Annotated in this window: 102 protein-coding genes, 1 tRNA gene and 2 pseudogenes (1 of these 105 cut by a window edge); 52 read left to right on the forward strand and 53 right to left on the reverse strand. The window is 72.9% G+C overall.

Annotation, left to right across the window (positions count from 1 at the left end):
* Positions 1-322: 322 nt before the first annotated feature.
* Positions 323-1,030 (reverse strand): DUF5324 family protein, encoded by a 708-nt coding sequence (locus IE180_RS04735; RefSeq protein WP_190155468.1) that lies wholly within the window; start codon positions 1,028-1,030, stop codon positions 323-325.
* 196 nt (positions 1,031-1,226) lie between these two features.
* On the opposite strand from IE180_RS04735, the gene IE180_RS04740 reads away from it, so the two are divergent.
* Both IE180_RS04740 and IE180_RS04745 read left to right on the forward strand, forming a co-directional pair.
* A complete protein-coding gene (locus IE180_RS04740; RefSeq protein ID WP_190155469.1) occupies positions 1,227-1,754 on the forward strand; it encodes a peptidylprolyl isomerase in 528 nt (175 codons plus the stop codon).
* A 22-nt stretch (positions 1,755-1,776) separates the two neighbouring features.
* Complete coding sequence (locus IE180_RS04745) at positions 1,777-2,640, forward strand: rhomboid family intramembrane serine protease (RefSeq protein ID WP_190155470.1); 864 nt, start codon at positions 1,777-1,779, stop codon at positions 2,638-2,640.
* A gap of 316 nt (positions 2,641-2,956) precedes the next feature.
* Here the strand turns inward: IE180_RS04745 and crgA are convergent, their stop codons facing one another.
* Positions 2,957-3,208: a cell division protein CrgA gene (gene crgA, locus IE180_RS04750; protein ID WP_190155471.1), complete on the reverse strand. Its 252-nt coding sequence runs from the start codon at positions 3,206-3,208 to the stop codon at positions 2,957-2,959.
* A gap of 140 nt (positions 3,209-3,348) precedes the next feature.
* Here crgA and IE180_RS04755 point away from each other — a divergent pair, with 140 nt between their 5' ends.
* The 6 genes from IE180_RS04755 (at position 3,349) to IE180_RS04780 (ending at position 7,675) form a co-directional block, all read left to right on the forward strand.
* Complete coding sequence (locus IE180_RS04755; protein WP_190155472.1) at positions 3,349-4,116, forward strand: DUF881 domain-containing protein; 768 nt, start codon at positions 3,349-3,351, stop codon at positions 4,114-4,116.
* A 34-nt stretch (positions 4,117-4,150) separates the two neighbouring features.
* Complete coding sequence (locus IE180_RS04760) at positions 4,151-4,828, forward strand: class E sortase (RefSeq protein ID WP_190155473.1); 678 nt, start codon at positions 4,151-4,153, stop codon at positions 4,826-4,828.
* A 64-nt stretch (positions 4,829-4,892) separates the two neighbouring features.
* Positions 4,893-5,054 carry a hypothetical protein gene (locus IE180_RS04765; protein ID WP_015034837.1) on the forward strand — a complete coding sequence of 54 codons (162 nt, stop codon included), beginning with the start codon at positions 4,893-4,895 and terminating at the stop codon, positions 5,052-5,054.
* A complete protein-coding gene (locus IE180_RS04770) occupies positions 5,051-5,689 on the forward strand; it encodes an aminodeoxychorismate/anthranilate synthase component II (protein ID WP_190155474.1) in 639 nt (212 codons plus the stop codon). The genes IE180_RS04765 and IE180_RS04770 overlap by 4 nt, the downstream gene beginning before the upstream one ends.
* Entirely contained in the window at positions 5,686-6,963 is a 1,278-nt protein-coding gene (locus tag IE180_RS04775) for a class E sortase (protein WP_229860292.1), read from the forward strand. The genes IE180_RS04770 and IE180_RS04775 overlap by 4 nt, the downstream gene beginning before the upstream one ends.
* Positions 6,964-7,000: 37 nt before the next feature.
* A complete protein-coding gene (locus IE180_RS04780) occupies positions 7,001-7,675 on the forward strand; it encodes a class E sortase (RefSeq protein ID WP_190155475.1) in 675 nt (224 codons plus the stop codon).
* A gap of 92 nt (positions 7,676-7,767) precedes the next feature.
* Here the strand turns inward: IE180_RS04780 and pknB are convergent, their stop codons facing one another.
* The 6 genes from pknB to IE180_RS04810 all read right to left on the reverse strand — a co-directional run bounded on the left by pknB (position 7,768) and on the right by IE180_RS04810 (position 15,894).
* Positions 7,768-9,780 (reverse strand): Stk1 family PASTA domain-containing Ser/Thr kinase, encoded by a 2,013-nt coding sequence (gene pknB, locus IE180_RS04785; RefSeq protein ID WP_190155476.1) that lies wholly within the window; start codon positions 9,778-9,780, stop codon positions 7,768-7,770.
* Positions 9,781-9,947: 167 nt separating this feature from the next.
* Entirely contained in the window at positions 9,948-11,408 is a 1,461-nt protein-coding gene (locus tag IE180_RS04790) for a peptidoglycan D,D-transpeptidase FtsI family protein (RefSeq protein ID WP_190155477.1), read from the reverse strand.
* Entirely contained in the window at positions 11,405-12,826 is a 1,422-nt protein-coding gene (locus IE180_RS04795; RefSeq protein WP_190155478.1) for an FtsW/RodA/SpoVE family cell cycle protein, read from the reverse strand. Before IE180_RS04795 ends, IE180_RS04790 begins: the two co-directional genes overlap by 4 nt.
* 26 nt (positions 12,827-12,852) lie before the next feature.
* Positions 12,853-14,343: a Stp1/IreP family PP2C-type Ser/Thr phosphatase gene (locus tag IE180_RS04800; protein ID WP_190155479.1), complete on the reverse strand. Its 1,491-nt coding sequence runs from the start codon at positions 14,341-14,343 to the stop codon at positions 12,853-12,855.
* 179 nt (positions 14,344-14,522) lie between these two features.
* Positions 14,523-15,041, reverse strand: a complete 519-nt coding sequence (locus IE180_RS04805; protein WP_041130130.1) for an FHA domain-containing protein FhaB/FipA — start codon at positions 15,039-15,041, stop codon at positions 14,523-14,525.
* 10 nt (positions 15,042-15,051) lie between these two features.
* The gene (locus IE180_RS04810; protein ID WP_190155480.1) at positions 15,052-15,894 is read right to left on the reverse strand and encodes an FHA domain-containing protein; all 843 of its coding nucleotides are present in this window, start codon (positions 15,892-15,894) and stop codon (positions 15,052-15,054) included.
* Between the two features lie 446 nt (positions 15,895-16,340).
* Here IE180_RS04810 and IE180_RS04815 point away from each other — a divergent pair.
* From IE180_RS04815 to IE180_RS04825, 3 genes are all read left to right on the forward strand, one after another.
* A tRNA-Leu gene (locus tag IE180_RS04815) sits at positions 16,341-16,427 on the forward strand.
* A 368-nt stretch (positions 16,428-16,795) separates the two neighbouring features.
* Positions 16,796-18,508: a sensor histidine kinase gene (locus IE180_RS04820; protein WP_190155798.1), complete on the forward strand. Its 1,713-nt coding sequence runs from the start codon at positions 16,796-16,798 to the stop codon at positions 18,506-18,508.
* A gap of 32 nt (positions 18,509-18,540) precedes the next feature.
* On the forward strand, positions 18,541-19,200 hold the full coding sequence (locus IE180_RS04825) for a response regulator (RefSeq protein WP_190155481.1): 660 nt from the start codon (positions 18,541-18,543) through the stop codon (positions 19,198-19,200).
* Positions 19,201-19,325: 125 nt separating this feature from the next.
* Here the strand turns inward: IE180_RS04825 and IE180_RS04830 are convergent, their stop codons facing one another.
* Complete coding sequence (locus tag IE180_RS04830) at positions 19,326-19,793, reverse strand: MarR family winged helix-turn-helix transcriptional regulator (protein WP_190155482.1); 468 nt, start codon at positions 19,791-19,793, stop codon at positions 19,326-19,328.
* A 150-nt stretch (positions 19,794-19,943) separates the two neighbouring features.
* On the opposite strand from IE180_RS04830, the gene IE180_RS04835 reads away from it, so the two are divergent.
* From IE180_RS04835 to IE180_RS04850, 4 genes are all read left to right on the forward strand, one after another.
* Complete coding sequence (locus IE180_RS04835) at positions 19,944-21,065, forward strand: ABC-2 transporter permease (RefSeq protein WP_190155483.1); 1,122 nt, start codon at positions 19,944-19,946, stop codon at positions 21,063-21,065.
* Between the two features lie 176 nt (positions 21,066-21,241).
* A complete protein-coding gene (locus IE180_RS04840; RefSeq protein WP_190155484.1) occupies positions 21,242-22,702 on the forward strand; it encodes a DUF2252 domain-containing protein in 1,461 nt (486 codons plus the stop codon).
* A gap of 119 nt (positions 22,703-22,821) precedes the next feature.
* A complete protein-coding gene (locus IE180_RS04845; RefSeq protein ID WP_373302667.1) occupies positions 22,822-23,730 on the forward strand; it encodes a hypothetical protein in 909 nt (302 codons plus the stop codon).
* A gap of 54 nt (positions 23,731-23,784) precedes the next feature.
* Positions 23,785-24,129, forward strand: a complete 345-nt coding sequence (locus tag IE180_RS04850) for a rhodanese-like domain-containing protein (RefSeq protein WP_190155485.1) — start codon at positions 23,785-23,787, stop codon at positions 24,127-24,129.
* 13 nt (positions 24,130-24,142) lie between these two features.
* Here the strand turns inward: IE180_RS04850 and IE180_RS04855 are convergent, their stop codons facing one another.
* From IE180_RS04855 to paaA, 6 genes are all read right to left on the reverse strand, one after another.
* Positions 24,143-25,276 carry an acyl-CoA dehydrogenase family protein gene (locus IE180_RS04855; RefSeq protein WP_190155486.1) on the reverse strand — a complete coding sequence of 378 codons (1,134 nt, stop codon included), beginning with the start codon at positions 25,274-25,276 and terminating at the stop codon, positions 24,143-24,145.
* Positions 25,277-25,407: 131 nt separating this feature from the next.
* Entirely contained in the window at positions 25,408-26,496 is a 1,089-nt protein-coding gene (locus tag IE180_RS04860) for a 2Fe-2S iron-sulfur cluster-binding protein (RefSeq protein ID WP_190155487.1), read from the reverse strand.
* A complete protein-coding gene (paaD, locus tag IE180_RS04865) occupies positions 26,497-26,994 on the reverse strand; it encodes a 1,2-phenylacetyl-CoA epoxidase subunit PaaD (protein ID WP_190155488.1) in 498 nt (165 codons plus the stop codon).
* Positions 26,988-27,716, reverse strand: a complete 729-nt coding sequence (gene paaC / locus IE180_RS04870) for a 1,2-phenylacetyl-CoA epoxidase subunit PaaC (RefSeq protein WP_190155489.1) — start codon at positions 27,714-27,716, stop codon at positions 26,988-26,990. The genes paaD and paaC overlap by 7 nt, the downstream gene beginning before the upstream one ends.
* Positions 27,713-28,000: a 1,2-phenylacetyl-CoA epoxidase subunit PaaB gene (paaB, locus tag IE180_RS04875; RefSeq protein WP_030692422.1), complete on the reverse strand. Its 288-nt coding sequence runs from the start codon at positions 27,998-28,000 to the stop codon at positions 27,713-27,715. Before paaB ends, paaC begins: the two co-directional genes overlap by 4 nt.
* A complete protein-coding gene (gene paaA / locus IE180_RS04880) occupies positions 27,997-29,013 on the reverse strand; it encodes a 1,2-phenylacetyl-CoA epoxidase subunit PaaA (protein WP_190155490.1) in 1,017 nt (338 codons plus the stop codon). The genes paaB and paaA overlap by 4 nt, the downstream gene beginning before the upstream one ends.
* A gap of 145 nt (positions 29,014-29,158) precedes the next feature.
* Here paaA and IE180_RS04885 point away from each other — a divergent pair, with 145 nt between their 5' ends.
* From IE180_RS04885 to IE180_RS04895, 3 genes are read left to right on the forward strand one after another with little or no spacing between them, the layout of a single operon-like run.
* Positions 29,159-29,917, forward strand: coding sequence for a DUF5819 family protein (locus tag IE180_RS04885; RefSeq protein WP_229860294.1), 759 nt, complete (start codon positions 29,159-29,161; stop codon positions 29,915-29,917).
* On the forward strand, positions 29,914-31,155 hold the full coding sequence (locus tag IE180_RS04890) for an HTTM domain-containing protein (RefSeq protein WP_190155492.1): 1,242 nt from the start codon (positions 29,914-29,916) through the stop codon (positions 31,153-31,155). The genes IE180_RS04885 and IE180_RS04890 overlap by 4 nt, the downstream gene beginning before the upstream one ends.
* A complete protein-coding gene (locus tag IE180_RS04895; protein ID WP_190155493.1) occupies positions 31,152-31,814 on the forward strand; it encodes a TrmH family RNA methyltransferase in 663 nt (220 codons plus the stop codon). Before IE180_RS04890 ends, IE180_RS04895 begins: the two co-directional genes overlap by 4 nt.
* 73 nt (positions 31,815-31,887) lie before the next feature.
* Here IE180_RS04895 and paaN read toward each other — a convergent pair whose 3' ends face one another.
* Positions 31,888-33,585, reverse strand: a complete 1,698-nt coding sequence (gene paaN / locus IE180_RS04900; RefSeq protein ID WP_190155494.1) for a phenylacetic acid degradation protein PaaN — start codon at positions 33,583-33,585, stop codon at positions 31,888-31,890.
* Between the two features lie 124 nt (positions 33,586-33,709).
* Between paaN and IE180_RS04905 the strand changes: the two genes are divergently transcribed.
* Together IE180_RS04905 and IE180_RS04910 are read left to right on the forward strand one after the other, a co-directional pair.
* Positions 33,710-35,317, forward strand: coding sequence for a 3-hydroxyacyl-CoA dehydrogenase (locus tag IE180_RS04905; RefSeq protein ID WP_190155495.1), 1,608 nt, complete (start codon positions 33,710-33,712; stop codon positions 35,315-35,317).
* Entirely contained in the window at positions 35,314-35,907 is a 594-nt protein-coding gene (locus tag IE180_RS04910; protein ID WP_190155496.1) for a TetR/AcrR family transcriptional regulator, read from the forward strand. Before IE180_RS04905 ends, IE180_RS04910 begins: the two co-directional genes overlap by 4 nt.
* Positions 35,908-36,221: 314 nt before the next feature.
* Here IE180_RS04910 and IE180_RS04915 read toward each other — a convergent pair whose 3' ends face one another.
* A complete protein-coding gene (locus tag IE180_RS04915; RefSeq protein WP_190155800.1) occupies positions 36,222-36,746 on the reverse strand; it encodes an Lrp/AsnC family transcriptional regulator in 525 nt (174 codons plus the stop codon).
* Between the two features lie 192 nt (positions 36,747-36,938).
* Between IE180_RS04915 and pdhA (IE180_RS04920) the strand changes: the two genes are divergently transcribed.
* The 7 genes from pdhA (IE180_RS04920) (at position 36,939) to IE180_RS04950 (ending at position 45,044) form a co-directional block, all read left to right on the forward strand.
* Positions 36,939-38,096, forward strand: coding sequence for a pyruvate dehydrogenase (acetyl-transferring) E1 component subunit alpha (gene pdhA / locus IE180_RS04920; RefSeq protein ID WP_190155497.1), 1,158 nt, complete (start codon positions 36,939-36,941; stop codon positions 38,094-38,096).
* A complete protein-coding gene (locus tag IE180_RS04925) occupies positions 38,096-39,139 on the forward strand; it encodes an alpha-ketoacid dehydrogenase subunit beta (RefSeq protein ID WP_190155498.1) in 1,044 nt (347 codons plus the stop codon). Before pdhA (IE180_RS04920) ends, IE180_RS04925 begins: the two co-directional genes overlap by 1 nt.
* Positions 39,139-40,569 carry a dihydrolipoamide acetyltransferase family protein gene (locus tag IE180_RS04930; RefSeq protein ID WP_190155499.1) on the forward strand — a complete coding sequence of 477 codons (1,431 nt, stop codon included), beginning with the start codon at positions 39,139-39,141 and terminating at the stop codon, positions 40,567-40,569. The genes IE180_RS04925 and IE180_RS04930 overlap by 1 nt, the downstream gene beginning before the upstream one ends.
* 189 nt (positions 40,570-40,758) lie before the next feature.
* Positions 40,759-41,613: an NTP transferase domain-containing protein gene (locus IE180_RS04935; protein ID WP_190155500.1), complete on the forward strand. Its 855-nt coding sequence runs from the start codon at positions 40,759-40,761 to the stop codon at positions 41,611-41,613.
* Positions 41,610-42,917: a molybdopterin molybdotransferase MoeA gene (locus IE180_RS04940; protein WP_190155501.1), complete on the forward strand. Its 1,308-nt coding sequence runs from the start codon at positions 41,610-41,612 to the stop codon at positions 42,915-42,917. Before IE180_RS04935 ends, IE180_RS04940 begins: the two co-directional genes overlap by 4 nt.
* Positions 42,918-42,937: 20 nt before the next feature.
* Positions 42,938-43,999 carry a potassium channel family protein gene (locus IE180_RS04945; protein ID WP_229860334.1) on the forward strand — a complete coding sequence of 354 codons (1,062 nt, stop codon included), beginning with the start codon at positions 42,938-42,940 and terminating at the stop codon, positions 43,997-43,999.
* Positions 44,000-44,057: 58 nt separating this feature from the next.
* Positions 44,058-45,044: an NAD(P)H-quinone oxidoreductase gene (locus tag IE180_RS04950; RefSeq protein ID WP_190155503.1), complete on the forward strand. Its 987-nt coding sequence runs from the start codon at positions 44,058-44,060 to the stop codon at positions 45,042-45,044.
* Positions 45,045-45,340: 296 nt separating this feature from the next.
* On the opposite strand, the gene IE180_RS04955 is transcribed toward IE180_RS04950, so the two are convergent.
* The 6 genes from IE180_RS04955 to IE180_RS04980 all read right to left on the reverse strand — a co-directional run bounded on the left by IE180_RS04955 (position 45,341) and on the right by IE180_RS04980 (position 53,044).
* A complete protein-coding gene (locus IE180_RS04955) occupies positions 45,341-45,886 on the reverse strand; it encodes a bacterial proteasome activator family protein (RefSeq protein ID WP_190155504.1) in 546 nt (181 codons plus the stop codon).
* A gap of 97 nt (positions 45,887-45,983) precedes the next feature.
* Positions 45,984-48,848: an FtsX-like permease family protein gene (locus IE180_RS04960; RefSeq protein WP_190155505.1), complete on the reverse strand. Its 2,865-nt coding sequence runs from the start codon at positions 48,846-48,848 to the stop codon at positions 45,984-45,986.
* Positions 48,845-49,579: an ABC transporter ATP-binding protein gene (locus IE180_RS04965; protein ID WP_190155506.1), complete on the reverse strand. Its 735-nt coding sequence runs from the start codon at positions 49,577-49,579 to the stop codon at positions 48,845-48,847. The genes IE180_RS04960 and IE180_RS04965 overlap by 4 nt, the downstream gene beginning before the upstream one ends.
* Positions 49,580-49,681: 102 nt before the next feature.
* Complete coding sequence (locus tag IE180_RS04970) at positions 49,682-50,374, reverse strand: PadR family transcriptional regulator (RefSeq protein WP_190155507.1); 693 nt, start codon at positions 50,372-50,374, stop codon at positions 49,682-49,684.
* A gap of 95 nt (positions 50,375-50,469) precedes the next feature.
* Positions 50,470-51,291 carry a hypothetical protein gene (locus tag IE180_RS04975; RefSeq protein ID WP_190155830.1) on the reverse strand — a complete coding sequence of 274 codons (822 nt, stop codon included), beginning with the start codon at positions 51,289-51,291 and terminating at the stop codon, positions 50,470-50,472.
* Positions 51,292-51,400: 109 nt separating this feature from the next.
* A complete protein-coding gene (locus IE180_RS04980; RefSeq protein WP_190155508.1) occupies positions 51,401-53,044 on the reverse strand; it encodes a protein kinase domain-containing protein in 1,644 nt (547 codons plus the stop codon).
* 275 nt (positions 53,045-53,319) lie between these two features.
* On the opposite strand from IE180_RS04980, the gene IE180_RS04985 reads away from it, so the two are divergent.
* On the forward strand, positions 53,320-54,915 hold the full coding sequence (locus IE180_RS04985) for a protein kinase domain-containing protein (protein WP_190155509.1): 1,596 nt from the start codon (positions 53,320-53,322) through the stop codon (positions 54,913-54,915).
* A gap of 123 nt (positions 54,916-55,038) precedes the next feature.
* Here IE180_RS04985 and IE180_RS04990 read toward each other — a convergent pair whose 3' ends face one another.
* From IE180_RS04990 to IE180_RS05000, 3 genes and pseudogenes are all read right to left on the reverse strand, one after another.
* The gene (locus IE180_RS04990) at positions 55,039-56,055 is read right to left on the reverse strand and encodes a phosphotransferase (RefSeq protein WP_190155510.1); all 1,017 of its coding nucleotides are present in this window, start codon (positions 56,053-56,055) and stop codon (positions 55,039-55,041) included.
* Between the two features lie 363 nt (positions 56,056-56,418).
* Positions 56,419-56,802, reverse strand: a pseudogene (locus tag IE180_RS04995) (pyridoxamine 5'-phosphate oxidase family protein); the annotation flags it as partial.
* 246 nt (positions 56,803-57,048) lie between these two features.
* A complete protein-coding gene (locus tag IE180_RS05000) occupies positions 57,049-57,708 on the reverse strand; it encodes a response regulator (RefSeq protein ID WP_190155511.1) in 660 nt (219 codons plus the stop codon).
* Between the two features lie 338 nt (positions 57,709-58,046).
* On the opposite strand from IE180_RS05000, the gene pdhA (IE180_RS05005) reads away from it, so the two are divergent.
* The 6 genes from pdhA (IE180_RS05005) (at position 58,047) to IE180_RS05030 (ending at position 64,425) form a co-directional block, all read left to right on the forward strand.
* Complete coding sequence (gene pdhA, locus IE180_RS05005; protein ID WP_190155512.1) at positions 58,047-59,231, forward strand: pyruvate dehydrogenase (acetyl-transferring) E1 component subunit alpha; 1,185 nt, start codon at positions 58,047-58,049, stop codon at positions 59,229-59,231.
* A 2-nt stretch (positions 59,232-59,233) separates the two neighbouring features.
* On the forward strand, positions 59,234-60,214 hold the full coding sequence (locus IE180_RS05010; RefSeq protein ID WP_190155513.1) for an alpha-ketoacid dehydrogenase subunit beta: 981 nt from the start codon (positions 59,234-59,236) through the stop codon (positions 60,212-60,214).
* A 13-nt stretch (positions 60,215-60,227) separates the two neighbouring features.
* Positions 60,228-61,637 carry a dihydrolipoamide acetyltransferase family protein gene (locus IE180_RS05015; RefSeq protein ID WP_190155514.1) on the forward strand — a complete coding sequence of 470 codons (1,410 nt, stop codon included), beginning with the start codon at positions 60,228-60,230 and terminating at the stop codon, positions 61,635-61,637.
* Between the two features lie 295 nt (positions 61,638-61,932).
* Positions 61,933-62,295, forward strand: a complete 363-nt coding sequence (locus IE180_RS05020; protein WP_229860295.1) for a hypothetical protein — start codon at positions 61,933-61,935, stop codon at positions 62,293-62,295.
* Between the two features lie 163 nt (positions 62,296-62,458).
* Positions 62,459-63,133: a GntR family transcriptional regulator gene (locus IE180_RS05025; RefSeq protein ID WP_190155515.1), complete on the forward strand. Its 675-nt coding sequence runs from the start codon at positions 62,459-62,461 to the stop codon at positions 63,131-63,133.
* Complete coding sequence (locus IE180_RS05030) at positions 63,130-64,425, forward strand: MFS transporter (RefSeq protein WP_190155516.1); 1,296 nt, start codon at positions 63,130-63,132, stop codon at positions 64,423-64,425. Before IE180_RS05025 ends, IE180_RS05030 begins: the two co-directional genes overlap by 4 nt.
* 4 nt (positions 64,426-64,429) lie before the next feature.
* Here IE180_RS05030 and IE180_RS05035 read toward each other — a convergent pair whose 3' ends face one another.
* Positions 64,430-65,257, reverse strand: a complete 828-nt coding sequence (locus tag IE180_RS05035) for a maleylpyruvate isomerase family mycothiol-dependent enzyme (RefSeq protein ID WP_190155517.1) — start codon at positions 65,255-65,257, stop codon at positions 64,430-64,432.
* A 155-nt stretch (positions 65,258-65,412) separates the two neighbouring features.
* On the opposite strand from IE180_RS05035, the gene IE180_RS05040 reads away from it, so the two are divergent.
* Positions 65,413-66,216: a carbon-nitrogen family hydrolase gene (locus tag IE180_RS05040; protein WP_190155518.1), complete on the forward strand. Its 804-nt coding sequence runs from the start codon at positions 65,413-65,415 to the stop codon at positions 66,214-66,216.
* A gap of 359 nt (positions 66,217-66,575) precedes the next feature.
* Positions 66,576-67,772, forward strand: a complete 1,197-nt coding sequence (locus IE180_RS05045; RefSeq protein WP_190155519.1) for a trans-sulfuration enzyme family protein — start codon at positions 66,576-66,578, stop codon at positions 67,770-67,772.
* Positions 67,773-67,793: 21 nt separating this feature from the next.
* Here the strand turns inward: IE180_RS05045 and IE180_RS05050 are convergent, their stop codons facing one another.
* From IE180_RS05050 to IE180_RS05060, 3 genes are read right to left on the reverse strand one after another with little or no spacing between them, the layout of a single operon-like run.
* Positions 67,794-68,285, reverse strand: coding sequence for an LURP-one-related/scramblase family protein (locus tag IE180_RS05050; protein WP_190155520.1), 492 nt, complete (start codon positions 68,283-68,285; stop codon positions 67,794-67,796).
* Between the two features lie 31 nt (positions 68,286-68,316).
* Positions 68,317-69,066, reverse strand: coding sequence for a bestrophin-like domain (locus IE180_RS05055; protein ID WP_190155521.1), 750 nt, complete (start codon positions 69,064-69,066; stop codon positions 68,317-68,319).
* A 1-nt stretch (position 69,067) separates the two neighbouring features.
* On the reverse strand, positions 69,068-70,477 hold the full coding sequence (locus tag IE180_RS05060; RefSeq protein WP_190155522.1) for a hypothetical protein: 1,410 nt from the start codon (positions 70,475-70,477) through the stop codon (positions 69,068-69,070).
* Positions 70,478-70,619: 142 nt separating this feature from the next.
* Here IE180_RS05060 and IE180_RS05065 point away from each other — a divergent pair, with 142 nt between their 5' ends.
* Positions 70,620-72,413 carry an NHL domain-containing thioredoxin family protein gene (locus IE180_RS05065; RefSeq protein WP_190155523.1) on the forward strand — a complete coding sequence of 598 codons (1,794 nt, stop codon included), beginning with the start codon at positions 70,620-70,622 and terminating at the stop codon, positions 72,411-72,413.
* Positions 72,414-72,449: 36 nt separating this feature from the next.
* Here IE180_RS05065 and IE180_RS05070 read toward each other — a convergent pair whose 3' ends face one another.
* The 3 genes from IE180_RS05070 to IE180_RS05080 all read right to left on the reverse strand — a co-directional run bounded on the left by IE180_RS05070 (position 72,450) and on the right by IE180_RS05080 (position 76,144).
* Positions 72,450-72,794 carry a hypothetical protein gene (locus IE180_RS05070; protein WP_190155524.1) on the reverse strand — a complete coding sequence of 115 codons (345 nt, stop codon included), beginning with the start codon at positions 72,792-72,794 and terminating at the stop codon, positions 72,450-72,452.
* A gap of 60 nt (positions 72,795-72,854) precedes the next feature.
* On the reverse strand, positions 72,855-74,162 hold the full coding sequence (locus IE180_RS05075) for a M18 family aminopeptidase (protein ID WP_093875202.1): 1,308 nt from the start codon (positions 74,160-74,162) through the stop codon (positions 72,855-72,857).
* A 152-nt stretch (positions 74,163-74,314) separates the two neighbouring features.
* Entirely contained in the window at positions 74,315-76,144 is a 1,830-nt protein-coding gene (locus IE180_RS05080) for an acyl-CoA dehydrogenase (RefSeq protein ID WP_190155525.1), read from the reverse strand.
* Between the two features lie 205 nt (positions 76,145-76,349).
* Here IE180_RS05080 and IE180_RS05085 point away from each other — a divergent pair, with 205 nt between their 5' ends.
* The 3 genes from IE180_RS05085 (at position 76,350) to IE180_RS05095 (ending at position 79,308) form a co-directional block, all read left to right on the forward strand.
* Positions 76,350-76,850, forward strand: coding sequence for an SseB family protein (locus tag IE180_RS05085; RefSeq protein WP_190155526.1), 501 nt, complete (start codon positions 76,350-76,352; stop codon positions 76,848-76,850).
* Positions 76,851-77,276: 426 nt separating this feature from the next.
* Entirely contained in the window at positions 77,277-78,071 is a 795-nt protein-coding gene (locus IE180_RS05090) for a pirin family protein (protein WP_190155527.1), read from the forward strand.
* 130 nt (positions 78,072-78,201) lie between these two features.
* On the forward strand, positions 78,202-79,308 hold the full coding sequence (locus IE180_RS05095) for an AI-2E family transporter (protein WP_190155528.1): 1,107 nt from the start codon (positions 78,202-78,204) through the stop codon (positions 79,306-79,308).
* A 264-nt stretch (positions 79,309-79,572) separates the two neighbouring features.
* Here the strand turns inward: IE180_RS05095 and IE180_RS05100 are convergent, their stop codons facing one another.
* Positions 79,573-81,696: a SpoIIE family protein phosphatase gene (locus tag IE180_RS05100; protein WP_190155529.1), complete on the reverse strand. Its 2,124-nt coding sequence runs from the start codon at positions 81,694-81,696 to the stop codon at positions 79,573-79,575.
* A 180-nt stretch (positions 81,697-81,876) separates the two neighbouring features.
* On the opposite strand from IE180_RS05100, the gene aspS reads away from it, so the two are divergent.
* Positions 81,877-83,697 (forward strand): aspartate--tRNA ligase, encoded by a 1,821-nt coding sequence (gene aspS / locus IE180_RS05105; RefSeq protein ID WP_190155530.1) that lies wholly within the window; start codon positions 81,877-81,879, stop codon positions 83,695-83,697.
* A 450-nt stretch (positions 83,698-84,147) separates the two neighbouring features.
* On the opposite strand, the pseudogene IE180_RS37655 reads toward aspS, so the two are convergent.
* Positions 84,148-84,357: pseudogene (locus IE180_RS37655) on the reverse strand (helix-turn-helix domain-containing protein); the annotation flags it as partial.
* Positions 84,358-84,654: 297 nt separating this feature from the next.
* Here IE180_RS37655 and IE180_RS05115 point away from each other — a divergent pair.
* Entirely contained in the window at positions 84,655-85,008 is a 354-nt protein-coding gene (locus IE180_RS05115; RefSeq protein ID WP_229860296.1) for a DoxX family protein, read from the forward strand.
* A gap of 90 nt (positions 85,009-85,098) precedes the next feature.
* Here the strand turns inward: IE180_RS05115 and metG are convergent, their stop codons facing one another.
* A complete protein-coding gene (metG, locus tag IE180_RS05120) occupies positions 85,099-86,706 on the reverse strand; it encodes a methionine--tRNA ligase (protein ID WP_190155531.1) in 1,608 nt (535 codons plus the stop codon).
* Between the two features lie 80 nt (positions 86,707-86,786).
* Between metG and IE180_RS05125 the strand changes: the two genes are divergently transcribed.
* Positions 86,787-87,482 carry a response regulator transcription factor gene (locus IE180_RS05125; RefSeq protein WP_190155532.1) on the forward strand — a complete coding sequence of 232 codons (696 nt, stop codon included), beginning with the start codon at positions 86,787-86,789 and terminating at the stop codon, positions 87,480-87,482.
* Positions 87,479-88,579 (forward strand): sensor histidine kinase, encoded by a 1,101-nt coding sequence (locus tag IE180_RS05130; RefSeq protein ID WP_190155533.1) that lies wholly within the window; start codon positions 87,479-87,481, stop codon positions 88,577-88,579. The genes IE180_RS05125 and IE180_RS05130 overlap by 4 nt, the downstream gene beginning before the upstream one ends.
* On the opposite strand, the gene IE180_RS37085 is transcribed toward IE180_RS05130, so the two are convergent.
* A complete protein-coding gene (locus tag IE180_RS37085; RefSeq protein ID WP_268255428.1) occupies positions 88,576-90,645 on the reverse strand; it encodes a VWA domain-containing protein in 2,070 nt (689 codons plus the stop codon). The two genes, IE180_RS05130 and IE180_RS37085, sit on opposite strands and share 4 nt — an antisense overlap.
* A gap of 258 nt (positions 90,646-90,903) precedes the next feature.
* Between IE180_RS37085 and IE180_RS05140 the strand changes: the two genes are divergently transcribed.
* Positions 90,904-92,955 (forward strand): PhoX family protein, encoded by a 2,052-nt coding sequence (locus IE180_RS05140; RefSeq protein ID WP_190155534.1) that lies wholly within the window; start codon positions 90,904-90,906, stop codon positions 92,953-92,955.
* A gap of 25 nt (positions 92,956-92,980) precedes the next feature.
* Here IE180_RS05140 and IE180_RS05145 read toward each other — a convergent pair whose 3' ends face one another.
* From IE180_RS05145 to IE180_RS05175, 7 genes are all read right to left on the reverse strand, one after another.
* Positions 92,981-93,970 (reverse strand): hypothetical protein, encoded by a 990-nt coding sequence (locus IE180_RS05145; protein WP_190155535.1) that lies wholly within the window; start codon positions 93,968-93,970, stop codon positions 92,981-92,983.
* Between the two features lie 141 nt (positions 93,971-94,111).
* Positions 94,112-95,587 (reverse strand): APC family permease, encoded by a 1,476-nt coding sequence (locus tag IE180_RS05150; RefSeq protein ID WP_190155536.1) that lies wholly within the window; start codon positions 95,585-95,587, stop codon positions 94,112-94,114.
* Positions 95,588-95,802: 215 nt separating this feature from the next.
* Positions 95,803-97,752: an FUSC family protein gene (locus IE180_RS05155; RefSeq protein ID WP_190155537.1), complete on the reverse strand. Its 1,950-nt coding sequence runs from the start codon at positions 97,750-97,752 to the stop codon at positions 95,803-95,805.
* Positions 97,753-97,847: 95 nt separating this feature from the next.
* Complete coding sequence (locus tag IE180_RS05160) at positions 97,848-98,084, reverse strand: DUF2630 family protein (protein WP_123453390.1); 237 nt, start codon at positions 98,082-98,084, stop codon at positions 97,848-97,850.
* A 64-nt stretch (positions 98,085-98,148) separates the two neighbouring features.
* Entirely contained in the window at positions 98,149-98,577 is a 429-nt protein-coding gene (locus IE180_RS05165; protein WP_190155538.1) for a hypothetical protein, read from the reverse strand.
* A gap of 11 nt (positions 98,578-98,588) precedes the next feature.
* The gene (locus IE180_RS05170) at positions 98,589-99,026 is read right to left on the reverse strand and encodes a DUF7144 family membrane protein (protein WP_190155539.1); all 438 of its coding nucleotides are present in this window, start codon (positions 99,024-99,026) and stop codon (positions 98,589-98,591) included.
* Between the two features lie 37 nt (positions 99,027-99,063).
* The gene (locus IE180_RS05175; RefSeq protein WP_190155540.1) at positions 99,064-99,837 is read right to left on the reverse strand and encodes an alpha/beta fold hydrolase; all 774 of its coding nucleotides are present in this window, start codon (positions 99,835-99,837) and stop codon (positions 99,064-99,066) included.
* Between the two features lie 71 nt (positions 99,838-99,908).
* Between IE180_RS05175 and IE180_RS05180 the strand changes: the two genes are divergently transcribed.
* Together IE180_RS05180 and IE180_RS05185 are read left to right on the forward strand one after the other, a co-directional pair.
* Positions 99,909-101,240 carry an aminotransferase-like domain-containing protein gene (locus IE180_RS05180; protein WP_190155541.1) on the forward strand — a complete coding sequence of 444 codons (1,332 nt, stop codon included), beginning with the start codon at positions 99,909-99,911 and terminating at the stop codon, positions 101,238-101,240.
* Positions 101,241-101,341: 101 nt separating this feature from the next.
* Entirely contained in the window at positions 101,342-101,746 is a 405-nt protein-coding gene (locus tag IE180_RS05185) for a hypothetical protein (RefSeq protein WP_190155542.1), read from the forward strand.
* A 218-nt stretch (positions 101,747-101,964) separates the two neighbouring features.
* Here IE180_RS05185 and IE180_RS05190 read toward each other — a convergent pair whose 3' ends face one another.
* The gene (locus IE180_RS05190; RefSeq protein WP_190155543.1) at positions 101,965-102,588 is read right to left on the reverse strand and encodes an FMN reductase; all 624 of its coding nucleotides are present in this window, start codon (positions 102,586-102,588) and stop codon (positions 101,965-101,967) included.
* 4 nt (positions 102,589-102,592) lie between these two features.
* Entirely contained in the window at positions 102,593-103,678 is a 1,086-nt protein-coding gene (locus tag IE180_RS05195; protein WP_190155803.1) for an LLM class flavin-dependent oxidoreductase, read from the reverse strand.
* Positions 103,679-103,800: 122 nt separating this feature from the next.
* Here IE180_RS05195 and IE180_RS05200 point away from each other — a divergent pair, with 122 nt between their 5' ends.
* From IE180_RS05200 to cobM, 3 genes are read left to right on the forward strand one after another with little or no spacing between them, the layout of a single operon-like run.
* Positions 103,801-103,941, forward strand: a complete 141-nt coding sequence (locus tag IE180_RS05200; protein WP_190155544.1) for a DUF6126 family protein — start codon at positions 103,801-103,803, stop codon at positions 103,939-103,941.
* A 52-nt stretch (positions 103,942-103,993) separates the two neighbouring features.
* The gene (gene cbiE, locus IE180_RS05205) at positions 103,994-105,238 is read left to right on the forward strand and encodes a precorrin-6y C5,15-methyltransferase (decarboxylating) subunit CbiE (protein ID WP_190155545.1); all 1,245 of its coding nucleotides are present in this window, start codon (positions 103,994-103,996) and stop codon (positions 105,236-105,238) included.
* The gene (gene cobM / locus IE180_RS05210; RefSeq protein WP_190155546.1) at positions 105,235-105,984 is read left to right on the forward strand and encodes a precorrin-4 C(11)-methyltransferase; all 750 of its coding nucleotides are present in this window, start codon (positions 105,235-105,237) and stop codon (positions 105,982-105,984) included. Before cbiE ends, cobM begins: the two co-directional genes overlap by 4 nt.
* Positions 105,985-106,070: 86 nt before the next feature.
* Here cobM and IE180_RS37460 read toward each other — a convergent pair whose 3' ends face one another.
* Positions 106,071-106,145, reverse strand: a complete 75-nt coding sequence (locus tag IE180_RS37460; RefSeq protein WP_099895366.1) for a 50S ribosomal protein bL37 — start codon at positions 106,143-106,145, stop codon at positions 106,071-106,073.
* Between the two features lie 91 nt (positions 106,146-106,236).
* Between IE180_RS37460 and IE180_RS05215 the strand changes: the two genes are divergently transcribed.
* Positions 106,237-106,911, forward strand: a complete 675-nt coding sequence (locus tag IE180_RS05215; protein WP_229860297.1) for a hypothetical protein — start codon at positions 106,237-106,239, stop codon at positions 106,909-106,911.
* On the opposite strand, the gene IE180_RS05220 is transcribed toward IE180_RS05215, so the two are convergent.
* Both IE180_RS05220 and IE180_RS05225 read right to left on the reverse strand, forming a co-directional pair.
* Positions 106,899-107,456 (reverse strand): GNAT family N-acetyltransferase, encoded by a 558-nt coding sequence (locus tag IE180_RS05220; RefSeq protein WP_190155548.1) that lies wholly within the window; start codon positions 107,454-107,456, stop codon positions 106,899-106,901. The two genes, IE180_RS05215 and IE180_RS05220, sit on opposite strands and share 13 nt — an antisense overlap.
* 41 nt (positions 107,457-107,497) lie before the next feature.
* A complete protein-coding gene (locus IE180_RS05225) occupies positions 107,498-108,616 on the reverse strand; it encodes a cobalt-precorrin-5B (C(1))-methyltransferase (protein WP_190155549.1) in 1,119 nt (372 codons plus the stop codon).
* 12 nt (positions 108,617-108,628) lie between these two features.
* On the opposite strand from IE180_RS05225, the gene IE180_RS05230 reads away from it, so the two are divergent.
* A complete protein-coding gene (locus IE180_RS05230; protein WP_190155550.1) occupies positions 108,629-109,357 on the forward strand; it encodes a cobalt-precorrin-6A reductase in 729 nt (242 codons plus the stop codon).
* Here IE180_RS05230 and IE180_RS05235 read toward each other — a convergent pair.
* From IE180_RS05235 to IE180_RS05250, 4 genes are all read right to left on the reverse strand, one after another.
* Positions 109,347-110,765 (reverse strand): fibronectin type III domain-containing protein, encoded by a 1,419-nt coding sequence (locus IE180_RS05235; protein ID WP_190155804.1) that lies wholly within the window; start codon positions 110,763-110,765, stop codon positions 109,347-109,349. The genes IE180_RS05230 and IE180_RS05235 overlap by 11 nt on opposite strands.
* Positions 110,766-110,884: 119 nt before the next feature.
* Positions 110,885-112,381 carry a precorrin-3B C(17)-methyltransferase gene (cobJ, locus tag IE180_RS05240; protein WP_190155551.1) on the reverse strand — a complete coding sequence of 499 codons (1,497 nt, stop codon included), beginning with the start codon at positions 112,379-112,381 and terminating at the stop codon, positions 110,885-110,887.
* On the reverse strand, positions 112,378-113,022 hold the full coding sequence (locus tag IE180_RS05245; RefSeq protein WP_190155805.1) for a precorrin-8X methylmutase: 645 nt from the start codon (positions 113,020-113,022) through the stop codon (positions 112,378-112,380). Before IE180_RS05245 ends, cobJ begins: the two co-directional genes overlap by 4 nt.
* A 14-nt stretch (positions 113,023-113,036) precedes the next feature.
* Positions 113,037-113,125, reverse strand: the final stretch of a protein-coding gene (locus IE180_RS05250) for a ferredoxin-like domain-containing protein (protein ID WP_190155806.1). It continues 1,228 nt past the right edge of the window; 89 of the gene's 1,317 nt are visible here — the last part of the coding sequence; its start codon lies off the right edge, out of view; the stop codon is at positions 113,037-113,039.

Genomic DNA, 113,125 nt, shown 5'->3' on the forward strand with positions numbered 1-113,125 from the left:
ACGCCCACGGCGGAACCGGCGAGCCCACGGCAGGACCGACGCTCCCACGGCGGGTCCGGCGAGCCCGCGGCAGGACCGGCAGTCCCACGGCGGGTCCGACAAGCCCGCGGCAGGACCGACAAGCCCGGCGGGTCCGACGAACCCCCATCGGCACCCCGCAGGACCCCGCACGACCCGAGCAGGCCCCGAGTACGGCACCCGCAGGACCCGGCACGGACCAGAGCGACCCCGGCAGGGCCCGGCACGACCCCGGCAGGGCCCGGCACGAACTCGGCAGGACCCGGCACGACCCCGGCAGGACCCCCGCAGGAGTGGCGGTCGGTCAGGGGCGCTCGTCGCGTTCGGCGGCCTCCGCGGCGGCCGCGGCATCCGCGTCCGTCTCCGCCTTCTCGTCGAGGATGGCCCCACTGCCGTCGACGGACGACAGCGAGGAGTCCTCGTCCGCCTCGCCCATCTCGGTCGGAGCGGGCGGCTCGACCAGCCAGTCGGGATTGGCCTGCTTGTCCCACCACTTCCAGGCGGTGAACACGCCGCCGACCAGTACGCCGAGGACGACGATTCCCTTGGCGACGCGTCCGGCCCTGGCCCGACGCTCGTGCTTCTTCACGATCTTCTGGATTTCCCTCGGCGTCACCTGACCGCGCAGCGCGGCCCAGGCGGCGACGGAACGCGACCCGGCCTCCTCGAGGGCGGGACCGGTCGCGGCGACCGCGCTCTCGACGCGCGGAACGGTGTAGTCGGCCGCCTGACGGGCGGCCCGGCGGGTCTTGACCGCCGCACGGTGTGCGGCCGCGTCGACCCGTGGCGGTACACGCGGTGCGACGTACGAGTCGTACTGCGCACGAGCCTGCGTCCGGGCCTGTTGAGCGGCCTTCGAGAGCTTCGGCGCGAGCATCGCCCGCGTCTCGTGCGCGTAGTGCGCGGCCTGGTCCTTGGCCGTGCCGGCGTACGGCGCCACCACTTCCGCGGCGTGCAGGACGCTCTCCTTCGCCGATCCTGTCGCGGCGCGCACGCTGTCCATGCGGGTCACGGGGTTCCTCCTCCTCGGTGGCGATGTCGGTTTTTCGCCTTTCCATCCTTTTCGGAATCATGCCTCCCGGACCGGGCTCCGGCATGTGGGGCTGGCATCCGGGGCATGCGAGGATCGGACACGCCAGAGACAGACGTGGCATGACGCGGGACGACGCGCGTGGCACGACGCGAGACGACGTGGACGGAAGGCGACCGTGGCCGAGCAGTTGTACGCGATCCTCAAGACGAGCCTGGGCGACATCGAGGTGCGGCTGATGCCGTTCCACGCCCCGAAGACGGTCCGGAACTTCGTCGAGCTCGCCTCCGGCGGGCGCGAGTGGACGCACCCCGCCACCGGCAAGGTCTCCTCGGACCCGCTCTACGACGGAACGGTCTTCCACCGGGTCATCAAGGGATTCATGATCCAGGGCGGCGACCCGCTGGGGAACGGCACGGGCGGGCCCGGCTACGAGTTCGCCGACGAGTTCCACCCGGAGCTCTTCTTCGACCGCCCCTATCTGCTGGCCATGGCCAACGCCGGCCCGGGCACCAACGGCTCGCAGTTCTTCGTCACCGTCGGCCCCGCCACCTGGCTGAACCGCAAGCACACCATCTTCGGCGAGGTCGTGGACAAGGAGAGCCGGAAGGTCGTGGACGCCATCGCGGCCGTCCCGGCCGACCCGCACACCGACCGTCCGCTCCAGGACGTGGTCATCGAGTCCGTGGTGATCGAGAAGCGCTGAGGCGGAAGGGACGGGACCTCCCATGGACACGCAGCCCGGTCCGCTGCGCTGCTACCGCCACCCGGAGGCCGAGACCGGCATCCGCTGCGCCCGCTGCGAGAGGCCCATCTGCACGCAGTGCATGGTCTCCGCCTCCGTCGGCTTCCAGTGCCCCGAGTGCGTGCGGGGCGGCTCGGGGACGGGCCACGCCGCCGACGCCAACCAGCCCCGGACGCTCGCCGGCGGCCGGGTGGCGGCGGACGGGCGTTTCGTCACCAAGATCCTCATCGCGATCAACCTGGCGCTGTTCATCGCCGTCCAGGTGGTGGGCGACCGGCTCGTCGACGACCTGGCGCTCATCGGCGGCGCGTACCTGCCGAGCGGGGAGCTGGTCGGGGTCTCGGACGGCGAGTGGTACCGCCTGCTGACCTCCGCCTTCCTCCACCAGGAGATCCCGCACTTCCTCTTCAACATGATGGGCCTGTGGGTGATCGGCGGGATCGTCGAGCCCGAGCTCGGACGGATCCGGTACGCGGCCCTCTGTCTGCTCGCCGGCCTCTCCGGCTCCGCGCTGGCCTACCTGCTCTCCCCGCAGAACCAGTTCTCGCTGGGCGCCTCCGGCGTCGTCTACGGCCTGATCGGCGCCTGGGTCGTGCTGGCCCGGCGCCGACGACAGGACATGCGGCCGGTGGTCCTCTTCGTGGCGCTGTCGTTGCTCTTCACGTTCACCCGTCCGGGGATCTCGTGGCAGGCGCACGTCGGCGGTCTGGTGGCCGGCGCCCTGGTGGCGTACGCGATGCTGCACGCGCCGCGGGCCCGCCGGGACCTCGTGCAGTACGGGGCCTGTGCGCTAGTGCTCCTGGTCGACCTGGGGATCGTGCTCGCCCGTTCGGCAGCGCTCACCTGAGCATCCACACCTGTGGAAGAGCTCTTCTGTGAGCTTTCCCCAGAGTTATCCACAGCGTGTGGCGGGTCCTGTCCGCAGCGTGGGGAAACACAGCGCCCCTCGCCTCTGACCTGGGGTTTCACCAGGGAGACGAGGGGCGCTGTGGATAACCTCACGGGTGATTCCGGTCATACCGGCGTCAACCTCGCGCCGAGTTATCCACAGATCTTCGTAAGTTATCCAGTGCTGTGCACAACTCTGTGGATAAGCTCGGGGGAGAACTTGACGAGCGGCCCGCGCGACCGCTAGATCGCCCGGGCCATCCCTGCTTCCGCCGCTACTTCCACTGCGTGGAGACGCCGAAGCCGGCCGCGATGAAGCCGAAGCCCACCACGATGTTCCAGTTCCGGATCGACTCGACCGGCATCGAACCGTCGGTGACGTAGAAGACCACGATCCACACCAGCCCGATGGCGAACAGCGCCAGCATCACGGGCGCCACCCAGCTGCGATTGGTCAGCTTGATGGCGGTGGCCTTGGCGGGGGGAGGCGTGAAGTCGGCCTTCTTGCGGATCCGTGACTTCGGCACGAGGGACTCTCCTGTCGATGCGCTGCGTGACCGCGCAGGGAACTGTGGCTGGCGCCGGGATGTGACGAAGGAGGACGACTGCGTCCCCCAGGCGTCCGTTAGCGTAGTGGTTCCGCGGCACCGAAGGGGATCAGGGTACGTTGAGCAATTCCGCCGACACTCCCGAAGGGCCGGGCCGCACCACGAGGTGGCGCCCCGTCCGAGTGCTCACCCTTGCCGTCTTCGCCCTCGCCGGACTGATCTTCGTCACGAGCTTCAACACCGCCAAGGGCACCAACCTCCGGACCGACGCCTCGCTCCTGAGGCTCTCCGACCTCATCGAGGAACGCAGCCACAAGAACGCCGGCCTCGACGAGTCCACCTCCGCCCTCCGCGCCCGGGTCGACTCCCTCGCCGCCCGCGACGACGGCTCCACGCGCGCGGAGGACGAGAAGCTCGACGCGCTCGAGGCGAAGGCCGGGACCACCGAGGTCTCCGGCTCCGGCCTCACCGTCACCCTCGACGACGCCCCGCCCAACGCCCAGGCCGCCCCCGGCTACCCCGAACCGCAGGCCAACGACCTCGTCATCCACCAGCAGGACCTCCAGGCCGTCGTCAACGCCCTGTGGAACGGCGGCGCCGAAGGCATCCGGGTCATGGACCAGCGGCTCATCTCCACCAGCGCCGTGCGCTGCGTCGGCAACACCCTGATCCTCCAGGGCCGCGTCTACTCCCCGCCGTACAAGATCACCGCCGTCGGTGACCGGGGGAAGCTGACCAAGGCCCTCGCCGACTCCCCCGCGCTCCAGAACTACCAGCTGTACGTCAAGGCGTACGGACTCGGCTGGAAAGTCGACGAGCACAGGGCGGTGACTCTTCCCGGCTACTCCGGCACAGTGGACCTCCACTACGCGAAGCCGGTGAGCTGACGCGTCGAGGGGTCGACCGGGGGGAGCCGGGGCCGTGACGGTACGACTGGTCGTACGGAGCCTCAGCGAGCTGTGCATCACCGCCGGCGCCCTGGTCGTCCTCTTCGTCGCCTACCTCCTGTACTGGACCGGCGTCCAGGCCGCCGACGCCGGCGCCGCCCAGATCGACACCCTCCAGCGGGAGTGGGCCGGCACACCCGTCGCCGCCGCACCCGCCCCCGCGCGCGTACCGGCGCCGTACGTCACCGGCAAGGGCTTCGCCGTCATGTACGTCCCCCGGCTCGGCCGCGACTGGGAATGGCCCGTCCTCGAAGGCACCGGACCCGACGTCCTGAAGCGGGGCCTCGGCCACTACGCCCGCACCGCCCCGCTCGGAGCCACCGGGAACTTCGCCGTCGCCGGCCACCGCAGGACCCACGGCGACCCCTTCAAGGACTTCCCGCGGCTGCGCCCGGGCGACGCGATCGTCCTCACCGACGGCACGACCTGGTTCACCTACCGGATCGACCGCGGCCCGTACCGGACCGTCCCCGGCGACACCGCCGTCGTCGACCCCGTCCCCAGGAAGTCCGGCTTCGACGGACCCGGCCGCTACCTCACCCTCACCACCTGCGACCCCGAGTGGGGCAGCAGCCACCGGCTGATCGTCTGGGCGCACCTCGACGCCACCCGCCCGGTCACCGACGGTCGTCCACAGGCTTTGGGCAGCTGACCCCCCGCGGCCCGCTCGCCCCGTACTCTGGTCCCCGTAACGAACGGAAGGGGCGGTCGACGTCATGTACGGCTGGATCTGGCGGCATCTGCCGGGCAACGCGTGGGTACGGGCGCTGATCTCGATCGTGCTGGTCCTCGCGGTCGTCTACGTCCTCTTCCAGTACGTGTTCCCCTGGGCGGAGCCTCTGCTTCCGTTCAACGATGTGACGGTGGACGGCCAGTGAGCGCGCGAATTCTCGTCGTCGACAACTACGACAGCTTCGTCTTCAACCTCGTTCAGTACCTCTACCAGCTCGGCGCCGAGTGCGAAGTCCTCCGCAACGACGAGGTCGAGCTGAGCCACGCCCAGGACGGCTTCGACGGCGTCCTGCTCTCTCCCGGGCCCGGCGCGCCCGAGCAGGCCGGGGTCTGCATCGACATGGTCCGGCACTGCGCCGACACCGGCGTGCCCGTCTTCGGCGTCTGCCTCGGCATGCAGTCGATGGCCGTGGCCTACGGCGGCGTCGTCGACCGCGCGCCCGAGCTGCTGCACGGCAAGACCTCCCTCGTCACGCACGGGGGCCGGGGCGTCTTCACCGGCCTGCCCTCGCCGTTCACCGCGACCCGCTACCACTCGCTGGCCGCCGAGCCCGCCGACCTGCCGGCCGAGCTGGAGGTCACGGCGCGGACCGAGGACGGCATCATCATGGGCCTGCGCCACCGCGAACTGCCCGTCGAAGGAGTGCAGTTCCACCCCGAGTCGGTCCTCACCGAGCACGGACACCTGATGCTGGCCAACTGGCTGGAGCAGTGCGGCGACAAGGGGGCGGTCGGCAGGTCGGCGGGGCTCGCTCCGGTGGTGGGCAAGGCCGTCGCGTGACGACGGGCTCACCGTGGTTCCGGCCGTCGAACGGGCCGGGACCGGAGCCGACAGCCGGGGACCCGTACGCGCCCGCCACCGAACCGTACGGGCCGAACACCGAACCGTACGCACCCGCTGCCGAGTCGTACGCGCCGAACACCGAGCCGTACGCGCCCGCCCCCGACCCGTACGCCGCCGGTGAACCGTACGCGCCCGCCGCCGAACCGTACGCACCGGCCGCCGACCCGTACGCGCCCGCCCCCGAGTCGTACGCGCCGAACAGCGAGCCGTACGCACCGGCCGCCGAACCGTACGCGTACGAAGAGCCGGTGTCCCGCGGGCCCGTCGCCCCAGAGGGCCCCTACGAGCCCCCGTACGGCCCGTACGAGGCGGAAGGGCCCCCGGCGGCCCGGCCGGACGAGACGATGCCCCTGCGGGCCGTGGAGGACCCCGCCGAGCCGTCCCCGGGGCCCGGGCGGGCCGAGCGACGGCGTGCCGCCAAGGGCGGCCGGGGCAGGAACCGGGGCGCCGCCCCCGCGACCGCCGCTCCGTCCGCCGCCGAAGGACGTCCCCTCTCCCGCGTGGAGGCCCGGCGGGCCGCCCGCGCCGCCAAGGAGAGCGTCGGCGTCGTCGCCAGCCGGGTCGTCGGAGAACTCTTCATCACCTTCGGCGTCGTCATGCTCCTCTTCGTCACCTACCAGCTGTGGTGGACGAACGTCCGGGCCGGTCAGGAGACCGACAGGGCCAAGGCCCAGATCGAGGACACCTGGGCCAAGGGCGGCGGGGACGAGAAGCCCGGGGCCTTCGAGCCCGGCAAGGGCTTCGCCATCATGTACATCCCCAAGCTGGACGTCGTCGTCCCCATCGCCGAGGGCACCAGCAAGACCGACGTCCTCGACAAGGGCATGGTCGGCCACTACGGCGAGGGCAAGCTCAAGACGGCCATGCCGGCCGACAAGCAGGGCAACTTCGCGGTGGCCGGCCACCGCAACACCCACGGCGAACCGTTCCGGTACATCAACCGGTTGAAGCCCGGCGACCCGATCGTCGTCGAGACGCGGAGCGCGTACTACACGTACGAGATGACCGGCATCCTGCCGCAGACCTCGCCCTCCAACGTCTCGGTGATCGCACCCGTACCGAAGCAGTCCGGCTTCAAGGGCCCCGGCCGGTACATCACGCTGACCACCTGCACACCGGAGTTCACCAGCACCTACCGCATGATCGTGTGGGGCAGGCTGGTCGACGAACGCCCGCGCAGCAAGGGGAAGCCGGAAGCGCTCGTAGGCTGAGACCCCACACCTCCGGACGGGACGACGGGACGACCTAGTGGCACGCGCGCGCAATCGGATCGCCGGGCTCATCAGCCTCTTCGGCGAACTCCTCATCACGGCGGGCCTGGTGCTCGGCCTCTTCGTCGTCTACTCGCTGTGGTGGACCAACGTCCTCGCCGACCGCGCCGCCGACAAGGACGGCGCCCAGGTCCGCGACCGGTGGGCCGACGGGCCCGGCGCACTGGACACCAAGGACGGCATCGGCTTCCTCCACGTACCCGCCATGAAGAACGGCGAGGTCCTGGTGAAGCAGGGCACCGGCACCGACGTCCTCAACCACGGCGTCGCCGGCTACTACACCGAGCCGGTCAAGTCCGGGCTCCCGCAGGACAAGCAGGGCAACTTCACGCTCGCCGCCCACCGGGACGGCCACGGAGCCAAGTTCCACAACATCCACAAGCTGAGGACCGGGGACGCGATCGTCTTCGAGACCAAGGACACCTGGTACGTCTACAAGGTCTACAAGACCCTGCCCGAGACCACGAAGTACAACGTCGACGTCCTCCAGCCCGTCCCGAAGGAATCGGGGAGGACGAAGCCCGGCCGCTACATCACGCTGACCACCTGCACCCCCATGTACACCTCGGACTACCGCTACATCGTCTGGGGCGAACTGGAGCGCACGGAGAAGGTCGACCGCGACCGGACCCCTCCGGCGGAACTCCGCTGAACCCCGGAAGGCGCCCCGGAAGACGGGAGGGCCCCGGCATCCCCACGGGATGCCGGGGCCCTCGCCTCGTGCGCGCTCGGTGCGGGCGGGTCTCAGCCGAAGAAGCCGCCGATGCCGCCACCGGGGCCGCCGTTGTTGTTGTCCCCGCCGCCACCGCCCAGGGTGTTGACGGTGACCGGCTGGCTCTTGTCGACCATCGTGCCCTCCGGCGGGTTCGTGTTGACGACCATGGCGTCCTCCTTGTCGGAGCCCGCCTGGACGACCGTGAGGCCCATGCCCTGGAGCAGGTCCCGGACCTCCTTGAACTTCTTGCCGGTCAGGCCCTGGGGGATCTGGACCTGGGTCTGCTGCGGGCCCTTGGAGACCTTCAGCGTGATCTGGACGTCCTTCGGCTGGTTCGACGGACCCTGCGGCGTCTGGTCGACGACCGTGCCCGCGGGCTCGTTCGAGTCGACCTCCTCCTTGGTCACGTTCTTGAAGCCGATCGTGTCCAGCTGCTGGACGGCCTGGTCGTAGTTGCGGCCCTTGACGCTGGGAAGCTCCGACAGCTGCTTCTTCGCGACGGTGATCGTGATCTCGGAGTTCTTCTCCGCCTTGGTGCCGCCCTCGGGGTTCTGCCGCAGGACCGTGCCGGGGTCCTGTTCGGACTCCTCCTGCTCGACCTTGACCTTGAAGCCCTTGTCCTTGAGGCTCTGCTCGGCCCGGTCCTGGGACTGCTCCATGACGTCCGGGACCTCGACGAGCGGGGCGCCCTCGGAGACGTACACCTGGATCGTGCCGTCGACGTCCATCTTCGCGGCGCCGTCCGCGGCCGGACTCTGGCGGCAGATGGAGTCCTTGGGCTGGTCGCAGCGTTCGGTGCCGGCCTGCTGGACCTTCACCTGCGCGTTGCGCGCGTGGTCCTGCGCGTCCTGCATCGTCTGGCCGACCAGCTGCGGGACGGTGACCTTCTGCGGCCCGTCCTTCTTGTCGAAGATCGCGACGCCGATGAAGATCGCGCCGACGAGCACCAGGACGCCCGCGAGGACCAGGATGATCGTCGAGGTGTTCGACTTCTTCTGGCCACCGCCGCGACGGCGGTCCGGGCGGTCGTCATAGCCGTAGCCGCCGTCGTCCGGGTTGACCGGCGGCAGCATCGACGTCTGGCCGGCCGGGTCGGCCTGGCGCAGCGCGGTGGTCGGCTGGTCCTCCGGCGGGTACCCGCCGTAGCCCCCGCCGTACCCGGGCGCGCCCCCCATGCCCATCGCGGCGGCGGCCGCGACCGGCTGGCCGTCGAGGCAGGCCTCGATGTCCGCGCGCATCTCGTCGGCGGACTGGTAGCGGTAGTCGGGGTCCTTGACCAGTGCCTTCAGGACGATGGCGTCCATCTCGGGCGTGATCTCGGGGTCGAAGTTGCTCGGCGGCTGCGGCTCCTCGCGGACGTGCTGGTACGCGACCGCGACCGGGGAGTCGCCGATGAACGGGGGACGGACGGTGAGGAGCTCGTAGAGGAGGCAGCCCGTGGAGTACAGGTCGGAGCGGGCGTCGACCTGCTCGCCCTTGGCCTGCTCCGGGGAGAGGTACTGGGCCGTGCCGATCACCGCGGCGGTCTGCGTCATGGTCATGCCCGCGTCGCCCATGGCGCGCGCGATGCCGAAGTCCATGACCTTGACCTGGCCGGTGCGCGTCAGCATGACGTTCGCCGGCTTGATGTCACGGTGCACGATGCCGGCGCGGTGCGAGTACTCCAGCGCCTGGAGGATGCCGACCGTCATCTCGAGGGTGCGCTCGGGCAGCAGCTTGCGCCCGGAGTGCAGCAGCTCACGCAGGGTCGACCCGTCGACGTACTCCATCACGATGTACGGGATGGAGACCTGGTCGACGTAGTCCTCGCCGGTGTCGTAGACCGCGACGATCGCCGGGTGGTTCAGCGAGGCGGCGGACTGTGCCTCACGGCGGAACCGGGCCTGGAAGGACGGGTCGCGGGCCAGGTCGGCCCGCAGCGTCTTCACGGCGACGGTGCGGCCGAGCCGGGTGTCCTGGGCGAGGTACACCTCGGCCATGCCACCACGGCCGAGCACCGGGCCCAGCTCGTACCGGCCGCCGAGGCGACGCGGCTCTTCCATAGCTAATCCAGCCCTCTCCGTCTGTCCCGACCGCACCCATGGGTGGTCCGGCGGTGTGTGCTGTTCGCGCATACGCTACCGGCCCCGTGGAGGCGTTCCGCCCGGGGCCGGTAGCTGATACCTGACCGGTACCTGGCTGGTACCCGGCTCGTACGGGGGCCCGGGGATCAGCCCCGGGCCTTGATGACCGCCTTCATCACGGCCTTGGCGATCGGGGCGGCGAGGCCGCCACCGGTGATGTCCTCACGGTCGGTGCCGGCCGAGTCCTCGACGACGACGGCGACCGCGACCGGGGAGCCCTCGGAGGTCTTCGCGTACGAGATGAACCAGGCGTAGGGACGCTTGGCGTTCTTCTCGCCGTGCTGGGCCGTACCCGTCTTGCCGCCGACCTTCACGCCGTCCATGTTCAGGTCGGCGTTGCCGCCGGTGCCGTTGGAGACGACGTTCTCCATCATCTGCTGGAGCTTCTGGGCGGTCTCCGGCGAGACCGGGCGGCTCATCTCCTCCGGCTCGGTCTGCTTGATGATGTCGAGGTTCGGGGCCCGCAGCTGGTCGATCATGTACGGCTTCATCAGCTTGCCGTCGTTGGCGATCGCCGCCGTGACCATCGCCATCTGCAGCGGGGTCGTCGCGGTGTTGAACTGGCCGATCGACGAGAGCGCGTTGCCACCGCGGTCGGAGTGCTTGTCGAAGACCGAGGCGGAGGAGCGGACCGGGGTGAACTGCTCGGCGTTGAAGCCGAACTTCTCCGCCATCTCGACCATCTTGTCGCGGCCGACGTCGTCGCCGAGCTTCGCGAAGACCGAGTTGCAGGAGATCTCCAGCGCGTGGTTGAGGCTGGTGTTGGCACAACCCCTGGCGTGGTTGACCATCTCCCGGTTGGAGAGCGGGATCTTCCAGCCCTCGGGGGTGTCGGTCGGCGCGTTGATGTCGGTGACCTTGCCGTTCTCCAGCGCGGCGGCGGCGGTGACGACCTTGAAGACGGAACCGGGCGGGTAGATCTCGCGCAGCGCCCGGTTCTGCATCGGCTTGCTCTTGGCCTCGTTCAGCGCGACCCAGGCCTTCTCGTCGTCGCTGCCGGCGATGGTGGACGGGTCGTACGACGGGGTGGACGCGAGCGCGAGGATCTTGCCGGTCTTCGGCTCGATCGCGACGACGGCGCCGGTCTTGTCGCCGAGGCCCTCGAAGGCGGCCTTCTGCGCGGCACCGCTGAGGGTGGTGACGACGTCACCGCCCTTCTTCTTCTCGCCGGTGAACATGGCGAGGGTGCGGTCGAAGAAGAGCCGGTCGTCGTTGCCGGTGAGGATGCCGTCCTCGATCTTCTCGATCTGGTTGGCGTCGTACACCTGCGAGGCGTAGCCGGTGACGGGGGCCCACATGGGGCCGTTCACATAGGTGCGCTTGTACTTGTAGTAGTTGCCGCCGGAGTCGACGGAACTGGTGATCGGCTTGCCGTCGACGATGATGTTGCCGCGCGGGTTCGCGTATCGCTCGATGCGGACGCGGGTGTTCTTGGGGTGTGCGTTCAGCTCGTCGGCACGGACGAACTGGACCCAGTTGTCCCGCAGGAGCAGGGCGAGGACCAGCAGGCCGCAGAAGATCGCGACCCGCCGCAGAGGCTTGTTCACGGACGGACCACCTGGGTCATCTCGGCGTCGGGGTTCGGGGCGGGGGCGGGCGCGGGACGGCGCGCGGTGTCGCTGATCCGGATCAGGATGCCGATCAGGGCCCAGTTGGCGATCACGGAGGATCCGCCGTACGCGAGGAACGGCATCGTCATACCGGTGAGCGGGATGAGGCCCATCACACCGCCGGCCACGACGAAGATCTGGAGCGCGAAGGCACCGGAGAGGCCCATCGCGAGCAGCTTGCCGAAGGGGTCGCGGGCGGCGAGGGCGGTGCGGACGCCGCGCTCGATGATCAGCCCGTAGAAGAGCAGGAAGACCATCACACCGGTGAGGCCGAGCTCCTCGCCGACCGTGGCGAAGATGAAGTCGGAGTTCGCGGCGAAGCCGATGAGGTCCGAGCTGCCCTGTCCCAGGCCGGCGCCGAGGATGCCTCCGGAGCCGAAGGACATCAGCACCTGGGTCATCTGGTCGCAGGCGGCGACCTTCTCCGCGCAGGCGAACGGGTCGGACCAGGCGTCCACACGGGCCTGGACGTGGCCCGCGAAGGAAGCCACGCTGACGGCGCCCGCGACGGCCATGAGCAGACCCATCACGATCCAGCTGGTCCGCTCCGTCGCCACGTACAGCATGATCACGAACATGCCGAAGAACAGCAGCGACGTACCGAGGTCGTTCTCGAAGACGAGGATGAGGAGGCTGACCGCCCAGATCGTGATGATCGGGCCGAGGTCGCGGCCACGCGGCAGGTAGAGCCCCATGAAGCGGCGGCTGGCCAGGGCCAGGGCGTCCCGCTTCACCATCAGGTAGCCGGAGAAGAAGATCGCCAGGACCAGCTTGGCGAACTCACCGGGCTGGATGGAGAAGCCACCGATGTGGATCCAGATCTTGGCGCCGAAGACGTCCGCCCCGAGACCCGGCACGAGCGGCAGCAGCAGGAGGACGAGCGCCGCCACCATCGAGATGTACGTGTAGCGCTGCAGGACACGGTGGTCCTTGAGCAGCAGCAGCACGCCCACGAACATGGCGATGCCGACCGCCGAGTACAGCATCTGCTTGGGAGCGTCGGGACTGAAGCTGCCGAAGTCCCGGATGGACTTCGCGATCAGCCGCGGCGACTGGTCCAGCCGCCAGATCAGCACCAGGCCCAGCCCGTTCAGCAGGGTCGCCAGCGGCAGCAGCAGCGGGTCCGCGTACGGGGCCCACTTGCGCACCACCAGGTGCGCGACGCCCGCGAGCAGCGCCAGGCCGAGTCCGTACCCGGCCATTCCGGCCGGGACCTTGCCGTCGATGGCCAGGCCCACGTTGAGGTACGCGAACACCGGGATGACGACGGCGAACGCCAGCAGCGCCAGCTCGGTGTTGCGGCGGCTCGGCGCCTCGATCGCGCCGATGGTGGTCGTGTTGGTGACAACGCTCATGGTGGTGAAAGGCCCCCTACGGGTGCTTACTGCTTGCCGCAGTTCGAGGCCAGCTTCTGCTCCTCCGCGGTGAGGGTGGGACCCGGGGACGGAGCGGCTGTGGTGGGCTTGGGATCAGGGGTGGCGGTGCCGGGCTTCTGGGTGGCCGGCGGCTTGCTCGCCTGGTCGGCGGCCTTCTCGGCGGCGGCGTGCCGCTGCTCGGCCTTCTTGCAGGCCGAGGCCTGCAGGGCCAGTTCCGAGATCTTCGTCTCGGCCTTGGGGAGGCTGCCGCCCGCGATCGTGTCCTCGACCTGCTTCCGCTGGTAGGCGGGGAGGTACTTGAGTTCGATCTCGGGGTGGTCCTTCTCGACCTTCGAGAGCGACACCCACGCCAGGTCCTGGCTGATGCCCTGGTACAGCGCCACGTGCTGGTCCTTGGAACCCACGAAGTACTGCGTCTGCGTCCAGCGCCAGCCGCCGTACAGCCCGCCGCCGAGGAGCGCGAGGACGAGGACGAGGAAGAAGGAGCGCTTGAGCCACTTGCGGCCGGTGCGCGGCTTGACGAAGTCGTCGTCCGTGTACGAGTCGAAGGAGCCCTGCGGGGGCATGCCGCCGTAGCCGTGGTCGTCGCCGCTGCCGGGCGGGCCGAAGCCCCCGGCGGGCGGCTGGTGGTGCGGCGCGGAGCGGCCGAGGCCCGAGGCGCGGCCGGCCGGGGTGTGCATCGCCCCGCCGTCGTTCAGCTGCGCCTGGTTCTCGGCGACGGCGCCCACGACGACCGGGATGTCGCTGAGGTGACCGGCGAGGGTGTCGCCGCCGTCGACGTCGAGGACGTCGGCGACGATCACCGTGATGTTGTCGGGACCGCCGCCGCGCAGCGCGAGCTGGATCAGCTCCTGCACGGTCTCCTGCGGACCCTGGTAGCTGGCGAGGGTGTCCTCGAGGGTCTGGTGCGAGACCACGCCGGACAGGCCGTCGGAGCAGATCAGGTAGCGGTCGCCGGCCCGGACCTCACGGATGGAGAGGTCGGGTTCGACGTGGTCGCCGCTGCCGAGCGCGCGCATGAGGAGCGAGCGCTGCGGGTGGGTGGTGGCCTCTTCCTCGGTGATCCGGCCCTCGTCGACGAGGCGCTGGACCCAGGTGTGGTCCTGGGTGATCTGGGTGAGGAGGCCGTCGCGGAGCAGGTAGGCGCGGGAGTCCCCGACGTGCACGAGGCCGAGCCGCTGGCCGGTCCACAGGAGGGCGGTGAGCGTGGTGCCCATGCCCTCCAGCTGCGGGTCCTCCTCGACCATCATCCGCAGCTGGTCGTTGGCGCGCTGCACCGCCGTACCGAGCGAGGTGAGGATGTCGGAGCCGGGGACGTCGTCGTCGAGCGTGACGAGCGTGGAGATCACCTCGGAGGAGGCGACCTCGCCGGCGGCCTGTCCGCCCATGCCGTCGGCGATGGCGAGCAGACGGGGCCCGGCGTAACCCGAGTCCTCGTTGCCCTCGCGGATCATGCCCTTGTGCGAGCCCGCGGCGAATCGCAGGGACAGAGTCATGCGCACCTGCCCTGTCGCCGCTGCATCGGGGTACGGCCGGTCTCGACCCACACTGCCCACCCTCCGGTCGCTCCGGTCATGCCGGTCGATTCGGTCGCTCCGGTCGGGAGCGCGGCACCTCCCGCGGCGGGGGCCGTACCGGCTCGCTCGCTCCGCTCGCGCTCATTCATGTCGTGGCACTACTTCCGAAGCTCGATGACGGTCTTGCCGATGCGGATCGGCGCGCCCAGCGGAATCGGCGTGGCGGTGGTGAGGCGGGCCCGGTCGAGGTAGGTGCCGTTGGTGGACCCGAGGTCCTCGACGATCCACTGGCCGTCCCGGTCCGGGTAGATCCGGGCGTGGCGGCTGGAGGCGTAGTCGTCGTCGAGGACGATCGTCGAGTCGTGCGCCCGGCCCAGCGTGATCGTCTGCCCCTGGAGGGCGACGGTCGTGCCCGTGAGGGTGCCCTCGGAGACGACCAGCTTGGTCGGTGCGCCGCGGCGCTGGCGGCCACCCGCGTTCTGCTGGCCGCGCTGCTGCGGAGGCGCGGCCGCCTGGCGCGCGTTCTGCTGGGGCCGCGCCTCCTGGCGCCGCGAACCGCGCTGGGTGACCCGTGTGCCGAACAGGTCGCTGCGAATGACCTGGACGGCCACGATGACGAACAGCCACAGAACGGCCAGGAAACCCAACCGCATGACCGTCAGGGTCAGCTCTGACATTGCCCCCGCTTCACCCTTCGGCTTGCCGGTAAACGATGGTGGTGCTGCCCACGACGATCCGCGAGCCGTCGCGGAGCGTAGCGCGGGTGGTGTGCTGCCCGTCCACCACGATGCCGTTGGTGGATCCCAGATCCTGGATCGTCGAGGGCGTTCCGGTCCGGATCTCGCAGTGCCGGCGGGAGACGCCGGGATCGTCGATCCTCACGTCCGCGTCGGTGCTGCGGCCGAGGACCAGGGTCGGGCGGGAGATCTGGTGGCGGGTGCCGTTGATCTCGATCCAGCGGCGCACCGAAGCGCCCGCTCCGCCGTGGGTGGCGGGGCCGGGCATGGCTCCGGGGCCGCCCGCCGGGCGTCCGGCGGGCGCCGTCGGCCGGTGGCCGGGCGCGCCGGGAGGCGGGGAGGCGGGCATGGGCGGGGCGCCGGCCGGGGGGTACCCGTAACCGCCGTGGCCCTGCTGCTGCGGCTGCGGCTGTGACGTACTCGACGCCAGCGTGCGGCTGCGGACGCGGTACAGGCCGGTGTCGAGGTCCTCGGCCTTCTCCAGGTGGACCTTGATCGGGCCCATGAAGGTGTACCGCTGCTGCTTCGCGTAGTCCCTGACCAGGCCGGCGAGCTCGTCGCCGAGCTGGCCCGAGTAGGGGCTGAGACGCTCGTAGTCCGGCGTGCTCAGCTCCACGATGAAGTCGTTGGGGACGACCGTCCGCTCGCGGTTCCAGATCGTCGCGTTGTTGTCGCACTCGCGCTGGAGCGCGCCGGCGATCTCGACGGGCTGGACCTCGGACTTGAAGACCTTGGCGAAGGTGCCGTTGACCAGACCTTCGAGACGCTGCTCGAAACGCTTCAGGACTCCCATGGGGCACCTCCTCCGTCGTTGTCGCCCTGGTACTGCTTACTGATCGTATCCACGCGTCGGGAAATCGGCTGGTTCCCCTTCTCTGCCCTGTGGACGAGTGTCACCTCTCACAGGCTTTCCCCACGGATCGTAGAGGTGGCCTGTGGACAGTGTCCCGCACCCGGCTGTGGGAGCGGAGGCTCGGGCCGGGGTTCCGGACCGGTCCGTCCCCTTCCTCCCCCCTTCTTCCTCTCTTCCATCGCCCTTCTTCCTGCCTCCCCCTCCCGGACGCGCCCACTTCTCCCGGCTCGTGCTCCACGCGGTCACGCCGTTGCTCCCTCCCTCTCCTTGTTCTCCGGGAGCGGGGACGAAACAACGGATGTGAATCCACGGTCTGCGACGTGCTAATCTTCAGATGTCGCCAGGCGCTCCCACCGGAAGGTGAGAGGGCAGGGAGACCACCCAATGCGCGGGTGGCGGAATAGGCAGACGCGCTGGATTCAGGTTCCAGTGCCCGCAAGGGCGTGGGGGTTCAACTCCCCCCTCGCGCACCAGACGGAAGCCCCGTAGGTCATCGACCTACGGGGCTTCCGCGTATCTCGGGGCGGATGTGAGCCTTCCCACGTCGGGCACGTGCCGGGGTCGCTCGCCGGGGCTCGTCGGGACCCCTCGAAGATCCTTCGAGGGCGCGACTTTCGTCGTCCGGAGGCGAGACGAAAGAGAGACGTACGGGGGGACGGGCGCTGCCTAGGGTTCGGACGTGGACGTCATGTCGAACTCGGGGAGCCGGACCGGGCTGCCGAACTCGGGGAGCCGGACCGGGCTGCCGAACTCGGGGAGCCGGACCGGGCCGCCGGAGCCGGGGGGCCGGACCGCGCGGGAGGCCGCGGCCAGGGCCGCCGCCTGGTGGAACTGGCTCGTGATGCCCGGGCACTGGTCACGGCGCAGGATCACCGGCGAGGTGGCCCTCGCCGTGGTCCTCGCGCTGCTGGCGGCGGGCTCCGAGGAACTCCTGGGCGGCGAGGGACGGCGGCTGGCCGCCGTCGCCGCGGGCGCGGCCGTGCTGTCGCTGCTGCGGCGCAGACTCCCCGCCGGGGTGCTCGTCCTGACCGCGGGACTCGCGCCCTTCCTGCCCGGCCTCGGGCCCCTGCTCATCGTGCTCGGCTGGTCGTCCGGCCGGTACGTCGCCAGCCCCGGGCGGGCGCTGGCCGCGTTCGTCGCCGCCTTCGTCCTGAACGTCGGCGGGACGCTCCTGGAGACCTGGGACCGGCACCGGCTCCTCACCATCGCCTTCATGGCCACCCTCTACTACCTGGGCACCACGCTGGCCCCCGGCCTCGCCCACCGCTACTGGACCCAGCGGCGGACCCTGCTGCACGCGCTCCAGGAGCGCAACGCGCAGCTGCTGCGCGAGCGGAAAATGGTGGCCTGGCAGGCCAGGCTGCGCGAGCGGCAGCGGATCGCCCAGGACATGCACGACAGCCTCGGCCACCAGCTGGCGCTGATCGCCGTGCACACGGGCGCCCTCGAAGTGGACCGGGAGCTGGGCGAGCGGCAGCGCGAGGTGGTCGGCGTCCTGCGGAACGCCTCGGTGACCGCCATGCACGAACTGCGGGAGGTCGTCGGGATACTCCGCGACGGCGTCGCGGCGGAGGACGGCACCCCGTCGGCGCCCGCACCGGCCGGGGACGAGACGGGGCGGGCCGCGCGCGGCACCGCGGGCATCGAGGGGCTCGTGGCGGCGGCCCGCGCGGCCGGCACCTCGGTCGGGCTGCGGCGGCTGGGAGAGGAGAGACCGCTGGCGCCGGCCGCCGACCACGCCGCGTACAGGATCGTGCAGGAGGCCCTCACCAACGCCTACAAGCACGCGCCGGGGGCGCCGATCGGCGTCGAGCTGCGGTACGAGCCGGACACCTTCGTCGTGGAGATCGTCAACGGCGAGCCGGTGGACGGGCCGGCGAAGGACGTGGTGAGCGGCGGGCAGGGACTGGCCGGTCTCGCCGAACGGGCCCGTCTGGTGGGCGGCATGTGCCATGCGGGGCCGGCCGACGACGGCGGGTTCCGGGTCGCCGGAATGCTGCCGTACGGCGCGGCGCCGGTCGCCGAGGCAGCGCCTTTGGTCGATGCGGCCGACGACTTCCGACAGCAGACCACGAAGCCGCTGGTGGGCGATGGTCGTCCGGTCGCGGTCGGACCGGCCGACTGGACGTACACGGAGCGGGAGCTGGCGATGGCGGTGCGTGGGGGCAGGGGCAGGAGCACGGGCGGGGCGGTCGCACTGGGCTGCGGGATCGCGTTCGCGGCGCTCGTCCTGCTGGTGGTGGCGGGGGGCTTCGGCCTCTACTTCCTCATGGGCTCCGTGAAGGACGGCATGATCGACCCCGCCCAGTACGAGGCGGTGAAGGTCGGGATGACCGAGAAGGAGGTCCGTGACCAGCTGCCCCCGGGCGACACCATGGCCACGGCGGGACTGGACGGCCCGGGACCCGCGCGGCCCGCGGGCGCCGACTGCCTGGTGCTGATGTCCTCGGACATGGGCGACATCGATGACGAGGAGCCCGTTTTCCGGTTCTGCTTCAAGGGCGGCAAGCTGATCGAGAAGAAGTCGTACTCGGTCGAGCAGCGCCAGAGCTGAGCGGCCCGTACCGGAGGCGTGGGGGAGAAGCAGTGGCAGGGCAGCCCATCAGGGTCGTGATCGCCGACGACGAGCCTCTGATCAGGGCCGGGATCCGGATGATCCTCATCTCGGACCCGGAGATCGAGGTCGTCGGGGAGGCCGGCGACGGGCGGGAGGCGGTCGAGGCGGCACGGGCGCACGCCGCCGACGTGGTGCTGCTCGACATCCAGATGCCGGTGCTCGACGGCCTCTCCGCACTGCCGGAGCTGCGCCGGGCCGCGCCCGCGGCCCGGGTGATCGTCCTGACGACCTTCGGGGAGCGGGAGAACGTGCTGCGGGCCCTGGAGCACGGGGGCGCCGGGTTCCTGCTCAAGGACACGGCGCCCGCCGAGCTGATCCGGGCGGTGCGGGCGGCCGCGGCGGGAGACGCGTATCTGTCGCCCGCGGCGACCCGGCACGTGGTGGAGCGACTGGCGCTGGGCCGGGAGGTGGCGCGCGCCGAGCAGGCGCGGGCACGGGTGGCGGCGCTCAGCGAGAAGGAGCGGGACGTCCTGGCCCTGCTCGGCGAAGGGCTCTCCAACGCGGACGCCGGTAAGCGGCTGCACATGAGCGAGGCCACCGTGAAGACGTACGTGAGCCGGATCCTGGCCAAGCTGGACTGCGAGAACCGCGTGCAGGCGGCGCTGCTCGCGCGGGACGCGGGGCTGTAACTCGCAGGAGGGCCCGGCCCGGGCGGTCGCGCGGGGGCCGGGGGCGGCCCGGATCGGCGCGGGGGCGGGGTCGGCCCGGATCGGCGCGGGGGCCGGGGTCGGTTCGCGGGGCGCCGGGGAGAGGGTCAGTTCGCGGGGGCGCCGGGGAGGGGGCTCGCGGCAGCGGCGTTGTAGCGCAGCAGATACGCGGCGAAGCGGGCGAGGTCCTCGGCCGGCCAGTCCTCCAGGCGTTCCCGGAAGGCGGCCATGCGACTCGCCTGGGCCGCCGCGAGAACCCTGGTGCCGGCCTCGGTGGGGTGCAGCACCTGCACCCGGTGGTCGTCGGGGGCGGGGCGGCGCTCCACGAACCCGAGCTTCTCCAGGCCGGCGACCTGACGGCTCACCGTCGACTTGTCCAGGAGGTAGTGGGCCGCGAGGTCGGTGGCGCGGCAGCCGCGCTGCTCCTCGATGTGGGCGAGCAGCGTGTACGAGACGAGCGGGAGTTCGGGGTGGACCCGGGCCGCCGCGGCACGGGCGCGGCGGGCGAAGGCGGTCAGCTCGCGCTGGATGACGTCCACCGACGCCTCACGGAGTGGCTCTGCGGCACCGGTCATCGTGCGCTCCCTGCTGTCGGTGCGTCGCCGCCGGCGCGTCGCCGTCGGTCCGGGTGGACGGGTGGTCCGGGAGGGCGCGTTCGGGACGGGTCGCCTCTCGTGAACTTTCGGTTGTATAGTACAACGGTTCTTTAGTTGTAAAAGCCAACCATGGAGGTCTCGGTGTCCGCAGGACCGAACACCAGCGGCGCGTTGCGGCATGTCCTCGGACATCTGCTCACCCCCCTGTTGATGTGCGTCGGCATGGGCCTCGCCTATCTCGGCGCCTTCCACGCGCCCGCACCCCACGACCTGCGCGTCGACATCGTCGGCTCCGGCCCCACCACCCAGGTCCTCGCGCAGACGCTCCAGGACAAGGGCGCCGGCGCCCTCGACGTCCGGACCGTCATCGACCGGGACACCGCCGTCTCCGCACTGCGCGAACAGCGCAGCTTCGGCGCCTACATCCCCGGCACCCGGCCCGAACTGCTCGTCGCCTCGGGCTCCTCCGACACCAGCGCCATGGCCGTCGAGAAGGTGTTCACCAAGGTCGCCGCCGGACAGGACGCGCCCCTCAAGGTCACCGACGTCGCCCCCACCGCCTCCGGCGATCCCACGGGCCAGGGCGTCTTCTTCCTGCTCGTCGCCCTCAGCATCGGCGCGTACGCCTCCGTCGCCGTCATCGGCGGAGCCGGAGCCGTCCTGCCCATGCGGATCAGGGCGCTCCTCGCCGCCGGCATGTCGCTCGTCGTCAGCCTGATCGGCGCCCTCTTCGCCGGGCCCGTCTTCCACCTGGTCGACCAGGGCCTCGGCGGGGTGTGGGCGATGTCCTGGCTGTACGCGGCGGGCATCCTCGCCGTCGGCGTCGGCCTGCACACCTTCCTGCGGCGCTGGACCACGCTCGGCGTGATGGTCCTCTTCGTCATGCTCAACTTCACGAGCTCCGGCGGCATCTACCGGCCCGAACTCCAGCCCGGCTTCTTCGGCTCGCTGCACGCCTTCTGGAACGGCGCGGGCTTCGTCGAGGGCGTGCGCGGCCACGTCTACTTCGACGGCCACGGGGTCGGCGGGAACGTCCTCGTCCTCGCCCTCTGGCTCCTCGCCGGCGCCACGCTCGTCGTCCTCGCCGGACTCACGGAGTCCCGACGGAGGAAGGCGGGCACCGGGCGGACGCAGGCACCGGGGACGCCGGGGACCGCGGCGGCCGCGGGGACCGGGACGGTCAAGGACGGCACCGAGGCCCGGGCCGGGGACGAGGCCGAGGAGGAGATGGAAGAGGCCGTCGCGATCTGAGGGCCGACCCCGCGGACCGGGCCGGAGGACCGCTCCGGAGGCCCGGCCCAGGGGCTTGCCCACGGGGTTGTCCACAGGCTCGTGGGACCGTTGTCCACAGGGGGAGACGGGTGATCGGGAACGGCGGTACGGTCAGGGCCGGATGATGTCGGACATCGCATCGGGGGAGGCGTCCCATGGACGGGATCCAGGCCGTCGTGCCAGGACAGCGCGGTACGGACGAGGGGCGGGGCGGAGCGCGCGTCCCGCACGTGCCGGGCTTCGCGCGCCGCGCCGTTCCCACCACCGGGGTCTCCCCCAAGGACCGGGGCAAGCAGCTGCGCGAGCGGGTTCCCCGCTCCTCGCACGACCGGCCGGCCCTCGCCGCCGTCCGCCCCGACGCCGTGCGCGCCGTCGAGGAGTCGAACCGGGGCCGCGTGCCCGGACTCGCGCCGATACGGGTCGGCAGGATGGCGGCGAGCCCCTTCGCCTTCCTGCGCGGCTCCGCCGGGCTCATGGCCCAGGACCTCGTCGGAACGCCCGTCACCGGGATCACCGCCCAGATATGCGGCGACGCGCACGCCGCCAACTTCGGCCTCTACGGTGACGCGCGCGGCCGGCTCGTCATCGACCTCAACGACTTCGACGAGACCGTCGTCGGCCCCTGGGAATGGGACCTCAAGCGGCTCGCCACGTCCCTCGTCCTGGCCGGACGGGAGGTGGGGGCGGACGAGGACGTGTGCCGGGCCGCCGCGTTCGACACCGTCGGCGCGTACCGGCGCACCATGCGCCTGCTCGCCCGGCTGCCCGCACTCGACGCCTGGAACGCGATCGCCGACGAGGAACTCGTCTCCCACACCGACGCCCGTGACCTCCTCGGCACCCTGGAGCGGGTCTCCGCCAAGGCCCGCAACAACACGAGCGCCCGGTTCGCCGCTCGGTCGACCGAGGCCGTGACGGACGTCGAGGGCGGCGGTCGCAGGTTCGTGGACGCTCCCCCGGTGCTGCGCAGGGTCCCGGACGCCGAGGCGGCCGAGGTCGCCGAGTCCCTGGGCGCGTACCTGAAGACCGTGTCCGAGGACAGACTGCCGCTCCTCGCCCGGTACGCCGTCCACGACGTGGCCTTCCGGGTGGTCGGCACCGGAAGCGTCGGCACCCGCTCCTACGTGGTGCTGCTGCTCGACCACCGGGGCGAGCCACTGGTGCTCCAGGTGAAGGAGGCCCGGCCGTCCGCGCTGCTGCCGCATCTGCGGGCCGCCGGATTCACCGTGCCGGACGTCGGTCACGAGGGGCGGCGCGTGGTGCTCGGACAGAAGCGGATGCAGGTCGTCAGCGACATCCTGTTGGGTTGGACCACGGTCGAGGGGCGTCCGTTCCAGGTGCGGCAGTTCCGCAACCGCAAGGGCAGCGTCGACCCCGCGGCCCTCACCGCGGACCAGCTCGACGACTACGGGCGGATGACCGGGGCCCTGCTCGCCCGCGCGCACGCCCACAGCGCCGACCCGCGCCTGATATCCGGCTACTGCGGCAAGAACGAGGAGCTCGACGAGGCCGTCGCGTCCTTCGCCGTCACGTACGCGGACCGCACCACCGCGGACCACGCCGACCTGCTCTCGGCCGTCCGCACGGGCCGAGTGGCGGCGGAACCGGGGGTCTGACGTCCGACGGAGGCGGGGGAACGAAAAAAGGGGGAGGGGGAGGGAGGGGGAGGGAGGGGGAGGCCCCCTGTGAGGACCGTAGGCTGGGTGGGACGAGGCGGAACGAGGACTTGGCGGGCGTGGACGTGAGCGTGGACCAGGGTGTGAACGAGGGACCCGGGGACGAGCGGCCCGAGGCCGAGCAGCTCGGGGGCGAGCGGTCCGGGGCCGAACAGCTCCAGGGTCGGTCGTCCGAGGGCCCGCAGGCGGGGGAGGAGCGGCCCGAGGCTCGGCTGGAGCAGGCTGTGCGGGTGGCCGAGCAGGCGTTGATCGAGTTCGAGATCGCCGTCGAGACCTTCCGGGTCGAGGTGGAGAACTTCTCGCGGCTGCACCACCAGAAGCTCGGACCGATGTACGCGCGGCTCGACGAGCTCGACGCGCGGATCGCCGAGGCGCGGGCGGCGCGTACCGGGGACCCCGAGGATCTGCGGCGGGCGCAGGAGGCGCGGGCCGCGGTGCTGCCGATGCCCGGCGTGGAGGAGCTGTTCAACGACTGGATCGACACCGACGGCCTCTCCCCCGAGGCCGCCGCGATGCTCACCGACCGGCCGGTGCAGCCGCCGAAGCGGGTCCGCCCCGGCGAGGAGGCCCGCAGGCTCTACCGCGAGCTGGCCCGCAAGGCCCATCCCGACCTGGCGCGCGAGGAGGACGAGCGGAAGCGGCGCGAGGAGTTCATCACGCGCGTGAACGCCGCCTACGCCCGGGGCGACGAGGCGCTGCTGCGTGAGCTCTCCGCGGAGTGGGAGGCCGGGCCGGTGCCGGCCGAGGAGCGGCTCAGCGAGAGCGAGGAGCTGTACGCGCGTCTGGAGTGGCTGGCGGAGCGCAAGGACATGCTGTCGGCGGTGGCGCGCGAGCTGGAGGAGAGCGCGATCGGCGCGATGCTGCGGATGGCGCCGGACGACCCGGACCGGCTCCTGGAGGAGATCGCCGAGCAGCTGCTCGCGCAGGTCTCCGAGCGGGAGAACGAGCTGGCCGGGCTGGTGCAGTAGTTTTTCTGTGCGCCCGAGTCCTTCGGGCGGTTCTGACGAGAGAAGGCCTTTCCCATGAATTTCTCCCCGCTGCCCTCCGTGGACGCGGCTTCCGTGCCGGCCGATGCCCTGGTGCTGGACGTCAGGGAGAACGACGAGTGGGCGGCCGGCCACGTCGAGGGCGCGCTGCACGTGCCGATGAGTGACTTCGTGGCCCGCTTCGGTGAGGTGACGGAGGCCGTGGCCGAGCGGGGGCGCGCCTATGTGATGTGCCGGGTCGGGGGTCGTTCGGCGCAGGTCACGCAGTACCTGGTGCAGCAGGGCTTCGACGCGGTGAACGTGGACGGCGGGATGCTCGCCTGGGACGGTGCCGGGCGTCCGATGGTGGCGGAGAGCGGAAGCCCGGCCTTCGTCCTCTGAGTCCTCCGGCGCGTCAGTCGAGGGGGTGGGCGGCCAGCAGGTCGCCGAGGGCCTCCTCGTGGGCGGCCGCGGGGCCGAGGGACAGTTCGAGGTGCTTGGCCCAGGCGTGGTAGCGGTGGAGCGGGTAGTCGGTGTCGGCACCGAAGCCGCCGTGCAGGTGTTGGGCGGTCTGCACCACGCGGCGTACTCCTTCGGAGGCCCAGATCTTCGCGACGGCGATGTCCCCGGCCGCGGGTAGCGGCCCGTGGGTGTCGCTGGAGAGGCGCCAGGCGGCCTGCCAGAGGGTGGCCTCCATGGCGCGCAGGTCGATGTAGCGGTCGGCGGCCTGGACGGCGACGGCCTGGAAGGTGGCCACGGGGTGGCCGAACTGTTCGCGTTTTCCGGTGTACTGGCTCGTCATGGCGAGGACGGCCTCTCCCAGGCCGAGGGCGAGTGCGCAGGTGCCGGTGGTGAGGATGTCGCGCAGTAGTTCCCAGGCGCCGTCGGTGTCGATGAGGTCCGTGTCGTCGAGGTGCACGGCGTCGAGGCGGAGTTCGGCGAGGAGTTCGCCGTGGGTGGAGTACTGGTCGGTGAGGCCGAGTCCGTCGTGGGCGCGGGGCAGCAGGGCGAGGACGGTGCCGCCCTCGGTGGTGCGCGCGGGTGCGGCGATGATGTCGGCGCGGTGGGCCCAGGGGACGGCGGTCTGGAGGCCGTCGAGGGTCCAGCCGGTTTCGTCGCGGTGCGCGGTGACGGCGTGGGCGGCGGGTTCGTGGCCGGTGCGTCCCTGGGTGGCGGCGGTGAGGACGAGTTCGCCGCGGGTGACGCGGGGGAGCAGTGCGGTGGCCGTGCGGGGATGGGCGTACCGCTCGACGGTGAGGGCGACGGCGCTGGTCTCCAGGAGCGGGACGCGGGCGAGGACGCGGGCGGACTCGCGCAGGACGAGGCAGAGGGCGACGGGGTCGAGGCCGGCGCCGCCGTGCTCGGGGGCCAGGGTGATGCCGAGGAGGTCGGCGGCGGCGAGGCGGGCCCAGAGCGGCCGGTCGAGGTCCTCGGCCACGGCACGGGGGGTGAGGGCGGGGCTGGGTACCGCGTCGGGTGTGACGTCCGAGAAGACGGCCTTGGCCGCTTCGACGGCTGCCTGCTGTTCTTCGGTGAAGGTGAAGTCCACAGTTCTGCCTTCCCGTTGCCGGCCCCTATTTGTCTGACGGGTCGTCAAGATAGGGCAGGTTCCGGGGGAAGGGAATGGCGGCGCCGTCCGTACTCCGGCGGCGCCGCCGTTCCGTCAGTGCTCGTGGTTCGTCAGCGGTCGAAGTCCAACTCCACGTCAGGGGTGGCCGGGTGGGACTGGCAGGCCAGGACGTATCCGGCTTCCGTCTCCTCCGGCTCCAGGGCGAAGTTGCGGTCCATCCGCACCTCTCCGCCGACGACGAAGGCGCGGCAGGTGCCGCACACCCCGCCCTTGCAGGCGTACGGGGCGTCCGCGCGGGCGCGGAGGACGGTGTCGAGGAGCGTCTCGCCGCGCTCCACCGGCCAGGTGCCGGACCGTCCGTGCAGGGTGGCCGTCAGGGTGGCGTGCGCCGGGGCGTCCGCCGCGGGGGCGGGGGCGGGAGCGGAGCCGTCGTCGACGTGGAAGATCTCCTGGTGGATCCGGCCGCGGTCGACGCCCAGGCCGCGCAGTGCCTGCTCGGCGCCCTGGACGAGTCCGAAGGGGCCGCACAGGAACCAGCCGTCGATCGTGTCGACCGGCAGCATCGCGGGCAGCAGTTCGGCGAGCCGCTCGCGGTCGAGGCGGCCGGAGGGCAGGCCTGCCTGCTGCTCCTCCCGGGAGAGCACGGTGACGAGCTGGAAGCGGTCGGGATAGCGGTCCTTGAGGTCGGCGACCTCGTCGAGGAACATCGTGGACGCGGCGGTGCGGTCGCTGCGGATCAGACAGAACCGGGCTTCCGGCTCGCGGGCGAGCAGGGTGGCCGCCATCGAGAGGACCGGGGTGATGCCGCTGCCGCCGACGACGGCGGCGAAGTGGCCGGGGCGCGGGGTGAGCGTGAAGCGGCCCATCGGCTCCATGACCTCGACGAGGTCGCCGACGACCAGTTCCTTGAGCGCGTACGTCGAGAACGAGCCGCCGTCGACGAGCCGGATGCCGACGCGCAGGACGGGGGGTTCGCCGGCCGGGGAGGCGGGGGCGCAGATGGAGTACGTGCGCCGGACCTCCTCGCCCCGCTCGCCGGTGCGGCGCAGGGCGAGGTGCTGTCCGGGGAGGTGCCGGTACGCCTCGTGGAGCTCGGGCGGAACCGCGAAGGTGACGGCCACGGAGTCGTCCGTGAGGCGGTCGACCTCGCTCACCCGGAGCGGATGGAACCCGGCCCGTCCGGTGGCTGAGGACACCATCTACAACTCCTTGAAGTGGTCGAACGGTTCGCGGCAGGCGGTGCAGCGGCGCAGTGCCTTGCACGCGGTGGAGGAGAAGCGGCTCAGGAGCTCGGTGTCGGTGGATCCGCAGTGCGGGCAGCGGATCGCCAGGGTGAGGGGCACGGGGCCGCCCGCGGGTCCCTGGGGGCGGGGCGGGGCGATGCCGAACTCGGTGAGTTTGCGCCGTCCTTCCTCGCTGATGTCGTCGGTGGACCAGGCCGGGGCGAGGACGGTGACGACGGTGACGTCCGGCACGCCGTGCTCGTGGAGGGCCCGCTCGATGTCGGAGGCCATGGCCTCGATGGCGGGGCAGCCCGTGTAGGTGGGGGTGAGGGAGACCTCGACCCGGCCGGGGCCGAGGACCTGTACGCCCCGCATGACGCCGAGTTCCTCCAGGGTGAGGACGGGCAGCTCCGGATCGGGGACGGAGCCGGCGATGCGGCTCAGTTCCTCTTCCAGGGCCGTCATGGTCACCATGTCGCCCCCGGGTGGCTGCGGTGCAGGTGCTGCATCTCGGCGAGCATCCGTCCGAAGGACTCGGTGTGGAGGCCCTGCCGGCCGGCGCCCGCGCTCCAGGCGCCGGTGCGCGGTCCGGAGGGCACGGTGAGCGTGGCCCGGCCGAGGACGTCGGTGACCGAGTCCAGCCAGGCGGTCTCCAGGGCGGGGAGGTCCAGGTCGAGGCCCTCGACGGGCTGGAACAGTTCGCCGGTGTACCGCCAGAGGGCGTCGCAGGCGCGCTGCATCCGCTGGTGGCTCTCGGTGGTGCCGTCGCCGAGGCGCAGGGTCCAGTGCTCGGCGTGGTCCTGGTGGTAGGCGACTTCCTTGACGGCCTTGGCCGCGAGGCCGGCGAAGGGGCCGTCGCCGGTGGCCAGCCGTCCGTACAGGAGGTGCTGGTAGGTGGAGAAGTAGAGCTGCCGGGCGATGGTGTGGGCGAAGTCGCCGTTCGGCTGCTCGACGAGCTGGCTGTTCCGGAAGGAGCGCTCCTCGCGGAGGTAGGCGAGTTCGTCCTCGTCGCCGACGAGGGAGAGCAGGACCCGGGCCTGGCCGAGGAGGTCGAGGGCGATGTTGGCCAGGGCGACCTCCTCCTCCAGGACGGGGGCGGAGCCGGCCCACTCCCCCAGGCGGTGGGAGAGGACGAGGGCGTCGTCGCCGAGGGCGAGCGCCGCGGCGGCGGTGAGGGTGTCGGTGGTGCCGGTCACAGGTGCTTCACCCCTTCCGGGATCTCGTAGAAGGTCGGGTGGCGGTAGGGCTTGTCCGCGGCCGGCTCGAAGAAGGGGTCCTTCTCGTCGGGCGAGGAGGCGGTGATGGCCGTGGAGGGGACGACCCAGATCGACACGCCTTCGGACCGGCGGGTGTAGAGGTCGCGGGCGTTGCGCAGGGCCATCTCCGCGTCGGGTGCGTGGAGACTGCCCGCGTGGGTGTGGGACAGTCCGCGGCGGGAGCGCACGAACACCTCCCACAGCGGCCAACCGTCGGTCGTCATGCCTGTGCCTCCCCGTGCTTTCCGGTGTGCTTGTCCGCGTAGGCCGCCGCCGCTTCCCTGACCCAGGCGCCGTCCTCGTGGGCCTGGCGTCGCCTGCTCAGCCGCTGGTCGTTGCAGGGGCCGTTGCCCTTGAGGACGTCCCAGAACTCGGTCCAGTCGATCGGGCCGAAGTCGTAGTGTCCGCGCTCCTCGTTCCACCGGAGGTCGGGGTCGGGGAGGGTGAGGCCGAGGGCCTCCGCCTGCGGCACGGCGATGTCGACGAAGCGCTGGCGCAGTTCGTCGTTGGAGTGGCGCTTGATCTTCCAGGCCATCGCCTGGGCGGTGTGGGTCGACTCGTCGTCCGGAGGTCCGAACATCATCAGCGAGGGCCACCACCAGCGGTTCACGGCGTCCTGGGCCATCGCGTGCTGGGCCTCGGTGCCGCGGGAGAGGGCGAGCAGTGCCTCGTACCCCTGGCGCTGGTGGAAGGACTCCTCCTTGCAGACCCGGACCATCGCGCGGGCGTACGGGCCGTAGGAGCAGCGGCAGAGGGGGACCTGGTTGGTGATCGCGGCGCCGTCCACGAGCCAGCCGATCGCTCCGACGTCGGCCCAGGTCAGCGTGGGGTAGTTGAAGATCGAGGAGTACTTCTGGCGGCCGGAGTGGAGCTTGTCGAGGAGCTCGTCGCGGCTGGTGCCGAGGGTCTCCGCCGCGCTGTACAGGTACAGGCCGTGGCCGGCCTCGTCCTGCACCTTGGCCATGAGGATCGCCTTGCGCCGCAGCGAGGGCGCGCGGGTGATCCAGTTCGCCTCGGGCTGCATGCCGATGATCTCGGAGTGGGCGTGCTGCGCGATCTGCCGGACGAGGGAGGCGCGGTAGGCCTCGGGCATCCAGTCGCGCGGCTCGATCCGCTCGTCGGCGGCGACGGCGGCGTCGAACACGGCCTCGTAGGCGGCCTGCTCGGCCGCCGCGGCCGTGTCCGACGCGCCGGACGCGCCCGTGGTCCCTGCCGTCCCTGCCGTCACTGCGGTCATCAGACCCCCTACCGACCGATCGTTCGGTTGAATGACTTCAATGGTGGGACGACGGCCCGTATGGTGTCAACCCTGTGGATGACCGAGGCGGGTCGATCGGGATCGGGGCGGGATGGACGCGTACGTCGAAAAGGACGCGGTCGAGATGAGTGACGACGGGCGCAGACCCCCCGAGGACCCGCCGGTCGCCCCCGTGGGGAGCGAGGGCACCGGGACCGCTCCCGGTGCCGGGATCATGGCCCTCTCGCTGCCCTACCAGGTCGTCGCCGCCGTGGCGCTCGCCGCCGTCGGCGTGTTCGCCTGCGTCCACCTGGCGATGGTGTTCCTGCACGTGGCGCCGTCCAACACGCTGACCAAGCGGCACGGCGAGGCCGTCAGCGACTGGATCTACCCCGAGTTCGAGCAGAACTGGAAGCTCTTCGCGCCCAACCCGCTCCAGGCGAACATCTCCGTCGAGGTCCGGGCCGAGCTCGCCGGCGCCGACGGGGGCCGCCGCACCACCGGCTGGATCGACCTCACCGCCCAGGACATCGCGGCGATCCGCCACAACCCGATGCCCAGCCACGCACAGCAGAACCAGCTTCGCAGGGCCGTGGACTTCTACCTCAACACGCACACCGACGACAACCGTCCCAACGGATCGCGCGGCGCCTTCGCGGAGCAGTACATCCGCCGGATCGCGATGTTCAGGCTCGAAACCCTCCGGGGACCCGAGGGGCGGACCCTCGGTCCCGACGTGCGGCGCATCCAGCTCCGCACCGTCTCCCGGACCGTCCCCGCCGCCCGGTGGAGCACCGAGAAGACACGGACCACCCCCTCCTACCGCGACCTCCCGTGGTGGACGGTCACCCGGGCCGACCGGCCCGCCGACGCCGTCACGAGCCGCACGGAGGCGGGCCGATGAGCACTTCCACCGCCACGTCCGCGCGTGCCCGCGAACCCTTCGACCGCCGGCTCGCCCGCGGGGTGCAGACCGTCACGGGCCGTCCCCTCGCCCCGTACCAGAGCGCGATCGTCCGGATCGGCTTCTCGCTGACCTGGCTGCTCTTCCTGCTGCGCGAGCTGCCCCACCGACACCAGCTGTACGGCCCCGACGGCCCCTGGTCCTGGGAGCTGGCGCAGCGGCTGATCGCCGACAACCGGGCCTTCACGGTGCTCCTGTGGTCGGACGGCCGGATCTGGTTCGAAGTCGTCTACGGGCTGGCGGTGGTCTCGGCCGCGCTGCTCCTCGTCGGATGGCGGACCCGGGCCGTGTCCGTGGTCTTCATGGTCGGGGTGCTCTCGCTGCTGAACCGTTCCGTCTTCGTGGGCGACGGCGGCGACAACGTCCTGCACATCGTCTCGATCTACCTCGTCTTCACCCGCTGCGGCCGGGTGTGGTCCCTGGACGCCCGGCGGGCGGCCCGTGAGGACCGCGCGGCCCGGGCCGGGGAGCCCGCGCGCCGCGATGTCGTCGGACCGCTGCTGTGGGTGGTGCTCGGCGGCTTCCTCCTCGCCGCCACCTGGTTCAGCGACGTCTCCGGCGAGTGGTGGGTGCCGGTGCTGCTGTGGGTGCTGTGGCTCGGCAACGGGCTGTGGTGGCTGGTCTGCCGGATCGCCCCGGGGGAGCCGCGCACCCTGCTCGACGTCCTCGCGAACCTCGCGCACAACGCCGTCCTCGTCGTGATCATGGCCGAGGTCTGTCTGATCTACGCCACGGCCGGCTGGTACAAGATCCAGGGATCGCGCTGGCAGGAGGGGACCGCGCTGTTCTACCCGCTCCACCTGGACTACTTCTCGCCCTGGCCGGCCCTCTCCGAGCTGCTCGGCGCCAGCGGCGTCATGGTGATGCTGCTGTCCTACGGCACGGTCATCGTCCAGGTCGCCTTCCCCTTCACCCTCTTCAACCGCAGGGTCAAGAACGTCCTCCTGGTCGCGATGATGCTGGAGCACGCCGGGATCGCGGTGCTCCTCGGACTGCCGGTCTTCTCGCTCGCGATGATCTCCGCCGACGCCGTGTTCCTGCCGACGGCGTTCCTGGTGTGGCTGGGCGCCCGCGTGGCCGCGGGCAGGGACCGGCTGCTGGGGCGGGCTCCCGCCGGAACGCTGCCCGAGCAGCGCCGTACGGCCGAGGAGCACGGCCCCCGTACCCTCGTCGGGTGAGCACCACGGAAGAACAGCCCGAGCCGATCCAGTACGACGAGGGGTTCGGCACCGAGATCGGCGTCGGGCCGCACCCGGAGCCGTGGCCGCGGGACGAGCGGTACGACCCCGAACTGCTCGCCGGCGGCGACCGGCGCAACGTCGTGGACCGCTACCGGTACTGGACGCGCGAGGCGGTCGTCGCCGACCTGGACACCCGGCGCCACGACTTCCACGTGGCGGTGGAGAACTGGGGCCACGACTTCAACATCGGTTCGGTCGTGCGGACCGCGAACGCCTTCCTGGCGAAGGAGGTCCACATCGTGGGCCGCCGCCGCTGGAACCGGCGGGGCGCCATGGTCACCGACCGCTACCAGCACGTCCGGCACCACCCGGACACCGCGTCGCTGACCTCGTGGGCGGCGGCCGAGGGCATTCCCGTCATCGGGATCGACAACCTGCCGGGCTCCGTCCCGCTGGAACGGACCGTGCTCCCCCGCCGCTGCGTGCTGCTCTTTGGGCAGGAGGGCCCGGGGCTCACCGAGGAGGCCCGCGCCCATGTGGAGATGGTCTGCTCGATCGCCCAGTTCGGCTCGACCCGGTCGATCAACGCGGGCGCGGCCGCCGCGATCGCCATGCACGCGTGGGTGCAGCGGCACGCGGAGATCGAGGCGCCGTAGAGCCCGGGGGCGGCAAGGCCTCGGATCCCGCGAGCTCTCGTGGAGGCCCCGGAGGACCTCCACGAGGCCGTGATCAGGCCTGGCGGCGGACCTCCACCACCCGGAAGCGGTTGGAGACGAAGGCGCCGTCGCACAGGGCGGCGTTCGCCGCCGGGTTGCCGCCGGAGCCGTGGAAGTCGGAGAACGCGGCCGTCTGGTTCACGTACACCCCGCCCGTGAGGTTCAGCGAGAGCTGGGCCGACTCCTCCAGGCAGACCTCCTCCACCGCGCGCTCGGTGTCCGCCGAGGTCGTGTAGGCGCCGACCGTCATCGCGCCCTTCTCGCGGACCGTGCGGCGCAGCAGCTCCAGGGCGTCGGCGGTGGAGTCCACCGAGACGGCGAAGGAGACCGGGCCGAAGCACTCCGAGAAGTACGCGGCCTGGGCGTCCGGCTTGGAGCCGTCCAGCTTCACGATGACCGGCGTCCGGACCACGGCGTCCGGGTACTCCGGGTTGACCACCTCGCGGGAGGCGAGCGCGACCTCGCCGAGCCCGGCGGCGGCCTCCAGGCGCGCCTTCACGTCCGGGTTGACCAGGGCGCCGAGCAGACCGTTCGCCCGGGCGTCGTCGCCGAGCAGGCCGCCGACCGCCGCCGCGAGGTCGGCGACGACCTCGTCGTACGACTTCGGGCCCTGGTCGGTGGTGATGCCGTCGCGGGGGATCAGCAGGTTCTGCGGGGTGGTGCACATCTGGCCGCTGTACAGGGAGAGCGAGAAGGCCAGGTTGGCCAGCATCCCCTTGTAGTCGTCGGTGGAGTCGACCACGACCGTGTTGACGCCGGCCTTCTCGGTGTAGACCTGGGCCTGCCGGGCGTTGGCCTCCAGCCAGTCGCCGAAGGCGGTGGAGCCGGTGTAGTCGATGATCCGGATCTCGGGGCGGACGGCCAGGGTCTTGGCGATGCCCTCGCCGGGACGCTCGACGGCGAGCGTGACCAGGTTCGGGTCGAAGCCGGCCTCCGCGAGCACCTCACGGGCGACCCTCACCGTCAGCGCGAGCGGCAGGACGGCGCGCGGGTGCGGCTTGACCACGACCGGGTTGCCGGTGGCGAGGGAGGCGAACAGGCCCGGGTAGCCGTTCCACGTGGGGAAGGTGTTGCAGCCGATGACCAGGGCGATGCCGCGGCCGACCGGGGTGAACTCCTTGCTCAGCTCCAGGGGGTCGCGCTTGCCCTGCGGCTTGGACCAGCCGGCCCGCCCGGCGGGCGTGCGGGTCTGCTCCTCGTACGCGTACGCCACGGCCTCCAGGCCGCGGTCCTGGGCGTGCGGGCCGCCGGCCTGGAACGCCATCATGAACGCCTGGCCGCTGGTGTGCATGACGGCGTGGGCGAACTCGTGGGTCCGGGCGGAGATGCGGGCGAGGATCTCCAGGCAGACCAGGGCGCGGGTCTCGGCGCCGGCGTCCCGCCAGGCGCCCATGCCCGCGCGCATGGCGGGGAGCAGCACGTCGAGGTCGGCGTGCGGGTACTCGATGCCGAGCGACGGGCCGTACGGCGAGGTCTCGCCACCGGTCCAGCCGTCCGTACCGGGCTGGTCGAGGTCGAAGCGGGTGTTCAGCGTGGACTGGTGGGCGGCGAGGCCCGCCGCCGCGTCGAGCGAGCCGTCCGTGCCGTACGCCTTCGGGTGCTCGGGGTACGGCGACCAGTAGGCGCGGGTGCGGATGGTGGCGAGCGCCTGGTCGAGTGTGGACCGGTGCTTCTCGGCCAGACGGTCGGTGGTCAGCTGAGCGGTGGCCATCGATGGACCAACTCCTCGTCGAGCTGGGCAGGGAGACGCTTACGGAGTTAGAGTAACCGAACGATCGGTCGGGACAAGGGGGTCCGTCGATCCTGTGGAAAACCCATCGGGGAGGATCACTCCCATGAGCGCCAACGTGACCGTCAGGGGGAGCGACGACGTGACCGCCAGTGAGACCGCCGTGGAGCAGGACGACACCGCCGCCGTGGAACAGGACCGGACCGCCGCCGTCGGACGGGACCGCGTCGTCGCCGTCGTCGGCACCGGCACCATGGGCCAGGGCATCGCCCAGGTCGCGCTGGTCGCCGGCCACCCCGTGCGCCTCTACGACAGTGCCCCCGGCCGGGCCGCCGAGGCCGTCGCCGCCCTCACCGCCCGCCTGGACCGGCTCGTGGAGAAGGGGCGCCTGGACGCGGGCGCCCGGGAGGCCGCCGTCGGCCGGCTGCACCCGGCCGAGGACCCCGCCGAGCTCGCGGACGCCGCCCTCGTGATCGAGGCGATCGTCGAGGACCTCTCCGTCAAGCAGCGGCTCTTCGCCGACCTGGAGAAGATCGTCGGCGACGACACCGTCCTCGCCACGAACACCTCCTCCCTCTCCGTCACCGCCATCGCGGGAGGGCTGCGGCTGCCCGGCCGTTTCGTCGGCCTCCACTTCTTCAACCCGGCACCGCTGCTCCCCCTCGTCGAGGTCGTCAGCGGCTTCGCCACCGACGCGGACGTCGCCACGCGCGCGTACGAGACGGTGAAGGGCTGGGGCAAGACGCCCGTGCGCTGCGCGGACACCCCCGGCTTCATCGTGAACCGGGTCGCCCGCCCCTTCTACGCCGAGGCGCTCCGGGTCTTCGAGGAGGGCGCGGCCGACCCCGCCACCATCGACGCCGCCCTGCGCGAGTGCGGAGGATTCCGCATGGGTCCCTTCGAGCTGACCGACCTCATCGGGCAGGACGTGAACGAGGCCGTCACCCGGTCGGTGTGGGAGTCCTTCCACCAGGACCCGAAGTTCACCCCCTCGCTGGCGCAGCGCCGGCTCGTCGAGTCGGGGCGGCTCGGCCGCAAGTCGGGGCACGGCTGGTTCTCGTACGCGGAGGGCGCGGAGCGGCCCGGGCCGCACACCGCGCCGCCGGCCGGGGCGCCCGGGCGGATCGCCGTACGCGGGGACCTGGGGCCCGCCGAGCCGCTGATCGAGCTCTTCGAGGAGGCCGGGATCGAGGTCCGGCGCAAGGGCGGCAACGGATACGTCCTGCTGCCCGGCGGCGCCCGGCTCTGCCTCGCCGACGGCGAGACCGCCTTCGAGTACTGCACCGACGAGATCATCTATTTCGACCTCGCGCTGGACTACGCGCGCGCGAGCCGGATCGTCCTGTCGACCGGCGAGCACACCTCGGACGAGTCCCTCGCCGAGGCCGTGGGCCTCTTCCAGGCGCTCGGCAAGCAGGTGTCCGTCATCGGCGACGTGCCCGGCATGATCGTCGCCCGTACGGTCGCGATGCTCGCCGACCTCGCGGCCGACGCGGTCGACCGGGGCGTCGCCACCGCCGAGGACGTCGACACGGCCATGCGCCTCGGGGTCAACTACCCCGTCGGCCCGCTGGAGTGGGCCGGGAAGGTGGGGCACGCGCGCGTGCGCGACCTGCTCATGGAGCTGCACGAGCGCTACCCGACGGGCCGGTACGCCCCCAGCCTGGCCACCGCCCGCCGGGGATACGCCGAGGAAGGGCAGGGCTCCCGATGACCACGGCGAAGCGCGACACGTACACCCCCGAGACGCTGCTGTCGGTCGCGGTGCGGGTCTTCAACGAGCGCGGCTACGACGGCACGTCGATGGAGCACCTGTCCAAGGCGGCCGGGATCTCGAAGTCCTCGATCTACCACCACGTGGCGGGCAAGGAGGAGCTGCTGCGGCGCGCGGTCAGCCGGGCGCTCGACGGGCTCTTCGCGATCCTCGACGAGCCGGGCGCCGGGCGCGGCCGGGCCGTCGAGCGGGTCGAGTACGTCACGCGCCGCACCGTCGAGGTGCTGATCGCGGAGCTGCCGTACGTGACGCTGCTGCTGCGCGTGCGGGGCAACACCGGCACCGAGCGGTGGGCGATGGAACGGCGCCGCGAGTTCGACCACCGGGTGGCCGAGCTGCTGAAGGCCGCCGTCGCCGAGGGGGACCTGCGGGCCGACGTGGACATCCGGCTCGCGACCCGGCTTCTCTTCGGCATGATCAACTCGCTGGTGGAGTGGTACCGGCCGCATCCGGACGCGACGGCGGAGCGGGACCAGCTCGCCGAGACCGTCGCCCACCTGGCCTTCGACGGGCTGCGGACGGCCCGCTGAGGCGTCGTACGGGCTTCCGCCGGCCGCCGTACGGGCGCCGTACGGCGGCCGGCTGTCCGCCGTACGGCGCTGCCCGCCCGCCGTATACGGCGCTGTCCGCCGTGCAGGCCGCTGGGCTGCCCGGAGGGCCTCTCGGAGGTTCCTCCGTGGCTGCCACCCCCTGGGGGCTCCGCCGGCCCCCTCCTGCGGCCCGTCCGGCCCGGCCGTCGCTGCCGCCGCTCGTACTGCCGACCGCCGATCCCCCGTACGGCCCACCGCGGGTCCGGCGAGCGGGCCGACGGCCCGGCGGGCGGCTCTGGGGCCCCGCGGAGGGGTCAGCGGCCCGGTGCGCGGTGGTCCGGGTCGAGGTCCGTCTCCTCGAAGACCAGTAGGGTCCGGGTCGAGAGCACCTCCGGGATCGACTGGAGCTTGGTGAGCACCAGCTCGCGCAGGGTCCGGTTGTCGGGGGTGTGGACGAGCAGCAGGACGTCGAAATCACCGCTGACCAGGGCGATGTGCGCGGCTCCCGGCAGTGCCTGGAGCTGTTCGCGCACGGTCCGCCAGGAGTTCTGGACGATCTTGAGCGTGATGTAGGCGGAGGCTCCGTGCCCCGCCCGCTCGTGGTTGACGCGGGCGCTGAAGCCGCGGATCACCCCGTCGTCGATGAGCCGGTTGATCCGCGCGTACGCGTTGGCCCGGGAGACGTGCACCCGCTCGGCCACGGAGCGGATCGAGGCGCGGCCGTCCGTCTGCAGGATGCGGAGGATGTCGCGGTCGATGGGGTCCAGCGGGCGCGCCGGAGGCCCTGTGGACCCCGCCGCCGGTACCGGGGCGACGACCTGCTCCCAGTCGTCGGCCATTTGTTCATCCGCCATGTGCCCCCGCCTCTCTCCGGTGGACGACCTGCCCTCATCCCAGGCTGTGGAGAACCGTTTGTCCACAGGCTGGAGGTGCCTGTAGCCAAAATGCCTCCACGACCGAACAATCGGTAGGTGAGGCGCGCCACACTCGCGCCACCCGCCTTCGGGTCTTGTGCCCGCTCCGATGAGGAGGTGGACTCGTTGCAACAGCGCAGTTCGACAGTCCAAGAGCCGCCCGGTGCCGTCCCCGCTGACCGGCACACCCCGCCGACGTGGCAGCCGCGTACCGACCCCGCCCCGCTGCTGCCGGAGGCCGAGCCGCTGCGTGTGCTCGGCACGGACGCCGTGGCCGACGCCGACCCCGCGCTGCTGCTCCGGCTCTACGCGGAGCTGATCCGCGGCCGCCGGTACAACACCCAGGCCACCGCCCTCACCAAACAGGGCCGACTCGCCGTGTACCCGTCCACCACCGGCCAGGAGGCGTGCGAGATCGCCGCCGCCCTCGCCCTGGAGGAGCGGGACTGGCTCTTCCCCTCGTACCGCGACACGCTGGCGGCCGTCGCCCGGGGCCTCGACCCCGTCCAGGCCCTCACCCTGCTGCGCGGCGACTGGCACACCGGGTACGACCCGCACGAGCACCGCATCGCGCCGCTCTGCACGCCCCTCGCCACCCAGCTCCCGCACGCGGTGGGCCTCGCCCACGCCGCCCGGCTCAAGGGCGACGACGTCGTGGCCCTGGCCATGGTCGGCGACGGCGGCACCAGCGAGGGCGACTTCCACGAGGCGCTGAACTTCGCCGCCGTCTGGCAGGCCCCCGTGGTCTTCCTCGTGCAGAACAACGGCTTCGCGATCTCCGTGCCGCTCGCCAAGCAGACCGCCGCCCCCTCCCTCGCCCACAAGGCCGTCGGGTACGGCATGCCGGGCCGGCTGGTCGACGGGAACGACGCGGTCGCCGTCCACCAGGTGCTCACCGAGGCCGTGGCCCGCGCGCGGCGCGGCGGCGGCCCCACCCTCGTCGAGGCGGTCACCTACCGGATCGACGCCCACACCAACGCCGACGACGCGACCCGCTACCGCACGTCCGACGAGGTCGAGGCCTGGCGGGCGCACGACCCGATCCTCATCCTCGAAAGGGAACTGACGGAGCGTGGCCTGCTCGACGAGGACGGCAGGCGCGCGGCGGCCGAGGCCGCCGAGACGATGGCTGCGGAGCTGCGCGAACGGATGAACGCCGACCCGGTGCTCGACCCGATGGAGCTCTTCTCCCACGTCTACGCGGAGCAGACGACACAGCTGCGCGAACAGGCGGCGCAGCTGCGCGCCGAGCTCGAAGCCGAGGGTGAGGCGTGATGACGACCGCGACGACAGGCCCCGCCGCCAAGGCCGGCGGGAACGCCGCGAAGCCGAAGCCCGCCACGATGGCGCAGGCGCTCCAGCGCGCCATGCGCGACGCGATGGCCGAGGACCCGACCGTCCACGTGATGGGCGAGGACGTCGGCACCCTCGGTGGTGTCTTCCGGGTCACCGACGGGCTCGCCAAGGAGTTCGGCGAGGACCGGTGCACGGACACCCCGCTGGCCGAGGCGGGCATCCTCGGCGCGGCCGTCGGCATGGCCATGTACGGCCTGCGGCCGGTCGTGGAGATGCAGTTCGACGCGTTCGCGTACCCGGCGTTCGAGCAGCTGCTCTCCCACGTGGCGAAGATGCGGAACCGCACCCGCGGCGCGGTGTCGATGCCGATCGTCATCCGCGTCCCGTACGGCGGCGGGATCGGCGGCGTCGAGCACCACAGCGACTCCTCCGAGGCCTACTACACGGCCACGCCGGGACTGCACGTCGTCACCCCGGCCACCGTCGAGGACGCCTACGGGCTGCTGCGCGCGGCCATCGCCTCCGACGACCCGGTGGTCTTCCTGGAGCCCAAGCGGCTCTACTGGTCCAAGTCCGACTGGTCGCCCGAGGCGCCCGCGCCCGTCGAGCCGATCGGCAAGGCCGTCGTGCGGCGCCGGGGCACCGGGGCCACCCTGATCACCTACGGTCCCTCGCTGCCGGTCTGTCTGGAAGCGGCGGAAGCCGCCCAGGCCGAGGGCTGGGACCTGGAGGTCGTCGACCTGCGCTCGCTCGTGCCGTTCGACGACGAGACCGTCTGCGCCTCGGTGCGGCGCACCGGCCGCGCGGTCGTCGTCCACGAGTCGACCGGCTTCGGCGGCCCCGGCGCGGAGATCGCCGCGCGCGTGGCCGAGCGGTGCTTCCACCACCTGGAGGCGCCGGTGCTGCGGGTCGCGGGCTTCGACATCCCGTACCCGCCGCCGATGCTGGAGCGGCACCATCTGCCGGGCGTGGACCGGGTCCTGGACGCGGTGGCGCGACTGCAGTGGGAGGCGGGCAGCTGATGGCACAGGTGCTGGAGTTCAAGCTGCCCGACCTCGGCGAGGGGCTCACCGAGGCCGAGATCGTGCGCTGGCTGGTCGCCGTCGGCGACGTCGTCGCCATCGACCAGCCGGTCGTCGAGGTCGAGACGGCCAAGGCCATGGTCGAGGTGCCCTGTCCGTACGGCGGTGTCGTCACCGCCCGGTACGGCGAGGAGGGCACCGAACTGCCCGTCGGCGCACCGCTCCTGACGGTCGCCGTCGGCGGCACGGGCGCGCCGGAGGAGCTCGCGGAGGCCGCTCCGGGAGCGACCCCCGCCGCGGGCCGGGCCGACGCCGAGTCGGCCGTCTCCTCGGAGTACTCGGGCAACGTGCTCGTCGGCTACGGCACGGCCGGGCCCGCCGCCCGCCGCCGCCGGGTGCGGCACACGAACCCGGCGGCCGCCCAGGCGCCGGCGGCCGCTCCGGCGCCCGCCGCGGAGCAGGCTCCGGCCGCCGCCCGGATTCCCGTGGCCACGCCGGCGGCCCCGGCCGCTCCGGTCACCGCTCCGGCGTCCGGCGGGCACGCGGGCCCGGTGCCCGTCATCTCGCCGCTCGTGCGGAAGCTGGCCCGGGATCGGGGCCTGGACCTGCGGGAGGTGCGCGGATCCGGGCCCGAGGGACTGATCCTGCGGGCCGACGTGGAGCTGGCCCTCGCAGCCCTGGAACAGCCGGTCGCCGCACCGGCACCCGCCCCGAGCACCGCAGCGGCCCCCGTCGCGACGGTCGGCGAGCGGGTTCCGCTGCGCGGGGTCCGTGGCGCGGTGGCGGACAAACTGTCCCGCAGCCGTACGGAGATCCCCGACGCGACCTGCTGGGTCGACGCCGACGCGACCGAGCTGATGGCGGCGCGGGCGGCGATGAACGCGGCCGGCGGGCCGAAGATCTCGCTGCTCGCGCTCCTCGCGCGCATCTGCGTCCATGCCCTGGCCCGTTTCCCCGAGCTCAACTCCACGGTGGACACGGCCGCCCGGGAGATCGTCCGGCTGCCGTCCGTGCACCTCGGCTTCGCCGCGCAGACCCCGCGCGGGCTCGTCGTCCCCGTGGTCAAGGACGCGGGGAGCAGGACGGCCGAGTCGTTGACGGAGGAGTTCGCCCGGCTGACGGAGGCGGCACGGCAGGGCGCGATCACCCCGGCCGATCTGACCGGCGGCACGTTCACCCTGAACAACTACGGGGTGTTCGGGGTCGACGGTTCCACGCCGATCATCAACCACCCCGAGGCCGCCATGCTCGGTGTCGGCCGGATCATTCCCAGGCCCTGGGTCCACCAGGGCGAACTGGCGGTCCGTCAGGTGGTGCAGCTCTCGCTCACCTTCGACCACCGTGTCTGCGACGGCGGCACGGCGGGCGGCTTCCTGCGCTACGTGGCGGACTGCGTCGAGCAGCCCGCCGTCCTGCTCCGCACGGTCTGACGAGGGGCGGCCGTACCGGACCCCCACCCGGTACGGCCGGCCGGTGCGGACCGGCCGGTGCGGTACGGCCGGCCGGTCCGCACCGGGTGCCGGGCACGACCCGTCGACCGTGCGGTCGTTCGCGCGGGCCCGTCTCAGCAAGGGAGACGGGCCCGTCGGCAGTGGGGTCGGGCGGCCCATACTGCTGGGGTGACCACCGCATACGACGCCGTCGTGCTCGCCGGAGGTGCCGCCCGGCGCCTCGGCGGCTCCGACAAGCCAGGGGTACGGGTCGGGGGCCGGACCCTCCTCGACCGGGTGCTCGCGGCCTGCCCCGACGCCGGCCGGACCGTGGTCGTCGCGGCCCCCCGCCCGACCGCCCGCCCCGTCCACTGGGCCAGGGAGGACCCGCCCGGCGGCGGCCCGCTGGCCGCACTCGACGCAGGCGTCCGGGAGACCGGCGCCGACGTCCTCCTCGTCCTCTCCGCCGACCTGCCCTTCCTGGACCGGACCGCCGTCCGCCGCCTCCTCGACGCCCTCGACGCGGCACCCGGGGCCGAGGCCGCGCTCCTCACCGACGCCGAGGGGCGGGACCAGCCGCTCGTCGCCGCGTACCGCCGCGCCCCGCTCCTGCGTGAACTGGCCCTCGTCACCGGCCGACGGGGCACCCTCGAAGGAGGCCCCCTGCGCCTCCTCACCGGGGGACTGGACCTCACCCGGGTCGCCGCGGGCCCTCTCGCCTCCTTCGACTGCGACACCTGGGAGGACATCGCCACGGCCCGGACCCGCATCAGGGAGCATGGGACCGTGCTGGATGAATGGATCACCGCAGTCAAGGACGAGCTGGGGATCGAACTGGACGTCGACACCGGCGTGCTGCTCGACCTCGCCCGCGACGCCGCCCACGGCGTGGCCCGCCCCGCCGCGCCCCTGACCACCTTCCTGGTCGGCTACGCGGCCGCCCGCGCGGGCGCCGAGGGCGGGCCGGAGGCCGTCGCCGAGGCGGCCCGCAAGGCCGCGGCGCTCGCGCAACGCTGGGCCGCCGAGCAGGACGAGGCCGGATGACGCCGAAGGAGCCCCTCCCCGTGGCCCCCGGGCCCGCCACCGGCGCGAAGGCCGGGACGCCGCACCGGGCCACCGCCTGGCCCGAGGCCAGGGCCGCCGCAGCCCGCGCGGGGAGCGCCGCGCGGGCCGAGCGGGAGCTGCGGCGCCTCCCGCTCGGGCAGGCCCTCGGCCAGGTCCTGGCCGAGCCGCTCCTCGCCCTCACCGACCTGCCCTCCTTCGACACCTCCGCCATGGACGGCTGGGCCGTCGCGGGCACGGGCCCCTGGACCGTACGGGCGGAGACCCCCGTCCTCGCGGGTCACGCGCCCGTCGCCGCCCTGACCGACGGCGAGACCGTACGGATCGCCACCGGGGCCCCCGTTCCGCCCGGGACCACCGCGGTCATCCGTACCGAGCACTCCCGTACGGAACGGACCGGAGCCCTTCCCGGGCCGGGCCTCCTGCTGCACGCGCTGCGCGACGTGGTCTCCGGGCAGGACATCAGGCCCCGGGGCCAGGAGTGCCGGTCCGGCGACGAGCTGCTGCCCGCGGGCACCGCCGTGACCCCCGCCGTACTGGGCCTCGCGGCGGCCGCCGGTTACGACGAGCTCCCCGTTCCCCCGTGTCCCCGGGTGGAGGTCCTCGTCCTCGGCGACGAACTCCTCACGGCCGGTCTCCCCCACGAGGGGCTCATCCGTGACGCCCTCGGCCCGATGCTCGGCCCCTGGCTCGCGGCGCTCGGCGCCGAGGTGCTCGCCACCCGGCGGATCGGCGACGACGCCGAGGAGCTGTACGCGGCCGTCACGGGCTCCGCCGCCGACCTGGTCGTCACCACCGGGGGCACCGCCGCCGGACCCGTCGACCATCTTCACCGGGTCCTCGACAAGGCGGGCGCCACGCTCCTGGTCGACGGGGTGAAGGTCCGCCCCGGCCATCCGATGCTCCTCGCGGCCCTGGGCGGCGGTCGCCACCTCGTCGGCCTGCCCGGCAATCCGCTCGCCGCCGTCTCCGGGCTCCTCACGCTCGCCGAGCCGCTCCTCGCCGCCCTGGGAGGCTCCTCTCCCACCGGGGGCCGTGCCCCCGTCCTGGAGGAGGTGCACGGGCACCCCCACGACACCCGGCTCGTCCCGGTCGTCCGCCGGGCCGAGCGTCTCGTTCCGCTGCGCTACAACGGGCCCGCCATGCTCCGGGGCATCGCCGTCGCGGACGGCATGGCCGTCGTCCCGCCCGGTGGCGCCCGGTCCGGCCAGGAGCTGGACGTCCTCGACCTTCCCTGGCCGCCGACGTCGGGCTCCGTACCGGCCCAAGGAGCGTGTTTCACGTGAAACTTCCCAGCCGTGACGTGATGGCCCGCCAAGCGGACGAACGGGTCTCGGGCCCGCGGATCCAGCTGCCCCGCAGGGTCGTCGAGAGGCCGCTGCGCCAGGTCGGCAAGCGGCTGCTCATGGCGCTCGGCGTGCTGATCGTGACGGTTCTCATCGTCTATGCCGACCGCGACGGCTACCACGACAACGCCGACGAGACGCTCGACTTCCTCGACAGCGTCTACTACGCGACCGTGACGCTCTCCACCACCGGATACGGCGACATCGTCCCGTACAGCGACTCGGCGCGGCTCGCCAACATCCTGCTGGTCACGCCCCTGCGCGTGCTCTTCCTGATCATCCTGGTCGGCACCACTCTCGAGGTCCTCACCGAACGGACCCGGGAGGAGTTCCGGTTGAACCGCTGGAGGTCCACCTTGCGCGACCACACCGTCATCGTCGGTTTCGGCACGAAGGGGCGGTCCGCGATCCAGACGCTCTGCGCGACCGGACTCCGCAAGGACCAGATCGTCATCGTCGACCCCTCCACGAAGGTGATCGAGACGGCGAACGCGGACGGGTTCGTCGGCGTCATCGGCGACGCGACCCGCAGTGACGTGCTGCTCCGCGCCGAGGTGCAGCGGGCCCGGCAGGTCGTCATCGCCACCCAGCGCGACGACACGGCGGTCCTGGTCACCCTCACGGCACGCCAGCTCAACCGCGGAGCGAAGATCGTCGCGGCGGTCCGCGAGGAGGAGAACGCACCGCTGCTCCGCCAGTCCGGCGCGGACGCGGTCATCACCAGCGCCAGCGCCGCCGGTCGCCTGCTCGGACTGTCCGTGCTGAGCCCCAGCGCCGGCACGGTGATAGAGGACCTCATCCAGCAGGGCTCGGGCCTCGACCTCGTGGAACGGCCGGTGACCAAGAGCGAGGTCGGCAAGAGCGTGCGGGAGACCGGCGACCTGGTGGTGAGCGTGCTCCGCGGCCATCGGCTCCTCGGTTACGACGACCCCGCGGCCAGCCCGCTCCAGCTCACCGACCGGGTGATCACCATCGTGCGCGCCGCGTCGGTCACCCCGCTCTCCACACCGCCCGAGGACTGACCCGCCGGAGCGTCGGCTCACCGGAGGAGCGGCCCGTCGGGCGAGTAGCCTCGCCGCCATGTATGCGATCACGATTCCGGAACCCGGCGGTCCCGAGGCGCTCGTCTGGGCCGAGGTGCCCGATCCCGTACCCGGCGAGGGCGAGGTGCTCGTCGAGGTGGCGGCCAGCGCGGTCAACCGCGCCGATCTGCTCCAGCGCCAGGGCTTCTACGACCCGCCGCCGGGCAGCTCCCCGTACCCCGGCCTGGAGTGCGCGGGCCGGGTCGCCGCGCTCGGCCCCGGGGTGTCCGGCTGGGCCGTCGGCGACGAGGTGTGCGCGCTGCTCGCCGGCGGCGGTTACGCGGAGAAGGTCGTGGTCCCGGCCGGCCAGCTGCTGCCCGTCCCGGAGGGCGTCGACCTGACCACGGCCGCGGCGCTCCCCGAGGTGGCGTGCACGGTCTGGTCCAACGTCTTCATGCTCGCGCACCTGCGGCCCGGCGAGACGCTGCTCGTACACGGCGGCGCGAGCGGGATCGGCACGATGGCGATCCAGCTGGCGAAGGCGGTCGGCGCGCGGGTCGCGGTCACCGCCGGAGGCCCCGAGAAGCTCGCGCGCTGCGCCGAGCTGGGCGCGGACGTCCTCATCGACTACCGCGAGCAGGACTTCGTCGAGGAGCTGGCGAAGGCGACGGACGGCGCGGGCGCGGACGTCATCCTGGACATCGTGGGCGCCAAGTACCTGGAGCGGAACGTGAAGGCGCTGGCCGTGAACGGCCGGCTGGTCGTCATCGGCCTCCAGGGCGGGGTGAAGGGCGAGCTGAACCTCGGGGCGCTGCTCGCGAAGCGCGCGGCCGTCCTGGCGACGACGCTGCGGTCCCGTCCGGCGCAGGAGAAGGCGGCGATCGTCGCGGCCGTACGGGAGCACGTCTGGCCGCTGATCGGCGCGGGCACGGTCCGCCCGGTCGTCGACCGGACGCTGCCGATGCCGGAGGCCGCCGAGGGGCACCGGGCGCTGGAGGACGGCCGGCACGTCGGCAAGGTACTGCTGCTCACGCCGCACGCCTGACCCGCCTGACCCGAGCCTGATCCGCTCGACTCCCGCCTGACCCGAGCCTGGTCCGCTCGACTCCCGCCTGACCCGAGCCTGGTCCGCTCGACTCCCGCCTGACCCGAGCCTGATCCGCTCGATCCCCGGTCGACCCGAGCCTGATCCGCTCGACCCCCGCTTGCCCCGAGCCTGATCCGCTCGACCCGCGGCCGACCCGCGCGCTGCGCCCGGGTCGCGCGCGGCTCGCGGCCCGCGCACGGGGAAGGGGTCCGGCACACGAGACGTGCCGGACCCCTTCCTCTTACGGACGTGACCTACAGGTACGGCCCCGAGCGCACCGCGTGCCCGGGGCCGTGGTCGTCGTCATCGTCGTGGGACCCACCCGGAGGCAGCGCGCGACGCATCTGCTCCAACTGCGCGCGGGCCGCCATCTGCTGGGCGAACAGCGCCGTCTGGATGCCGTGGAACAGGCCCTCCAGCCAGCCCACCAGCTGGGCCTGCGCGATGCGCAGCTCCGCCTCGGAGGGGATCGCCTCGTCCGTGAACGGCAGGGAGAGCCGCTCCAGTTCCTCGACCAGTTCGGGCGCGAGCCCGTCCTCCAGCTCCTTCACGGAGCTGGCGTGGATGTCCTTGAGCCTGACCCGGCTCGCCTCGTCCAGAGGGGCCGCCCGTACTTCCTCCAGGAGCTGCTTGATCATGCTGCCGATCCGCATGACCTTCGCAGGCTGCTCGACCATTTCCGTCACCGGGACCTCGCGGGGTTCGTCGTCGCCCTGAGCGCCGCCGAGCGCCATCCCGTCCTGTCCCACGATGAGGACCTGGGGGCTCTCCTGCGACCTGTCATTCCTCGGCATCTCCATGCCGCCATTCTCTCGTACGCATGCCTCACCACACGGTGTGCCCCCGTACGGGGGTGATCCACCCTCGTACGGGGGCACGGGACGGGAACGAAGCCCGTCAGGTCGCCGCGCGCCGGGCCAGCGCGCCGCGCGAACGGGTCACCAGGGCGGCGAGGAGCGCGGCGCCGAGCGGGACGGCGACGATCAGGCCGGCCATCGTCTCCCAGGGGATGACGATCGGCAGGTCGGGCGGGGCCAGGTCACGGCTCCAGCCCTCGGCGACGCTCTGCTCGTAGGAGCGGATCTGTTCGCGCTCCTCGGTGAGCCGGAGCCCGATGGCGGGCAGCAGCCCGGCGACCGAGCCGAGGATCACGCCCATCGCGGCGACGACTCCGCACTGGAATCCGCTGAGCGTGCGGCGGACCCGGGGCGGGGCGCCCACGGCGGCGAGCGTCTTCAGGTCGGCCTCGGCGTCGGCCTGGGCGAGACCGGTGGCGATGCCGGCGGCGCCGATCGTGACCAGGCCCGCGAAGACGGCCAGCGAGAGCAGGACGATGCCGTACTTGTTGACGAACCCTTCTTCCAGGTGGACTTCGACGTCGCTGCCGAGCTTGGCGAGGTCGCTGTCGAGCTTCTGGCGCTGCTCGGAGTCCGGGAGGCGATCGGTGCTGACGTACACGCCCAGCGGCGCCGTGGAGAGCCCGGCGGCCTTCGCGGTGGCCGGGGTCATGAGGGCCTGGAGGCCGTAGGTCTTCTTGTCGCCGGGCACCAGGTACGCGGGCAGGGAGCTGACCTTGCCGGGAACGGGACGGCCCTCCTGGGCGGCCCTGTCGACGGCGGAGAGATCGGTGATCTGCTTGATCCCGACGGTCCCGTCCTTGCCGACCAGGGCGCGGTTGAAGCTGACGATCCTGCCGTCGGCGAGGGCCTTCACGGTCGCGGGGTCGTCGATGCCGAGGACCTGGAGCAGCTTGGCGTCACCGATGAGCAGGCCGCCCTCGGAGATGTACATGCCGCTGCCGGCGGAGTCCTTGCAGCGCCAGTCCTCCGTGAGCAACTTCCGTCGCTGTGCGGGCGTGTACTTCTCCGCGGCGTCGCCGCCGCCCGGGAGGAACGCGTACAGCGGGCACTCGTTCGCCGGGGGGACGACGACCTCGTAGCGGCCGCAGCCCTCGCCCTCTCCCCAGGGCGGGCAGCCGGGCTTGCCGACCGAGACGCGCCCGACGTCGGCGCTGACGTCGACGGGGAAGTTCCGCTGGATGGCCTCGCGGACGGCGGGGACGTCCCGGCCGCCTTCTTCCTGGACGAAGGCGGAGGCGACGCCGTAGGGCAGCGTGGCCTCGTACGCGGCCCTGTTCTGGGCCTCGCGACCGGCCATGTACGTGGTGACGGCGACCGCGCCGGCGACGGCGGCGAGGACGGCGGCGACGGCGGGTGCCGTACGCCCCCGGTTGCGGACGGCGTCCCGCAGCGCGAGGCGCGGGGAGAGCGGAAGCCAGCGTCCGGTCCGCCCGAACAGACCCACCAGAGCGGGGGTCATGGCGACGACGCCGAGCTCGGCGAGGGCGGAACCGGCCGCCACGAGGGCGACCTGCTCGGAGACCATCGAGCCGAAGAGGGCGATCGCGCCGCCGACGAGGAGGGCCGCCAGGCCGATCAGGGGAAGGACGCGGCTGCTGCGGCGGATGCCGCGCCGGCCGGTGAGCGAGGCGAGGACGGTCTGCCGGGAGGCGGTGACGGCCGGGACGATCGCGGCGAGCAGGCCGGTCAGGACCGCGAGCAGCGCGATGCCGAGCAGTTCGAGCGGCCGGACGTCGAACGCCCCGAAGCGCTGGCCCATGGTGTCCTCGAGGACCGGCTGCAGCACCAGCGTCAGGACCACGGCGAGGGCGATGCCGGTGACGGCGGCCGCGACGCCGATGACCAGACCGCCGCTCAGCACGATCGCCCGGATGTGGCTGCGGGCACCGCCGTTGGCGCCGACCAGGCCGAGCTGGCGGCGCGAGCGGCGGGCGCCGACCGCGAAGGCGGGCCCGGCGAGGAGGCAGATCTCCAGCATCGCCAGGCCGACGACGGTGGCGAGGGAGGCGAGTTCGGCGGTCTTGGCCCCCGGGCTGGACCCGTAGTCGCCCCAGCCGTCCTTCTGGTTGAGCGGGACCTCGGACGCGGCGGGCGGGTCGAGCACCACGGCGCGCGAGACGACGGCGACACCCTTGGTGTTGATCTCCTTGACGGCGTTCCACGTGAAACCACCGGACTTGCGCACCAGGTACGAGACGGAGGCGTCGGGCGCGGGCAGACCGGCCTTCTCGACCGCCTTCGCGTACGGGGCGAGGAAGGCGCCGGGCAGCGCGTTCACCTGGTCCGTGGTGAGCGAGTCGGGAAGTTCGTAGGCGCCGACGATCCGATACGGGCGATCGAAATTGCGGGCGGAAAGGGTCGAGCCGATCGACAGCCCGCTCGTCTCCAGGAAGTGCGAGGTGGCCATGACCTCGTCGCTCTTCTCCGGGAAGCGCCCCTCCAGGAGCGTCATGATGCCGCGGGCGATCGGATCGGACGCCTTGAGCTCACGCACGTCGGCCCCGAGCAGACCGTGGGTCGTCGTCAGCTTCGCCGAACCGAGGGCGTCCGTGAGGACGGTGGCCCCCGCCGGGATGGTCCTGGTGACATCGGTGGAGCCGCTCGGCCAGGGCTCGTTCTCGTAGTCCTCGGCCGGCGTGTGCGTCTCGCCGGTGGGGTCCTGGAAGATCGGGACGCCGCCGACCTGGGCGTCCCTGAAGCGCGCGTCGGCCGCGCCGATCGTCCGCTCCAGCCGCTCACCGGGCGACAGTTCGGAGCTGCGGTAGGTCAGGTCGAGGGCGCTGACGCCCAGGATGGGCAGCGCGATCATCGCGAGGACGAGGGCGCTGCGGCCCTTGGAGCGCCAGGCGTCGCGACGGGCTATGCGGATCGCGGCCCGCCAGGAGTGGAACCAGGTCTTCACGCGTCGGCCACCTGACCGGAGAGGAGCGAATCGGCCTCGCTGCGCACGGTCTGGTCGACGATGGCGCCGTCCCGCAGGAACACGACCCGGTCGGCCCAGGCGGCGAACCGCGGCTCGTGGGTGACGAGGACGCCGGCGGCGCCCGCGTCGCAGCGGGAGCGGAGCAGGGCGAGCACGGACTCGCCGGTCTCGGAGTCCAGGGCGCCGGTCGGCTCGTCGGCGAGGACGAGGCGGCGGTCGCCGACGAGGGCGCGGGCGATGGCGACGCGCTGCTGCTGGCCGCCGGACATCTCGTCGGGGAAGCGGTCGGCGAGGTGGCCGAGCCCCATCTCCTCCAGGGCGGCGACGGCCTCGACGCGCGCCTTGCGGGCGGAGGTCCCGTCCAGTTCGCGGGGGAGGGCGACGTTCTCGGCGGCGGTCAGGGCCGGGATGAGGTTGTAGTCCTGGAAGACGTAACCGATGCTGCGGCGGCGCAGGGCCGCGAGTTCCTTGACGCTCGCGGTGGTGATGTCGGTGTCCTCGACGATCACCCGGCCCGAGCTGGGGGTGTCCAGGCCGCCGGCGATGGTGAGCAGCGTGGACTTGCCGGAGCCCGACGGGCCCATGACGGCGACGAGTTCGCCGGGGTACACGGCGAGGTCGATGCCGCGCAGGGCGTGCACCTCGGTGGCGCCCGCGCCGTGGACGCGGGCCAGGTTCTGCAGTTGCAGCACGGGCTGCTGTGTCGACATGGAGGGATCCCCCCGTTGGCCGTACGCGGCGGTCGGGCCGGGTACGGGAGCGTGCGATGGAAGGTGGTGGTGCGTCGGCGGTACGGGCGGGGCGGGGCGCGGTCAGCGCGCCCCGGGCGTACCGGTGGTCGAAGGGTGCTGAGAGGCCGGAGTTCCCGGCCCGGCCGGGGTGCCGGAGACCACGGGGGCGGTCGGCGTGCTCGGGGCCGCCGGGCTCGCGGGGGCGGTCGCCGGGTTCTCCACGGCCGTCGTCGCCGACAGGCGGATCAGCCGGGACTCGCAGTGGTCCAGCCAGCGGGCCTCCGCCTCGGTCTGGAAGATCAGCTGCTCCAGGACGAGGAGCCAGGCCACGTCGTCCCGCTCCCGGGACCCGCCGCCCTCGACGGCGAGCAGGGCCCGCGCCTTGAGCCGGGTGTAGTCCTGCATCGCCTTCACGGTGTGCCGGCGCTGGGACTGGATGACGTCGCGGATGTCGACGCCGGGCGCGCCCACGGCCATGGCGAGCTTGATGGCCAGCTCGTCGCGGGCGGGGCTGGTGCGGTCCACCGGCTTCTCGAACCAGGTCCTGAGCTCGGCGCGGCCGCTGTCGGTGATCGCGTAGAGCGTGTGTCCGGCCGCGTCCTCGCCGCCCTGGGCGACCATGCCGTCGCGTTCGAGCCGGTTGAGGGTCGTGTAGACCTGGCCGACGTTGAGCGGCCAGGTGGAGCCGGTGCGGGACTCGAACTCCGTGCGGAGCTGGGAGCCGTAGCGAGGGCCGCGTTCGAGGAGGGCGAGGAGCCCGTGGCGGATCGACATACTCAGTATGTATACCGGGTATGCCGCGGCGGACAACCGTCCTGAGAGGGAAGCGGGAGGTCCGACTCAAGGGGGACCCGGCGGTCCCGGCAGGGTCAGCGGCGGCGCATCCGGAGCCCGAGGAAACCGATCCCGAAGCCCATCAGGGCCAGCCCCACGCCCAGGGTGAGCACGGGAATCCGCTGGTCGCCGAGGGCGGGCGCGGTCTCGTCGGCCAGTCCGGGAGCCGCGGCGGGCAGGCTGGCGGGCGCCGCCTCGGGCGCCAGCGGGTCCCCCTCGCGTACCGGTCCGTACGACTCGTCGGCGGCGTCGTGCTCGCGCGGGGTTGTAGCGGTTTCGGTACGAGAGGGGCGGGGCGACGGCCCCTCGACGCTCGCCGCGGCGGAGGGCTCGGCGGACTCCGGGCGTCCGGGGCGGGGCTTCCCCTCGCCCTCGGGCCGCCCCGCGAGGGAGGCGGAACGGCTGGGGGCGGGGGCGTCGGAGGGCTCGGCGCTCGGCGCGGACGGGGAGGGACTCGCTCCCGTTCCGGTGGGCGCGGGCGCCGGGGAGACGGGCGCGCGGGTGCCTCCGTCGCCGCCGGGAGGGCCCGACGGGGGGACGGGCGGAGCGGCGGACGGGGAGGGGGCGCCCGGCGGGACGGCCGAGGAGGGCGTGGCGGAGGGCGGGCTCGCCGCCGACACCGGAACCGCACTGCCCGCGGGGGCGCCGGGGGGCCGGGCCGCGCCGACCGGCGAGACGCCGGGGGGCCGCGCCGCGCTCCCCGTGGAGGCGCCGGGAGGCCGGCCCGCGCCGATCGGGGAGGTGCCGGGGGCCTGCGCCGCGTACGCGAAGGACGTGGCGTACAAGGCGCAGGTGAACGCGCAGGTGAGCGCGGGGCGCAGGGCCCGTGCGCGTGCTCTGCGGAGTGCTGGAGTCACCGGGTGACCCCCTCCCGTACCGAGGCGCGGAGACGTTCGACTCAGCGTCACATGCCCGATTCGTTCCGGCATCCGGGACGGGGCCAGGGGGCGTACGGCGGCTCCGGGACTACTGCGGCGGGTTGCCCGTCGAGATCTTCAGGGTGAACTCGGCGTCCTTGTCGGTGATGTCCTCGCCGGCCGGCGGGTACTGCTCCAGGACCGTGCCCTCGCCGTACGTGGCCTCGTCCACCGGGGTCTGGGTCATGATCTTCCAGCCCGCCGCCCGGACACAGTCCTTCACCGACTGGATGTTCTTGTAGGTGAAGTTGGGGACCTCGAACTTGGACGGGTCGTCGCTCGACTCCGAAGGCTGCGTGCACTTCTTCATGTCGATGGTCTTGGTCAGGTCGGGCCCCTTGTGGCCGGGCGCCGCCGTCTGGCTCTGCTGCGTCTCCGTGCCGCCGGTGCCGCCGGCCTGCGGGTCCTCGTCCTTGTTCAGGTTGAGCGCCACGAGCAGACCGCCGATCGCGAGCAGCGCGACGGTGATCGCGCCGACGAGGACCGGGGTGTTCCGGCGGGAGCCGGAGCCCGAGCCGCCGGTCGCGACGGGAGCGGACATGGGCGCCGGCGTCGGGGCGTACGGCGAGGGGGCCGGGGTGGGGGCGTACGGGGCGGGCGTCGGAGCCTGCTGCGGGTAGCCGTACGCCGGGGCGGGCGCGGAGGTCGCGGGGCCGTACGGGCCGGGCTGCGGGGTCGGCGGCAGGTAGGGCTGCTGCACGCCGGGGTGCGGGGTCGGCGGCGGGGTCTGGCCGACGGGCGGGAAGACCGCCGAGCCGACGCCCGCGCCGCTGCTGACCGGACCGCCCTGGACGATCATCGGCGCACCGGTCTGGCCGGCCGCCAGGACCCGCAGGCACTCGTCGCGCATCGCGGCCGCGCTCGGGAACCGCTCGTTCGGGTTCTTCCGGAGCGCGCGGGCGACGAGCGCGTCCATCGCCGGCGTCACCGAGCGGTTGACGGAGGACGGGGCGACCGGCTCCTCCTGCACGTGCGCGTAGGCGATGGCGAGCGGCGAGTCGGCGTCGAAGGGGAGCCGGCCCGTCAGCAGCTGGAAGAGCATGATGCCGACCGAATAAAGGTCGGAGCGGGCGTCCACCGCGCGGCCGAGGGCCTGCTCGGGGGAGAGGTACTGGGGGGTGCCGACGACCATGCCGGTCTGCGTCATCGAGGTGACCCCGGACTGCATGGCCCGCGCGATGCCGAAGTCCATGACCTTGACCACACCGCGCTTGGTGGTCATCACGTTGCCCGGCTTGATGTCGCGGTGGACCAGGCCCATCTCGTGGCTGACCTCGAGCGCGGCCAGCACGTCGGCCGTGACCTTCAGCGCCTTGTCGGCCGGCATCGCGCCGTACTGCTGGACGTCCGCGGCGAGGACCGAGCCGAGCGGCTGCCCCTCCACGTACTCCATGACGATGTACGGCATGACGGCGCCGTCGAGGGTGTCCTCGCCGGTGTCGAAGACCGAGACGATGTTCGTGTGCGACAGCTTCGCGACGGCCTGCGCCTCGCGCCGGAACCGCTCGCGGAAGGACTGCTCCCGGCCGAGTTCCGTGTGCAGCGTCTTGATGGCGACCTGCCGGTCCAGGGCGCTGTCGTAGGCCAGGTAGACCGACGCCATGCCGCCCTCGCCGAGAAGGTCACGCAGCTGGTACCGGCCGCCCGCGACCGAACCGCCCGCATAGCGGCCCTGTGCGCCGTCCTGGCTCATCTGTGCTTCCCCCTACGCGCGCGTGGCGGCGTCGATCCGGAATTTCCTGGCCAAGTCTGCCCCAGGGCAGTGACACGTCAAGCCGGGCATCGGTTCGGTGCCCGTTCCGTGACACTCCGCACAGGAAGCGTTTCCGCACGGCCGGAGGAAACCCGTCGAATTTGCACAGGCGTACGTCGAGGAGGTTGGATGACCGGTCCATCTCGGACCGTGGTGTCGTACGGAGCCTGTAGCGTGACGACTGGACACGGCACGACAGACGACGGCGAGGACTGATGGCACCCGAATCCGGAGCAGGTGGCGGTGTGCCGGACGCGTCGGCGGAATCGTGGGGCGAGGGCGGCGTCGTCGGCGACGGCCGCTACCGCCTGACGCACCGTCTGGGGCGGGGCGGCATGGCGGAGGTCTTCGCCGCCGAGGACGTGCGGCTCGGCCGCACCGTGGCGGTCAAGCTGCTGCGCGCCGACCTCGCCGAGGACCCGGTCTCCAAGGCCCGCTTCACCCGCGAGGCACAGTCCGTCGCCGGACTCAACCACCACGCGATCGTCGCCGTGTACGACTCCGGCGAGGACCTCGTCGGCGGCCGTCCCGTGCCGTACATCGTGATGGAGCTGGTCGAGGGCCGCACCATCCGCGACCTGCTGCTCAGTGCCGAGGCCCCCGGCCCCGAGCAGGCGCTCATCATCGTCTCCGGAGTCCTGGAGGCGCTGGCCTACTCGCACCAGCACGGCATCGTGCACCGTGACATCAAGCCGGCGAACGTGATCATCACGCACAGCGGCGCGGTGAAGGTCATGGACTTCGGCATCGCGCGCGCCCTGCACGGCGCGCAGTCGACGATGACCCAGACCGGCATGGTCATGGGCACCCCGCAGTACCTCTCCCCCGAGCAGGCCCTCGGCAAGGCGGTCGACCACCGCTCCGACCTGTACGCCACGGGCTGCCTGCTCTACGAACTCCTCGCGCTGCGGCCCCCCTTCACCGGCGAGACGCCGCTGTCCGTCGTGTACCAGCACGTCCAGGACGCGCCGGTCCCGCCGTCCGAGGTGACGGGGTCCGTGCCGCCGGAGCTCGACGGCCTGGTGATGCGCTCGCTCGCGAAGGATCCGGACGACCGGTTCCAGAGCGCCGAGGAGATGCGCGGGCTCATCCAGTACGCCCTCCAGATGCTCCAGCAGCAGGGCGGTTACACCGGCGCGTGGAACACCGGACCGGTCGAGACGTACGAGGGCGGGCACGCCCCGGCCGGCGGCATGGCCGCGACGGCCGCGATGGGCCACCCCGTGCACGGCGAGACCGCGCAGGGCCCGATCCTTCCGCCGATCAACCCGAACGACGGCGGTTACGACGGCGGTGCCGGCGGCTACGGCCAGGACGGGTACGGCGCGCAGAGCGGCGGCAGCGGCGGCCGGGGCAAGGTCTGGCTGTTCGCCGTCCTCGCGCTGATCGCGGTCGTCGCGGGCGTCGCGTACGCGCTCGACAAGGCGGGCGGCCCGGGCGACGACGTGAAGGCGCCGACGAACACCGTCAGCACCTCGCCGTCGACCGCCTCCGAGGAGCCCACCCCCTCGGAGGAGCCCACCCAGGACCCCACCCAGGATTCGGGCTCGTCGACCGGCGAGACGCAGCAGCCGTGGAACCCGCCGACGACGTACGAGCCGACCGAGCCCACGGGCGAGCCGTCGACCGATACGCCGACGCAGCCGACGACCACGCCGCCGACCAAGCCGACGGGCACGCCGACGGAGCCGACGGGCGAGCCGACGACCGAGCCCCCGACGGAGCCGACGGGCGAGCCGACCGACGACTCCTCCGGCGGCAACGGCAACCCGGACACCCCGCCGACGGGCGCGGGCAACGAGACCGGCTGACGCGCGGCCGCCACGGCGCCCGCGCGGCCACCGCCGCGCTTTCCCCGGGCCTTCGCGAGGGGCCGCCCCGTGCCTCCTCCGCCCCCTCGTGCCTCGCCGCGCCTCCGCGCGCCTTCGTCCTGCTCAGCCGGCGAAGGCGTCGCGGACCGCCGCGTACTCACGCGTCCACCAGACCGCCAGGGCCGACACCGCGGGGAACTGCGGGTCGGCCCGCCGGTCGTGCAGCTGGTAGCGCCAGCGCAGGGTCCAGAAGTCGTTGAGCCGCTCCCACCACACCCGGTGGGCCGCCGCGGCCAGCTCGGCGCCGTCCGCGCCCGTCGCCCGCCGGTACGCGCGCGCGTACGCCCGCACCTTCTCCAGGGCCAGCTCCCCCTCCGGACGTACGAAGAAGATCGCGGCGGCCCTGACCGCCTCCTCGGCCCTGGGGCGGACCCCGAGCCGGTCCCAGTCGACGATCGCGGCGGGCTCCGCGCCCCGGTACAGCAGGTTCAGCGGGTGGAAGTCCCCGTGCACCCAGCCGGCGGCGGAGGCGGGCGGCGGCCGGTGGTGGGCGTGCTGCGCGAGCAGCCTGCGCCGCTCCCTGAGCCGGTGCTCGGCGAGCGCGTCGAAGCTGTCGCGGGGGCGGTGCGCGCGGGCGAGGCGGAGCAGCTCCTCGATGGCCCGGAAGGTGTCCTCGGGGCGGGCGCTCTCGTGCTCGCCGCCCGGCGGCGGGGACTCCATGACCTGCTCCAGGCAGGTGTGGACGCGGCCGAGGAGGGTGCCGAGGCGGCGGGAGCAGCCGGTGGAGAGCTGGGCGCCGTCGCGGTGGCGGCCGTCGACCCAAGGGTGCAGGGCGTAGCAGTGTCCGCCGACGAGGGCGACCGTGCGGCCCCGGCCGTCGGGGAGCGGCGGCGCCACCGGCAGGCCGAGGGCGTGTAAGCGCTGGGTGGCGCGGTGCTGACGGGTGATGGTGGCCCGGTCCGAGGTGGGGGCGTCCAGGTGCTGCTTGAGGAAGTACGCCCCGCGGGTGGTGGAGAGCCGGTAGCCGCGGTTGAGCAGGCCCTCGGTCACGGGGACGCAGGAGAGGGGTTCGCCCACGTCCGTGTAGCGGCGCAGGAGGGGGCGCAGGGGCGGAGCGTGGGGTGCAGATGAGCGCGGCACTCCGCAGATGTTAGATCACGCTGCGTGGTGGAGGCGTCGCTCCACGGAAGGGTGCCCGGGACGGGCCTCGCGACGGTGCTCGGAACCGGCCGGGGGGCGAGCCCCGGGGCAGGTGTCGGGGGCGGCTTCGGGCTCGGCCTCGGGGCAGGTGCCGGGGACGGCCGCGGGCTCGGCCTCGGGGGCGTCCTGGGGGCCGGCCCCGACGCCCGTCCCGGAACCGGCCTCGGAAGGCCTCGCGCCGGACGCCCCCGCGGCGGCCCCCGGGGAGGGCCCTGAGGGGCTCTCGAAGGCGCTTCCGGCCGAGCCCTCCGCCGGACCCTCTGCAGGCGCCCCGCCCTGTGTTCCAGCCTCCGCGCGCCCGCCGTAGTCGAGCTCGTGGACCGTCACGAACTGTGGCTCGATCCGCAGGAACACCGGGGTGAAGGGCTCGCCGTCCACCCGTACGGGCTCGGGGCCGAAGGCCGCCCGTTCCTCCGGCGTCGGCTCGACGACCTCGGCCGTGCCCGTGAACTGGACGGACCAGAGGTGGTCGGCGCCGGAGTCGCAGTTGTCCGCGCCGTACGCGACCACGCTGCCGTTGCAGGCGCGGTGGTAACCGAGGCCCCGGTGCATCCGGAGCAGGACGCGGCCGTCGGCCACGACGTGGCGGGCGGGGGCGACGAACGGCATCGCCCGCATGCTCGTCGCCACCCGGCCGTACGACACGCGGCTCAGCAGCTCGATGGCGCGGATCTTGTCGGAGGACATGGTCTCCACTCTCCGCCACCGGCGCCGTGCCGGAAAAGGGGCCCCTGCCCCGGTTCGAGGGGGTCGTAGGTCCCGAGGACGGATCCCGCCGACCCGCACCGCCGCCACGGGCCCCGGCCCCGGCCCGTCACGGGCCCTCGGTCCCGCCCTGCCACGGCCCCCTGCCACGGCCCCCGGCCCCGTCCCCACGCGCCCGGCCCGCCCTGCTGCGGGCCCCCGTCCCCGCGCGCCCGGGGCCCGCGGGCGTCAGTGGCGTTCGGCCTGGAGGCGGGCCACGTACGCCGCCGCCTGCGAGCGCCGCTCCATGCCCAGCTTCGACAGCAGGCTGGAGACGTAGTTCTTGATGGTCTTCTCCGCCAGGTGGAGCCGCTCGCCGATGACCCGGTTGGTCAGGCCCTCGCCGATCAGGTCGAGGATCTTCCGCTCCTGGTCCGTCAGGTTGGCGAGCTTGTCGTCGCCCTTCGGGTTGTTGCCGTCGCGCAGCCGTTCCAGGACCCGGGCGGTGGCCACCGGGTCGAGCAGCGACCTGCCGGCCGCGACGTCCCGCACCGCGTTCAGCAGTTCGTTGCCCCTGATCGCCTTGAGGACGTAGCCCGAGGCCCCGGCCATGATCGCGTCGAAGAGCGCCTCGTCGTCCGCGTACGAGGTCAGCATCAGGCACTTGACCGACTCGTCCTGCGAGCGGACCTCCCGGCACACCTCCACCCCGCTGCCGTCGGGCAGCCGGACGTCGAGCACCGCCACGTCCGGGCGGGTCGCGGGGATCCTGACCAGCGCGTCCGCCGCCGTCCCGGCCTCGCCGACCACCTCGATGTCGTCCTCCACGGAGAGCAACTCGTGGACCCCGCGCCGGACGACTTCGTGGTCGTCCAGCAGAAATACCCGGATTTTTCCTTCTTCGCGCACCCGGTCAGTCTCACATATTGGGTCTTCCGGCGCCCGGGGTGCGCGGGATAACGTGCCGGGTGTTCCGACGACGGCGTCGGGCCGTTGTCCATGCTCTGACCAGGGATGAGTCGCCCTTTTCTCGATTTACTTGGAAATCCAAGCAAAATCGCAGGTCAAGTGGGGTTTCGCGGGAATGCCGCGTAATGGGTAACGTGCCTATGACGGCGCTCGCCGGGGCACCTTTCACGCCCGACTCCGGCCGCGTCGCACCCACCCCGTGCGAAGGTACGGACAAGGCGGAGCCGCACTGGCCTCACCGGCGAACCCGGGGGCCGGACCGACGGAGGAGCACGCACGTGACCGTGGAGAGCACTGCCGCGCGCAAGACGACGCGACGCAGCAGCGGCACCAAGCGCACCGCAAGCGCGAGCACGAGCACCACCAAGAAGGCGACGGCCGCCACGGCCTCGGAGCCCGAGCTCGTTCAGCTGCTGACGCCCGAGGGGGAGCGCGTCCAGCACCCCGACTACGACATCGATCTGAGCGCCGAGGAACTGCGCGGCCTGTACCGCGACATGGTCCTCACCCGGCGTTTCGACGCCGAGGCGACCGCCCTGCAGCGTCAGGGCGAGCTGGGCCTGTGGGCCTCGCTGCTCGGCCAGGAGGCCGCCCAGATCGGTTCGGGCCGGGCCCTGCGCGATGACGACTACGTCTTCCCGACCTACCGCGAGCACGGCGTCGCCTGGTGCCGCGGGGTCGACCCGACGAATCTGCTGGGAATGTTCCGCGGTGTGAACAACGGCGGCTGGGACCCCAACAGCAACAATTTCCACCTGTACACGATCGTCCTCGGCTCGCAGACCCTGCACGCCACCGGCTATGCCATGGGCATCGCCAAGGACGGCGCGGACTCCGCCGTGCTCGCCTACTTCGGTGACGGGGCCTCCAGCCAGGGCGACGTCAACGAGTCGTTCGTCTTCTCCGCGGTCTACAACGCTCCGGTCGTGTTCTTCTGCCAGAACAACCAGTGGGCCATTTCCGAGCCCATCGAGAAGCAGACCCGCGTCCCGCTCTACCAGCGCGCCGCCGGTTTCGGCTTCCCCGGCGTCCGCGTCGACGGCAACGACGTCCTCGCGTGCCTGGCCGTGACCCGGTCCGCCCTGGAGCGCGCCCGCCGCGGCGAGGGCCCGACGCTCATCGAGGCCTTCACCTACCGCATGGCCGCCCACACCACCTCCGACGACCCGACGCGCTACCGCCGCGACACGGAGCGCGAGGCGTGGGAGGCCAAGGACCCGATCCTCCGGCTGAAGACGTACCTGGAGAACGAGGGCCACGCCGACGCGGCCTTCTTCGAGGAGCTGGAGGCGGAGAGCGAGGCCCTCGGCAAGCACGTCCGCGAGGTCGTCCGCGCCATGCCCGTCCCGGACCACATGGCGATGTTCGACCACACCTACGCGGACGGGCACGCGCTCGTCGACGAGGAGCGCGCGCAGTTCGCCGCCTACCAGGAGTCCTTCGAGGGCGGAGAGACCGAGTAATCATGGCTGTTCAGAAGCTTCCCCTGGCGAAGGCGCTCAACGAGTCGCTGCGCAAGGCCCTGGAGACCGACCCGAAGGTCGTCATCATGGGCCTGGACGTCGGCAAGCTCGGCGGTGTCTTCCGGATCACCGACGGCCTGCAGAAGGACTTCGGCGAGGACCGGGTCGTCGACACCCCGCTCGCCGAGTCCGGCATCGTCGGCACCGCGATCGGCCTCGCGCTGCGCGGCTACCGGCCGGTCGTGGAGATCCAGTTCGACGGCTTCGTCTTCCCCGCGTACGACCAGATCGTCACGCAGCTGGCGAAGATGCGGGCCCGTTCGCTCGGCACCGTGAAGATGCCGGTCGTCATCCGCATCCCGTACGGCGGTGGCATCGGCGCCGTCGAGCACCACTCCGAGTCCCCCGAGTCGCTCTTCGCGCACGTCGCGGGCCTCAAGGTCGTCACCCCGGCGAACTCCTCCGACGCCTACTGGATGCTCCAGCAGGCGATCCAGAGCGACGACCCGGTCATCTTCTTCGAGCCCAAGCGCCGCTACTGGGACAAGGGCGAGGTCGACACCGAGGCCATTCCCGGCGAGCTGCACAAGGCCCGGGTCGCCCGTGAGGGCACGGACCTCACCCTCCTCGCCTACGGCCCGATGGTGAAGACCTGCCTGGAGGCGGCCGCGGCCGCCGCCGAGGAGGGCAAGTCGGTCGAGGTCGTGGACCTGCGTTCGATCTCCCCCCTCGACTTCGACACCATCCAGGCCTCGGTCGAGAAGACCCGCCGCCTGGTCGTCGTCCACGAGGCGCCGGTGTTCTTCGGCTCCGGGGCGGAGATCGCCGCCCGGATCACCGAGCGCTGCTTCTACCACCTGGAAGCCCCCGTCCTGCGGGTCGGCGGCTACCACGCGCCGTACCCGCCGGCGCGCCTGGAGGAGGAGTACCTGCCGGGCCTGGACCGCGTGCTCGACGCCGTCGACCGCTCGCTGGCGTACTGAGGAGAGCACGACCATGACGATCCGCGAATTCAAGATGCCCGACGTGGGCGAGGGCCTGACCGAGGCCGAGATCCTCAAGTGGTACGTCCAGCCCGGTGACACCGTCACCGACGGCCAGGTCGTGATCGAGGTCGAGACCGCCAAGGCCGCCGTCGAGCTGCCGATCCCCTTCGACGGGACGGTCCACGAGCTCCTCTTCCCCGAGGGCACCACGGTCGACGTCGGCCAGGTCATCATCTCGGTGAACGTGGGCGGCGGCGCCGAGCCCGAGGCCCCGGCGGCGCCGGCCGTGGCGGCCGCCCCCGCCCAGGAGACGGTGGCCGAGCCGGAGGCCGCCGAGCCGGAGGGCCGCCAGCCGGTCCTCGTCGGCTACGGCGTGGCCGCCAGCTCCACCAAGCGGCGCGCCCGCAGGACGCCGGGCGGCGCCCCGGCCCGGGCGGTCGAGGCCGCCGTGCCCGCCCCGGTGGTCCCCGAGCAGCTGAACGGTCACGGTTCCGTGGCCGGCCGCCCGCTGGCCAAGCCGCCGGTGCGCAAGCTCGCCAAGGACCTCGGCGTCGACCTGGCGACGGTCACCCCGACCGGCCCGGACGGGATCATCACCCGGGAGGACGTCCACGCGGCGGCCGCCCCGGCGCCCGCCCCGGTCGTCGAGGCCCCCGCACCCGTGACGGCACCGGCCCCGGCGGTGGCGCCCGCCGCGGCGCCGGCCGCGGCGTCCTCCGCCCGGGAGACCCGTGTGCCCATCAAGGGCGTGCGGAAGGCCACGGCGGCGGCGATGGTCGGTTCGGCCTTCACCGCCCCGCACGTCACCGAGTTCGTGACCTTCGACATCACGCGCACGATGAAGCTGGTCGAGGAGCTCAAGTCCGACAAGGACATGGCGGGCCTGCGGGTCAACCCGCTCCTCCTCATCGCCAAGGCCGTCCTGGTCGCGGTCAAGCGCAACCCGGAGATCAACGCGGCCTGGGACGAGGCGGCGCAGGAGATCGTCCTCAAGCACTACGTGAACCTGGGCATCGCCGCGGCCACCCCGCGCGGTCTGATCGTGCCGAACATCAAGGACGCGCACGCCCAGACCCTGCCCGAGCTCTCGCGGTCCCTGAGCGAGCTCGTCGCCACCGCCCGCGAGGGGAAGACGACCCCGGCGGCGATGCAGGGCGGCACCTTCACCATCACCAACGTCGGCGTCTTCGGCGTCGACACCGGTACGCCGATCCTGAACCCCGGGGAGTCCGCGATCCTCGCGGTCGGTGCGATCAAGCTCCAGCCGTGGGTCCACAAGGGCAAGGTGAAGCCGCGTCAGGTCACCACGCTGGCCCTCTCCTTCGACCACCGTCTGGTCGACGGCGAGCTCGGCTCCAAGTTCCTGGCGGACGTCGCCGCGATCCTGGAGAACCCGAAGAGGCTCATCACCTGGGCGTGACGCCCGAGTTGCGTCGTTCCACGTGAAACACCCGGGCCGGGGGTGACACCACCCCCGGCCCGGGTGTCGTCCTCGTCCCGGACCCCTGTCACGGCCCTCTGTCCAGGACGGAGGTCCAGGACATCGAGGGGGACCATGTCGGAGTCGCCGGGTCCGCTGGAGCTGGTCGGGGACCGGTGGGTGATCGGGATCCCGAGCGCCAGGGGGGCACGTGCCTGGTCCTGACGCCGGAAGGCCTGGAACATCACGCGAACGGCGAGGCCGAGCCGCTGGAGGTCGTGCCTGGTCCAGGGTCATGGAGCTGGGCATCCGTGCGGCCCCCGGGGCCTGGACGGCCACGCGCGGCGGAGGCGTGCTCCTGGGGGCCACCCAGACGAACGCCCTCGACACGGGCCGCGACACCGGCTCCGTGCACGCCCTCGTACGGCATCCGTACGACGACCGGGGCGCGCGCTACAGCCATCATCGGCGCACCCGCACGGGGGTGCACGTGTACCTGCTGTGCCATCTCGTCGAGGCCGTCTCCCGGGCGAAACCGCTGCCCCTCCTGGGCGACCCGCGACGGCTCGGCGCGGTCGTCGAGCAGGTGGCGCCCCTGCCGTACCGGCGGTCGTCGGTACGGGCGATACGCGAGATCGTCGAGGCCGCCCGCGTCTGAGCCGGAACCTCCTTCACGACCCGCGCCGGCCCGACGGCCTCCCGGTGCGCTTCACCTCCGTGCTCGTCGGCGGCGGGGACTCCTACGACTTCCGGCTCCGGTGAGGATTCCAGGATGCGGACGTGACTGCCTGTTGCACCTCTGTTGTATCTATGCTGTGCGCATGCCCTCAGCGCCCGCCGGTCCCGCCCCCCTGCCCACCAAGCAGCCCCCCGCGGCCGACCGCGTCTACATGCACGTCAAGCAGGCCGTACTCGACCGGCGCTACGAGGGAGGGACCCTCCTCACCGAGGGCGAACTCGCCCAGGCCGTCGGGGTGTCCAGGACCCCCGTCCGCGAGGCGCTGCTCAAGCTGGAGATGGAAGGGCTGCTGAAGCTCTACCCGAAGAAGGGAGCCCTCGTCCTCGCCGTCTCCGCGCAGGAGATCGCCGACGTCGTCGAGACCCGGCTGCTCGTCGAGGAGTTCGCCGTCCGCCGGGCCGTGCCCGCGCCCGCCATTCTGATCGCCCGCCTCGAAGAGCTCCTGGAGGAGCAGAAGCGGCGTGCCGGGGCCGGTGACCTCGCCGAGGTCGCCGTCACCGACCGCTGCTTCCACGCCGAGATCGTCAAGCACGCCGGCAACCAGATCCTCGTCCGCCTCTACGACCAGCTCCGCGACCGCCAGCTGCGCATGGGCGTCGCCGTGATGCAGTCCCAGCCCGACCGCGTCGCCAAGAACATCGCCGAGCACGCCGAGATCCTCGACCGCATCAAGGCCGGCGACGTCGAGGGCGCCGCGCACTGCGTCCGCCAGCACCTCAGCTGGGTCAAGGTCCTGGTCCGGGGGGAGGCCCGATGAGCTCGGTCAGCCTGCCCGGCGATCCGCCCGGCGGCCGCCGCGCCGCACTCGTCTGGGGCGTCGGCGTCGCCGTCTACTTCGTCGCCGTCATCTTCCGCACGTCCCTGGGCGTCGCCGGCCTCGACGCCGCCGACCGCTTCGACGTCAACGCCTCGGCGCTCTCCACCTTCTCCATCCTCCAGCTGCTCGTCTACGCCGGCATGCAGATACCCGTCGGCCTCATGGTCGACCGGCTCGGCACCAAGAAGGTCCTGGCCCTCGGCGTCGTGCTCTTCACCATCGGCCAGCTGGGCTTCGCGCTCTCCCCCTCGTACGGCACGGCCCTCGCCTCCCGCGCCCTCCTCGGCTGCGGCGACGCCATGACCTTCATCAGCGTCCTGCGGCTCGGCAGCCGCTGGTTCCCCGCCCGCCGGGGCCCGCTCATCGGCCAGGTCGCCGCCCTCTTCGGCATGGCCGGCAACCTCGTCTCCACCGTCTTCATCGCCCGCGCCCTGCACGGCCTCGGCTGGACCACCACCTTCGTCGGCAGCTCCCTCGCCGGCGTCCTCGTCCTCGTCCTGCTGCTGCTCTTCCTCAAGGACCACCCCGAGGGGTACGAGCCCCAGCCCGCCGCGCACGCGGGCGCCGCCTTCGTCCGCCGCCAGATCGCCGAGTCCTGGCGGGAGCCCGGCACCCGGCTCGGCATGTGGGTGCACTTCACCACGCAGTTCCCCGCCATGGTGTTCCTGCTGCTCTGGGGCCTGCCGTTCCTCGTCGAGGCGCAGGGCCTCTCCCGCTCCACCGCCGGGACGCTGCTCACCCTGGTCGTGCTGTCCAACATGGTCGTCGGCCTCGCGTACGGGCAGATCATCGCCCGCCACCACGCGGCCCGCGCCCCGCTCGCCCTCGGCACCGTCGCGGCCACCGCCCTGCTGTGGGGCGCGACCCTCGCGTACCCCGGTGAGCACGCCCCGATGTGGCTGCTCGTCACCCTCTGCCTGGTCCTCGGTGCCTGCGGACCGGCCTCCATGATCGGCTTCGACTTCGCGCGCCCGGCCAACCCGCCGGAGCGACAGGGCACCGCCTCGGGCATCGTCAACATGGGCGGTTTCGTCGCCTCGATGACGACGCTGCTCGCCGTCGGCGTGCTGCTCGACGCGACCGGCGACGACTACCGGACGGCCTTCTCCTCGGTCTTCGTCCTGGAGGCGCTCGGCGTCGTGCAGATCCTCCGCCTCAAGGCCCGCACCCACCGCAGGGAACGGGAACGGCTCGTCGCCAGCCGCGTCGAGGCCGTGCACGTACCCGTCTGAGGGATCAGCGGGGCGTCACCGCGAAGTTGTTCAGGATCGCCGCCGCGAGGTCCGCGTCGCCCTCGGTCTTGACCCGGTCGGCCACCTCGGCCGGCCGGACCCGGCCGCAGGCGAGGCGGACGAACGTCTCCCAGTCCGTCGCCAGCGTCACCGCCGGCCCCAGCGACGGCGCGCCGTCGATCGAACCGCGGCCCTCCGCGTCCACCCGTATCGTCCGCAGGAACTCCACGGGACCGGTCACGTCGAGCACCACCGCCGAGGACGGGGGCGCCCCGGCGTCCTTGGCGACCACGTCCGGCAGCGCCTCCAGGAGCACGTCCCGGGCCACGAGCGCCCCGGCCGAGTCGAGGTTCCCCGGCACGCCCAGCGCCGTCCGCAGGTCCTGCTCGTGCACCCACACGTCGAAGGCGCGCGTGCGGTAGCCCTGTTCGAGGGTCTGCTCGGTGCCGAGGGGAGCGCGGATCAGGTGCTCGGGGGAGCGGTTCTCGTTGCGGAGCTGCCGGGCCCGCCGGATCAGGATGTACTCCAGCTCCGAGGTCATCTCCGGTGCGGTGTGGTGCCGCCGCACATCGACCTGGACCTCCATGTAGCGGGCGAAGTCACTGCGCACGTGGTACAGGTCGCGGGGCAGGGAGTGGATCGGCCGCGGATCGCCGAGCATCTCCGTCTCCATGCCGATCACATGGGAGACGATGTCCCGCACCGACCAGCCGATGCACGGGGTCGGCCGGTTCCACTCGCCCTCCACGAGCGGCTGCACCAGCTCGGCTATCGCCTCGATGGAATGGGTCCAGGCGTCGGCGTAGTTCTGGAGGCTGGGATGGACGGTCACGGGACCCCTCGGCGGTTCTTCGGTGCGCGGGCTGAAAACACGACTGGGTGGGAGGCTCGGACGCTAAGTTACGCTGCCCGAAGGCACCCCGGCAGTGCTTTCGTGTGACGATCGTAGGCCGGTGTTGACGGCTCGAATGCCAGGACGGTGGTAGTGTGCGCGCCTCGCTGATCCAGATCGCGGTAGACCCGGACGAACCGGTCGATGCCCGTCGCGCCCGTGCGGCGCGTCTCGTACGGGAGGAATCCGGCCACGCGGACCTCGTGGTCCTGCCGGAACTGTGGACCGTCGGCGCCTTCGCGTCCGACCTCTTCGCCGCCGAGTCGGAGCCGTTGAACGGCCCCACCCACCGGGCGATGGCGGAGGCCGCCCGCGACGCCGGGGTTTGGTTGCACGCCGGCTCCTTCGTGGAGGCGGAGGGCGGCGCCCTCTACAACACCTCGCTCGTCCTCTCCCCCGACGGCGAACTCGTCGCCTCCTACCGGAAGATCCACCGCTTCGGCTTCGACAAGGGCGAGGCCGTGCTGATGGCCGCCGGGGAGGACCTGGTCACCGTCGACCTGCCGCACCTCACCGTCGGCGTCGGCACCTGCTACGACCTGCGCTTCCCCGAGCTCTTCCGCGGCCTCGTCGACGCGGGCGCCCAGGCCTTCGTCGTCCCGGCCGGCTGGCCCGCCCGCCGCCGCGCCCACTGGTCCCTCCTGGCCCGGGCCAGGGCCGTCGAGAACCAGGCGTACGTCCTCGCCTGCGGCACCGCCGGCACCCACGCGGGCGTGGAGCAGGCCGGGCACTCGATCGTCGTCGACCCGTGGGGCGAGACCCTCGCGGAGGCCGGCCCGGACGAGGAGGTGCTGCGGGTCGTCCTCGACCCGGAGAAGGTCCGGACGACCCGGGAGGAGTTCCCGGCGCTCAAGGACCGGGTGCTCGGAGTCGCGACGCCGCGCCACCACCGGGCCTGAACCTCCGAAGGCGCCTCGTGGACGACCGGGCGAAGGCGGCCGTCGCCGCCTTCGCCGAGCTCTTCGGACCGCCGCCGGAGGGACCCGCGACACCCGTCGCCCGGGACGCGGTCGAGGAACGGCCGGGGCCGGCGACGAGGACGCCGACGAGACCGCCCATGTCCCCGTGTCCCCGTGTCCCCGTGTCCCCGTGAAAGCGTTTTCCCACTGGGCGGCCGCATCGCATGTCTCCGCGGTGACCGCGTGGGAGTGTAAGGGGGAAGACGGGCCCGGTGCACAGGACCGCGCGGCGTACCGTCCGGTCCACTCCGCCGGGATTGGACCTGTGAGGACAACCGGCCTTTCCCCACACTGAGTCCATGACCCACGCCGAACCCGCCTCCCCCCGCCCCGAGACCCTCACCGTCCACCCGCCGCACGTCGAGGTCACGGGCAGCAGGCCCCTCGGCGTGCCCCTGCACCAGGGCCACGTCTTCGCCTTCGACTCGGCCGACGCCCTCGCCGAGGGGTTCACCTCGCCGGACGCCTTCCTCTACTCCCGTCTCGGCAACCCCACCGTCCGCACCCTGGAGGACGCCGTCGCCCGCCTGGAGGGCGGGGCCGCCGCCCGGTCCTTCGCCTCCGGCATGGGCGCCATCAACGCCGTCCTCCTCGGCCTGCTCTCCAGCGGCGACCACGTCATCGCCCAGACCTGCCTGTACGGCGGCACGTACGCGGTCCTCACCGACCTCGCCGCCCGCTGGGGCGTCCACGTCACGTACGTCTCCGGGAACGACCCGGAGGAGGTGCGGGCGGCCCTGCGCCCCGAGACCCGGCTCCTCTACCTGGAGACCATCGCCAATCCCACCACCCGCGTCGCCGACCTGCCCGCGCTCGCCGCCGTCGCCGCCGGGGCCGGGGTCCCCGTCGCCGTCGACAACACCTTCGCCTCCCCGCTGCTCTGCCGCCCCCTCGACCACGGCGCCGACGTCGTCGTCCACTCCGCCACCAAGTACCTGGCCGGGCACGCCGACGTCCTCGGCGGCATCGCCGTCTTCAAGGACTCCGAGACGTACGGCAGGGTCCGCCACCACTCCGTCGAACAGGGCGCGTCCACCGACCCGTTCGCCGCCTGGCTCACCCTGCGCGGCATGCAGACCCTCTCCCTGCGCATGGAGCGCCAGTGCGCGAGCGCCGCCGAACTCGCCGCCCGGCTCGAAACGCACCCGGCGGTCGAGACCGTCCGCCACCCGGCCCTCGCGAGCCACCCGGACCGGGCGATCGCCGCACGCCTGCTGCCCGCCGGCGGCGGCGGGGTGGTCTCGATCGACCTCGCGGGCGGCCGGGAGGCGGGCCGCGCCTTTGTCGAGGCGGTACGGCTGGCCTCCCTCAGCGTCTCCCTCGGCGACGTGAAGACGCTGGTCATGCACCCGGCGTCCACCTCCCACCACCAGCTCGACGCGGCGGCGCTCGCCGCGGCCGGCATCGGCGCCGGCACGGTCCGGCTCTCCGTCGGCATCGAGCACGTCGAGGACCTGTGGGCGGACCTGGAGCAGGCGCTGACGAAGGCGGGCTGAGCGAAGGCCTCCGGAGGGAGGTCAGTCCTCCCGTTCCCGTTCCGCCATCCGGATGACGCACACGGCGACCGCGATCTGCAGCGCGGCGTCCGCGTCCTCGCGGACCACGTTCACCGCGTACGTGTCGCGGACGTGGAACCACTGCCGGGAGATGTGGGCCAGGAGTTCTCCCTCGTACTCGACGGTGAACTCCCGGTCCAGGATCCTGCCGCTGACGTCCAGTTCGGTCCCGTCCACGAGCGTCACCCGGTAGTGGTTGCGGAGGAGGGAGAGCCGTTTGCGGCGGACGGTCGCGAGCGTCTGGTCGTCCCGCTCGATCGTCATCGCGTCCCGCAGGCTGAACATCTTCTGCCGCAGCGTGACGAGGACCTGCCCGTCGGGGCCCTTCAGCTCCAGGGTGTCGCGCAGCCGCAGGGCCTTGCCGTCGACGAGGAAGGCGTGGCGGCCCTGCTCGTCCTCGATCCAGTAGTCGTCGCCGATCGCGAAGATCTTGTCCCGTACGAGATATTTCACGCGCCTATGTCTGCCCGGTCCGGGGAGCTTCTCACCCGAAGTACCGGGTGAACGCGTCCGGTGACGCGCCCAGCACCCCTCCGAACGGCGTGTCGAGCTGGTGGATCAGCAGCACGGTGAAGGCGATGAACCCGGAGAGCCCCATCACCATCACCACGTGCGTCGCGCTCCTCCTGATCCCGAAGAGGAACATGAACGCGAGCGTCAGGGTGCCGCCGATCAGCAGGCCCGTCCACAGCACGGGGGAGAGCCGTTCCTGCGCCGCGGCCTCCCGGCCCCGCCGCGCGTCGTCGATGTAGCCGAGCTGGGCCAGGACCTCCTGGGCCGCGATCTGCTCCGGCACCTTGGCCGAGTCCCCCACCTCGCCCGCCTTCCGGAGCCTTTCGAGCAGCTGCCAGCCGGACGGGCCGAGCGGCGCGCGCTCCGCCATCGCGGGCCACTCGACGCCGACGACGTGATCGGCGTACGCACGGGCGGCGTCCCGCAGCGGCTGTCGCCGGGCCGCGGGGAGCGCGTCCGCGAGGAGGTACGTCTGGTGCAGCGCGCTCGCCTCGGCCTGGACGTTGTCGGAGGCGGCGGAGCGGGTGTCCCAGACGGACACCAGGCAGAGGCCGAGCACGACGGCGTAGAGGACCGACACCATCATGGCGATGTACTCGGCGACGTCCTCGCGCGGTTCCTCGTCCTCGCCGACCGGGAAGAGCCGGGTCTTGGCGAAGACGGCGACGGCGGCGACGAGCGCGACGCCGAGGACGACGACGAGCGTCTCGAACAGGGCCACGTCACTTCACCCGGCTGCCGAGCAGGGCGGCCGCGACGGCCGCCGGGATCAGGAGCAGCAGCAGCATCGGCACGACCCCGAACCCGTGCGCCTCCCGCGTCCGGCGCCGCAACCGCCCCAGAAACCCCTCGTCGTCGGGCACGGCCTCGGCCCGCTGCCGCTGTCGTCGCTGTTGCTCCTGCAGTTGTTGCTGCTGCTGCCGGTCGCCGGTCCCGGGCGCCGTCTCCGGCACGCCCCGCGGCGGGGCCGCGGGGACGGTTCCGGCGGTACGGGCCGACGCCGGCGGCACGGAGGACGGGGCGGCTCGCGGTACGGACGGGGGGAGGACGGGCGCAGCGGCTTGGGGAGCGGCCGGTGGAGCGTTCGGGGGCACGCCTTGGGACACGCCTCCGGGAACGGCCCCCGGAACCCCCGGAACCCCCGGAGCACCTGGCGCACCCCCGGCCCCGACCCCGGTCCCGGTCCCCGCCCCGGCCGTCCCGGCACCGGCGGCCCCGGCTCCCGCTCCAGCCCCTCCTGAAGCCCCAGCCCCTCCAGCAGCTCCAGCCCCTCCAGCACCCCCAGCAACCCCAGCGCCCCCACCCACTCCGGCCGCCCCACCCCTCGCACTCCCCCCGCTCCCCCCGCCGCCCCCCGCTCCCCCCGGCGGCGGAGGGATGGTGAAAGCGGCGGAGGAGCGTGCGGTGAGCGTCGGCGCGGGGACGGGAGCGCCCCCGGCGTCGAGGGTCGGGACCCGGTCGCTGCCGGTGGCGAGTCCGGTGCTGCGGTGGGTGCCCGGCGGGCGCAGGACGGTGGCCGTGCAGCGGACCGAGGCGCCCGGGGGGAGCAGGGGCACGGTCCCGGCGCGCCCGCCGCAGTCGACGGCGCCGGAGCCGAGCGGCAGGGCGGTGTCCTCGACGCGTACGGCGTGGAGGACCTGGTTGCCCCGGTTGGCGACGGTGTACGTGACGGCGGCCCGCCCGCCCCCGACCGAGACGCGCTCGGTGAGGGTGAGGCCCCCGGCGACGCCGACGTACCCGGAGCGGGCGGTCGCGCTGCTCAGCACGTCGAGGGAGGGGACCTCACCCCGGGCCCGCGCGGTGGCGAGGCGCACCCCGGGCAGGGCGCGGAAACGGGCGACGCACTCCAGCTCCCCGAGCGCGGCGAGCTGCTGCCGGGGGCACCGCACGGCCCCGCCGGGCACGCCGGGGTCGACGACCCGTACGCCGTGCACCCGCGCCTCGCCCAGGTTCTCCAGCAGGTACCGCTTCACGACCTGGGCCCCGACCCGTACCGCCGGCGGCCGCTCCGCGCTGTCGGGGCGGCCGTCCACGGTGACGGTCATCCGCAGGGCTCCGTCCCCGGACCCGCCGGCCCACGCGGCGGCCCCGGACAGCACGAGCAGCACCGTCGCCAGCAGCCCACCGCTCACCCGACGGCCGTAATGGTCCGATGATCTGCCCACGCGCGTCATGTGCCCCATGCCACCGCCCGCCTCCGGCCCACCCGGCCCCGGGACACGCCCCGGCCCCCCACCCGGCCCCGGTTTTCCACCCGTACGGCACCCTTGAACCATGAACGAATCCGCGCCCACCCCCGCGCCCCGACGTGCCCGTGTCCGCGCCCCCGAACTGATCGGAAAAGGCGGCTGGCTCAACACGGGCGGAGAGGAACTGACCCTCGCCGATCTGCGAGGGAAGATCGTTCTGCTCGACTTCTGGACCTTCTGCTGCGTGAACTGCCTGCACGTCCTCGACGAGCTGCGGGACCTGGAGGAGAAGCACCGCGACACGCTCGTGATCGTCGGGGTGCATTCGCCGAAGTTCGTGCACGAGGCCGAGCACCGGGCCGTCGTCGACGCCGTCGAGCGGTACGAGGTGCACCACCCGGTGCTCGACGACCCGGAGCTCGCGACCTGGAAGCAGTACGCCGTGCGGGCGTGGCCGACGCTCGTCGTGATCGACCCCGAGGGGTACGTCGTCGCCCAGCACGCCGGCGAGGGGCACGCCAACGCCATCCGGACGCTCGTCGAGGAGCTGGAGGCCGAGCACGAGGCCAAGGGGACGCTGCGGCGCGGCGACGGGCCGTACGTGGCGCCCGAACCCGTCGCGACCGACCTGCGCTTCCCGGGGAAGGCCGTGACCCTGGAGAACGGGCACTTCCTGGTCTCCGACACCACCCGGCACCAGCTCGTCGAGCTGGCCGAGGACGGCGAGACCGTGGTGCGGCGGATCGGCGAGGGCGTCTTCCGGGAGCCGCAGGGGCTCGCCCCGCTGCCGGACGGCAGGATCGTCGTCGCGGACACCGTGAACCACGCCCTGCGCACGTACGACCCGGAGAGCGGGGCGATCGAGCTCGTCGCCGGCACCGGGAAGCAGTGGTGGCAGGGGTCCCCGACCTCCGGCCCGGCCCTCGAGGTCGACCTGTCCTCGCCGTGGGACGTCGCCTGGTGGCGGGGCAGGGTGTGGATCGCCATGGCCGGTGTGCACCAGCTGTGGACGTACGACCCGGAGGGCGGGACCGTCGAGGTCGCGGCCGGGACCACCAACGAGGGGCTCGTGGACGGCCCCGCCGCCGAGGCCTGGTTCGCGCAGCCCTCCGGGCTCGCGGCCACCGAGGACCGGCTGTGGGTCGCCGACTCCGAGACCAGCGCCCTGCGCTGGGTCGACACCGAGGGATCCGTGCACACGGCCGTCGGCACCGGGCTCTTCGACTTCGGTCACCGCGACGGCGCCGCCGACCAGGCCCTCTTCCAGCACCCGCTGGGCGTGACCGCGCTGCCCGACGGCTCGGTCGCCGTCTCCGACACGTACAACCACGCCCTGCGCCGCTTCGACCCCGCCACCGGCGAGGTCACCACCCTCGCCACCGATCTGCGCGAGCCCAGCGACGCGGTCCTCGTCGGCGGGGACATCGTGGTCGTCGAGTCCGCCCGGCACCGGCTGACCCGGCTGCGGCTGCCCGAGGAGGCCGTCCAGGTCGAGGCGGTCGCCCACCGCACGCGGCGCGAGGCCACCGAGGTCGCCCCGGGACGGCTCCGTCTCGACGTCGTCTTCCGGGCGCCGACGGGGCAGAAGCTGGACGAGCGGTACGGCCCCTCGACGCGCCTCCTGGTCTCCTCGACCCCGCCGGAGCTGCTGCTCGGCGGCGAGGGCACGGGGACGGACCTCTTCCGCGAGCTCGACCTCAACCCCGGGGTCGCGGAAGGCGTGCTGCACGTGTCCGCGATGGCCGCCTCCTGCGACGACGACCCGGCCAACGAGTACCCGGCCTGCCACGTCCACCAGCAGGACTGGGGCGTCCCCGTGAAGGTCACGGCCGACGGCGTCTCCCGGCTGCCGCTGATCCTCGCCGGCATGGACGGCTAGGTCCCGACCGACCGACCGGGGCCGGGAGGGCCCCGGTCAGCGCACGAGCCCCTGGTTCCTGGACGGACGCCCCGCGGCCCCGTCCAGGCACCCCTCCACCCAGGCCGCCGGGTCGTGCACGGCCCGCTCGCCGCCCATGCCCTGCCGCTCCATGAGCGCGCACTCGCCGTCGAGCAGCGCCCTCGTGCGCGAGCCGTCGGTGTCGTAGCCGCGGATCCGGCTCGCCTGGACGTACCCGCCCTCGTAGGCGATGTCCGTGCCCCACGGCGGCCGTTCGCCGTACTTCCCGATCAGGGCGCCCGCCGCCGCCACGGCGAGCACGACGGCGACGGTGACACCGGCGGCGAACTTCCCCCGCGAGGGGCCCTCATGACGATGCATGGGGACGACGCTGCCAGGCGGGGGCTTTCGCGGATGTTTCGCGCGACGCGCGAGCGGGGCTCAGCCCTCCAGGAACGCCACCAGGGCGTTCGCGAGGAGGTACGGGTCGTCCGCGCCGCAGAGTTCGCGGGCGCTGTGCATGGAGAGGATCGCGACGCCGATGTCGACGGTCGAGATGCCGTGCCGGGCGGCCGTGATCGGGCCGATCGTGGTGCCGCAGGGCATGTCGTTGCTGGAGACGAAGGACTGCCAGGGCACCCCCGCCTTCTCGCAGGCGGCGGCGAAGACCGCGCGGCCGCTGCCGTCGGTGGCGTACCGCTGGTTGACGTTCACCTTGAGGATCGGGCCGCCGTTGACGCGCGGGTGGTGCGTCGGGTCGTGGCGCTCCGCGTAGTTGGGGTGGACGGCGTGACCGGTGTCGGAGGAGAGGCAGACCGTGCCGGCGAAGGCGCGGGCCCGGTCCTCGTAGGAGCCGCCGCGGGCGTAGACCGAGCGCTCCAGGACGTTGCCGAGGAGGGGGCCCTGGGCGCCGGTGTCGGCCTCGGAGCCGTTCTCCTCGTGGTCGAAGGCGGCGAGGACCGGGATGTACGGGAGGTCGTCGCGGCCCGCGAGGGAGGCGAGCGCGGCGACGCCGGCGTGGACGGAGACGAGGTTGTCCATGCGCGGGCCGGCGAGGAGTTCGCGGTCGCGTCCCAGGTAGGCGGGGGCGTCGACGGCGTGGACCATGAGGTCCCAGCCGCTGACGTCCTCGGCGTCGACGCCGGCCTCGGCGGCGACGAAGGAGATCAGGTCGCCCTCGTGGACCTGTCCGATGCCCCAGATGGGCTGCATGTGGCGCTGGCGGTCGAGCTTGAGGCCGTCGTTGACCTGGCGGTCGAGGTGGATGGCGAGCTGCGGGACGCGCAGCAGCGGCCGGTCGACGTTGACGAGGTGGTGGCTGCCGTCGCGGAGGGTGAGACGGCCGGCGAGGCCGAGGTCGCGGTCGAGCCAGGTGTTGAGCAGGGTCCCGCCGTAGATCTCGACGGCGACCTGGCGCCAGCCCTGGGCGCCCATGTCGGGCTGCGGCTTGACGCGCAGGTTGGGGGAGTCGGTGTGGGCGCCGACGATCCGGTACGGGGTGTGGGCGGTGGCGCCCTCCGGCACGTACCAGGCGATGATCGCGCCGCCGCGGATCACGTACTTCCCGCCGCTCGTCCCGTCCCAGGCCGCGGTCTCCTCGACCTTGCGGAAGCCGGCCTTCTCCAGGCGGGAGGCGGCGCTCGCCACCGCGTGGTACGGCGAGGGGGAGGCCGTCAGGAAGGCCATCAGGTCGTCGGTGTGGCCGCGGTCGAAGGGGCCGGCGGTGGGACGGGAAGCTGCGCTGCTCATGGGTTCACCTTACGCACGAACCGACATGCGGATACGGGGCCCCGGAAATGGGGAACCGGGCGGCGGGGCGGGCGGGGCGAGGGGCCCCGGGCAGCAAGAACGGCCCGCCCCCCTCCCCGGGGACGGGCCGTTCCGTCAGGACGGGGCGCGTCTCAGAACGCGGCCTCGTCCAGGTCCATCAGCGAGCCGTCGACGGCCTCGGCCAGCGCGCGCTCGGTGGAGACGCCGGGCAGGACGTTGGCGGCGAAGAACTTCGCGGCCGCGATCTTGCCCTGGTAGAAGGCGACGTCCTTGCCGGTGGCGCCGGCGGCCAGCTTCTCGGCGGCGACGGCCGCGCCCTTGAGGAGCAGGTAGCCGACGACGACGTCGCCGGAGGCGAGCAGCAGGCGGGTGGTGTTGAGGCCGACCTTGTAGATGTTCTTGACGTCCTCGCCGGTGGCGGTGAGGTCGGTGATCATCGTGCCGACGATGGCCTCCAGGTCGACGGCGGCCTTGGCGAGCGCGTCGCGGGCGCCGGCCAGCTCCTCGCCGCCGGTGCCGACCGCGAGGAACTTCTTGATCTCCTCGGACAGCGCGTTCAGGGAGGCGCCCTGGTCGCGGACGATCTTGCGGAAGAAGAAGTCCTGGCCCTGGATGGCCGTGGTGCCCTCGTAGAGGGTGTCGATCTTGGCGTCCCGGATGTACTGCTCGATCGGGTACTCCTGGAGGAAGCCGGAGCCGCCGAAGGTCTGGAGCGACTGCGCGAGCTGCTCGTAGCCCTTCTCGGAGCCGTAGCCCTTCACGATCGGCAGGAGCAGGTCGTTCAGGCCGTGGAGCGCCTTGGCGTCCTCGCCGGCCGCCTCCTTGATCGCGATCTCGTCCTGCACGGAGGCCGTGTAGAGGACGAGGGAGCGCATGCCCTCGGCGTACGCCTTCTGCGTCATCAGCGAGCGGCGGACGTCGGGGTGGTGCGTGATGGTGACCTTGGGCGCGGCCTTGTCCATGAAGTTGGCCAGGTCGGTGCCCTGGACGCGCTCCTTGGCGTACTCCAGGGCGTTGAGGTAGCCCGTGGAGAGGGTGGAGATCGCCTTCGTGCCGACCATCATGCGGGCGAACTCGATGATGAGGAACATCTGGCGGATGCCGTCGTGCTTGTCGCCGATCAGCCAGCCCTTGGCGGGGTGCTGGTCGCCGAAGGTCATCTCGCAGGTGTTGGAGGCCTTGAGGCCCATCTTGTGCTCGACGTTGGTGGCGTAGACGCCGTTGCGCGCGCCCAGCTCGCCGGTCTCCCAGTCGAACTCGTACTTCGGGACGAGGAAGAGGCTCAGGCCCTTGGTGCCGGGGCCGGCGCCCTCGGGGCGGGCGAGGACGTAGTGGAGGATGTTCTCCTCCATGTCGTGCTCACCGGAGGTGATGAAGCGCTTGACGCCCTCGATGTGCCAGGAGCCGTCCTCCTGCTGGACGGCCTTGGTGCGGCCGGCGCCGACGTCCGAGCCCGCGTCGGGCTCGGTGAGGACCATGGTGGAGCCCCAGCGCTTCTCGACGGCGATCTGCGCGACCTTCTTCTGCGCCTCGTTGCCCTCGTTGTAGAGGATGCCGGCGAAGGCCGGGCCGGAGGAGTACATCCAGATGGCCGGGTTCGAGCCGAGGAGCAGCTCCGCGTAGGCCCAGATCAGGGAGCGGGGGGAGACGGTGCCGCCGATCTCCTCCGGGATGCCCAGGCGCCAGTACTCGGACTCCATGAAGGCGTTGTACGACTTCTTGAAGGTGGCCGGGACGGGCGCGGTGTTGGTCTCCGGGTCGAAGACCGGCGGGTTGCGGTCGGCGTCGGCGAAGGACTCCGCGAGCTCGTTCTCGGCGAGACGGCGGATCTCGTCGAGGATGCTCTTGGCGGTCTCGACGTCCATCTCCTCGAACGGCCCGGTGCCGTACACCTTGTCGCGGCCGAGGACCTCGAAGAGGTTGAACTCGATGTCGCGGAGATTCGACTTGTAGTGCCCCATGGCGACGGCTCCGTAAGGCTCGGGGAGGGAGGTTCCTCGTACACGTACCAGCGAGTAGCAACACGCTCTCTCCGATGATGCTACCCACCGGTAATAAGAAGCAACCCCTATCCGGCCATCTGTGACGTCCGCGACGTCGGCCGGCCGCCGTCACGGGACGCCGCCGGGGTCCTGCGGGGGCGGCGCGCTCGATAGTCTTGGCCCCATGTACGGCTACGAGCAGAACCCGGGTGCCCAGCAGCAGTACGCCCCGCCCCAGCAGGGGCAGTACGCGCCCCAGGGCGGCATGCAGGGCGGCGTTCCCGGCGGGTACGCCCAGCAGCAGCCCCCGCTGTACCCGGAGCCCTCGCCGCCGTCGCTCGCGGACGCCGTGCGCGCCTTCACGACCGGCACCCTGGCCGCCGAGGACTTCCAGCAGATCTTCGCGACCTCGAAGGTCTACTGCCCGCGCGGCGACAACCCCGGCTTCCTGGCCCTGCACAACACCCAGCAGCCGGTGATCCCGATGTTCACCTCGCTGAAGGAGCTGCGGCGGTACGCGGGCAAGGAGTCGAAGTACTTCGTGATCACCGGCGCCGAGGTGATCGACCTGCTGCCCACCGGGTACGGCTTCGTCCTGGACATGGAGGGCGACCACCGCATGGTCTTCGACGCGAAGGCCGTGGAGCAGATGGTCGACTTCGCGATGCGGCGGATGTACGGCTGACGCGCGGGCGCGCGCGTGAGCGTGAGGACGGGGGGACGGACGGGTGCGCGTGCGGACGCCTGGCGTGTGACGGCTGATGTCTGAGCCTGACGTGTGACGTGTGACGTGTGCGGGCGGGCCCGGCACCCCTTCCGGGGGTGCCGGGCCCGCCCGTTTCCCGTGCGGGCTCCTTCGAGGACCGTCGGGGTGCCGGGAGGTCCGCCCGGCGGGGGCGGCGTGCCCGAGTGGCCGGGGACGCGGAGGCGTGGCTCACTCGGACGGGTGGCCGGGGACGCGGAGGCGTGGCTCACTCGGACGGGTGGGCGACTTTCGGCCGTCCGGGCGGGACGCCCGGGAATGAAGCGGGGCGGGTCCACGTTCCGGGTAGCAGAAAGTTCAGCGTTCAACTAAAGTGGTCGTACAAGGTCGCAACCAGGAGGTCCGGTCATGCCCGCTGTGACTGTCGAGAACCCGCTCACCCTGCCGCGCGTCGCCGCCCCCGCCGACGCCGTCTCCCGCCCCGTGCTCGCCGTCACCACGGCCCCCTCGGGCATCGACGGAACCTTCGACCACCAGGACTCCAACGGCGGCGGCGGCACCATCACCAACGGCGACACCCAGTGGATGACCGCCGGCTCCGGCCTCCTCCACATCGAGGCCCCGCCGGAGTCCCTCGTCGTCAGCGGCGGCCTCTTCCACGGCCTCCAGCTGTGGGTGAACCTGCCCGCCTCCGACAAGATGATGGCCCCCCGCTACCAGGACATCCGCGGCGGCCAGGTCCAGCTGCTCACCACCCCCGACGGCGGCGCGCTGCTCCGCGTCATCGCCGGCGAGCTCGACGGCCACGACGGCCCCGGCATCACCCACACCCCGATCACGATGATCCACGCCACCCTGCGCCCCGGCGCCGAGATCAGCCTGCCCTGGCGCGAGGACTTCAACGGCCTCGCGTACGTGCTCGCCGGCCGCGGCACCGTCGGCACCGACCGGCGTCCGATCCACACCGGACAGACCGCCGTCTTCGGAAAGGGCGGCTCGCTCACCGTCCGCGCCGACGAGAAGCAGGACGGCAACACCCCGGACCTGGAGGTCGTCCTCCTCGGCGGGCAGCCGATCCGCGAGCCCATGGCCCACTACGGCCCGTTCGTCATGAACACCCAGGCCGAACTGCGCCAGGCCTTCGAGGACTTCCAGGCCGGCCGCCTCGGCACGATCCCGGCCGTCCACGGAATGGGCGAATAGACGGTACGGGGACGGGCGCGTGAGCGGTACCGGAAGGGACGGGCGAGCGGCACGCCGTCACTGACGGGCCGTCACCCGGACGGCCCGTCAGCGCGCGACGCCACGCCCGCCGACGTGGTCCGGTGGACGGGTGCAGCCGAGCCGAGCGCCCCTCCCTCCCGAACCCCTGCTCCCCGAGCCCGCCCGCCGGTTCGCCGCCTGGTGCGTCGTCCTGCTGCTCGCCGCCGGGGTCGCCGCCGTCCTCGTCTGGCTCTGCGCCGTCCTCAAGACTGCCGTCACCCCCGTCCTCCTCGCGATCCTCGGCACCGCCCTCCTCGGCCCGCTCCACCGGCGCCTGTTGCGGATGAAGGTGCGCAGGGGAATCGCCGCCGCGCTCACCGTCGTCGCCGTCCTCGTGGTCGTCGGCGGCGCCACGTACATCGTGGTCGCCGCCCTCATCGAGACCGGCGACCAGATCGTCGCCTCGCTCCGGCGGGCCGCCTCCGACATCGCCGACCACCTCGGCGCCGCCGGCACCTCCCTCGACGACCTCGCCGGGAACGCCGAGAAGCTCCTCAAGGAGTTCGGCGGCACCGCCGCCTCCGGCGTCATCAGCGGCCTCAGCGTCGTCGGCCAGATGCTCGCCACCGGCGTCCTCGCCCTGTTCCTCATCTTCTTCTTCCTCAAGGACTCCGACCGTGCCGCCGGCGCCCTGCGCTCCCTCGCCCCCCGCGGCACCGGCGACCTCGTCGAGGCCATGGCGCGCCGCGCCTTCGAGGCCGTCGAGGGCTTCATGCGCGGCACCACCTTCATCGCCCTCGTCGACGCCGTCCTCATCGGCGTCGGCCTGGTCGTCCTCGACGTGCCCGGCGCCGTGGGGCTCGCCGCGCTCGTCTTCGTCACCGCCTACATCCCGTACCTCGGGGCCTTCCTCTCCGGCGCGATCGCCGTCCTCGTCGCCCTCGCCGACCGCGGCTTCGTCATCGCGCTGTGGGCGCTCGGCGTCGTCCTGGCCGTCCAGGTCGTCGAGGGCCACGTCCTCCAGCCCCTCGTCCAGAGCAGGACCGTGCAGATGCACCCGGCCGTGGTCATGCTGGCGATCACGGCCGGCGCGTCCGTCGCGGGCGTCCTCGGCATGCTGCTCGCCGTCCCGCTGACGGCCGCCGCGACGGGGATCCTGGGAGTGCTGCGGACGCGGTACGGGGCTCCTCCCGCGGCGGACCGGGCCGGGTCCGGACCGCCCGGCCCGGCGGATTAGGCCGACGCCCGGGACCGCGCGACCGTCGGAGGTCACCGTGGTGTCGCCGCCGGCCTCGTGGGTGTCCACGGCGCGCTCCGTGGCCCCGGCGCCCGTACGGGACCGGCCCGCACGGCGGGAGGGGCCCGCACGGCGGGACCGGCCCGCACGGCGGGAAGGGCACGCACGGCGGGAGGGGCACGCACGGCGGGAGGGGCACGCAGGGGGCGCGGGAGGGCCACGCGCGGTGCCCGCCCCGTCTCCCGGGCCGCCGCCCGCCGGAGGCTACCGGCAGCAGCCGTCCTCCGAATCCGGTTCGTTCAGCTCGAACCAGATCGCCTTGCCGTCGCCCCGCGGGTCGACGCCCCAGACGTCCGCCAGCATCTCCATCAGGACCAGGCCGCGCCCGCTCGACGCCATCTCGCCCGGGTGCCGCTTGTGCGGCAGCTCGTCGCTGCCGTCGGAGACCTCCACGCGCAGCCGCCGCGCCTTCTCGCCGCAGGCGACCTCCGCCACCAGGAGCGCGTCGCCGTCGGTGTGGACGAGGACGTTCGTGACCATCTCGGAGACCATCAGGACCGCCGCGTCGAGCTGGCCCTCGTCCGACCAGTCGTGCAGCAGCTGCCGGACCTGCTCGCGCGCCTCGGCGATCCGTTCCGGTTCCGCCTGGGCGATCGTCATCAGGGTGCGGCGCGGGGCCTCCTGGACGGCGCCGGCGGGCCGGAGGGAGAGCAGCAGGACGGCGATGTCGTCCTCGCGGCGGTCGGCGAGCGGTCCCGTCGTGTGGTGCGAGCCGGGGCCGTGGACGGCCTCCACGAGCGCGTCGGCGAGCCGCTCCAGGTCGTCGCCGTCGTGGGACTCCAGGAGCTTCCGCACGCGCTCCCAGCCGCTGTCCAGGTCGTGCCCGCCGGTCTCCAGGAGGCCGTCGGTGCAGATCATCAGGGTCTCGCCGGGGTCGAGCGTGAGCCGGGTGGTGGGGTAGTCGGTGTCGGGGTCGATGCCGAGGGGCAGCCCGCCGGCCGTGGGCCTGAGGAGGACCGTCCCGTCGTTCGTCCGCACCGCCGGATCCGGATGCCCGGCGCGCGCGATGTCGACCGTCCCCGTCTCCAGGTCGACCTCCAGGTAGAGGCAGGTCGCGAAGCGCGGACCGCTGCCGTTCCCGTCCCCGTCGTCCCCGTCCGTGATGCCGTAGAGGAAGCGGGAGGCGCGGGAGAGGACCGCGTCCGGCCGGTGGCCCTCGGAGGCGTACGCGCGCAGGGCGATCCGCAGCTGCCCCATCAGGCCGGCGGCCCGCACGTCGTGGCCCTGCACGTCGCCGATGACGAGGGCGATCCGCCCCGGGCCGTGCCCGTCGGCGCGGGAGGAGGCGCCGGGCAGCCGGATCATGTCGTACCAGTCACCGCCGACCTGGAGGCCGCCGCCGGTCGGCACGTACCGCGCGGCGACCTGGATGCCCGGGATGCCCGGCCCGAGGACCGGCATCATCGTCCGCTGGAGCCCGAGCGACAGCTCGCGCTCGGACTCGGCCACGCCCGCGCGTGCGAGGGCCTGCGCGAGCATCCGCGCGACGGTCGTCAGCACGGAACGCTCGTCGGGCGTGAACGCCACCGGATGCTTGAAGGCCGCCATCCAGGCGCCCATCGTGCGCCCGGCGACGACGAGCGGCACGAAGGCCCAGGAGCGGCGCCCGAAGCGCTGCGCGAGCGGCCAGGTCGTGGGGAAGCGGCGCAGGTACTCCTCCGGGGTCGGCAGGTAGATCGCCCGCCCGGTCCGCACGACCTCGGCCGCCGGGTAGTCCGTGTCCAGCGACATCGAGGAGAACGGCCCCTCGTCGCCCTCGCGGTGCCCGTGGTGGCCGATGATCGTCAGCCGGTCGCCGGCCACGCCGAAGACGGCGAGCCCGTCCGGCGAGAAGCCGGGCATCGACAGCGAGGCCGCGACCCGCAGCACCTCGGCCGTGGACCGCGCCTCGGCGAGCGCCCGTCCGGCGTCGAGGAGGAAGGCCTCGCGGGAACGGCGCCAGTCGCCGGTGACGGGGGTGCGGGCGGCGGTGCCCGGCAACTGCTCGGCGACTTCCTGGAGGGTGCCGACCAGCTGGTAGTCGTTCCCCTCGATGAGCGGCTTCGACCTGCTCCGTACGGTACGGATCACCCGTCCGTGCTCGTCCATGATCCGCAGCCGGGCCTCGGCGAGGGTGCCCTCGGCGACGGCGAGGTTGACCACCCCGTCGATCTCGTTCCAGTCGACCGGATGAAAACGGGAGCGTACGGCCGCCTCGGTGAGCCGCACGGGCTCGGCGGGCAGCCCGAGCAGCCGGGCGGCCTCGGCGTCGAGCGAGACGATCCCGGACGCGTTGTCCCAGCGCCACAGGCCGGTCGCGATCGCGGCCAGGACGTCCTCGGTGCGCATTGCCCCACTTTATGAATATCGGACAGCGGGTCGCCACCGAGGGTGTTCGAGATGCGATCTTGGACCGGCCGGTACTCTGGGTGCGTCTGCCCTCGTGTCCTGTGACCTCTGTGACCCCTTTGACAGCAGTCACGGCCGGCGGCGACCCACCCCGAGATCCCGAAGACTGGATGAACGACGATGCATCGGTACAGGTCCCACACCTGCGGCGAGCTCCGCGCCTCTGACGTCGGCACCGACGTCCGGCTGAGCGGCTGGCTGCACAATCGGCGCGACCTGGGCGGCATCCTCTTCATCGATCTGCGCGACCACTACGGCATCACGCAGCTCGTCGCCCGGCCCGGCACGCCCGCCGCCGAGGTCCTCGACAAGCTCACCAAGGAGACCGTCGTCCGCGTGGACGGCAAGGTCGTCTCCCGCGGTGCGGAGAACGTCAACCCCGAGCTGCCGACCGGCGAGATCGAGATCGAGGCCGCCGAGGTCGAGGTCCTGGGCGCCGCCAAGCAGATCCCCTTCACCATCAACACCGACGACGGCGTGAACGAGGAACGGCGCCTGGAGTACCGCTTCCTCGACCTGCGCCGCGAGCGCATGCACCGCAACATCATGCTGCGCTCCGCCGTCATCGCCTCCATCCGCTCCAAGATGGTGGCCCTCGGCTTCAACGAGATGGCGACCCCGATCCTCGCCGCGACCTCCCCCGAGGGCGCCCGCGACTTCGTCGTCCCGTCCCGCCTGAACCCGGGCAAGTTCTACGCGCTGCCGCAGGCGCCGCAGCAGTTCAAGCAGCTGCTGATGATCTCCGGCTTCGACCGGTACTTCCAGATCGCGCCCTGCTTCCGCGACGAGGACGCCCGTGCCGACCGCTCGCCCGGCGAGTTCTACCAGCTCGACGTCGAGATGAGCTTCGTCGAGCAGGAGGACGTCTTCCAGCCGATCGAGAAGCTCATGACGGAGCTCTTCGAGGAGTTCGGCGGCGGCCGCCACGTCACCTCGCCGTTCCCGCGGATCCCGTTCCGCGAGTCGATGCTCAAGTACGGCAACGACAAGCCCGACCTGCGCACCGACCTCGAACTCGTCGACCTCACCGACGTCTTCGAGAACTCCGAGTTCAAGGCCTTCGCCGGCAAGCACGTCCGCGCCCTGGCCGTCCCGAACACGGGCGACCAGCCGCGCAAGTTCTTCGACTCCCTCGGCGACTTCGCGGTCTCCCTCGGCGCGAAGGGCCTGGCCTGGGTCCGCGTCGGCGAGGGCAACGCCCTGACCGGCCCGATCGCCAAGTTCCTCACCGAGGAGAACGTCAAGGTCCTCACCGAGCGCCTGGGCCTCCAGCCCGGCCACGCCGTCTTCTTCGGCGCCGGCGAGTTCGACGAGGTCTCCAAGATCATGGGCCCGGTCCGGGTCGAGGCCGCCAAGCGCGCCGGCCAGTTCGAGGAGAACGTCTTCCGCTTCGCGTGGATCGTCGACTTCCCGATGTACGAGCGGGACGAGGAGACCGGCAAGATCGACTTCTCGCACAACCCGTTCTCCATGCCGCAGGGCGGCCTGGAGGCCCTGGAGACCCAGGACCCGCTGGACGTCCTCGGCTGGCAGTACGACATCGTCTGCAACGGCATCGAGCTCTCCTCCGGCGCCATCCGGAACCACGAGCCCGAGATCATGTTCAAGGCCTTCGAGATCGCGGGCTACTCCCGTGAGACCGTCGAGGCCGAGTTCGCGGGCATGCTCCGCGCCTTCGAGTACGGCGCCCCGCCGCACGGCGGCATCGCCCCGGGCGTCGACCGCATCGTCATGCTCCTCGCCGACGAGCCCAACATCCGCGAGATCATCGCCTTCCCGCTCAACGGCAACGGCCAGGACCTCCTGATGGGCGCCCCGACCGAGCTGGACGAGTCCCGCCTGCGCGAGCTGAACATCCAGCTCCGCAAGCCGGTCGAGAAGAAGACCGCCACGGAGGACCGCCCGGTGACGGAATCGGTCCACCCGGACGCGGCGCGGTAAGCCCCCCGCCGACGCACGGCGAAGGGCCCGGGATCCTCACGGATCCCGGGCCCTTCGCCGTTCCCCGCGGGCGTCGGGCCGACGCGGCGCGGAACCTCTCCGGGGAGGAGGCCGGGTCACGGCCCGCGCCGCCCCCGGCCGGAAGGCGCGAGAGGAGCACCCGCTCAAGCTCCACGACGGGCGCGAGCACGGCGTCCACCAGCTCGTCGGTGCCGCACTTCCCCAGGACCGTCCCGTTCGCGGAGACCGGGACGGCCCCCTCCCGGTCACGACGGAGGCCGCGCCGGCGGCCGGGTGGCGGTGTCGAAGCCGGAGGGCTCAGCCTGCCCCGGGCGTACGGAGGAGCTCGGCCCGGCCACGGATTCCGCCCCTGCCCTCGGCGGGGTGCCCGGCGACCGGTCTCGCCCCCGCTCCGGGCTTTCCCGGGCGGCAGGCGTCGCAGTCGCCCGGTTCCGGGAACCGCCGCGCGAGGGTCTCGATGCTGACGGAGGCCCCGGTGGGCAGCGACTGGACGTGCACGGAGAGGCCGATGGCGAGCAACGACAGCCCGGCGTGCTGGGCCAGGTGGTTGCCGATCACCGTGAAGCGGCGGGTGTGGCGGTCGTTGTCGTGCAGGACGCCCCCTGCGAAGGCGATGTGGGCCCGGCGCACATCGGGCAAGAGGGGCGACCCGTCGAGGTCCAGGACCTGGAGGCCGCACGTTTCGAGCTTCCGGCACCAGTCGGGCGCGGGTGCGGCCACGTCGTCCTCCCGGATCGGTGTCCCGGCTGCGGGTCGTGACCAGCCCGGCGGCAGGCCGCGCGGGCCCGCAACACCGTTTCCCGCGGTGCGTCACGTCCCGGTCCCGTGGGCCGCCGGAAAGAAATCCTCCGGGGCCGTCACACATTCCGTACGGGCTCCGTCAGTGCGGTGTCCGGCTCGGCCGAGGCGGACACGGGAAAGACCTGAGGAGCCGAGATGTTCGCCGAGATGTCCACCACCGCCGTCGTCGTCACCGCCGTCGCCGCGTTCATGGCCGGGTTCTCCGGGGTCTCGATCTTCGCCAGGGCCAAGTTCGTCGTCGAGCCGCTCGCCGAGTACGGGGTGCCGCGGGCCTGGTGGAACCTGCTCGGGGCCGCCAAGGTCGCCGGGGCCGTCGGGCTCGTCGTCGGGTTCTACGTCCCCGTCATCGGGACCCTCGCCGCCATCGGGCTCGTCCTGTACTTCGCCGGCGCGGTGATCACCGTCCTGCGGGCCCGCGCGTACGGCCACGCCCCCTTCCCGCTCGTCTACATGGCGCCCGCCGTCGCCGCCCTGGTCCTGACCTGGTGACCCCCGCACGGCACCGAAAAGGCCGCCGCCCCGGATCCACACCGGGACGGCGGCCTTCTTCGTGCGTCAGTACGTCGGCACGACCGTGCGTCAGTCCTTCTTCGGGTCCTCCAGGCGCGGGAACAGCACCGCGCCCTTCGTCACCGTCGCGCCGGCCGGGAGCTGCCCCCACGTGCCCGCCGACTGGACCGGCTGGTCCGCCAGGGCGCCCAGGGACTCCCCGGCGCCCAGGGACTCCCAGAGGGCCTGCGAGGTCTCCGGCATGATCGGGTTGAGGAGGACGGCGACGGCGCGCAGGGACTCCGCGGCCGTGTAGAGGATCGTCGCCAGGCGGGCCCGGCCCTCCTCCGAGTCGTCCTTCGCGACCTTCCACGGCTCCTGCTCCGTGATGTAGCCGTTGACCTGCTTCACGAAGTCGAAGACCGCCAGGATGCCGGCCTGGAAGTCCAGCTCCTCGCCGATCTTCGCGTCGGCCGTCGCGACGGCCTTGGCCAGACCCTCGTGGACCGCCTTCTCCGCGTCGCCGTCGGCCGTCGACGCCGGCAGCTCACCGCCGAAGTACTTGCCGACCATCGCCGCCACGCGGGAGGCGAGGTTGCCGTAGTCGTTCGCCAGCTCGCTCGTGTAGCGGGCGGTGAAGTCCTCCCACGAGAACGAGCCGTCGCTGCCGAAGGCGATCGCCCGGAGGAAGTACCAGCGGTACGCGTCCACGCCGAAGTGCGAGGTCAGGTCCTGCGGCTTGATGCCCGTCAGGTTCGACTTCGACATCTTCTCGCCGCCGACCATCAGCCAGCCGTTGGCCGCGACCCGGCCCGGGACCGGGAGGCCCTGCGCCATCAGCATCGCCGGCCAGATCACCGCGTGGAACCGCAGGATGTCCTTGCCGACCAGGTGCACGTTCGCCGGGAACGTCTCCTCGAACTTCGCCGGGTTCTCGTTGTAGCCGACGGCCGTCGCGTAGTTCAGGAGCGCGTCGACCCACACGTAGATGACGTGCTTCTCGTCCCACGGGATCGGGATGCCCCAGTCGAACGTCGAGCGCGAGATCGACAGGTCCTGAAGGCCCTGCTTGACGAAGTTCACGACCTCGTTGCGGGCCGACTCCGGCTGGATGAAGCCCGGGTTCGCCTCGTAGAACTCCAGCAGCTTCGGGCCGTACTCGCTCAGCTTGAAGAAGTAGTTCTCCTCCTTGAGGATCTCCACCGGCTTCTTGTGGATCGGGCACAGCTTCGTGCCGTCCTCCGCCTCGATGAGGTCGCCGGGGAGCTTGTACTCCTCACAGCCCACGCAGTACGGGCCCTCGTACCCGCCCTTGTAGATCTCGTCCTTGTCGTACAGGTCCTGCACGAACTCCTGGACGCGGTCCGTGTGACGCTTCTGCGTCGTACGGATGAAGTCGTCGTTCGCGATGTTCAGGTGCTCCCAGAGGGGCTTCCACGCCTCCTCGACGAGCTTGTCGCACCAGGCCTGGGGCGTGACGTCGTTCGCCTCGGCCGTGCGCATGATCTTCTGACCGTGCTCGTCCGTGCCGGTGAGGAACCACACCTTCTCGCCGCGCTGACGGTGCCAGCGCGTGAGCACGTCGCCTGCGACGGTCGTATAGGCGTGGCCCAGGTGAGGAGCGTCGTTGACGTAGTAGATGGGGGTCGTGACGTAGTACGCCTTCGCCCCCTGCTTCTCGGATCCAGTGGCCGCCATGGTCGAAATCCTAACGGTCGTACGAAGATCCACTCACATCCATAAAACAGGGGTGGGGAGGGGCGGGGATGATGAGCGGCATGCGTGTACTCGTAGCCGAGGACGAGCGGGACCTCGCCGCCCTCCTCGCCACCGGCCTGCGGCGGGCCGGCTTCGCCGTCGACACCGTCCACGCCGGGGACGACGCCCTGGAGGCGCTCGGGCTGCTCCCGTACGGCGCCGCCGGCACCCCGCACGACGCCCCCCACCCGTACGACGTGCTCGTCCTCGACCGTGATCTGCCCCGTCTCCACGGCGACGACGTGGCCCGGCGGCTCGTCGCCGCCGGGTCCCCCACCCGGATCCTCATGCTCACCGCCTCCTCCGCCGTCGAGGACCGCGTCGACGGCCTCGACCTCGGCGCCGACGACTACCTCGGCAAGCCCTTCGACTTCCCCGAGCTCGTCTCCCGCGTCCGAGCCCTCCGGCGCCGCTCCGCCCGCCCCGCCCTGCCCCCGCTCCTGGAACGCGACGGCCTCCTCGTGGACACCGTCCGGCGCACCGCCGTCCGCGACGGGCGGGACCTCGGCCTCACCCCCAAGGAGTTCTCCGTCCTCCAGCTCCTCCTGGAGGCCGACGGCGCCTTCGTCTCCGCCGAGGAACTCCTCGAACGCGCTTGGGACGCCCACGCCGACCCCTTCACCGGGGCCGTACGGGTCTGCGTGAGCAAGCTGCGGGCCAAACTGGGCGAGCCGGGCCTCATCCGGACCGTGCAGGGCGCGGGGTACGCGCTGTGAGCCGCCCCGGGCTCCTCGGGGCCGGGTCCACCATCCGCACCCGCATCGCGCTCGCCTACGGAGGCGTCTTCCTCGTCCTCGGGGCGGTTCTGCTGCTCCTCGTGAACCTCCTGGTCAGGGCCGGCACGGACGCCGACGCCGACGCGATCGTCGCGCGGGCGGACGACGTCGCCGTCGTCGAGGCGTACCGGATCGGCGACGACGTCAGCCGGGCCGCCGGCGAGCAGATGCTCATGTGGTCCTCCCTGGCCCTGCTCGTCATGGCCTGCGGCGCCCTCGTCGTCGGCTGGTGGACCGCCGGGCGGGTCCTGCGGCCCGTCCACGAGATGACCGCCCGCGCCCGCCTGCTCTCCGAGCGGAACCTCGGCGACCGGCTGGCCGTGCGCGGACCCGACGACGAGCTCAAGGAGCTCGGCGACACGATCGACGCGCTGCTCGGACGCCTGGAGACCGCCTTCGACAGCCAGCGCCGGTTCATCGCCAACGCCTCCCACGAACTGCGGACCCCGCTCGCCACCCAGCGCGCGGCCATCCAGATCGGACTCGACGACGACTGCGGCGTCCGGCAGGTCCTCCTCGACGCCAACCGGCGCAGCGAGCGCCTCATCGACGGGCTGCTGCTCCTCGCGCGGAGCGAGCGGGGGCTCGCCGAACAGGAACCCGTGCGGCTCGGGGAGGTCGTCGAGGAGGAGCACCCGGACGCGCGCGTGGTCGCCGACGGCGGTGTCGTACGGGGCAGCCGGGTGCTGCTCGCACAGCTCGTACGGAACCTCGTCGCGAACGCCGTCGCCCACAACGTGCCGGGCGGCGAGGTGGACGTGCGGGCCGAGGACGGGGTCCTGACCGTCGTCAACACCGGGCCGGTCGTCCCCGCCGGGGACGTCGACGGGCTCTTCGAACCCTTCCGGCGGGGGGAGGGGCGGGACCGGACGGGGCCCGGCGCGGGGCTCGGGCTCTCCATCGTGCGGTCGATCGCCGTCGCGCACGGCGGGACCGTACGGGCCGTGGCGCGGTCCGCCGCGGAGGGCGGCGGGCTGGTGGTGACGGTGACCCTGCCGGTCACCGCCACCGCCGCCCCCCGTGCTTTCCGTGCCTAGAGCTCCAGGCCGGTGAGCAGCCCCCGGTAGAACGCCGCGTGCGTCGTCTCCACGGGGGTCGCGCCCGCGAAGTACGTCGACGTACGGGGGGTGCCGTCGAGCTTCCGGAGGTAGTCGAAGGCCTTGTTGTCCTCCTCGCCCCAGACCACGAACCGCCAGGTCAGAGGCTTGTCGGCCGCCTCGGTGAGGGCCTGCGTCGCCGCCGTCCTCGACTCCGGCGCGCCGTCCGTCTGGAACACCACCAGGGCCGGGCGGGCCGGGTCCGCCTTCTCGTGGTGGGCGAGGACCTCCTCCACGGCGCGGTGGTAGTTGGTGCGGCCCAGGCGGCCGAGGGTGCCGTTGATCTCCTCGATCCGGGTGGGGGTGAGATCGGCGGGGGTCAGGCCGACCGTGCCGTCGATGTCCGTCGAGAAGAACACGGTCGTCACCGCGGCGTCCTCGTCGAGGTGCGCCGCGAGCGCGGTGACCTGCTCGGCGAGCCGCTGCACGGAACCGTCCTTGAAGTACCCGCGCATCGAGCCCGACCGGTCCACCACGAGGTACACGGCCGCCCGCGCCCCCGTGAGCCCCTGCTTCCTGAGCTGCGCCCCCGCGGCCTTGTACGCGTCCGCGAGGTGCGGGGCGGCGGCCTTGACGGCGGCGAGGGGGAGGGCGGGGGCCGCCGTGGCCGTGGTCCGGGCCTCGTCGTCCCGGGCCTCGTCGTCCTGGGCCTCGGGCTCGGGGGCGGTGTCGGCCGCGACGGCGACCGGCTCGGCCGGGGCGGTGGGCTCGTCCGTGTCGACGGCCGTCCCGGACTCCGCCGGGGCGTCCACCTCGGCCTGCGGCTCGTCCGCGACGGCCGCCTCGGGCTCCGCCGGGGCGGTGGCCTCGGCCCGCGGCTCGTCCGCCTCCGGCTCCGCCGGGGTCGTCTCGTCCGCGACGGTGCTCGCTTCCGCCTCGGCCGGGACCTCGACGTCCTGGAACTCGGGCTCGGGCTCGGGGGCGGTGTCGGCTTCCGCCTCGGCCGGAGCGGCGGGCTCGTCCGCGTCGACGATCGCCTCCGGCTCCGCCGGGACGTCGGCCTCGCTGTGCGGCTCGTCCGTGGTGTCGGCCTCGGCCTGTGCCTCGTCCACGACGTCGGTCTCGGCCTGCGGCTCGTCCACGACGTCGGTCTCGGCCTGCGGCTCGTCCACGACGTCGGTCTCGGCCTGCGGCTCGTCCACGACGTCGGTCTCGGCCTGTGCCTCGTCCACGACGTCGGTCTCGGCCTGCGGCTCGTCCGTGGTGTCGGTCTCGGCCTGGGCCTCGTCGGTGGCGTCCGCTTCCGCCTCGACGGCGGTTTCGGTCGCCTCGTGCTCCGCCGGGACGCCGGCCTCGGCCTGCGCCTCGTCGGCGGCGTCGGCTTCCGGCTTCTCCGCTTCGGCGGCGGGTTCCGCCTCCTGCTGCCCGGCAGCGGCGGCCGTCTCCGGCTCCGTCGCTGCGGTCGCGGTCGCCTCCTCGGCGTCCGGCGTCGCCGCCGCGTCCACCCCGGCCCCGGCCCCGGTCGACTCCTCGGCTTCCGGCTCCGTGACCGGAGCCACGGAGGCTTCGGCCTCCGGCTCCGTGGCCGCAGAAGCCTCGGCCGGGGGCTTCGGGGCCTCGTCCGTCTCCGTGGCGGCGGCCGTCACACCCTCCGGCTCGGGAGCCGGGGTCGCCTGTCCGTCGTCGGCCCTCCGCGCCTTCGGGATCTGCGGATTGTCGAAGGCCGCCGCCACCAGGTCGTCCGCCGCTCGGCGGGCCGCCTCCTCCGGGGCCTCCCGGAGCTCCGCCGTCTCCCCGGCCCCGGGCGACTTCGCCGCCTCCCCGGCTCCCGGGGCTCCCGGCGACTTCACCGCTCCCGCCGTTTCCACGGCCTCCGCCGTCTTCACGGCCCCGGCCGTTTCCACGGACTCCGCCGTTTCCACGGCCTCCGACGTCTCCCCAGCCCCCGCAGTCCCCTCCGCCTCCACGGTCTCGGGGGTCTCACGCGTCTGGGGCGGGACGGAGGTTGCCGGGGATTCCTCGCGGTCCCGGCCGAACACCTTGCGCAGCATGCTCCGAATACCCATGGGCGAACCCTTTCGCATGAGTGGGGGTGCAGTGTGAATGTCCGTACTGGGCGTTTCGGGACGTTCATCCCTGGCCAGGGCGGATACGTAAGGTTAGCGGCCGCCCCTTCCCCCTCCGGCGGCCCGGTCGCCGCCGGTCGCCGCGCATTCATGCGCCGTTCACCCCGGTGCCGTCCCCGTGCAGATCTACGCCCATAGCGTCGCCGCCGAAGCAATCCCGACACCATGTCGGCGCGGTCTGCGCCGGAGGAGGACGAAGTGCGCAAACTGCTGCCGCTGCTGAGCACGAACCCGCACGGAGGCGGACGTTCCGCCCTCACCTGCCGGTTCCGCTGTGGTGACGCCTGCTTCCACGAGGTGCCCAACACCAGCGACAACGAGTACGTCGGCGACGTCATCGCCGGTGCGCTCTCCCGCCGTTCCGCGCTCCGCGCCGCCGCCGTCGTGACCGTCGCCTCCGCCGTCGGCGGGGCCGTCGTCCTCGGCAACGCCCCCGTGGCGGAGGCGAAGCAGCCGCAGGAGCCGGCCGGCGGCGCCCGCGGCCTGCGCTTCGCGCCCGTCGCGCCCAACACCGCCGACCAGGTCACCGTCCCCTCCGGGTACGGGCAGAACGTGGTCATCCGCTGGGGCGAGCCCATCCTCCGCGGCGCGCCCGCCTTCGACTCCGAGAACCAGACCGCCGCCGCCCAGGCCGGCCAGTTCGGTTACAACAACGACTTCCTCTCCCTCCTGCCGCTGCGCCACGAGCCGCACCGCCAGGTCCTCGTCGCCAACCACGAGTACACCGACGAGGTGCTGATGTTCCGGGGGTACGACCCCGAGAACCCGACCCGCGAGCAGGTCGAGATCGCCTGGGCCGCGCACGGCCTCGGCGTCGTCGTGGTCCAGGAGGAGCACCGCACCGGCAAGCTCACCGCCGTCACCCGGCACCGGCTCAACCGGCGCCTGACCGCCACCAGCGAGTTCGAGCTCACCGGTCCGGCGGCCGGCGGCGACCTCGTCAGGACCTCCGCCGACCCGGACGGCCGCACCGTCCTCGGCACGCTCAACAACTGCTCCGGCGGCACCACCCCGTGGGGCACCACGCTCCACGGCGAGGAGAACATCAACCAGTACTTCGCCAACGGGTCGAGCGCCACCGACAAGCGGTACGGCGTCGGCACCGGGGCCTCCGAGCGGAAGTGGGAGCGCTTCGACAAGCGCTTCGACCTCAAGCAGGAGCCCAACGAGGTGCACCGCTTCGGCTGGGTCGTCGAGCTCGACCCGTACGACCCCGAGTCCACGCCCCGCAAGCGCACCGCGCTCGGCCGGTTCAAGCACGAGGCCGCGCAGCCCCGGCTCACCGAGGACGGGCGTCCGGTCATCTACATGGGCGACGACGAGCGGTTCGACTACCTCTACAAGTTCGTCTCGTCCAAGCGGATGAAGAAGGGGTCCTCCCGCGCCGCCCACGCGCACAACCTCACCCTTCTCGACGAGGGCACCCTGTACGTCGCCAAGTTCACCGGCGACTCGCCCGCCGCCGAGATCGACGGCACCGGCACGCTGCCCTCCGACGGTGAGTTCGACGGCTCCGGCGTCTGGATCCCGCTCGCCACGGCCGGCCCCGACGGCGCCGTCTCGCACGTCCCCGGCATGACCGCCGAGGAGGTGTACGTCTTCACCCGTCTCGCCGGCGACAAGGTCGGCGCGACGAAGATGGACCGCCCCGAGGACGTCGAGCCCTCCCCGCGCACCGGCCGCGTGTACGTGGCGCTGACCAACAACACCAAGCGCGGCACCACGGGCAACGCCCCCGCCGACGAGGCCAACCCGCGCAACGCCAACAAGCACGGCCACGTCCTGGAGCTCTCCGAGCACGGGGACGACCCGTCGAGCGACGGCTTCGCCTGGCGGCTGTTCCTCGTCGCCGGCGACCCCGCCGACCCGGCCACCTACTTCGCCGGCTTCCCCAAGGAGAAGGTCTCCCCGATCTCCTGCCCGGACAACGTCGCCTTCGACCCGCACGGCAACCTGTGGATCTCCACCGACGGCAACCAGCTCGGCTCGCACGACGGCCTGTTCGGCGTCGCCACGCGCGGCGAGCGGCGCGGTGAGCTCAAGCAGTTCCTGACCGTGCCGACCGGCGCCGAGACCTGCGGCCCGCTCGTCCAGGACCGCCGCGTCCTCGTCTCCGTGCAGCACCCGGGCGAGGTCGACGGCGCCTCCGTCGAGAAGCCCGCCTCCGTCTGGCCCGACGGGCCGGGGAAGATCGTCCGCCCGGCGGTCGTCTCCGTCTGGCGCGAGGACGGCCGCGACATCGGCGTCTAGGGGGTCCCCGGGGCCCGGGAGGGGGTCATCCCGCTCCCAGGCCCTCCCTGAACCTGGTGAACTGCTCCTCCGGGTCGCCCGTGTACGACCACGGCACCCACGCCGCCCGCGTGCCCAGCATCCCCATCAGTTCCCGGGCGATCTCCACCTGCCCGGCGTAGCAGGCAGCGTGCGCGAGGAAGTTGAGGTCACCGACCTCTTCCGGTGCCACCGGGCGCTCCGGGTCCCGCCCGCCGATCCAGCGCGCGTGGGTGCGGCGCAGCTCGGTCACCGCCAGTTCGTGCTTCCAGTGCTGGTCGAAGCCGCGCACCGGGCCCCGGCCGAGCGCCCCGTCCGCGACGTACCGGTACTCCTCGACCCGGGCCACCTGCACCAGGACCGGCAGCGGCGAGCCGGGCGGTGCGACGCCCGCCGCGTCGCGGGCGAAGTCGTACATGCTGCCGTGCGTGCCGTGCCACCGCGCCGACCAGTAGCGGAGCACCTGGATGTGGCCCTCGGTGTTGTACGGGTCGCGGCGTCGCAACTCGTCGAACCAGTGGCGCAGTTCGCGGCGCGGCACCCCGCCCTCGTACAGCCGGGCCACCGAGAGCAGCGACACCCAGGGCATCGGGTCGGCCGGCGCGGCCTCGGCCGCGCTCCGGCAGGCGTCGACGGCGGCGTCGATCCGGCCCCGCTCGACGGCGGCGCCCCGGCCGGCCGCGATGGCCGCGTCGAAGACCCGGACCACCTCGGTCGCGGCCCGCAGCACGGCGGCGTCGGGGTTGCCGGGCTCGGCGGCCCGCCAGGCCTCGACGGTGGAGCTGCCGGCGGCGGCGTGCGAGAGGAGCCGCAGCCGGTGGGTGCGGCGCGCCCAGTCCGTACCGGTGGCGGCGAGCAGGTCCCGTACGCCCTGCCAGCGGCCGATGACGATGTCGTGGCGCGCCTCGGTCAGCGCCCGGTCCCCGAAGTCCGGGTCGAAGTCGGGCGCGAAGCGCTCCGGTCGCGCCGTGCGCGCGGAGCGGCGGCGTACGGCCATCGGGGGCCTCCTTCGGGGTCGGCTGCCGTCAGAAGTCGCTGTGGGCGGAGGGTCGTGCGGGGCGGGAGGCGCTGTTCGCGGAGGTCCGTCCGGGTCGGGCGTCGTTCTTCGGGGAGGTTCGGGTCCGCGGGGTCGCGGGTGTCAGAAGTCCGTCGCGTAGCTCTTGTCGCGAGGTCCCGTGCGCGGCCGGCCGGCCGGGGCCGAGGCCTCCGCCGCCGCGAGCGCGCGGACCGCGTCGAGGCGGGCCGGGCGGTAGTAGTCGCTGCCCTTCCGCCAGTACACGAGGAGCGGGACCACGCCGAGGAGCAGACCGCCCAGGCCGATGGTGAGGGCGGTCGTGGAGAGTTCGCCCAGGGACTCGACGAAGGCCCAGAGCATGAACGCGGAGCCGAGCAGCGGCCAGAGGCCGCCGAGGACCAGGTTCCGTACGGAGCGGAACAGGACCCCCCTGTACGCGACGACGGCGGCGATGCCCGCGAGGCCGTAGTAGAAGGCGATCTGGAGGCCGATCGCGGCCACGGCGTCGCTGAGGATCCGCTGCACCGAGCCGGCCGCCGCGGCCGCGCAGAACATCAGGAGCGCGGCGCCGCCGACGGCGGCGACCGCGACCCACGGGGTGTTCCAGCGGCGGTGCACGAGACCGAGCGCGGCCGGCAGGGTCCGGTCGCGGCCCATCGCGAAGAGCGAGCGGGTGACCTGGAGGAGCGTGGTCTCCAGGGTGGCGACCGTGGAGAGGAGGACGGACACGACGAGGAGTTTTCCGCCGACGCCGGGCCAGATCTCCTGGCCGAGGACGGCGAGGACGTTGGGTCCGGCGGCGCGGATCTGCTCGGCGCTCAGCAGGACGTTCACGGCGACGGTGAAGGCCTCGAAGAGGAGGAAGACGAAGCCGACGCCGACGAGCGCGGCGAACCCGGCGGTGCGGCGGCTGTCGCGGGTCTCCTCGCTGAGGTTGCTGGTGACGTCCCAGCCCCAGTAGTAGAACGCGGCGATCAGCGCCCCGGCGGCGAAGGTGTCCGCACCGTGGAAGTGGTCGAGGGCGAACCAGGACCAGTCGAAGGCGGTGGCCCGGCCCCGGTGCGCGACGGCGGCCAGGACGAAGGCGAGCAGGATCAGCATCTCGACCCCGGACATCACGAGCTGCGCCCGTACGGTGAGCCGGGCGCCGCCCAGGACGACGAGCAGCATCATCAGGAACCAGCCGGCGCCGACGGCCGCGGCGAGCGGGGTGTTCGTGGCGAGGTCCTGGTCGATCAGGGAGAGCGTGAGGGATCCGGCGGGCAGCGAACCGGCCACCATGAACACGGTGGCGGCGAAGACGAGCGCCCAGCCGGAGAGGAAGCCGAGGAAGGGGTGGAGGGTGCGGCCCACCCAGGAGTACCCGGCGCCGGCGTTGACGTCGATGCGGCCGAGACGGGCGTACGCGAGGACGATGCCGAGCATCGGTATCGCGCAGTAGAGCAGCGCGGCGGGTCCGGCGAGGCCGACCGCACCGAAGAGGACGGCGGTGGTCGCGGCCAGCGAATAGGCGGGGGCGCTGCCGGCGACGGCCATCACGATCGTGTCGAAGGTACCGAGGACGTTGGGCTGGAGCCCTCTGTTCGTGGTGGTGCGCATGGCGGGTCCTCGGGGGCGCGGGGGCTGAGGCGGGGTTCTGGGGCTGTGGCAGGACTGAGTGGCCCGTCCGCCGGGCCGGTTGCCGGCGGCGGCGGGCGCGGATCACGGTGAATCGAGCGCATCGTAGTCGCCCGGGTGGATTCCGGTAACGGTGGTGGGGAGGGTTCCGTTCCGTGACCGCCGGTAAGTTCTCCCGCACGCCCCCCGGGAGGGGTTCACCGCAGGTCGGGACCGGCGATGGCGCGGGCCGCGCCGACCTCCTGACGGAGCGGTGCGAGGACTCCGTTCTCGTCGCCGGGGAGCTCCGCGCGGACCTCCACGAGGGTCTCGGTGTCGCGGAGTCCGTCCGCGAGCTCCCGCAACTCCCGCTCCACGGCGGCGACCTCCGCCGGGTCGGGCGCGGGTGCGCCGTGGTCGACCCGGATCCGGGCGGCGGTCGTCGCGTCCACGATCCGCTCCACCGCGACGACGAGCGGCCACCAGGCGGCGGCCCGGGTGCCTGTCGGCGGCGGCTCGGTCAGGGCCCGCTGGAACTCCGAGCGGACGGCCGACAGGTCCCGGTAGAGCTTCCGGCGGGCCCGCGGCCGCCCGCCCCGGTCGGGGCCGTCCGCGGCGAAGGCCCGTCCGACGTACGCGGCGGTGTCGGCGACCGCGTCCGCGAGCCGGTCCCCGACCCGGACGTGCCAGGACTCCGGCCAGAGCAGGTAGCCGGCGATCAGCGCGATCCCGCAGCCGATGAGCGAGTCGTACAGCCGCGGCAGGACGAGGCCGAAGCCCTGGTGGTTGAGCGTGTCGGAGAGCAGCAGGATGACCGGGGTGATGGCCGCGGTCTGGAAGGCGTACCCCTTCGCGGAGAAGGCGGGGACGAGGGCGGCCAGCACCATCATCACCGGCACGTCCCACCAGCCGCGCGGCACCTCGGAGAGGACCAGGGCGGCGAGGACGAGCCCGGCGGCCGTGCCGGCGGCGCGGAGCACGGCCCGCGAGAAGACCGAGCCGAAGTCCGGCTTCATGACGAACGTGACGGTGAGCGCCACCCAGTACGAGCGGGGCACGGGGATCAGCGAGACCAGGGCCTGCGCGAGGCCGATGCAGAGCGCCAGCCGCAGGCCGTACCGCCAGGACGCCTCGGAGAGCAGCACCGCGCGGGCCGCCCGGCGGGCCCGGACCCGGAGCGCGGCGGGCCGGCCGAGGCGGTCGTCGACGCCGTACGGGTCGGGGTCCGCCTCGTGGACGACGGCCGCCGCGTGCCGCAGCGCGTGGTCGACGGCCCTCTCGGCCGGCCGCTCGGGCGTCGGCAGGCCGTCCGGGGAGGGGGCGCCGGTGCGGCCCTCCTCGACGGCGTCCGCGAGCTCCCGCACCGCCGCCGGGATCGCCGGGGACAGCGGGCCGACCAGCCGGGCCCTCAGATGCGCGGCGGCGGCGGCCTCCACGAGCGGGATGACCACGTTGAGCTGGGCCAGGATCCGCACCAGCGGGGCGGCACGGCCGTGCTGGCGGGCCCGGCGGGCGAGGACCAGGTCGTACGCCTGGTCGAGGGAGGCGGTGACGGCCTGTCGCTTCTCGTCGTACGCGGCCGTGCCGGTCGCCTCGTACAGCTCGGCGACGGTCCGGTACGTCGCCGCCACGGCCTCCCGTTCGGGGACGGCGCGGCGCACCGGCCAGCCGAGGAGGGCGAGGACGAGGACGAACGAGCCGCCGAGGCCGAGGAGTACGGGCGCCTTCCACCACGGGTCGGGCATGGGCAGGCCCGCGCCGACGACCGCGTTGAGGAGGAGGAGCAGGCCGGAGACGGAGGCGACCGCGCCGATCGAGGAGATCATCCCGGAGACGAGGGCCACGAGGGTGAGGGTGGCGACGGCCGCCCATCCGTGCCCGAAGGCGAGGGTCCCCAGGGTGACTCCGAGGGCGCCGAACGCCTGGGGCACCGCGATGTTGAAGACCCGCATCCGGTAGGCGTCGGCGGTGTCGCCGATCACGCCGGAGAGCGCGCCCATCGAGACCAGCGCCCCGTACGCGGGCTGCCCGACGGCCAGGCCGACGGCGAGCGGCGCGGACAGGGCGACCGAGGCCCGGCCGACGGCGGCCCAGGGGATCGGCGCGGGGGCCGGCTTCAGGCCGGCGGTGAGCCAGGGGGGCGGGGTGATCCTCGGGGGCCGGGCCATGCGACCAACGTACGCTGCGCCACGGGCCGCCGGTCGGTGCTCCGCCGGCGGCCGTCGTGGGAGCCCCCGCGGGCCGGGGGCGCGCGGGGCGGCCGTCAGTTGCGGTAGGACTCGACCTCGGCCGCCGGGCGGAGGGCCGCCGTGTCCGGGTCCTCCCCGAACTCCGCCTTCGCGCGCCGCTGTCGCAGCAGGTCCCAGCACTGGTCGAGGCGTACCTCGAGTTCCGCGAGGCGGGTGCGTTCCTCGGGGAGGAGCCCGCCGGTGCGCTGCCGCAGGGCGCGCTCCTCCTCGACGAGGGCGCCGATGTCGTCCAGGATCTCGTCGTTGTCCATGCCTTCCAGCGTGGCGGATCGGCGCCGGGTGCGCAGGTCGAGAGGGGAGGGGCGGCCGCGCGGCTCAGTGGCGGAGCGCCTGCGCGATCTCCGCCTTCGTCCCGCCCGAGAGGGTCCGGTTGCTGCGGGCGGTGCCGGTCCTGGACTTCCCGGGGGCGACGTCGTCGATGTTCAGGACGACGGCGTCGAGGAAGTTCCCTTCCGGGTCACGGAAGTTGACCATGATCGTGTAGTCGGCGTTCTGGTCCTTGGGGTTGGTCGCGGTGATCTCGGCGACCGTGCGGTCCCCGTCGACGCGCGTGGCCCCGGCGCGCACGTCACCGGTGGCGTTCACCCCGTCCTTGACCTGGTTCATCTTCTCCTGGGCGGCCGAGGCGACGGCCGCCGTGGCGGAGGAGACGATCTGGCCGGCCTTGTCCTTGGCGGCGTCGCAGCCGGTGAGGGCGAGGAGGGCGGCGGTGGCGGCGAGGACGGTCCCGGTTCCTCGTTTCATGGGCCGGCGCCTCAGGGACGCTCGTCCGTGCCGTACGCCTCATCCGTGGCCAGCGCCCAGATCACGAAGATCGAGATGGCCATGGAGAAGAGCGCCCACCACGGCTGGTAGGGCAGGAAGAGGAACTGGAAGAGGACGTTGAGGGAGGCCAGGGAGATGCCGGCGATCCGGCCCCACTCGGCGCCCTTGAGGATGCCGAAGCCGGCGATGGCGACGATGACGCCGAGGATGAGGTGGATCCATCCCCAGGTGGTGAGGTTGAACTTGAAGACGTAGTCGCCGATGCGGGTGTAGACGTCGTCCTCGGCGATGCCGGCGATGCCCTGGAAGACGTCCATGAAGCCGGTGACCAGCATGAGGACGCCGGCGAAGAGGGTGCCGCCGGCGGCCCAGGCGCCGGTGGCGCTCCGCTGGGGGGCCGTCTTGCGGGGTGTGGTGTTCTGGCTCATGGCCCCATCGTCGGGGCGTTCGTACGACTCCGAACCTTCAACTGGTCCGAACGAGTGAGCGAAGGAAGGCGTCGAGGGCCGCGTCGAACTCCTCGGGCCGCTCCAGATTGGGCAGGTGCGCGGCCCGTTCGATCACGGTGAGCGTCGAGTCGGGGAGCAGGGCGTGCATCTCCTCCGCGTCCGCCACCGGGGTGTACGCGTCGTCGCGGCCGACGACGACGAGCGCGGGGACCGTGACGGCGGCGAGCGTCTCCCGGTGGTCGCGGCGCTCGGCCCGGCCTCGCAGGGCGGCCGCCGCGGCGACCGGGTCGGTGGCGCACATCATGCGGTGGACGTGCGGCGCGGCGTGCGTGTTGTACGGGGCGACCATCCGGTCCAGCACCTCGTCGGCGTATCCCCGCATGCCCTCCCTCAGGAGCCGGTCGGCCATGGCGTTGCGGGCCTTCTTGCCGTCCTCGGTCTCGGCGGCCGGGAAGGTGTCGGCGAGGACGAGGCCCCGGACCCGCTCGGGCCGGCGGCGGACGAGCTCCATGGCGATCTGGCCGCCCATGGAGAGGCCGGCGACGACGCAGTCGTCGATCCCCAGCGAGTCGAGGAGGCCGACGAGGTCCTCGGCGAAGTCGTCGAGGCCGGTGGAGCCGGTCGTCACGCCCAGGGGCGTGGCGCCGTAGCCCCGCAGATCGGGGGCGATGACGCGGTGGGTGCGGGAGAAGCGGTCGATCTGCGGCTGCCACATGGTGTGGTCGAAGGGGTGGCCGTGGATGAGGAGGAGGGCGGGGCCGGTGCCCCGGTCCTCGTGGAAGGCGGGCATGACGGCAGGCTAGGCAGCCTCCCCCGCTCGGTGCAATAAGATCTTTGCTCTCGGTGCAATGGGAGGTCGGCATGGAGGAGTACCGGAGGATCGCGGACCGGGTCGAGGCCGCCGTACGGGACGGGCGGCTGCGCCCCGGCGACCGGCTGCCGCCCCAGCGGGTCTTCGCCCGCCGCCACGGGATCGCCAACTCGACCGCGATCCGGGTGTACGGGGAACTGGCCCGCCGCGGCCTCGTCGTCGGCGAGGTCGGCCGCGGCACCTTCGTCCGCGCCGCACCCCCGCTGCCCGGACCGGCGCTCGCCGAGGCGACCGGCGCCGCGCCCGTCGACCTCCAGCTCAACTACCCGGTCGCCGAAGACCAGTCGGAGCTGATGGCCCGCGCGCTCCTGGCGCTCGCCCGGCCCGACGTGCTCGCCGAGGCCGTCTCCCGCCCGGCCGCCGCGACCGGTACGGCCGAAGCCCGGGAAGCGGCGGCCACCGTGCTCGCCCGGCCCGGCTGGGCGCCGGACCCCGCGCACGTCCTCTTCGCCGGAAACGCCCGCCAGGCCATCGCCGCCGCGCTCTCCGCCCTCGTGCCGCCCGGCGGCCGCCTCGGCGTCGAAGCGCTCACGTACCCCCTGGTCAAAGCGGTCGCCGAACGGCTCGGCGTCCGGCTCGTCCCCCTCGCCCTCGACGGGGAGGGAGTACGGCCGGAGGCACTCGCCGCCGCCCACCGGGCCGCACCGCTCTCCGCCGTCTACCTCCAGCCCACCCTGCACAACCCGCTCTCCACCACCCTCGGAGAGGGGCGGCGCGCCGAACTCGCCGAACTGCTCCGCCGCCTGGACCTCACCGCCGTCGAGGACACCACCTGGGCCTTCCTCGCCCCCGACGCGCCCGCGCCGCTCGCCGCGCACGCGCCGGAGAGGGTCCTCCTGGTCGACAGCCTCTCGAAGCGGCTCGTTCCCGGCCTGACGGTCGGCTACCTGGTGACGCCCGGGAGGCTCCGCACGGTGGTGGCCGACGCCCTGCGCTCCGGCGCCTGGACGGCCGGCGGACTCGCCCTCGCCGCCGCCACCCGCTGGGCCGCCGACGGCACCGTCGCCGAGGCCGTCGCCACCAAACGGGCCGACACCGGGGCCCGGCACGCCCTGCTCCGGCGGCGGCTCGCCGGACACGCGCTCCGGGCCTCCCCGCACGCCTACTACTGCTGGTGGGAACTGCCCGCGCCCTGGCGCGCGGAGACCTTCACGGCCGCCGCCGCCGCACGCGCGGGCGTGGCGGTCACCCCCGGCAACGCCTTCGCGGTCGGCCGCTCCACCGCCCCCGACGCCGTCAGACTGGGCCTCGCGTCACCGCCGGTCGCGGTCCTGGACGAGGCCCTCGCCCGGCTGGCGGCGGTGGCGGCCGAAGGACCGTGATCCACTTGCGGGCCGCCGGGCGGGGGTGTGCCCTGGAGGGTGCGGGAACCGGGAACCGGGGGGCGGACACTCGGACACTCGGACACGAAGGAGCTCCTGCCATGGCCGCACACGCAGCGGTGCCCGCCCGGCGCCGAGTCAGCACGAACGGCTGGGGACTCCCGGTCGCGACCGGCGTCCTGTACGGGCTCTACGCGGAGGTGAACGCCCGCGACGGCGGCGCGCTCAGCTGGGGACAGTTCTGGCTGGGCCTCATCTCCGCCGTCGTCCTCGCCGTCGCTCTGTACGCCCTCCGTCGGTACGGCCGCGCCCTGCCGCGCGAGGCCCGCGCCGCCGCCTGGGGCGCGCTCGCCGGCATCGCGGTCGGCTTCCTCTACAGCGTCACCGGGGCGAGCATCTACTCGTCGGTGGTGCTGGGGGTGATCGTGGGGCTGGTCACCGCGGGCGCGGCGTTCTACCTCTTCTACACACATGAGGACGCGGCGGGCCACCCGGCCCCGTGGTGACCTTCCCCGCGCCCGCCGCCGTTGCGGGCCGCGCCCCGGTTGCGGGCTGCGCCCGCGGGGTGGCGCCCGCCCCCCGCCCCGCCGTTGTGGGCAGTCGTTCCGCTGGGGCGAGGGGGATCCCCCTTCGCCCCGCGGGACGATTGCCCACACGGAGGTGGGCCGGGGCATCGCCCAGCGGGGCGCGGGCGCCCGGCCAGGGGCGGGCCCCGGTCCCGGGGTCAGTCCAGGCGCAAGTCCGCCAGTTGCTTCTCGAAGGGGACGATCTCGTCGTCCTCCGGGCGGCGCGCCGGCCTCCCCGCCACCACGTCCGCGAACTCCTCGCCCGCGCGGGTGATCCGGGCCGGCAGGCCCTCCGTGTACTCGTCGCCGCCGGTGCCCCAGTCCTCCGAGGCCGCGTAGACCGCGGTGGGGACGACGAGGGCCCGCAGGTAGGCGAAGAGGGGGCGCAGGGCGTGGTCCAGGACCAGGGAGTGGCGGGCGGTGCCGCCCGTCGCGGCGATGAGGACCGGGGTCCCCGTGAGCGCCGCCGGGTCGATCAGGTCGAAGAAGGACTTGAACAGGCCGCTGTAGGAGGCGGTGAAGACGGGGGTCACCGCGATGACGCCGTCGGCCGACGTCACCTTCTCGACGGCCTCCTCCAGCGCCGCCGACGGGAAGCCCGTCACGAAGTTCTTCGCGATGTCGACGGCGAGGTCGCGCAGTTCGACGACCTCGACGTCGACGGCGTACTCCTGCTCGGCCAGCCGGTACCGGGCCGCCTGGAGGAGCCGGTCGGCGAGGAGCCGGGTGGAGGAGGGCGTGCTGAGTCCGGCGGACACGGCGACCAGCTTCAACGTCTGCACGGCGTCAGACCTCCTTCGGGGTGTTCGGGGCGACGGCGGGGTGGAGCGGGGCGGTCTCCGGCACTCCGGCGGGCCGCAGGCTGGCGAACTCCTTGCGCAGCACCGGGACGACCTCCTCGCCGAGCAGGTCGAGCTGTTCGAGGACCGTCTTGAGGGGCAGTCCGGCGTGGTCGACGAGGAACAGCTGGCGCTGGTAGTCGCCGACGTACTCGCGGAAGGACAGGGTGCGTTCGATGACCTCCTGCGGGGAGCCGACGGTCAGCGGGGTCTCCCGGCTGAACTCCTCCAGGCTCGGACCGTGGCCGTAGACCGGCGCGTTGTCGAAGTACGGGCGGAACTCCCGTACCGCGTCCTGCGAGTTCTTCCGCAGGAAGACCTGGCCGCCGAGGCCGACGATGGCCTGCTCGGGGGTGCCGTGGCCGTAGTGCGCGTACCGCTGCCGGTAGAGCCGGACCATCTTCTCGGTGTGCTGCTTGGGCCAGAAGATGTGGTTCGCGAAGAAGCCGTCGCCGTAGTAGGCGGCCTGTTCGGCGATCTCGGGGGAGCGGATGGAGCCGTGCCAGACGAACGGCGGGACGCCGTCGAGCGGGCGCGGGGTGGACGTGAAGCCCTGGAGGGCGCTGCGGAACTTGCCCTCCCAGTCGACCACGTCCTCCCGCCACAGCTTGTGGAGGAGCGCGTAGTTCTCGATGGCGAGCGGGATGCCCTGGCGGATGTCCTGGCCGAACCACGGGTAGACCGGGCCGGTGTTGCCGCGGCCCATCATCAGGTCCACGCGGCCGTCGGCGAGGTGCTGGAGGGTGGCGTAGTCCTCGGCGATCTTCACCGGGTCGTTGGTGGTGATCAGGGTGGTGGAGGTCGACAGGATCAGGTTCTCCGTGCGGGCGGCTATGTGCCCGAGGAGCGTCGTCGGGGAGGACGGGACGAACGGCGGGTTGTGGTGCTCGCCGGTCGCGAAGACGTCGAGCCCGACCTCCTCGGCCTTGAGCGCGATCGCGACGGTGTTCTTGATGCGCTCGTGCTCGGTGGGGGTGCGGCCGGTGGTGGGGTCGGTCGTCACGTCGCCGACGGTGAAGATCCCGAACTGCATCGTGCTCACCTCTCGCGGTTCCTGCTGTTGGTTGAAGCTTAAACTATTACCTCGAACGGCGCGACCCCCTCCCCTATTCCGTCCGCCCGTACCCTGGAGCGCATGACCGAGAAGACGACCCCGTGACCGGGGAGACCCACGACAGCGAGCGCTGGAAGGAACGGGGCGTGATGCTCCGCGTCTTCGTGTACGTCTTCGCGACCCACGCCTTCGCCGGCTTCGTCTGGCTCCTCTTCCACGTGGGACAGAACGCCCAGAAGTGAGTGAGGGCCGCCACGTGCCGTCCACCTGCGGTCCTCACGTAGAGTCCCCGACGTGAACGCTGCGATATCGGTGGTGTCGGTCGTGGGGATCGGCGCGGACGGCTGGGACGGGCTCCCCGAGACCGCCCGCCGCGTCCTGCGCGCCGCCGAGGTCCTGCTCGGCGCCCCCCGCCAGCTCGGCCTCCTCCCGGAGCACGACTGCCCCGGCGAGCGGATCGCCTGGCCCTCCCCCCTCCGCCCCGCCGTCCCCGGACTGCTCGCCGCCCACCAGGGCCGTGCGATCGCCGTCCTCGCCAGCGGCGACCCCTCCTTCCACGGCATCGCCCGCACCCTCGCGGAGACCGCCGGCACCGACCGCCCCGTCACCTTCGACGTACACCCGCACCCCTCCTCCGTCTCGTACGCCTGCGCCCGCCTCGGCTGGCCCCTCGAAGCCGTCGAGACCCTCTCCGTCGTCGCCAGGCCGCTCGCCGCGCTCTCCGCCGCCCTGCACCAGGGCCGCCGCCTCCTCGTGCTCAGCGAGGGCGCCGACACCGCCGCGCGGGTCGCCGAGCTGCTGCGCACGACCGGCTGGGGCGGCACCCGCGTCCGCGTCCTCGAACAGCTCGGAGGCCCCGCCGAACGGATCCTCGACGGCACCGCCGCCGACTGGCCCCACGAACGCACCGACCCCCTCAACGTCCTCGCCCTCGACTGCGCCCGCGACCCCGGCGCCCTCCGGCTCGGCGCCGTGCCCGGCCTCCCCGACGAGGCGTACGAACACGACGGCCAGCTCACCAAGCGGTACGTGCGCGCCGCCACCCTCGCCGCCCTCGCCCCCGCCCCCGGCGAACTCCTCTGGGACGTCGGCGGCGGCTCCGGCTCCATCGGCGTCGAATGGATGCGGACCCACCGCTCCTGCCGGGCGGTCGCCGTCGAGAAGTCCCCCGAGCGCGCCGCCCGCATCACCCGCAACGCCGACGCCCTCGGCGTACCGGGCCTGCGCGTCGTCACCGGCCCCGCACCCGCCTCGCTCACCGGGCTCCCGACCCCCGACGCGGTCTTCGTCGGCGGCGGCCTCACCGCCCCCGGCCTGCTCGACGCCTGCTGGGAGGCACTGCCGCCCGGCGGCCGGCTCGTCGCCAACACCGTGACGCTGGAATCCGAGGCGCTGCTCGCCCGGTGGTACGGCCGCCACGGCGGCGAACTGGTCCGGCTCGCCGTCTCCACCGCCGTGCCCGTGGGCGGCTTCACCGGCTGGCGCCAGGCCATGCCCGTCACCCAGTGGTCCGTAACGAAGGGTTCACCAGAGCAATGACCGTCTACTTCATCGGCGCGGGCCCCGGCGCGGCCGACCTGATCACCGTGCGCGGCGCGCGGACCCTCGCCGGGTGCGGGACCTGCCTCTACGCCGGCTCCCTCGTCCCCACCGAGCTGCTCGCCGAGTGCCCGCCGGACGCGAAGCTCGTCGACACGGCGAAGATGGACCTCGACCAGATCGTCGCCGAGATCGCCGCCGCCCACGAGGCCGGCCAGGACGTGGCCCGGCTGCACTCCGGCGACCCGTCCGTCTTCAGCGCGATGGCCGAACAGATGAGGCGGCTCGACGCGCTGGGCATCCCGTACGAGGTCGTGCCCGGCGTCCCGGCCTTCGCGGCGGCCGCCGCCGCCCTGAAGCGGGAGCTGACGGTCCCGACCGTCGGCCAGACGGTGATCCTCACCCGCATCGCCCAGCAGGCCACCCCCATGCCGGAGGGCGAGGACCTCGCCACCCTCGGCCGCAGCGGCGCCCTGCTGGTCCTCCACCTCGGCGCCCGCTACGTCGACCGGATCGTCGCCGAACTCGTCCCCCACTACGGCGCCGACTGCCCGGCCGCCGTCGTCGCGATGGCCAGCCGCCCGGACGAGGTGGTCCTGCGGGGCACCCTGGAGGACATCGCGGAGCAGGTGAAGGCGGCGGGCATCACCAAGACGGCCGTCATCGTCGTGGGCCGCACGCTGGCGGCCTCGGAGTTCCGCGACAGCCACCTGTACGACCCGGCGCGGGACCGCCACGCCTGCTGACGGCCCGGCGCGGGACCGCCCACGCCCGCCGACACGACGGTGGCCGGACCCCGCACGGGGTCCGGCCACCGCCGCGTGACCACGTCTCAGGCGTTGGGCCGCTTGCCGTGGTTCGCCTTCTTCTTCTTGCGGGCCCGCTTCTTGTTGCCGCGCTTCGCCATGGGACTCCCTCTCGGTAGGGGATGCTGCCGTGGCCAGCCTAGGAGCGGGGGCGGAGGCCCGCACGTCGGTGCCAGGGGCTTGAATGGCCCCGTGACCGTCTACGACGTGGCCCGGGCGCTGCCGGGCATCGAGGAACTGCGCGACCACTCCCGGGGGCTCGCCGTGCTGGACGCCGTGCTGAGCCCGGAGTGGGAGAGCCGGTACTACTCCTTCGACGCGCACTGGTCGGAGACCGAGCAGCTGGCGTCGATGAAGGACGGCTCCGGCGGCGAGTACACGATCGTCCTCTCCCCTGCGGGGGCGTACGCGCGCGTCTTCGACCACGAGTCGCCGCTGAGCCCCTACGGGCCGCTCGCGGACGGGCGGACCTGGCCCGGAGTGCTCGACGGGGTCCCGGAGGCCTTCCGGGAGTACCTGACGGAGCCGGCGTTCACGGACGAGGACGGGGTGCACGTGACCACCGCCTGCCTGTGGCGCGAGGCGACGGACACGGCCTGGCGGACGGGCCCGGTCGACTTCCCGGACCTGGACGGCCACGAGGACCCGGACGGCTCCGGCCGCCTCCTCCGCCTGCTGACGGACCGCTCGGCGGAGGCGTACGCCGCGTGGGCCTCGGACTACTACGAGCAGCCGGTCGACGTCGAGGCCGTGCGCCACGTCCTGGCCCTGCGTCCGCTGACCCCGGAGCTGGTGGCGCGCCTCAACCCCCAGGTGACGCTCCCCGACCTCGCCGAGGACGTCGCGGAGATCGGCTACCCCGCCTGAACCGACCCCCACTCCGGCGCCAGCACCGACATCACCGTCGCGTCCACCCGCTCCCCCTCCCAGAGCAGCGCCCCGCGCAGGACGCCCTCCGCCCGGAAACCGGCCTTCTCGTAGGCGCGGCGGGCGCGGGGGTTGAAGGCGTACACCTCCAGCCAGATCCGGTACAGGCCGAGCGCCTCGAAGCCGTGGCCGACGATCAGGCGGGTCGCCTCCGTGCCGAGGCCCCGGCCGACGGCGTCCGGGACGAAGGCGATCCGGAAGGCGCAGCTCTCGTTGTCCGGGTCCCACGCGGTGAGGACGGCCTCGCCGACGACCCGCCCGGTCGCCCGCTCGACCACGGCGAGGTCGAGCCGGTCGTCCTGCGCGCCGCGCGAGCCGTACCACTCCAGGAGGGCCGCCTCGTCGAACCGCGTGTGGCCCCCCGTCAGCCGGATGACCTCAGGGTCCTCGAACAGCGGCAGCAGCGCGGGCACGTCCGCTTCGGTGACGGGGCGGAGGACCACCAGGTCGCCGGTGAGGGTGGGCTTGTGCGAGAAGTCGGCCATCCCGGGATTCTCGGCGGGCGGCCGTCGCGTTGTCGCCCGGATTACGGCCCCGCCGGTGCCGACCGCCCCACCACGGCGCCCGCCCGGTCGATGCAGATCACGTCCACCGCGACCGGGGCGCCCCGCAGGACCGTGAGGGCCTCGTCGCGGGCGCGGGCGGCGACGAGGTCGCCCAGGGGGACCCCCGCGGCCTCGCAGAGGCGGAGGGCGGCGAGGCCCGTGTTGGCGTCGGCGATCTCGGCGGCGAGGGCCCGGGAGGCGCCGCCCGTGCGGGCGAGCTCGGCGAGGAAGGCCTTGTCGACCTGGGAGCGGGCCGAGTGGAGGTCCAGGTGGCCCGCGGCCAGTTTCGAGAGCTTGGCGAAGCCGCCGCAGATCGTGAGCCGGTCGACGGGGTGGCGGCGGACGTACTTGAGGACGGCGCCCGCGAAGTCGCCCATGTCGAGGAGTGCGATCTCCGGCAGGTCGTAGAGCCGCGTGACCGTGCGCTCGGAGGTGGAGCCGGTGCAGCCGGCGACGTGGGTGAGGCCGCCCGCGCGGGCCACGTCGACGCCCCGGCGGATGGAGTCGATCCAGGCGGAGCAGGAGTACGGGACGACGACGCCGGTCGTGCCGAGGATCGACAGGCCGCCGAGGATGCCGATGCGCGGGTTCCAGGTGGAGCGGGCGATCTCGGCGCCGTTGTCGACGGAGATCGTGATCTCGACGTCCCCGGGGGCGTGGTGCGCGGCCGCCACCGCGGCGACGTGCTCGCACATCAGCTGCCGCGGCACGGGGTTGATGGCGGGCTCGCCGACCTCCAGGGGGAGGCCGGGCAGGGTGACGGTGCCGACGCCCTCCCCGGCCCGGAACACGACGCCGGAGCCGGCCGGCAGGAGCCGTACCGTCGAGCGGATCACGGCCCCGTGGGTGACGTCCGGGTCGTCGCCCGCGTCCTTGACGACGGCGGCCATGGCGGCACCGGCCGTCAGGGACTCGGCGGTCAGCGCGAAGGACGGCGTCTGCCCCTTGGGGAGCGTGATCGTCACCGGGTCGGGGAAGTCACCGGTGAGCAGCGCGGTGTACGCGGCGGTGGTGGCCGCCGTCGCGCAGGCACCGGTCGTCCAGCCCGGGCGGAGACCGGTGTGCTTGAGTTGGGCCTCACGCCCGCCGCCTGAAGTCACGAAGAGGCTCCTGTGCACGTACTCATTCTCGGCGGGACCACCGAGGCCCGCGCCCTCGCCGGACTGCTGCACGGCCGGGTCCGGGTCACCAGCTCCCTCGCGGGCCGGGTGGCGAGCCCCCGGCTGCCGGCGGGCGAGGTCCGGATCGGCGGGTTCGGGGGCGTCGACGGCCTCGTGGAGTGGATGACGGGGCACGCCGTGGACGCGGTCATCGACGCCACCCATCCCTTCGCCGAGCGGATCAGCTTCAACGCGGCCCGGGCGGCCGCCACCGCCCATGTTCCCCTGCTGGCGCTGCGCCGTCCCGGGTGGGTCCCGGGGGAGGGCGACGACTGGCGGTCGGTGGGCTCCCTGGAGGAGGCCGCGACGGCCCTGGACGGCCTCGGCGACCGCGTCTTCCTGACGACCGGCCGGATGGGCCTCGCGGCCTTCGCCACCTGCCCGCAGTGGTTCCTGGTCCGCTCGGTGGACGCCCCGGACGCCCCGATGCCGGCCCGCACCGAGGTCCTCCTCGACCGGGGCCCCTTCACCCTGGACGGCGAGCGGGAGATCCTGGCCCGCCGGCGGATCGACGTGGTGGTGACGAAGGACAGCGGCGGCGCGGCGACCGCCCCGAAACTGACGGCGGCCCGCGAGGCGGGCCTCCCGGTCGTGGTGGTCCGCCGGCCGCCGGTCCCGGAGGGCGTGCCGACGGCCGCCTCCCCGGAGGAGGCGGCCGCGTGGGTCGCCGCTACTCGGTGACGGGCGTGCCGAGTTCGGTGACCTCGACCCAGTTCAGGTTCGGGTCGTTCCAGTAGATCTGGTTGTTCGAGGTGTCGATGGCGATCACGGAGTAGAGGACGTGCTCGCCGTCGGCCGCGCTCTCGTGGAGGTAGGACGAGGCGGTGGGCAGCAGGTACTCGACGCGGTGGGCGACCCAGACGAGGTTGCCGTCGCCGTCGTCGACCTGGACGGCCTTGTAGATCTCGTACAGCTTGACGTCGGGCTCGGGGTTCGGCGTCCACTCCAGGAGTACGCCGTCCTCGCGCGGGGTCGCCTCGAGGCCGGCGACCGGGGCGGGGGCGGTGTGGTCGCCGTGGGTGGCGGTGACGGCCGTGCGGGCCGAGGCGTTGCCGGCGGCGTCGACGGCCTCGACCCAGTACGTGTAGCCGGTGTTCTCGGCGGCCGCGGTGTCCGTCCACGTGGTGCCGGTGACGCCGGTCGCGACCTGGGCGACGGGGTCGGTGGTGCCGGTGCGCTGCCGGTGGACGGTGTACTTCGCCGCACCCGTGACCGGCTCCCAGGCCAGGACGACACCGGTGGCGTCGTCGGTCGCGGTCACGCCGGCCGGAGCGGCGGTCGGGGTCCGGTCCACCGACGCGACGGTGAGGTCGGCGGAGCCGGGGGACTCGTTGCCGGCCCTGTCGACGGCGCGGACCTCGTAGAGGTACGTCTGGCCGGTCGGCGGCGGGGAGTCCACGAAGGACGGGGTGGTGACCAGGGCGGTGGCGCTGCCGGTCCTCGCCCAGGTGGTGGAGGTGCTCGGGCGCCGGTAGACGCGGTAACCGGCGAGGTCCATCTCCTTGTTGGGCGCCCAGCGCAGGGTGGCCTTGTTCAGGGTCCTGTCGTACGTGACGCCGGCGCCGGTCGGCGCCAGCGGCCGGACCTTGTCGACGGTGGCCGAAGTGACGGGCGCGTAGGCGAACGCGACGTTCGCGGCGCCGGTCCAGGCCGCGTAGTACACGGTGATGGTGTGGCGGCCGGACGGGACGGTGAGGTCGACCGTCTTCTTCTGCGTGGTGGAGACGTTCTTCCACAGGTCGATCCTGCGGACGCCGTCGAGGTTGACGCGGATGCCGTCCTGGGCCGCGGCGGTGAAGGCGAACGGGCCGCCGGAGCCGAAGTCCCGGGTGACCGACCAGCGGACGGAGAAGTTGTCGCGGGGCAGGGTGACGCCCGCCGGGTCGCCGTAGCCGTAGTTCTCGGCGATGGCGCTGTCGCAGGTGGTCAGCTTCGGCGTGCCGCTGAACGTGGAGTTGGCGAAGTATTCCGCCTTCCACACGGGGGACGCGCAGGTGACCGCCGCGGCGGCCGGGGTGGCGGTGAGCAGACCGCCGAAGGCGGCGAGGGCGGCCGTGGTGGCCAGTGCGCTCAGCCGGGTACGAGTCATCACGGGGAGAGGGGCCTTTCCGGACCTGTGGAAAGCACGTGGAACGGGGGAACGACTGTGTGACTCACCAGGTGGGGGCAGGGTTGTCCCGCCCCCACTCCGGATTTCGGGCGACCTGCTCAGCCGTACCGCCGCGGCGTCCACGTGATCGTGCGCCCGTCGCCCCGTTCGACCGCCCGCGTCTGCGAGGAGCCGATCAGGAGGAGGGTGCGCATGTCGACCTCGGAGGGGTCCAGGATCTTGAGGGTGAGGACGCGGACCGACTGCTCCGGGCCGCCGACGTCACGGGCGACGACCACCGGGGTCTCGGGGGCGCGGAGTTCGAGGAGGAGGTCGCGGGCGGCGGCCACCTGGTGGGTGCGGGACCTGGAGCCCGGGTTGTAGAGGGCGATGACGAGGTCGGCGCCCGCGGCCGCGCGGAGGCGGGCCTCGATGACGTCCCAGGGCTTGAGGCGGTCGGAGAGGGAGATCGTGGCGTAGTCGTGGCCCAGGGGGGCGCCGGCCGCGGCGGCGGCCGCGTTCGCCGCGGTCACCCCCGGGAGGACCCGTACGGGCACGTCGGCGTACTCCGGTTCGCAGGCGACCTCCAGGACCGCCGTCGCCATGGCGAAGACGCCCGGGTCGCCGCCGGAGACGACCGCGACCCTGCGACCGCGCCGGGCCAGGTCGAGGGCGAACTCGGCGCGCTCGGACTCGACCTTGTTGTCGGAGCCGTGCCGGATCTGGCCGGGGCGGAGGACGGGGACCCGGTCGAGGTACGTCGTGTAGCCGACGAGGACGTCGGCGTTGACGAGCGCGCCGCGGGACTCGGGGGTGAGCCAGGGCGCCCCGGCGGGGCCGGTGCCGACGACGGTGACCTCGCCCGTCTCCCGTACCCGGGGCTCCTGGTCGATGCGGGAGGGGAGGACGGCGACCGAGAAGTACGGGACGGAGTCCGGGTCGACCTCGGACAGGACGCCCGTGCGCTCGCCCGTCATGAACGCGCGCTCCACGTAGCGCGCGTCGTCCAGGCGGCCGGCCCGTTCCAGGGCCCGCTTCACGGTGGGGAAGGTGCGGCCGAGCTTCATGACGACCGCGGAGTCGGTGCCCGCGAGGCGGGCCGTCAGCTCGTCCTCCGGCAGGGTGCCGGGGATGATCGTGAGGACCTCCTCCGCCTCGCACAGCGGCTCGCCGAGCCGGGCGGCGGCGGCGCTCACCGAGGTGACGCCGGGGATGACGGTGGTGTCGTAGCGGTCGGCGAGCCGCTTGTGCATGTGCTGGTACGAGCCGTAGAAGAGCGGGTCGCCCTCGGCGAGGACGGCGACGGTGCGGCCGGCGTCGAGGTGGGCGGCGAGGCGGGCCGAGGCCTCCTCGTAGAAGTCGTTCAGGGCGCCCCGGTAGCCGCCCGGGTGGTCCGTGGTCTCCACCGTGAGCGGGTACATCAGCCGTTCCTCGACGTGGTCCTCGCGGATGTGCTCGGCGGCGATGGAACGGGCTATGGAGCGGCCGTGGCGGGCCGAGTGGTAGGCGATGACGTCGGCCTCGGCGATCGCCTTCACGGCGGCGACGGTCATCAGGTTCGGGTCGCCGGGGCCGAGGCCCACGCCGTAGAGCTTGCCGGGCGTCACGGTGGTCATGCCTGGGCCTCCTGGATCTCCGCTTCGTGGGCGAGGGCGTTGATCGCGGCGGCCGTCATCGCGCTGCCGCCGCGGCGTCCCCGTACGACCAGGTACTCGAGGCCGAGGGTGTTCCCGGCGAGCGCGTCCTTCGACTCGGCGGCGCCGATGAAGCCGACCGGGATGCCGAGGACGGCGGCGGGCTTCCCGGCGCCCTTCGCGACCATCTCCAGGAGGTGGAAGAGGGCGGTCGGGGCGTTGCCGATGGCGACGACGGAGCCTTCGAGGCGGTCCCGCCACAGTTCGAGCGCGGCGGCGGAGCGGGTGGTGCCCAGCTCGGCGGCGAGGCCCGGCACGGCCGGGTCGGAGAGGGCGCAGAGCACCTCGTTGTCGGCGGGCAGCCGCTTGCGGGTGACGCCGCTGGCGACCATCTGCGCGTCGCAGAGGACGGGCGCGCCGGCGCGGAGGGCGGCGCGGGCGTCCGCGACGACCCGCGGCGAGTACGCGATGTCCTGCACGAGGTCGGTCATGCCGCAGGCGTGGATCATCCGGACCGCCACCTGGGCGACGTCGGCGGGCAGGCCCGCGAGGTCCGCCTCGGCGCGGATCGTGGCAAAGGACCGGCGGTAGATCTCCGTCCCGTCCTTCTCGTAGTCGAACATCCTGTTGCTCTCGCTCATCTCGTCGTGCGGGCCGTGGTCACTGCTTCGGGCAGGGAGGTGCGGGGGGTGGGGACGCCGTCCACCAGGTAGGTGTCGTCGCCGG

The organism is Streptomyces litmocidini, assembly GCF_014649755.1.
Classification (GTDB): Bacteria; Actinomycetota; Actinomycetes; order Streptomycetales; family Streptomycetaceae; genus Streptomyces; species Streptomyces litmocidini.

What these genes read in the sequence shown, in the direction of transcription:
- IE180_RS05070 (WP_190155524.1), bottom strand. Translation starts at nt 72,794, where the DNA reads ATGCATCGTCATGAGGGCCCCTCGCGGGGGAAGTTCGCCGCCGGTGTC.
- IE180_RS04985 (WP_190155509.1), top strand. Translation starts at nt 53,320, where the DNA reads ATGGCACCCGAATCCGGAGCAGGTGGCGGTGTGCCGGACGCGTCGGCG.
- IE180_RS04915 (WP_190155800.1), bottom strand. Translation starts at nt 36,746, where the DNA reads ATGGCCGACGACTGGGAGCAGGTCGTCGCCCCGGTACCGGCGGCGGGG.
- IE180_RS05160 (WP_123453390.1), bottom strand. Translation starts at nt 98,084, where the DNA reads ATGGACAACGACGAGATCCTGGACGACATCGGCGCCCTCGTCGAGGAG.
- IE180_RS04800 (WP_190155479.1), bottom strand. Translation starts at nt 14,343, where the DNA reads ATGACTCTGTCCCTGCGATTCGCCGCGGGCTCGCACAAGGGCATGATC.
- IE180_RS05080 (WP_190155525.1), bottom strand. Translation starts at nt 76,144, where the DNA reads ATGGGGCACTACAAGTCGAATCTCCGCGACATCGAGTTCAACCTCTTC.
- IE180_RS05170 (WP_190155539.1), bottom strand. Translation starts at nt 99,026, where the DNA reads ATGAGCCAGAACACCACACCCCGCAAGACGGCCCCCCAGCGGAGCGCC.
- IE180_RS05030 (WP_190155516.1), top strand. Translation starts at nt 63,130, where the DNA reads ATGAGCTCGGTCAGCCTGCCCGGCGATCCGCCCGGCGGCCGCCGCGCC.
- IE180_RS05125 (WP_190155532.1), top strand. Translation starts at nt 86,787, where the DNA reads ATGCGTGTACTCGTAGCCGAGGACGAGCGGGACCTCGCCGCCCTCCTC.
- IE180_RS05185 (WP_190155542.1), top strand. Translation starts at nt 101,342, where the DNA reads ATGGCCGCACACGCAGCGGTGCCCGCCCGGCGCCGAGTCAGCACGAAC.
- IE180_RS04830 (WP_190155482.1), bottom strand. Translation starts at nt 19,793, where the DNA reads ATGACCGGTGCCGCAGAGCCACTCCGTGAGGCGTCGGTGGACGTCATC.
- IE180_RS04950 (WP_190155503.1), top strand. Translation starts at nt 44,058, where the DNA reads ATGTATGCGATCACGATTCCGGAACCCGGCGGTCCCGAGGCGCTCGTC.
- IE180_RS05045 (WP_190155519.1), top strand. Translation starts at nt 66,576, where the DNA reads ATGACCCACGCCGAACCCGCCTCCCCCCGCCCCGAGACCCTCACCGTC.
- IE180_RS04940 (WP_190155501.1), top strand. Translation starts at nt 41,610, where the DNA reads ATGACGCCGAAGGAGCCCCTCCCCGTGGCCCCCGGGCCCGCCACCGGC.
- paaA (WP_190155490.1), bottom strand. Translation starts at nt 29,013, where the DNA reads ATGACCGCAGTGACGGCAGGGACGGCAGGGACCACGGGCGCGTCCGGC.
- IE180_RS04765 (WP_015034837.1), top strand. Translation starts at nt 4,893, where the DNA reads ATGTACGGCTGGATCTGGCGGCATCTGCCGGGCAACGCGTGGGTACGG.
- IE180_RS05150 (WP_190155536.1), bottom strand. Translation starts at nt 95,587, where the DNA reads ATGCGCACCACCACGAACAGAGGGCTCCAGCCCAACGTCCTCGGTACC.
- IE180_RS04885 (WP_229860294.1), top strand. Translation starts at nt 29,159, where the DNA reads ATGAGTGACGACGGGCGCAGACCCCCCGAGGACCCGCCGGTCGCCCCC.
- IE180_RS05085 (WP_190155526.1), top strand. Translation starts at nt 76,350, where the DNA reads ATGTACGGCTACGAGCAGAACCCGGGTGCCCAGCAGCAGTACGCCCCG.
- IE180_RS04945 (WP_229860334.1), top strand. Translation starts at nt 42,938, where the DNA reads ATGGCCCGCCAAGCGGACGAACGGGTCTCGGGCCCGCGGATCCAGCTG.
- paaD (WP_190155488.1), bottom strand. Translation starts at nt 26,994, where the DNA reads ATGGTGACCATGACGGCCCTGGAAGAGGAACTGAGCCGCATCGCCGGC.
- IE180_RS04925 (WP_190155498.1), top strand. Translation starts at nt 38,096, where the DNA reads ATGACGACCGCGACGACAGGCCCCGCCGCCAAGGCCGGCGGGAACGCC.
- aspS (WP_190155530.1), top strand. Translation starts at nt 81,877, where the DNA reads ATGCATCGGTACAGGTCCCACACCTGCGGCGAGCTCCGCGCCTCTGAC.
- cobM (WP_190155546.1), top strand. Translation starts at nt 105,235, where the DNA reads ATGACCGTCTACTTCATCGGCGCGGGCCCCGGCGCGGCCGACCTGATC.
- IE180_RS04910 (WP_190155496.1), top strand. Translation starts at nt 35,314, where the DNA reads ATGACCACGGCGAAGCGCGACACGTACACCCCCGAGACGCTGCTGTCG.
- IE180_RS04795 (WP_190155478.1), bottom strand. Translation starts at nt 12,826, where the DNA reads ATGAGCGTTGTCACCAACACGACCACCATCGGCGCGATCGAGGCGCCG.
- IE180_RS05245 (WP_190155805.1), bottom strand. Translation starts at nt 113,022, where the DNA reads ATGTTCGACTACGAGAAGGACGGGACGGAGATCTACCGCCGGTCCTTT.
- IE180_RS04965 (WP_190155506.1), bottom strand. Translation starts at nt 49,579, where the DNA reads ATGTCGACACAGCAGCCCGTGCTGCAACTGCAGAACCTGGCCCGCGTC.
- IE180_RS05180 (WP_190155541.1), top strand. Translation starts at nt 99,909, where the DNA reads ATGGAGGAGTACCGGAGGATCGCGGACCGGGTCGAGGCCGCCGTACGG.
- metG (WP_190155531.1), bottom strand. Translation starts at nt 86,706, where the DNA reads ATGGCGGCCACTGGATCCGAGAAGCAGGGGGCGAAGGCGTACTACGTC.
- IE180_RS04745 (WP_190155470.1), top strand. Translation starts at nt 1,777, where the DNA reads ATGGACACGCAGCCCGGTCCGCTGCGCTGCTACCGCCACCCGGAGGCC.
- IE180_RS04835 (WP_190155483.1), top strand. Translation starts at nt 19,944, where the DNA reads ATGGAGGTCTCGGTGTCCGCAGGACCGAACACCAGCGGCGCGTTGCGG.
- IE180_RS05155 (WP_190155537.1), bottom strand. Translation starts at nt 97,752, where the DNA reads ATGGCCCGGCCCCCGAGGATCACCCCGCCCCCCTGGCTCACCGCCGGC.
- IE180_RS04890 (WP_190155492.1), top strand. Translation starts at nt 29,914, where the DNA reads ATGAGCACTTCCACCGCCACGTCCGCGCGTGCCCGCGAACCCTTCGAC.
- pknB (WP_190155476.1), bottom strand. Translation starts at nt 9,780, where the DNA reads ATGGAAGAGCCGCGTCGCCTCGGCGGCCGGTACGAGCTGGGCCCGGTG.
- IE180_RS04860 (WP_190155487.1), bottom strand. Translation starts at nt 26,496, where the DNA reads ATGGTGTCCTCAGCCACCGGACGGGCCGGGTTCCATCCGCTCCGGGTG.
- IE180_RS04850 (WP_190155485.1), top strand. Translation starts at nt 23,785, where the DNA reads ATGAATTTCTCCCCGCTGCCCTCCGTGGACGCGGCTTCCGTGCCGGCC.
- IE180_RS04980 (WP_190155508.1), bottom strand. Translation starts at nt 53,044, where the DNA reads ATGAGCCAGGACGGCGCACAGGGCCGCTATGCGGGCGGTTCGGTCGCG.
- IE180_RS05220 (WP_190155548.1), bottom strand. Translation starts at nt 107,456, where the DNA reads ATGGCCGACTTCTCGCACAAGCCCACCCTCACCGGCGACCTGGTGGTC.
- IE180_RS05090 (WP_190155527.1), top strand. Translation starts at nt 77,277, where the DNA reads ATGCCCGCTGTGACTGTCGAGAACCCGCTCACCCTGCCGCGCGTCGCC.
- IE180_RS05025 (WP_190155515.1), top strand. Translation starts at nt 62,459, where the DNA reads ATGCCCTCAGCGCCCGCCGGTCCCGCCCCCCTGCCCACCAAGCAGCCC.
- IE180_RS04840 (WP_190155484.1), top strand. Translation starts at nt 21,242, where the DNA reads ATGGACGGGATCCAGGCCGTCGTGCCAGGACAGCGCGGTACGGACGAG.
- IE180_RS04905 (WP_190155495.1), top strand. Translation starts at nt 33,710, where the DNA reads ATGAGCGCCAACGTGACCGTCAGGGGGAGCGACGACGTGACCGCCAGT.
- cobJ (WP_190155551.1), bottom strand. Translation starts at nt 112,381, where the DNA reads ATGACCACCGTGACGCCCGGCAAGCTCTACGGCGTGGGCCTCGGCCCC.
- IE180_RS05020 (WP_229860295.1), top strand. Translation starts at nt 61,933, where the DNA reads ATGGAGCTGGGCATCCGTGCGGCCCCCGGGGCCTGGACGGCCACGCGC.
- IE180_RS05145 (WP_190155535.1), bottom strand. Translation starts at nt 93,970, where the DNA reads ATGGCCGTACGCCGCCGCTCCGCGCGCACGGCGCGACCGGAGCGCTTC.
- IE180_RS37085 (WP_268255428.1), bottom strand. Translation starts at nt 90,645, where the DNA reads ATGGGTATTCGGAGCATGCTGCGCAAGGTGTTCGGCCGGGACCGCGAG.
- IE180_RS05010 (WP_190155513.1), top strand. Translation starts at nt 59,234, where the DNA reads ATGGCTGTTCAGAAGCTTCCCCTGGCGAAGGCGCTCAACGAGTCGCTG.
- paaB (WP_030692422.1), bottom strand. Translation starts at nt 28,000, where the DNA reads ATGACGACCGACGGTTGGCCGCTGTGGGAGGTGTTCGTGCGCTCCCGC.
- IE180_RS05075 (WP_093875202.1), bottom strand. Translation starts at nt 74,162, where the DNA reads ATGAGCAGCGCAGCTTCCCGTCCCACCGCCGGCCCCTTCGACCGCGGC.
- IE180_RS05235 (WP_190155804.1), bottom strand. Translation starts at nt 110,765, where the DNA reads ATGACTCGTACCCGGCTGAGCGCACTGGCCACCACGGCCGCCCTCGCC.
- IE180_RS05065 (WP_190155523.1), top strand. Translation starts at nt 70,620, where the DNA reads ATGAACGAATCCGCGCCCACCCCCGCGCCCCGACGTGCCCGTGTCCGC.
- IE180_RS05115 (WP_229860296.1), top strand. Translation starts at nt 84,655, where the DNA reads ATGTTCGCCGAGATGTCCACCACCGCCGTCGTCGTCACCGCCGTCGCC.
- IE180_RS04930 (WP_190155499.1), top strand. Translation starts at nt 39,139, where the DNA reads ATGGCACAGGTGCTGGAGTTCAAGCTGCCCGACCTCGGCGAGGGGCTC.
- IE180_RS05165 (WP_190155538.1), bottom strand. Translation starts at nt 98,577, where the DNA reads ATGAAACGAGGAACCGGGACCGTCCTCGCCGCCACCGCCGCCCTCCTC.
- IE180_RS05195 (WP_190155803.1), bottom strand. Translation starts at nt 103,678, where the DNA reads ATGCAGTTCGGGATCTTCACCGTCGGCGACGTGACGACCGACCCCACC.
- IE180_RS04970 (WP_190155507.1), bottom strand. Translation starts at nt 50,374, where the DNA reads ATGTCGATCCGCCACGGGCTCCTCGCCCTCCTCGAACGCGGCCCTCGC.
- IE180_RS05100 (WP_190155529.1), bottom strand. Translation starts at nt 81,696, where the DNA reads ATGCGCACCGAGGACGTCCTGGCCGCGATCGCGACCGGCCTGTGGCGC.
- IE180_RS04955 (WP_190155504.1), bottom strand. Translation starts at nt 45,886, where the DNA reads ATGGAGATGCCGAGGAATGACAGGTCGCAGGAGAGCCCCCAGGTCCTC.
- IE180_RS04810 (WP_190155480.1), bottom strand. Translation starts at nt 15,894, where the DNA reads ATGGGAGTCCTGAAGCGTTTCGAGCAGCGTCTCGAAGGTCTGGTCAAC.
- IE180_RS05015 (WP_190155514.1), top strand. Translation starts at nt 60,228, where the DNA reads ATGACGATCCGCGAATTCAAGATGCCCGACGTGGGCGAGGGCCTGACC.
- paaN (WP_190155494.1), bottom strand. Translation starts at nt 33,585, where the DNA reads ATGGCCACCGCTCAGCTGACCACCGACCGTCTGGCCGAGAAGCACCGG.
- IE180_RS04820 (WP_190155798.1), top strand. Translation starts at nt 16,796, where the DNA reads ATGCCCGGGCACTGGTCACGGCGCAGGATCACCGGCGAGGTGGCCCTC.
- IE180_RS05175 (WP_190155540.1), bottom strand. Translation starts at nt 99,837, where the DNA reads ATGCCCGCCTTCCACGAGGACCGGGGCACCGGCCCCGCCCTCCTCCTC.
- IE180_RS04805 (WP_041130130.1), bottom strand. Translation starts at nt 15,041, where the DNA reads ATGTCAGAGCTGACCCTGACGGTCATGCGGTTGGGTTTCCTGGCCGTT.